This is a genomic window from Petrotoga sp. DB-2, assembly GCF_054051725.1.
The window spans coordinates 115,344-200,738 of sequence record NZ_JBSVZD010000001.1; the positions used below are offsets into that span (position 1 = coordinate 115,344).

Annotated in this window: 85 protein-coding genes and 1 riboswitch (1 of these 86 cut by a window edge); of the genes, 51 read left to right on the top strand and 34 right to left on the bottom strand. The window is 33.7% G+C overall.

Annotated elements, in window-relative coordinates:
* Positions 1 to 232 carry the final stretch of a phosphoglucosamine mutase gene (glmM, locus tag ACW9JY_RS00545; protein WP_103076583.1) on the top strand. 1,091 nt of this gene lie to the left of the window's left edge, so 232 of the gene's 1,323 nt are visible here — the last part of the coding sequence; its start codon lies beyond the left edge, outside the window; its stop codon occupies positions 230 to 232.
* 63 nt (positions 233 to 295) lie between these two features.
* Here the strand turns inward: glmM and ACW9JY_RS00550 are convergent, their stop codons facing one another.
* The 7 genes from ACW9JY_RS00550 to ACW9JY_RS00580 form a co-directional block, all read right to left on the bottom strand.
* On the bottom strand, positions 296 to 1,657 hold the full coding sequence (locus ACW9JY_RS00550) for a Do family serine endopeptidase (RefSeq protein ID WP_457282974.1): 1,362 nt from the start codon (positions 1,655 to 1,657) through the stop codon (positions 296 to 298).
* 88 nt (positions 1,658 to 1,745) lie between these two features.
* Entirely contained in the window at positions 1,746 to 2,336 is a 591-nt protein-coding gene (gene pyrE, locus ACW9JY_RS00555; protein ID WP_103076581.1) for an orotate phosphoribosyltransferase, read from the bottom strand.
* Between the two features lie 142 nt (positions 2,337 to 2,478).
* Positions 2,479 to 3,216: an alpha/beta fold hydrolase gene (locus tag ACW9JY_RS00560; RefSeq protein ID WP_457282975.1), complete on the bottom strand. Its 738-nt coding sequence runs from the start codon at positions 3,214 to 3,216 to the stop codon at positions 2,479 to 2,481.
* 19 nt (positions 3,217 to 3,235) lie between these two features.
* Entirely contained in the window at positions 3,236 to 4,561 is a 1,326-nt protein-coding gene (gene rho / locus ACW9JY_RS00565) for a transcription termination factor Rho (RefSeq protein ID WP_211286422.1), read from the bottom strand.
* Positions 4,562 to 4,999: 438 nt separating this feature from the next.
* Positions 5,000 to 5,962, bottom strand: coding sequence for a DUF1385 domain-containing protein (locus ACW9JY_RS00570; RefSeq protein WP_103076579.1), 963 nt, complete (start codon positions 5,960 to 5,962; stop codon positions 5,000 to 5,002).
* Entirely contained in the window at positions 5,946 to 6,200 is a 255-nt protein-coding gene (locus ACW9JY_RS00575) for a hypothetical protein (protein WP_103076578.1), read from the bottom strand. Before ACW9JY_RS00575 ends, ACW9JY_RS00570 begins: the two co-directional genes overlap by 17 nt.
* A gap of 2 nt (positions 6,201 to 6,202) precedes the next feature.
* Positions 6,203 to 6,502, bottom strand: a complete 300-nt coding sequence (locus ACW9JY_RS00580; RefSeq protein ID WP_103076577.1) for a stage V sporulation protein S — start codon at positions 6,500 to 6,502, stop codon at positions 6,203 to 6,205.
* 134 nt (positions 6,503 to 6,636) lie between these two features.
* Positions 6,637 to 6,800, top strand: a riboswitch (cobalamin riboswitch).
* A 68-nt stretch (positions 6,801 to 6,868) separates the two neighbouring features.
* Between ACW9JY_RS00580 and ACW9JY_RS00585 the strand changes: the two genes are divergently transcribed.
* Genes ACW9JY_RS00585 through ACW9JY_RS00600 form a run of 4 tightly spaced genes read left to right on the top strand, consistent with a single transcriptional unit; the run spans position 6,869 to position 10,283 of the window.
* The gene (locus tag ACW9JY_RS00585) at positions 6,869 to 7,747 is read left to right on the top strand and encodes an ABC transporter substrate-binding protein (RefSeq protein ID WP_457282976.1); all 879 of its coding nucleotides are present in this window, start codon (positions 6,869 to 6,871) and stop codon (positions 7,745 to 7,747) included.
* Positions 7,744 to 8,754, top strand: a complete 1,011-nt coding sequence (locus ACW9JY_RS00590) for a FecCD family ABC transporter permease (RefSeq protein ID WP_457282977.1) — start codon at positions 7,744 to 7,746, stop codon at positions 8,752 to 8,754. The genes ACW9JY_RS00585 and ACW9JY_RS00590 overlap by 4 nt, the downstream gene beginning before the upstream one ends.
* A complete protein-coding gene (locus tag ACW9JY_RS00595) occupies positions 8,751 to 9,521 on the top strand; it encodes an ABC transporter ATP-binding protein (protein WP_457282978.1) in 771 nt (256 codons plus the stop codon). The genes ACW9JY_RS00590 and ACW9JY_RS00595 overlap by 4 nt, the downstream gene beginning before the upstream one ends.
* A gap of 9 nt (positions 9,522 to 9,530) precedes the next feature.
* Entirely contained in the window at positions 9,531 to 10,283 is a 753-nt protein-coding gene (locus tag ACW9JY_RS00600) for a PfkB family carbohydrate kinase (protein ID WP_457282979.1), read from the top strand.
* 8 nt (positions 10,284 to 10,291) lie between these two features.
* On the opposite strand, the gene ACW9JY_RS00605 is transcribed toward ACW9JY_RS00600, so the two are convergent.
* The 7 genes from ACW9JY_RS00605 to ACW9JY_RS00635 form a co-directional block, all read right to left on the bottom strand.
* A complete protein-coding gene (locus ACW9JY_RS00605; protein ID WP_457282980.1) occupies positions 10,292 to 10,744 on the bottom strand; it encodes an RrF2 family transcriptional regulator in 453 nt (150 codons plus the stop codon).
* Positions 10,745 to 10,814: 70 nt separating this feature from the next.
* Positions 10,815 to 11,882 (bottom strand): class I fructose-bisphosphate aldolase, encoded by a 1,068-nt coding sequence (locus ACW9JY_RS00610; protein ID WP_457282981.1) that lies wholly within the window; start codon positions 11,880 to 11,882, stop codon positions 10,815 to 10,817.
* Between the two features lie 155 nt (positions 11,883 to 12,037).
* Complete coding sequence (locus ACW9JY_RS00615; protein WP_103076931.1) at positions 12,038 to 12,583, bottom strand: ECF transporter S component; 546 nt, start codon at positions 12,581 to 12,583, stop codon at positions 12,038 to 12,040.
* 29 nt (positions 12,584 to 12,612) lie between these two features.
* Positions 12,613 to 13,314, bottom strand: coding sequence for a 2-phosphosulfolactate phosphatase (locus tag ACW9JY_RS00620; protein ID WP_103076932.1), 702 nt, complete (start codon positions 13,312 to 13,314; stop codon positions 12,613 to 12,615).
* A gap of 31 nt (positions 13,315 to 13,345) precedes the next feature.
* Positions 13,346 to 13,999, bottom strand: a complete 654-nt coding sequence (locus ACW9JY_RS00625) for a histidine phosphatase family protein (RefSeq protein ID WP_169925139.1) — start codon at positions 13,997 to 13,999, stop codon at positions 13,346 to 13,348.
* Between the two features lie 17 nt (positions 14,000 to 14,016).
* Positions 14,017 to 15,540 carry a glutamine-hydrolyzing GMP synthase gene (gene guaA / locus ACW9JY_RS00630; protein WP_457282982.1) on the bottom strand — a complete coding sequence of 508 codons (1,524 nt, stop codon included), beginning with the start codon at positions 15,538 to 15,540 and terminating at the stop codon, positions 14,017 to 14,019.
* 46 nt (positions 15,541 to 15,586) lie between these two features.
* Positions 15,587 to 16,879, bottom strand: a complete 1,293-nt coding sequence (locus tag ACW9JY_RS00635; protein WP_103076935.1) for a nucleotidyltransferase — start codon at positions 16,877 to 16,879, stop codon at positions 15,587 to 15,589.
* A gap of 369 nt (positions 16,880 to 17,248) precedes the next feature.
* Between ACW9JY_RS00635 and surE the strand changes: the two genes are divergently transcribed.
* Genes surE through fmt form a run of 3 tightly spaced genes read left to right on the top strand, consistent with a single transcriptional unit; the run spans position 17,249 to position 19,504 of the window.
* Positions 17,249 to 18,007, top strand: a complete 759-nt coding sequence (gene surE / locus ACW9JY_RS00640; RefSeq protein ID WP_457282983.1) for a 5'/3'-nucleotidase SurE — start codon at positions 17,249 to 17,251, stop codon at positions 18,005 to 18,007.
* A gap of 4 nt (positions 18,008 to 18,011) precedes the next feature.
* A complete protein-coding gene (def, locus tag ACW9JY_RS00645; protein WP_103076937.1) occupies positions 18,012 to 18,548 on the top strand; it encodes a peptide deformylase in 537 nt (178 codons plus the stop codon).
* Positions 18,545 to 19,504: a methionyl-tRNA formyltransferase gene (gene fmt, locus ACW9JY_RS00650; protein ID WP_457282984.1), complete on the top strand. Its 960-nt coding sequence runs from the start codon at positions 18,545 to 18,547 to the stop codon at positions 19,502 to 19,504. The genes def and fmt overlap by 4 nt, the downstream gene beginning before the upstream one ends.
* On the opposite strand, the gene ACW9JY_RS00655 is transcribed toward fmt, so the two are convergent.
* Positions 19,491 to 20,258, bottom strand: a complete 768-nt coding sequence (locus ACW9JY_RS00655) for a TatD family hydrolase (RefSeq protein WP_103076939.1) — start codon at positions 20,256 to 20,258, stop codon at positions 19,491 to 19,493. The genes fmt and ACW9JY_RS00655 overlap by 14 nt on opposite strands.
* Positions 20,259 to 20,289: 31 nt before the next feature.
* Positions 20,290 to 20,715: a PPC domain-containing DNA-binding protein gene (locus ACW9JY_RS00660; protein WP_457282985.1), complete on the bottom strand. Its 426-nt coding sequence runs from the start codon at positions 20,713 to 20,715 to the stop codon at positions 20,290 to 20,292.
* A gap of 373 nt (positions 20,716 to 21,088) precedes the next feature.
* Here ACW9JY_RS00660 and ACW9JY_RS00665 point away from each other — a divergent pair, with 373 nt between their 5' ends.
* The 3 genes from ACW9JY_RS00665 (at position 21,089) to murA (ending at position 24,011) form a co-directional block, all read left to right on the top strand.
* Positions 21,089 to 21,922, top strand: coding sequence for a Cof-type HAD-IIB family hydrolase (locus ACW9JY_RS00665; protein WP_457282986.1), 834 nt, complete (start codon positions 21,089 to 21,091; stop codon positions 21,920 to 21,922).
* Positions 21,909 to 22,685 (top strand): hypothetical protein, encoded by a 777-nt coding sequence (locus ACW9JY_RS00670; protein ID WP_457282987.1) that lies wholly within the window; start codon positions 21,909 to 21,911, stop codon positions 22,683 to 22,685. The genes ACW9JY_RS00665 and ACW9JY_RS00670 overlap by 14 nt, the downstream gene beginning before the upstream one ends.
* Positions 22,686 to 22,751: 66 nt before the next feature.
* Positions 22,752 to 24,011, top strand: coding sequence for a UDP-N-acetylglucosamine 1-carboxyvinyltransferase (murA, locus tag ACW9JY_RS00675; protein ID WP_457283044.1), 1,260 nt, complete (start codon positions 22,752 to 22,754; stop codon positions 24,009 to 24,011).
* A gap of 74 nt (positions 24,012 to 24,085) precedes the next feature.
* Here murA and ACW9JY_RS00680 read toward each other — a convergent pair whose 3' ends face one another.
* From ACW9JY_RS00680 to secG, 4 genes are all read right to left on the bottom strand, one after another.
* On the bottom strand, positions 24,086 to 25,450 hold the full coding sequence (locus tag ACW9JY_RS00680; RefSeq protein ID WP_103076944.1) for a hypothetical protein: 1,365 nt from the start codon (positions 25,448 to 25,450) through the stop codon (positions 24,086 to 24,088).
* Between the two features lie 102 nt (positions 25,451 to 25,552).
* Positions 25,553 to 26,491, bottom strand: coding sequence for an S-layer homology domain-containing protein (locus ACW9JY_RS00685; RefSeq protein WP_103076945.1), 939 nt, complete (start codon positions 26,489 to 26,491; stop codon positions 25,553 to 25,555).
* 99 nt (positions 26,492 to 26,590) lie between these two features.
* A complete protein-coding gene (gene tyrS / locus ACW9JY_RS00690) occupies positions 26,591 to 27,784 on the bottom strand; it encodes a tyrosine--tRNA ligase (protein WP_457282988.1) in 1,194 nt (397 codons plus the stop codon).
* Between the two features lie 15 nt (positions 27,785 to 27,799).
* Positions 27,800 to 28,036, bottom strand: coding sequence for a preprotein translocase subunit SecG (gene secG / locus ACW9JY_RS00695; protein WP_103076947.1), 237 nt, complete (start codon positions 28,034 to 28,036; stop codon positions 27,800 to 27,802).
* Positions 28,037 to 28,630: 594 nt separating this feature from the next.
* On the opposite strand from secG, the gene ACW9JY_RS00700 reads away from it, so the two are divergent.
* From ACW9JY_RS00700 to arcC, 10 genes are all read left to right on the top strand, one after another.
* On the top strand, positions 28,631 to 29,635 hold the full coding sequence (locus ACW9JY_RS00700; protein ID WP_457282989.1) for a LacI family DNA-binding transcriptional regulator: 1,005 nt from the start codon (positions 28,631 to 28,633) through the stop codon (positions 29,633 to 29,635).
* Between the two features lie 74 nt (positions 29,636 to 29,709).
* A complete protein-coding gene (gene pulA, locus ACW9JY_RS00705) occupies positions 29,710 to 32,409 on the top strand; it encodes a type I pullulanase (protein WP_457282990.1) in 2,700 nt (899 codons plus the stop codon).
* Between the two features lie 176 nt (positions 32,410 to 32,585).
* On the top strand, positions 32,586 to 33,464 hold the full coding sequence (locus ACW9JY_RS00710; RefSeq protein WP_457283045.1) for an RnfABCDGE type electron transport complex subunit D: 879 nt from the start codon (positions 32,586 to 32,588) through the stop codon (positions 33,462 to 33,464).
* The gene (locus tag ACW9JY_RS00715) at positions 33,461 to 34,069 is read left to right on the top strand and encodes an FMN-binding protein (protein WP_457282991.1); all 609 of its coding nucleotides are present in this window, start codon (positions 33,461 to 33,463) and stop codon (positions 34,067 to 34,069) included. The genes ACW9JY_RS00710 and ACW9JY_RS00715 overlap by 4 nt, the downstream gene beginning before the upstream one ends.
* A gap of 3 nt (positions 34,070 to 34,072) precedes the next feature.
* Entirely contained in the window at positions 34,073 to 34,684 is a 612-nt protein-coding gene (locus ACW9JY_RS00720) for an Rnf-Nqr domain containing protein (RefSeq protein WP_457282992.1), read from the top strand.
* Positions 34,684 to 35,277: an Rnf-Nqr domain containing protein gene (locus tag ACW9JY_RS00725; protein ID WP_457282993.1), complete on the top strand. Its 594-nt coding sequence runs from the start codon at positions 34,684 to 34,686 to the stop codon at positions 35,275 to 35,277. The genes ACW9JY_RS00720 and ACW9JY_RS00725 overlap by 1 nt, the downstream gene beginning before the upstream one ends.
* A gap of 10 nt (positions 35,278 to 35,287) precedes the next feature.
* Complete coding sequence (locus tag ACW9JY_RS00730) at positions 35,288 to 36,406, top strand: FAD-binding oxidoreductase (protein WP_457282994.1); 1,119 nt, start codon at positions 35,288 to 35,290, stop codon at positions 36,404 to 36,406.
* Positions 36,407 to 36,429: 23 nt separating this feature from the next.
* Positions 36,430 to 36,882 (top strand): hypothetical protein, encoded by a 453-nt coding sequence (locus ACW9JY_RS00735; RefSeq protein ID WP_103076955.1) that lies wholly within the window; start codon positions 36,430 to 36,432, stop codon positions 36,880 to 36,882.
* Positions 36,883 to 36,902: 20 nt separating this feature from the next.
* Entirely contained in the window at positions 36,903 to 37,892 is a 990-nt protein-coding gene (gene argF, locus ACW9JY_RS00740; protein ID WP_457282995.1) for an ornithine carbamoyltransferase, read from the top strand.
* A 5-nt stretch (positions 37,893 to 37,897) separates the two neighbouring features.
* On the top strand, positions 37,898 to 38,839 hold the full coding sequence (gene arcC, locus ACW9JY_RS00745; protein ID WP_457282996.1) for a carbamate kinase: 942 nt from the start codon (positions 37,898 to 37,900) through the stop codon (positions 38,837 to 38,839).
* 20 nt (positions 38,840 to 38,859) lie between these two features.
* Here arcC and ACW9JY_RS00750 read toward each other — a convergent pair whose 3' ends face one another.
* The 5 genes from ACW9JY_RS00750 to ACW9JY_RS00770 all read right to left on the bottom strand — a co-directional run bounded on the left by ACW9JY_RS00750 (position 38,860) and on the right by ACW9JY_RS00770 (position 44,115).
* The gene (locus ACW9JY_RS00750; protein ID WP_457282997.1) at positions 38,860 to 39,669 is read right to left on the bottom strand and encodes a MurR/RpiR family transcriptional regulator; all 810 of its coding nucleotides are present in this window, start codon (positions 39,667 to 39,669) and stop codon (positions 38,860 to 38,862) included.
* A gap of 19 nt (positions 39,670 to 39,688) precedes the next feature.
* Entirely contained in the window at positions 39,689 to 40,870 is a 1,182-nt protein-coding gene (locus ACW9JY_RS00755; protein WP_457282998.1) for a glycosyltransferase, read from the bottom strand.
* Between the two features lie 33 nt (positions 40,871 to 40,903).
* The gene (locus ACW9JY_RS00760; protein ID WP_457282999.1) at positions 40,904 to 41,878 is read right to left on the bottom strand and encodes an ABC transporter permease subunit; all 975 of its coding nucleotides are present in this window, start codon (positions 41,876 to 41,878) and stop codon (positions 40,904 to 40,906) included.
* Positions 41,872 to 42,756, bottom strand: a complete 885-nt coding sequence (locus ACW9JY_RS00765; protein ID WP_457283000.1) for a carbohydrate ABC transporter permease — start codon at positions 42,754 to 42,756, stop codon at positions 41,872 to 41,874. The genes ACW9JY_RS00760 and ACW9JY_RS00765 overlap by 7 nt, the downstream gene beginning before the upstream one ends.
* A 69-nt stretch (positions 42,757 to 42,825) precedes the next feature.
* A complete protein-coding gene (locus ACW9JY_RS00770) occupies positions 42,826 to 44,115 on the bottom strand; it encodes an ABC transporter substrate-binding protein (protein WP_457283001.1) in 1,290 nt (429 codons plus the stop codon).
* Positions 44,116 to 44,591: 476 nt separating this feature from the next.
* Here ACW9JY_RS00770 and ACW9JY_RS00775 point away from each other — a divergent pair, with 476 nt between their 5' ends.
* The 10 genes from ACW9JY_RS00775 (at position 44,592) to rny (ending at position 56,558) form a co-directional block, all read left to right on the top strand.
* Positions 44,592 to 45,140 carry a macro domain-containing protein gene (locus ACW9JY_RS00775; RefSeq protein ID WP_457283002.1) on the top strand — a complete coding sequence of 183 codons (549 nt, stop codon included), beginning with the start codon at positions 44,592 to 44,594 and terminating at the stop codon, positions 45,138 to 45,140.
* Between the two features lie 4 nt (positions 45,141 to 45,144).
* The gene (locus ACW9JY_RS00780) at positions 45,145 to 46,476 is read left to right on the top strand and encodes a hypothetical protein (RefSeq protein ID WP_457283003.1); all 1,332 of its coding nucleotides are present in this window, start codon (positions 45,145 to 45,147) and stop codon (positions 46,474 to 46,476) included.
* Positions 46,477 to 46,504: 28 nt separating this feature from the next.
* Positions 46,505 to 49,195: a DNA polymerase I gene (gene polA / locus ACW9JY_RS00785; RefSeq protein ID WP_457283004.1), complete on the top strand. Its 2,691-nt coding sequence runs from the start codon at positions 46,505 to 46,507 to the stop codon at positions 49,193 to 49,195.
* A gap of 508 nt (positions 49,196 to 49,703) precedes the next feature.
* Positions 49,704 to 50,978, top strand: coding sequence for an RNA-guided endonuclease IscB (gene iscB / locus ACW9JY_RS00790; RefSeq protein ID WP_457283005.1), 1,275 nt, complete (start codon positions 49,704 to 49,706; stop codon positions 50,976 to 50,978).
* A 31-nt stretch (positions 50,979 to 51,009) separates the two neighbouring features.
* Positions 51,010 to 52,347, top strand: coding sequence for a 30S ribosomal protein S12 methylthiotransferase RimO (rimO, locus tag ACW9JY_RS00795; RefSeq protein WP_457283006.1), 1,338 nt, complete (start codon positions 51,010 to 51,012; stop codon positions 52,345 to 52,347).
* Positions 52,316 to 52,825 carry a CDP-diacylglycerol--glycerol-3-phosphate 3-phosphatidyltransferase gene (gene pgsA, locus ACW9JY_RS00800; protein WP_457283007.1) on the top strand — a complete coding sequence of 170 codons (510 nt, stop codon included), beginning with the start codon at positions 52,316 to 52,318 and terminating at the stop codon, positions 52,823 to 52,825. The genes rimO and pgsA overlap by 32 nt, the downstream gene beginning before the upstream one ends.
* A gap of 21 nt (positions 52,826 to 52,846) precedes the next feature.
* On the top strand, positions 52,847 to 53,455 hold the full coding sequence (gene thpR / locus ACW9JY_RS00805) for an RNA 2',3'-cyclic phosphodiesterase (RefSeq protein ID WP_103076969.1): 609 nt from the start codon (positions 52,847 to 52,849) through the stop codon (positions 53,453 to 53,455).
* Positions 53,448 to 54,554, top strand: coding sequence for a recombinase RecA (recA, locus tag ACW9JY_RS00810; protein ID WP_103076970.1), 1,107 nt, complete (start codon positions 53,448 to 53,450; stop codon positions 54,552 to 54,554). Before thpR ends, recA begins: the two co-directional genes overlap by 8 nt.
* A complete protein-coding gene (locus ACW9JY_RS00815) occupies positions 54,532 to 55,002 on the top strand; it encodes a regulatory protein RecX (protein WP_457283008.1) in 471 nt (156 codons plus the stop codon). The genes recA and ACW9JY_RS00815 overlap by 23 nt, the downstream gene beginning before the upstream one ends.
* Positions 55,003 to 55,010: 8 nt before the next feature.
* Positions 55,011 to 56,558 (top strand): ribonuclease Y, encoded by a 1,548-nt coding sequence (gene rny, locus ACW9JY_RS00820; RefSeq protein ID WP_457283046.1) that lies wholly within the window; start codon positions 55,011 to 55,013, stop codon positions 56,556 to 56,558.
* A gap of 300 nt (positions 56,559 to 56,858) precedes the next feature.
* Here the strand turns inward: rny and ACW9JY_RS00825 are convergent, their stop codons facing one another.
* The 9 genes from ACW9JY_RS00825 to ACW9JY_RS00865 form a co-directional block, all read right to left on the bottom strand.
* Positions 56,859 to 59,993, bottom strand: a complete 3,135-nt coding sequence (locus ACW9JY_RS00825; RefSeq protein ID WP_457283009.1) for an AAA family ATPase — start codon at positions 59,991 to 59,993, stop codon at positions 56,859 to 56,861.
* Positions 59,990 to 61,114, bottom strand: coding sequence for an exonuclease SbcCD subunit D (locus ACW9JY_RS00830; protein WP_457283010.1), 1,125 nt, complete (start codon positions 61,112 to 61,114; stop codon positions 59,990 to 59,992). The genes ACW9JY_RS00825 and ACW9JY_RS00830 overlap by 4 nt, the downstream gene beginning before the upstream one ends.
* A gap of 57 nt (positions 61,115 to 61,171) precedes the next feature.
* Positions 61,172 to 61,678 carry a ferritin-like domain-containing protein gene (locus ACW9JY_RS00835; protein ID WP_457283011.1) on the bottom strand — a complete coding sequence of 169 codons (507 nt, stop codon included), beginning with the start codon at positions 61,676 to 61,678 and terminating at the stop codon, positions 61,172 to 61,174.
* Positions 61,679 to 61,768: 90 nt separating this feature from the next.
* On the bottom strand, positions 61,769 to 62,356 hold the full coding sequence (locus tag ACW9JY_RS00840; RefSeq protein WP_457283012.1) for a hypothetical protein: 588 nt from the start codon (positions 62,354 to 62,356) through the stop codon (positions 61,769 to 61,771).
* Positions 62,357 to 62,386: 30 nt separating this feature from the next.
* Complete coding sequence (locus ACW9JY_RS00845) at positions 62,387 to 63,289, bottom strand: cation diffusion facilitator family transporter (RefSeq protein WP_457283013.1); 903 nt, start codon at positions 63,287 to 63,289, stop codon at positions 62,387 to 62,389.
* Between the two features lie 11 nt (positions 63,290 to 63,300).
* The gene (locus ACW9JY_RS00850; RefSeq protein ID WP_457283014.1) at positions 63,301 to 63,825 is read right to left on the bottom strand and encodes a class I SAM-dependent methyltransferase; all 525 of its coding nucleotides are present in this window, start codon (positions 63,823 to 63,825) and stop codon (positions 63,301 to 63,303) included.
* A gap of 35 nt (positions 63,826 to 63,860) precedes the next feature.
* Positions 63,861 to 64,355, bottom strand: coding sequence for an adenosine-specific kinase (locus ACW9JY_RS00855; RefSeq protein WP_457283015.1), 495 nt, complete (start codon positions 64,353 to 64,355; stop codon positions 63,861 to 63,863).
* Between the two features lie 53 nt (positions 64,356 to 64,408).
* A complete protein-coding gene (locus tag ACW9JY_RS00860; protein WP_457283016.1) occupies positions 64,409 to 64,879 on the bottom strand; it encodes a YbhB/YbcL family Raf kinase inhibitor-like protein in 471 nt (156 codons plus the stop codon).
* A 121-nt stretch (positions 64,880 to 65,000) separates the two neighbouring features.
* Positions 65,001 to 65,591: a DUF2179 domain-containing protein gene (locus ACW9JY_RS00865; protein ID WP_457283017.1), complete on the bottom strand. Its 591-nt coding sequence runs from the start codon at positions 65,589 to 65,591 to the stop codon at positions 65,001 to 65,003.
* 112 nt (positions 65,592 to 65,703) lie between these two features.
* Here ACW9JY_RS00865 and ACW9JY_RS00870 point away from each other — a divergent pair, with 112 nt between their 5' ends.
* The 20 genes from ACW9JY_RS00870 (at position 65,704) to ACW9JY_RS00965 (ending at position 85,218) form a co-directional block, all read left to right on the top strand.
* Positions 65,704 to 67,215, top strand: coding sequence for a hypothetical protein (locus tag ACW9JY_RS00870; protein ID WP_457283018.1), 1,512 nt, complete (start codon positions 65,704 to 65,706; stop codon positions 67,213 to 67,215).
* Between the two features lie 23 nt (positions 67,216 to 67,238).
* Positions 67,239 to 68,585 (top strand): hypothetical protein, encoded by a 1,347-nt coding sequence (locus ACW9JY_RS00875; RefSeq protein ID WP_457283019.1) that lies wholly within the window; start codon positions 67,239 to 67,241, stop codon positions 68,583 to 68,585.
* Positions 68,586 to 68,704: 119 nt separating this feature from the next.
* Complete coding sequence (locus ACW9JY_RS00880) at positions 68,705 to 69,379, top strand: response regulator transcription factor (RefSeq protein ID WP_457283020.1); 675 nt, start codon at positions 68,705 to 68,707, stop codon at positions 69,377 to 69,379.
* Complete coding sequence (locus ACW9JY_RS00885) at positions 69,339 to 70,691, top strand: sensor histidine kinase (RefSeq protein ID WP_457283021.1); 1,353 nt, start codon at positions 69,339 to 69,341, stop codon at positions 70,689 to 70,691. The genes ACW9JY_RS00880 and ACW9JY_RS00885 overlap by 41 nt, the downstream gene beginning before the upstream one ends.
* Before the next feature lie 19 nt (positions 70,692 to 70,710).
* The gene (locus ACW9JY_RS00890; protein WP_457283022.1) at positions 70,711 to 71,844 is read left to right on the top strand and encodes a cysteine desulfurase family protein; all 1,134 of its coding nucleotides are present in this window, start codon (positions 70,711 to 70,713) and stop codon (positions 71,842 to 71,844) included.
* Between the two features lie 37 nt (positions 71,845 to 71,881).
* Positions 71,882 to 72,766: a YicC/YloC family endoribonuclease gene (locus ACW9JY_RS00895; RefSeq protein ID WP_457283023.1), complete on the top strand. Its 885-nt coding sequence runs from the start codon at positions 71,882 to 71,884 to the stop codon at positions 72,764 to 72,766.
* Positions 72,767 to 72,892: 126 nt separating this feature from the next.
* A complete protein-coding gene (locus tag ACW9JY_RS00900) occupies positions 72,893 to 73,180 on the top strand; it encodes a DUF370 domain-containing protein (protein ID WP_012207955.1) in 288 nt (95 codons plus the stop codon).
* A 1-nt stretch (position 73,181) separates the two neighbouring features.
* Positions 73,182 to 73,790 (top strand): guanylate kinase, encoded by a 609-nt coding sequence (gene gmk / locus ACW9JY_RS00905; protein WP_457283024.1) that lies wholly within the window; start codon positions 73,182 to 73,184, stop codon positions 73,788 to 73,790.
* A gap of 25 nt (positions 73,791 to 73,815) precedes the next feature.
* Positions 73,816 to 74,034: a DNA-directed RNA polymerase subunit omega gene (locus tag ACW9JY_RS00910; RefSeq protein WP_457283025.1), complete on the top strand. Its 219-nt coding sequence runs from the start codon at positions 73,816 to 73,818 to the stop codon at positions 74,032 to 74,034.
* A 166-nt stretch (positions 74,035 to 74,200) separates the two neighbouring features.
* Entirely contained in the window at positions 74,201 to 75,475 is a 1,275-nt protein-coding gene (gene serS / locus ACW9JY_RS00915) for a serine--tRNA ligase (RefSeq protein WP_457283026.1), read from the top strand.
* 6 nt (positions 75,476 to 75,481) lie between these two features.
* Positions 75,482 to 76,180, top strand: coding sequence for a 16S rRNA (uracil(1498)-N(3))-methyltransferase (locus ACW9JY_RS00920; protein WP_103078954.1), 699 nt, complete (start codon positions 75,482 to 75,484; stop codon positions 76,178 to 76,180).
* A 14-nt stretch (positions 76,181 to 76,194) separates the two neighbouring features.
* On the top strand, positions 76,195 to 77,031 hold the full coding sequence (locus ACW9JY_RS00925; RefSeq protein WP_103078955.1) for a mechanosensitive ion channel family protein: 837 nt from the start codon (positions 76,195 to 76,197) through the stop codon (positions 77,029 to 77,031).
* 234 nt (positions 77,032 to 77,265) lie between these two features.
* A complete protein-coding gene (locus ACW9JY_RS00930; protein ID WP_457283027.1) occupies positions 77,266 to 77,937 on the top strand; it encodes a hypothetical protein in 672 nt (223 codons plus the stop codon).
* Positions 77,938 to 77,939: 2 nt separating this feature from the next.
* Complete coding sequence (fliK, locus tag ACW9JY_RS00935) at positions 77,940 to 79,859, top strand: flagellar hook-length control protein FliK (protein WP_103897892.1); 1,920 nt, start codon at positions 77,940 to 77,942, stop codon at positions 79,857 to 79,859.
* The gene (locus ACW9JY_RS00940; RefSeq protein WP_457283028.1) at positions 79,852 to 80,514 is read left to right on the top strand and encodes a flagellar hook assembly protein FlgD; all 663 of its coding nucleotides are present in this window, start codon (positions 79,852 to 79,854) and stop codon (positions 80,512 to 80,514) included. Before fliK ends, ACW9JY_RS00940 begins: the two co-directional genes overlap by 8 nt.
* Positions 80,515 to 80,553: 39 nt before the next feature.
* Entirely contained in the window at positions 80,554 to 82,653 is a 2,100-nt protein-coding gene (locus ACW9JY_RS00945; RefSeq protein ID WP_103897894.1) for a flagellar hook-basal body complex protein, read from the top strand.
* A gap of 89 nt (positions 82,654 to 82,742) precedes the next feature.
* The gene (locus tag ACW9JY_RS00950) at positions 82,743 to 82,928 is read left to right on the top strand and encodes a flagellar FlbD family protein (protein WP_103079225.1); all 186 of its coding nucleotides are present in this window, start codon (positions 82,743 to 82,745) and stop codon (positions 82,926 to 82,928) included.
* 66 nt (positions 82,929 to 82,994) lie between these two features.
* Positions 82,995 to 83,774, top strand: a complete 780-nt coding sequence (locus ACW9JY_RS00955; RefSeq protein WP_103079226.1) for a motility protein A — start codon at positions 82,995 to 82,997, stop codon at positions 83,772 to 83,774.
* 17 nt (positions 83,775 to 83,791) lie between these two features.
* Positions 83,792 to 84,664, top strand: coding sequence for an OmpA/MotB family protein (locus tag ACW9JY_RS00960; RefSeq protein ID WP_103079227.1), 873 nt, complete (start codon positions 83,792 to 83,794; stop codon positions 84,662 to 84,664).
* 26 nt (positions 84,665 to 84,690) lie between these two features.
* Positions 84,691 to 85,218 (top strand): flagellar basal body-associated FliL family protein, encoded by a 528-nt coding sequence (locus ACW9JY_RS00965; RefSeq protein WP_457283029.1) that lies wholly within the window; start codon positions 84,691 to 84,693, stop codon positions 85,216 to 85,218.
* Positions 85,219 to 85,395: the final 177 nt, after the last annotated feature.

Sequence of the window (85,395 nt, forward strand, 5' to 3'; positions counted from 1 at the left end):
TCCCCAACACTTGGAAAACGTTACAGTTAAGGATAAAGTAAAAATCATGAAGGACATCAGAATTGAAAATTTAACAAGAAAATACCAAAGTGTTAAAGGATTCAGGATTCTAATCAGACCTTCAGGAACTGAGCCTAAAATAAGAATAATGACCGAAGGATCCAATAAAGAAACAATTGAAAAATGCATCACAGAATTTAACCAACTTATACAAAGTATTGATAACGAGTAAAATAGCTTTAAAAAACGGGGCTTTTTAACACATTAGCCCCGTTTTTTTAATGATTATTCTTGTTTATCTATAGAAAAATTGAATTACGTACCTAACATTATTTCTATAAACTATCAAGGCTACGTAACTGTTCTTTTCAACTGAGGAAGCTATTTTTTCCCAGTCATCAGTATTCTGTATGTCATAATAAACCCCATTAACCGCTATCTCTGTAATAACATCACCTGCTCTTAGCCCAAGAGCGTATGTATCGTCTTGTATTTCTTCAACAATAACTCCTTGAATACTACTTCTTATATTGTATTTTTGTCTATCCTCTGAAGTTATATCTCTAACTACGATTCCAAAATAGGCTTCTACAGCTTCAGGTGTTTGGCTCCCCAAAGTTACATTGAAAGTAATCCTTTCTCCAAACCTATCGACAACTACTTCTACAGTAGTCCCAGCTGGATAAGTGGATATTAAAGAAGTTAAATCGTCCACATTTTCTATTTTTTTGCCATTGACTTCCACTATTACATCATTTACTTTTATACCGGCTTTCTCAGCGGCTCCACCTGGCACCAAATCTTGGACATAGGCTCCTTTGTCTACTTCTAACCCCAAAGATTTTTTCAATTCTTCGGTTATATTGCTGATGTATACACCCAAATAAGCTCTTTGAAAGGATCCGGTTTCCATAACAGAATCAGCAAATCTTTTTGCTATGTTAATAGGAATGGCAAAGCCTATGTTCACGCTTCCTAATTGAGGATCTACTGCGATTGCAGTGTTAATTCCAATGACTTCCCCATGTATATTCAGTAGAGGTCCTCCGCTATTGCCGGGATTAATAGTTGCATCCGTTTGTATCAAATCAACATAGTTCCCATTTCCATCCGGTTTTGGAATGCTTCTATTGGTTGCACTTATAACCCCTGATGTAACGGTGTTTTGTAAACCCAATGGATTACCTATAGCTATCGCGTCTTCGCCAATCTTAATTTTGTCTGAATCACCTAAAGGCAGCGTTGGTAAGTCTTCATCAGCGTTTATCTTAATTATTGCTAAATCGAGATCTTCATCTCCACCTACCAACTCGGCGTCATAGTTTTTTCCATTCGGCAAAGATACAGATATCTGTTCTGCACTTTCTATCACATGATAGTTTGTCAATATGTAGCCTCTTTTATCGAAAATAAAGCCAGATCCCACTCCTTTTGTTTGATACTCTGGCATTTCTTGGCCAAAGAATCTTTCAAAAAATTCTTGAATGTAGGGATCTATTGGAACGGCAGCTGAACGAGTGGATTCAATATTTACAACGGCTGGAGCAGCCTCTTCAACTACGTTAACTACTGGACTTTCGTATCCTTCATTCACAATTGCAAATGATGATATGGAAAGTAAAAATACAGTCAAAATTAACAAGATAGATTTTTTCATAATAGCACCTCCAATTATTTTATTCACTTAAATTATAAACCAACTTCTTAAAAGAAACTTAAAAGCTTGCATTTTTAGTTTTTTCTTTCTATTGTTTTCTACTACCTGGTTTTATTAATTCTAAACCTTGGATACATAAAGGGCAGTTTTCTGGGGAGTAGGTAGCAGCTTTTATAGTAACAAGCGACATGATTTCTCTATTTTCTAAAAACCTTTTAGAAGATCTGTTGACGATGCAGGCGAATGAAATCACATCTCCTCCGTTACTTTCAATCAATTTTGCAACTTCCAACGTCGATTTTCCTGTAGTTATTACGTCTTCTACTATTAGTATTTTGCTTTTATCATTTATAGCTTGACCTCTACGCAAACTCATTTTCCCATTTTCATCTCTCTCAGCGAATAAAAATGGAACGTTTAAAGCTCTTGCTACTTCGTATCCTATGATAATTCCACCTAATGCAGGAGATACAACGTAGTCTATTTTTGACTTTACTTTATCAGCAATTAATTTGCCAAAAAGTTCCGAATACTCTGGATATTTAAGAACTTTTGCACATTGAATATACGTGTCAGAATGTAATCCAGAAGATAATAAAAAGTGCCCCTTTAAAAAGGCCTCAGTGTCTTTTAATATTTCTAATACTTTAGTTTCATCGTATTTTGTATTATCGTTCATTAAGATTTTTTACCTCCTGATATCTCTATTTTATATACTCTAAAACTCATGTTAGCGCCCCTTCACCCCGCAGCCAGCCCATTAGGATTAAAGGGTCTTGGCCCCTTTGACCCGCTCCCCATCCCACAGCTCGGGTTTATCTTTATTTTAAAAATTCGAAAATCTTATCATAAAATTTATTTTTATTGTAAACGCATTCAAATAACTCATGTTTCCCTTTGGAAAAAGGAACTTTCTCGATGTTTGAATTCTTTATCTTCTTATATTCTTCGATGTTGACTATTTTATCTTCCTCTCCAAAAAGCAACAATGTTGGGATATCAACCTTTTCGATTTCTTTTAACGCAATTTCAGCTTCGTCGAACATTTGACGAGCAGTTCGGACGGTTATTTTATCATGTACCAGCGGATCTTTTTTATATAATTCACATGCTTTTTTATCCGTGGATAGGTCATAAGGATTAATTCCATTTGAAAAAGTAAGTGTTGGAAATATCGAGAAAAGGTTTAAAAGCCAACTTAGTTGTCTAATATCCCCCAAGGCAGGAGAAGAGAGAATAAGTTTTTCGGGTTTTTTCTCCGTTATTTCAACGAATCTTGAAGCGATTAACCCCCCAAGAGAGTGTCCAAATAGCAGATATTCTTCTTGAACATAATTTTCTAAAAAAGAATAAATCTCGTAAAAATTCTCTATATCGCCTTTTTTCCCAGTAGTATAACCATGCCCCGGAAGATCGAAGGTAAAAACAGCAATCCCTATCTTATTTAATTGCTGAATAAAATTCACATATCTTCCGGAATATTCTCCAAGACCGTGAATTAGATATAAATTTTTATAGTTATTTGTGTTTGGTAAGTAATATCTATGATATATTTTCATAAACAAATTATATCACAGTTCATAAAGCTTTTTGATTTTCTATCGCTTCCATTATTTCATCATTAGTTTTATGTTTCCTTAATAAACTCAAGATGAATTCTAAAGCCTCTTTTGGGGACATATCGTTGATGAACTTTCTTAGAATAATTGTATTCTTCATCTCATCAGGATTATACAACAATTCTTCTTTTCTTGTACCTGATAATTTTAAGTTTATAGCAGGAAATATTCTCTCATTAGAGATTTCTCTTGATAACACCAGCTCCATATTTCCTGTACCTTTAAATTCTTCAAATATCACTTCATCCATCTTCGATCCAGTTTCTATTAATGCCGTGGCTAAGATGGTCAAACTGCCACCTTCTCTAATCTTTCTTGCAGCGCCAAAGAATTTCTTTGGGAAAATTACAGCGGCAGGATCAAGACCACCACTCAGCAATTTTCCACTGGATGGTACATAAAGATTATATTCACGTGCAACCCTTGTCAAACTATCAACTAAAACAACCACATCGTGACCAAACTCAACTAGCCTCTTAAAGTGGTCCAAAGCCATTTCTGCGATTCTTATTTGATTTTCTGGGTCCATATCAAACGGGGCTGCTATAACGTTAGCATCTACCGTGTCACGAATATCTGTCACCTCTTCAGGCCGTTCGTCTATTAAAAGTATGTACCTTCTAGTATCAGGATAATTTTCGGCAATAGAGTTGGCAATATCTTTTAGCAGCGTAGTTTTACCAGCTTTTGGAGGAGCAACGATTAACCCTCTTTGCCCAAAACCTATAGGAGAGAAAAGATCAATTATTCTTGAGCTGTATGGTGCGTTCTTATGTTCCAAAACCATTCTGGTTTTTGGATACTCAGGAGTTAAATTTTCAAAAGACACTCTATCCCGAGCGTTTTCGGGAGGTAAAGAATTAACCGCTTCTATTCTTAATAAAGCAAAAAATCTTTCGCCTTCTTTTGGAGGCCTTATTTGACCTGCTATTATGTCTCCTGTGAAAAGGTTGAATTTTCTAATCTGAGATTGAGAAACGTATATATCATCAGTTCCCGGCAACAATGAGTTGTCTACGCTTCTCAAGAAACCGTAACCATCCGGAAGTACTTCCAAAATCCCTTCATAAAAAAAGTATCCGATCGATTCAGTTTGTTTTCTTAAAATAGCAAACTTCAATTCGTTTTTTGTCATCTTAGAATAATTGGATATTTCGAGTTTGCGGGCTAATTCGTATAACTCTTTTCTGGTCATTTCGTTTAATTTAGCCATATTAATTTCAATGGCTTGAATATTATCTCTACTTTGTTTCTTTGATACTAAATTGTTAGTATTTTCATCCATGTGAATCCTCCTCATTACATTTAGTTTTTGCTGCGCCCTGTAACCTCTTTAAAGGCAAATTCTTTCTTCTATTAGCGCCCCTTTGCCCCCAGCCCGCCCTTCTAAGGAAGGGAATTTTTTACCCTTTCATTCCCTTCACATCCATCTAATTTCCACCCACAAATTATTCCTTTATAGATGTAGGCAGTCGTCTGCTAGCGTTCGAATATAGCATACAGATCATAATTTATTAATAAACTTTGTGAGCATATCACATAATAAGAACGAAGTAATCCCTTAATAGAACAAAAGGGCAGTCACAGAAATAGTACAGTGTGGAGAACAAGAAATATTCTTGGCAGAATCTAAATGAAGTCCATCCGTAATTCAAGAAACATAAATTAAAAAGTATCAATCACAAGAAAACTTTTTAAAAGCCAACCGATTTATTTTAGGGCATTAAGAATCGGCTTTTAGGGAAGTTACGTCTGGAGCAAAGACTTTGTGTTCTGCACCTTGATTTTCAATCTGGTTTCCATGGTTATCTAAAATTACTTCACCATCAAAATTTTCTTTGAGTGCATATTCTAAAGATATGAGCCCAATTTCCAATTGTTCTTTTTCAGGTTCCTTGGTAGTAATTTTTTGAAGCAACAATCCTGGATAGGCAAGAATTTTTCCTATTTTTGTGTCAATGATTTTTGCAGTAAACCTTTGAAATTCGTAAGCTAAACCTGCAACTAGTGGAAGAAGTACTATTCTAGAAATTACTTTCTGCAAAGTTGAATTGAAGCCTAATCCACCCGTTATAGCAAAAACAATAATCGAAGCAAAAACCGTAATTATCAAGAAACTAGTACCACATCTAGGATGCAAGGTTGGGTATTTTTTGGCGTATTTGACCTCTAAAGGCTCATTGTTTTCGTAGGTAAATACACTTTTGTGTTCGGCTCCATGGTATTGAAAAACTCTTTTTATATCTTTCATGAAAGAAATACCCCAGATGTAGGCAACAACCAAAAACGCTCTTATAAAGCCTTCAGTGAAAGCAAACCAAAATTCAGATTCGATGTTGAAGGGTTTGGTTATAAACACAGGTAAAACACCGAACCCTAAAGTTGCAACTGCAACAGCAAGTAATATGGCAATAACCATATCTTTTGTAGTTAATTCTTCCTCTTCTTCTCCGGATACTTTAGCCGAATAAGATAATGCGTTCATACCAATTATCATTGCATGTAGTAATACAAAAAAACCTCTAATAATAGGTATTTTTTCCCAAATCCCCCAAGAGTTATCCTTTAACCTTTTAACTGCTATACTTCCGTCTTTTCTTTTTACTGCGACTACGGTATTTCTTCCTTTCATCATTACGCCTTCAATAACCGCTTGTCCACCTACGGTTTTAGGTTTTGGTTTCACTAGATTGAATCCTCCTTAAAATCTCTTCTGCAACACCTTGTTCAGTAACTACATAGTAAAATTTTATAGCCTCTTTGTCTATTCCATTGTTCTTATTAAGTACTTGAGATGCCATTCTACGCAGCTTGTATCTTTCACCGTTATCTAATTTTGTAATATCTTTTATAATATCAAAAAGATGCGTGTTTTGTGAACACGCTTCAATGATTTCCAATATTGCTTTCTCGTTTTCATTCATTTTTACTGTTGAGAATACTCTTCTGGGGAAATATTTTCAGAAACCTTCGCCACCACTTTGAACTTAATACCCGTTCTTTTTTCCGAACCTACTTCAACCTCCACAAAACCAGGGATAACGTATATCTCCTTCCCTTTAGCCTCGATAAATCTCTTTGCAATGGCAATAGCCTTCACTGCTTGATTAACTGCTCCAGCTCCAATAGCTTGTAGTTCAACCTCGTCTGTTTTTGACAGAACTCCTGCTATAGCTCCAGCAACTTTGTTCGGTGCAGATGAATGACTGACTTTTAACACTTCCATGTCTTGGCTCCTCCTTTGTGGACAGGCTATATATTTATTTTACCATAAATTTTAATAATGTCAAAGAAAAAATTGAAAAAAGAATATCGAAATGATATAATTAAAAAGAAACAGCCTCACGGCAAGTAATGAAGTCAATATTTGCTGCATTATTTTAAGGGAAAACGGTGAAAATCCGTTACGGTCGCGCCACCGTAATCGGGGACGAAACTTACAAAAGCCACTGGAAAGATCCGGGAAGGCGTAAGGAGTAGAGTGATCCGAAAGTCGGGAGACCTAAATAATGCAGGTTTTTCTATCTCTTCGCGCCAAAGAGATAGAAAAAATGTTTAAATGGCGCTAATTTATATAAGGAGGCCATTTGGTATGAGGAAGGTGTTATTTACATTTTTTACGATTTTGTTGTCGGTTGTTTTGACCGCAGAGTATTTGATGGTGGATGATCTTGGAAGATTAGTCTCTTTTGAGGGAGAGGTTAACAGGGTTATTTCCGCCGCACCCGCTGTATCTGATTATATCAAATATTTAGGCTTAGAGGAAAAAGTAGTAGGCGTAACAGATTGGGATACCCATATAGATGCTGAAAAAATTGGTAATTTAGTGCCTTTAAATCTCGAAAAAATAGTTTCTTTGAATCCGGATGTTGTTTTTTTAACTGGAGGGTTTCAAGAACCTGAGATTAGTAGATTGGAAAGATACAATATCAAATCCTTTGTGATTAATCCAGTTAATTTTAATGATATCTATAGGGATATTGTATTAATTGGCAGTATCTTAGGCGAGAGAGAAAAAGCTCAAACTCTTTCAAATAAACTAAGACAAAATGTTTTAAATATAGCCAAAAGTTCTTTCACTTGGAAAAATAAACCAACGGTTTTATATTTAATGGTTCAAAATAATGTAGCTGAAATTTGGACGGCAGGAACTGGTTCATATATAAATGAGTTAATTGCTTACGCTGGAGGATTAAATTTAGCCGCTCCATATACTGGGAACAATGGTTTTTTACTGGTAGGTCCTGAATTCGTCGTTGCCCAAAATCCTGATATCATAATTGTTTCCTCTTATTATGAAGGCGACGAAACCTCTAAAAATACTATCTTGAATGCCAAACAATTTGAAAATGTAAAAGCTGTTAAAGAAGGAAAAATAGTTATGGTCGATGGTAACAAAATGCATCAAGCTTCTCCCTCTCTGATCGATGTCCTTGAACAATTATACGAGTATTTTGGTGAAAACAGATGAAAATTATCCAAAAACAAGGGGATCTACCCCTTGTTTTATTTCTTATAATCTCTAGCTTTTTATTAATTTTACTTTTCACATCTTTTGGGAGTGTAAAGGTTCCTGTTAGAGATATCTTTACCTCTTTAATAGGTAAAAACAGCAATGATATTTACAACAATTTGATTTTAAACATAAGACTTCCAAGAGTAGTTGGTAGTTTCCTTGTAGGCAGCATATTGGCAGTTTCCGGGAATGTCTTACAATTGGTAGTACAAAATCCCCTAGCAGATCCATACATTTTAGGAATCTCTTCAGGAGCTAGCTTCGGTGCTGTGTTATACACAGCGTTAAGCAGCATTTATGGTCTTTCTCTTTTCCTTGGATTAGAAGCTTTTTCTTTTATTTTTGGTATATTAGCAACATTTATTGTTTTAATATTGGCTCGACAGGGTAAAAAGCTTCCCGTTTTATCTCTAATACTAAGCGGGGTAATAATTAGTTTTTTGTTTAACTCATTTACTACACTTTTTACTGTGATGTATTGGGGAAACTTAATTCACGTCAACACATGGTTGATGGGAAGCACAGGAGATTTAATTTGGAGCGATAATTTAAAATTTTTTTTTACACTCATCATTCAATTTATTTTAGTTTTATTATTTTCCAAACGATTGAACGTTCTTTCGATGGGAGATGACATGGCGGTATTTTCGGGAATAAATCCCGATCGATTGAAACTTTTTTTGATTGTAATAAACGTTTTCGCGGTATCTTTCACTGTATCCCAGGTGGGAATAATAGGTTTTGTAGGACTTATAATCCCTCATATAGTAAGAATGGTTAAAGGGCCATATTCGCTTGTTTCAAACTTATATTCACTCTTCATTGGAGGAATGTTTTTAATGTCTGCAGATTTTGTTTCCAGAACACTATTTGCTCCTACAGAACTTCCTATCGGTGTGGTAACCTCAATAGTAGGTGCCCCAATATTCATTTTTGTAATGAGGAGAAAAGAAAAAATATGATAACATTTAACAACGTCCGTTTCACTTATGGGAATGGCTTTTTTTTGAAAATTGATGATTTAAAAATAGTAAAAGGAGATATTGTTTCTATAATTGGCCCAAATGGAGCAGGTAAAAGTACTCTTATCAAGATTCTTTCAGGAATTCTGAAAAATTACAAAGGAGAAATAATACTAAACCATAGTGAATTAAAGAATTATTCTTACAAAGAGCTATCAAAAAAGGTAGCAGTTGTACCACAAGAATTCAACACTTCTTTCGATTACGATTTGGAAAGTATCGTTTCAACGTCAAGAATACCTTTCTCAAATGGAATAACCTTTTTTGAATCCGAACAGGACAAAAGGATTATCGATGAAGCCCTTCAAACTGTTGGACTAGTAAATTATAAAAACAAGCCATTTTCATCAATGTCTGGAGGAGAAAAGCAAAAAGTTATGATTGCTCGAGCAATTGCCCAACAAACTCCCATATTACTTTTAGATGAATTCTCCTCGCATTTAGATCCCGGTTACACTCAAAGTCTCTTAAAAATTGTTAAGGAAATGGTCACCAAAGAAAGGAAAACAGTTCTAGCAGTATTTCATGATGTGAACAACGCGGCATTATTCTCGGATAAAATAATAGTTATGAAGAATGGATCTGTTAAATATTCGGGTACACCAGCAGAGGTATTAAATGAATCTGTCATGAATGAAATCTTTGAAATGGATGCTTATATTATAAAACATCCAATAAAAAAAGTTCCTCAAATTTTATTCAAATAAGGTGTGAAAATGGCTACTATCGATGTAATAGGTGGAATCTTTTTAGACATTTATATACTTAAAAATGATGGTTATCACAATTCAAAAATTTTACAACTTCCGGGAGGATCGGCATTAAATGTGGCTATCGGTCTTTCTCAATTAGGCCATAATGTAAGAATATTCGGCAATGTTGGCAAAGATTTTGTTGGTAAGTTTTTATTAGAGAGTCTATCCTTTCATGCTGTTAATGTTGAATGGATAAAGAGGGTTGATCAAAACACCGCTACTTTCATTACAATAAACGAAAAGCCAATTGCAATAGATAGAAGAATAAATGATTTAGACTTGATTATACCAAAGAAAAAATCAGAGTATCTCTTCATCACTACCGAAATTAATGAACGCATAATAAACAGCGATATTTTTCAGAATTACAAAAAAACCTTTTTTGATATAGGTCCTAGGCCAAAGTTAATAAATAAAAGGTGTGAAAATGTGTTTTTTATTGGTAACGAAGAAGAGTGTGAAAATTTTCTGTTTAATTGCGATGTTGTAAAGCTAGGGGAAAAAGGGGCCAAATGGGGTGAAAAAATAGTAGCATTATCTGGCAAAAAAACGCCATATGGAGTCGGTATGGGTGACGTGTTTGATACAGTCTTAATAGACGGAATTTTGAATAATTTAGAAAAAGAACAAATCCTACATAATGCTGTGAACGCTACTCAAAGAATTTCGCAATACTTAGGTGCTTACAACAAAATTATCAATATGAAGTATTAATAATTGTTCTATTGACTTTTAGCCGCTAAAGCTTCCTTCTTTTTACCGTATTCTATCACGTCTTTTAAAGTAATGTTAGATAACTCGTTAAATATTGCATCTTGTACCCTTCTCCAGACAAACTCTACGGGACAATTATTTTGATTTTCACATTCACCTTCGGAAATACAATCGTAAGAGCTCAATGGTACTTCTAAGACTTCTACAATTTCTGAAAGATTGATTTCTTCAGGTGCTTTTGTAAAATAAAATCCTCCAAATTTACCTTTTTCTGAAGCAACTATTTTAGTTTTTTTTAATTCGGCAAATATTTTTGCCAAAAATTCTTGTGAAATACCAGAACTTTCCGCGATCTTCGAGATTGAGATTTTGGTGTTTTTCTCTTCTTTGTTTCTACTCTGAAGTTTATACATTTCATACAAACCACGTATAGCATAACAGCTCTTTATTGTTAACGACATAAAACTCCCCGCCTTTATTCTTGTTTTATAAACAATCCACTTTCCCTTAAACTCCTATATTCAATCTTTTTTAAGCAACTGTGATTTCATTGCAGAGATAAACATCTTGTATGGCATTCAATATTTCTATTCCTTCTTTCATTGGTTTTTGAAACGCCTTTCGTCCACTTATAAGTCCCATGCCTCCAGCTCTTTTATTGATAACAGCGGTTTTTACAGCGTTAGCTAAATCATTTTCTCCTGAAGGTCCTCCGGAATTAATCAATCCAATTCTTCCCATATAATTGTTAACAACTTGGTATCGGGCCAAATCAATTGGATGATCTGAGACTAAGTCTGTATACATTTTTTTGCTGAATTTTCCGTATTTTTCTTCTTCGTTTAATGCTGTATAACCTCCGTTTATTTGAGGTAATTTTTGTTTAACTATATCGGCTTCTATCGTAACCCCTAAGTGATTTGCCTGTCCTGTTAAATCAGCACTTACGTGATAATCTTTCCCGTTTCTTACAAACGCATTGTTTCTCAAATATGCCCATAATACTGTTGCCATGCCTAATTCATGTGCCTCATGAAAAGCTTTACTGATTTCAACTATCTGCCTATCACTTTCCTTGGAACCAAAGTATATAGTTGCTCCGATAGCCGTAGCTCCCAATTCAAATGCTTGCTTCACGTTGGCAAAGAGTATTTGATCATAAGTATTAGGATAAGTTAAAAGTTCATTGTGGTTAATTTTTACGATAAACGGTATCTTATGAGCATACTTTCTAGCCACACTTCCTAAAACCCCTAGAGTAGAAGCAACCGCATTACAGCCACCTTCAATAGCTAATTTTACAATATTTTCAGGATCAAAATAGATGGGATTAGGAGCAAAGGAGGCACCCGCCGAATGTTCTATTCCTTGATCAACAGGAAGAATTGACAAGTAACCCGTATTAGCCAATCTGCCGTGATCAAATAAAAGTTGTAAACTTTTTAAAACTTGAGGTGATCTATCTGAGTTTACAAAAATTCTATCTACCCAATCTGAACCAGGAAGATACAATTGATCTTTCGAAATCTTTGGTGAATTAAAGTTCAGTAATTCATCTGCCTCCTCAGCAAGAAGATTTCGAATAACGTCGATATCCATAAGTTTTTCCTCCTTTTAAGTCTTTTAAGCGCCCTTTGCCCCGCTCCCCACCCATAAGGAAAAGGGTTTTATTCTTTTGACCACAACCCACTCTTCTAAGGAAAGATCCTGCGGTCCCATTGCCCTGCAGCCTGTCCAGAAAATCATAGGAGTCTTTAACTTTTCACCCTGCCACCCGCTCTAACAGAAAACGGCATTCTTTTCACAATCATCGGTATAAATAACAGTTGAAGAATTATACCTGGAATTCCAAACACATAACTCATTAAAATTGAAGTTAAAGGACTAAGATTTATGTTAAGTATTATTCCTATGGTGTAGTAAGCTATCATATATACACCTCTACCTATCAACATAGATACTATTAAATCAAAATATATGTTTTTCTTATTTAAAAGTCCTGATATAAATCCATAGGTTGCAACTTCTATGGTCATAAATATGAAAACAGGGAATGGTGGCATACCGAAAAGTAAAAAATTTAAAACAGGCATTAAAGCCCCTACAAGTAATCCAATCGTTGCCCCTTCCATGATACCAGCCATTAAAGCAACAAAATGCAACGGTAAGATTATAGTTCCCAGCATTGGATTACCGATGCTATGAACCAAAAAGGAAAAAACAACAACTCCCAACGCTATATACACAGGTGATCTTGCAACTCTTCTTAGGGTTGTCTGGTGAGCGGTAGCATTCTCCATGTAAATCACCTCCATTTTGATATATGGATCTAAACTGTAATTAAATTTTTGAATGTATAACTGTTTTGTTTTGAATATGGTACTACTTGAAACAAATCTATGTTGAAACAAAATTCCAGATCATCTTTGAGCCCAAGATTTTTAAGCCTTTTGGAATGATCGGAATTCATGACATAACTTCTCTTGCTTTTAGTTAAATTTAAAGATATTTTCGCACCATCATTTAAGTTGTAAGTATGTTTTTCCATGATTTTTTGAACAAACAATCCAGCCAGATATGAATCTTCTAAAGAAACGACCCCATTGGTGCCAGAGCAAACTATGCCAATATTTTGAAAATCTTTTTGTACTATGAAATCCACTACAGAAGAGAAATTCAGCAATGAAAGCGCAATTGTATCTCCCAGTTCGTTTATTTTTTTCATTGCTTTAGATCCGTTGGAAGTAGTTAGTACAATTGATTTTTTCCTTATTTTATCAGAATTATTTAAAAATTCCAAAGGAGAATTGCCAAAATCAAAACCTTCTAACTTAATGGCTCCTCTTTCGCCTGAGAGTAAATATCCCATATTTTTCAATTCTTTTGCCACATCGATGTCGTCCGTTACAAAAATTTCTTCTGCACCACAATGGACTAACGCAGATATACTAGAAGTAGCCCTTAAAAGATCGATAAGGATATAGATCTGATGATTTTTTATATTCTCATTAGGTAGAAAATAGACATTCATTTCTCGCTCAAAAAGACTTTCTTCTGTTATCTTAATCGATCTCCTTTTCTTCTGGAGTGAGATAGGTTTCTAGCCCATAATATTCGAGATGCCACGTTTCGTTTAAAGAAGCTAAAATGTATCTATAATCTCCTTCATATATAACGTGTGAAACAGATGTATTGTCAACTCTAAAAGAGGTATGTTGATTAAGTGGAATATTAAGAATCCAGGAAATAATAGTCCTAATAGCTAAACCATGTGCAACCACGACTATTTTATCCTCTAAGTTATGCTCTTTAACAATTCTTTTTATAGCCCTTACAGCCCTTCTTTGAACATCACCTAAAGCCTCAACACCATCCACCACTGCCCAGATATCCTTATGCCAATACTCTAATTGCTCTTTGTAATTAAGAAGTATCTCTTCTAACTTTTTCCCATCCCAATTTCCTATATCGCATTCACTCAAATCAGGATCTTTTTTTATTTGCAAATTATGGTACTGATTTATGATTTCTGCCGTTTTAATAGCCCTTTGTAGAACGGATGTATACATTCCATCTATTTTCATATTTTTGAATCTTTCTGCGGTTGCCTTAGCCTGACTAATTCCTTCTTCATCAAGTTCTACGTCTCTTTGACCTTGCCAAATTCCCATTTTGTTCCAAAGGGTAGCTCCATGTCTTACTAAATAAATATCCAAAACTCGTACACCTCCAATTATTCCCATTCAATTGTAGCAGGGGGTTTTGATGAAATATCGTAAACCACTCTGGTAATTGCTTCAACTTCGTTGGTTATTCTGCTGGAAACCAAGTCCAAAATTTCAAATGGAATTTTAGACCAATCTGCGGTCATACCTTCCACACTATCAACAGATCTTAAAGCTGCTACATAACCATAACTCCTTTTATCACCAGTTATACCAACCGTTTTTACCGGTATTAAAACAGCGAAAGCCTGCCATACCTTATCGTACCACCCTGTTTCTTTAAGAGTTTTTATAAAAATACTATCTACCTTTTTTAAAATTGTTAATTTTTCTTCGTTTATTTCTCCAATGATTCGAATCGCCAATCCAGGACCTGGAAATGGATGCCTGTACAATATCTCTCTTGGGAGACCTAAGATTTCTCCAACGCTTCTGACTTCGTCTTTGAATAGCTCTTTAAGTGGTTCAACTATTTTTAAATCTATATCCTCTGGAAGTCCTCCCACGTTGTGATGACTCTTTATTTTGAATGTCTTTTTCCCGGATTTTGCACTTTCTATGACATCTGAATATATTGTTCCCTGTATTAAATACTCACAGTCTTTTTCTTTTTTGGCCTCTTGCTCAAAAACCCTTATAAACTCTTCACCTATAATCTTACGTTTTTGTTCAGGATCTGTAACCCTTTTTAATTTGCTTAAAAATCGCTCTTGGGCATCTACAGTTGTCAAATTCAAACCCATATAATCTCTGAACGTACTTTCAACTTCTTCAACCTCGTTCATTCTCAAAAGGCCATGGTTTACAAAGATGGCTTTCAGGTTATTGCCTATAGCCCTATGGGTTAGTACAGCCGCAACTGATGAATCTACTCCCCCTGATAAAGCTATAATTGCTTTTTTATCACCGATAGTATCTCTTATTTCCTTTATCTTATTTTCAACAAAATCCATCAAAGTCCATGAACCTTTCAACCCACATATGCCGTGAATGAAATTTTTTAATATATCAGCACCAAATTCAGTATGTCTAACTTCGGGGTGAAATTGGATGCAGTATATATTTTCTGATTCGCTTTCAAAAGAAGAGATGATATTGTTTGAGGTGAGAGAAGTTATTTTAAATTTCTCGGGAACTTGAGTCACCATATCCTTGTGGCTCATCCACACGTTAAATGTATTGGGAATCTTTTTAAATAAGAGGGATTGATCAGTTATGGTAATTTTCGTTTTTCCATACTCAGCTATACCTCTTTGTTCGACCTTTCCACCAAGTTTTTTCGCCATAAGCTGCATCCCATAACAAATACCTAAAATAGGAAGTTTGGCGTTCAAAATTTCATCTGATATATCGGGTGCATCGATATCATAAACGCTGTCTGGTCCACCTGATAAGATTATGCCTTTCACATTGTTAAGGGATATATTATCGTCATATTGAATTACTTCTGAAAATACCCCCAAATCTCTAATCCTTTTTGCTAAAAGCTGAGTGTACTGAGAACCATAATCTACGACAAGAATCTTTTCCATCTAGGAACCTCCGAAATTGATATATTTTAATTATAAACCAACACAATCATGAAATTATAACCTTTTGCTTTTTATCAGGTTCGTATGAAGATAAATCCCTGTTTTTGTATAATAAAGTGTAGATATTACTTGCTAAAAAATCGTATTCAATCTGATTTAAATAAATTTCAGGAATACTTTGATACCTTTTTTTGCTTGATAATAACTTGTCGTTTAATCTATTATATGTTTTTCTGTATGTCGATGGGGTAGTAATAATTGGATAAGCAGAAAGATTTTTCATTTTACCCAGCAACTCTTGACCCTTCTTTGTGAAGGCTAAAACCCTTAAATATTGTGGTCCATGACTGTTGTATAATTTTACATCTTTCTCTTTTAAATCAAAAAAAATCTTTAAAAGAGTCCTTTTCACCCTTGTCAACGTAAACCTTTTCGTCTTGACGTTTTTTACTAATTCTGTGAGGTTGGAACTTATTTTGGAAAATTTTGAGTATCTAGTCTCTAATCCTTCTTTTACACCGTCTATTTGCATTAACTCTTCTTTTTTCATCATTCGCAGCTTGGCTAAAATCATATCTCTCATATTTTCAAACATGATTGGAGCTTTACCTTTTTCAATCTCCCTAAGTAGAACTTCATATGAAAGGGATGGAACTCCCTGTTTAACTTTGCTCATCTCGTTTTTTTCTATAAGATTTCGTATTGCAGTGGCGCTGGAAATTTCACCTGTGAATTCTTTTTGATTGTATCCCGCCTTTATTCTTTGAATAGTATGTGGAACTATCTTTGAATCATATAATTTTAAAGCATTTAAATACTCTACACCTAAGATATCGTTTGATTGTTCTAATATATCTATTACATTGTGTTCGTAATTTGAAGATTCTAAATATTCAACTAAAGCAAATTTGCGAGCGTTTGGAAATGATAAACCTTTTTTTAAATTCTTGTTGAGTAACTTTTTAAAAGTTTTGGGTTGCTCGTATAAAATGGTCGATATTTTATCCAAAACTTCTAAATTACTCGATTCACTACCAAAAACAATATCTGTAACAACGTTAGTTCTCTCTAATATTCCTATGGTCCCTGTAGCAAAGCCGCTTGCATCTTGTATACAATAGACAAAAGGCAATTCGAAGACGATGTCTACTCCCATATTTATTGCAACTTCAGCTCGAGAAAACTTATCCAAGATTGCAGGTTCTCCTCTTTGGACAAAATTCCCGCTCATTACAGCGATTGTATAATCAGGGTTAATTAAAGTTTTAGCTTCTCTCAAATGATAAAGGTGCCCGTTGTGAAAAGGATTGTATTCAACTACTACACCTAAAACTCTCAAAGTTGATCTCCTTTTTAAAAAAATAGCCTTTTATATTTATTATACCAGTTTTGTATGCATCATTTGCTACACAAATGAAAATTATGGATATAGCTTTTAAAACATTAGGAATAAGACTTTTTGCAAAAAGCAGCAAAAACTACACAAATGAGAATAGTGTCTTTAAAAAGTATTTTAGCGCCCCTTCGCCCCGCAGCCCGCCCCACAGTTAGCCCACATGAGATTTGAAAACCATTTCTAAGGCATTATGAAAAAACGTTTTGCACAGGTCAGCAAAATTAATTAAGTATTTAATAAATTATAAAGTAAATATGTTAAAATTATAAAAAATAATTCAACCGATAAAATTAAAAAGGAGCAGTAGAATTCGTGAATATTTTACTTTCAAACGATGATGGAATAATGTCTCCAGGTATTATTACTTTAAAAACGTATCTTCAAGAAAAAAACAATGTTTACGTTGTCGCACCCGACATAGAAAGAAGTGCAACAGGGCATGGAATTACAGTGAGAAACCCTCTTTGGGCTAAAAAAGTTAAGTTTGGAGACACTTTCTTTGGTCACGCAGTGAATGGAACTCCTGCCGATTGTGTTAAAATAGGGTTAGACGCGATATATAAAGATATACATTTTGATGTTGTAATCTCCGGTATAAATAGGGGTGCCAATCTTGGAACGGATGTGCTTTATTCTGGCACCGTTTCTGCTGCATTGGAAGGTGCTGTAGGCGGTTATCCTTCTATCGCTGTTTCCTGTGTTGACTTTTCCAATCCTAACTTTGAAGATGGGGCAAAGGTTGTTTTGAATATCTTGGAAAAATTAGATTTGAACAATTGGCCAGAATTCACTACATTAAATGTCAATATCCCAAAAATCCCCTACGATGAAATGAAAGGTATAAAAATTACCAAACAAAGTAGAAGAAGGTACCAAGACTACTTTGAAGAAAGAAAGGATCCTTTTGGAAATTCTTATTATTGGATGTTGGGAAATATCATAGAAGATGATAACGATGATAATTCAGATTATAATGTAATAAATCAAGGTTATGTTTCCGTAACACCGTTAAGTGTTTTCATGACAAAATATGATTTTATAGATGAATTAAAATCACGGTTGGAGGTTTAAAGAGATGGAAATTCGACTCATTGGAGACCCTGTTTTAAGAAAAAGGGCGAAAAAAGTGGAAAAAATCGATGAAAACTTAAAAAATGTCATTGATGAGATGTTTTCCACAATGTATCTATACGACGGAGTAGGTTTAGCCGCACCTCAAGTGGGAATCTCGTTGAGGCTCTTCATTATGGATTCTAGAGAAGAAAATGAAAAGGGCAAAAAAGTTGTTATTAACCCCGAAATAATAGAGTTCTTGGGAGAAGAGGTTAGCTTTGAAGAAGGATGCTTAAGCATCCCTGATATATTTGAAGATGTGGTAAGACCTGAGGGCGTGAAGGTGCGTTATCAGGATTTAAGCGGAAACAACATAGAGGAAGAACTTCATGGATATCAGGCAAGAATATTCCAACATGAAACAGATCATCTTGATGGAATTTTATTCACTGACAAATTGCCCATTGTAAAGAAGGCCCTGTTAAAAAAGGAACTAAACAAACTAATAGAAAAAGGTAAAAAACGTGCATTAGAGTTAGGTGATACAGTTAAATTATGATAAATACCAGGGAGTTTAAAATTGTTTTCATGGGTACGCCTGATTTCGGTGCCGAAGTTTTAGAAGAATTAATAAATAACAATTTTAATGTTGTTGGAGTATTTTCCCAACCTGACAGACCTAAAGGGCGTGGAAAAAAGCTTCAACCAACACCAGTTAAGGAAGTTGCCTTAAAATATAATGTCCCCGTATTTCAACCAAAAAGTGTTAATAAGGGAGAGGGGTTTGACTTTTTGAAAGAGCTGAACCCTGATATTATTATTACCGCTGCTTTTGGAAAAATATTGCGGAAAAATGTTTTAAAACTTCCACCAAAAGGGTGTTGGAATGTACATGCTTCTCTATTGCCCAAATATCGGGGAGCAGCTCCAATTCAACGAGCTATAGAAAATGGAGAAAATGAAACAGGAATCACTATTTTCAAGATGGTAGAAGCTCTAGATGCGGGAGATATCGCCATTCAAAAAAGGATTTCTATTGAAATAAACGACAATTATGGCATAGTTTATGAAAAATTATTATTACTTGCCAAAGAGATTGTTTTAGAGTTTTTAAACTCATTCGATCAGTTAACTTTGAAACCACAAAATGAAGAAGAAGCCTCATATGCAGAAAAAATTACAAAAGGAGATCTCATAGTAGATTTTAATAATGATACTATAAAGGTTCATAACAAGATTAGAGCTTACGATCCATACCCTGGAGTAAGAAGCGTATACGAAAAAGAAGAGGTAAAGATATTTGGTTCGGAATTTTCTCCTGATTTGTTGTCAACAGAAAATAAAGAAGAACCAGGAACAATAATTGATATTGAAAAAGACGGAATACTTGTAAAGTGTAGAGACGGGGCTGTAAAGATAAAAGAGATACAATTCCCTGGCAGAAAAAAGATAACCACAATAGATGCTATCAATGGGAAAAAGCTAAAAGTATCGACACATTTTAGCCTCTATTAAAGAAAAGTTTTTCAACGTTGCTTTTTGTTATCTCTTTTAAAGTTTCAACATCTATCCCTTTTATTTCTGATATTTTTTCATAAACATACTTTACGTACGTCGGGTTGTTCCTTTTTCCTCTATAAGGTACAGGTGGTAAAAATGGCGAATCTGTTTCAGGTAAAATTCTATCAACAGGTGTTTTTTCAACCACTTCCCTCAATTTATTATTTTTTGGATAAGTAATCGGACCATCAAAACCTAAATATAATCCTAAATTCAAGAATTTCTGTGCTGTTTCCCAATCACTTGAAAAGCAATGAACGACACCTTTAATTTCTTGCAACCCTTTTTTCTGCAAAAAATTATATGCTTCATCATATGCATCTCTAATATGAAAAACTACCGGTAAACCCATCTCTTTGGCAATATCTAATTGAGCATCCAAACTTTTATACTGGTCTTGCTTATTCGTTTCCCAATGAAAATCCAATCCGATTTCTCCAACTGCAACTATCTTGGGCCTTCCTGCAAGTTCTTTTATTTCATCTAAATCCGTTTCCTTTAAATCCTGGCTTTCAGTGGGATGTATTCCAACAGCTCCAAATATTTTTTCCTCATCTTTTATAAAATCAACAACCCTTTTTGATGACTCTACATTTATACCAATTTCTATCAACAGATCTAGCTCTTCATTTGCTTTTTTCAACATCTCTTTTCTATCTTCATCAAACTGTTTGAGTAATAAGTGGCAATGAGTATCAATAAAATTCAATTTGTTTACTCCTTTCTTACAATAGACTGCATTATCCCTTGAAATCATACAGATTGAGACCAACTTCTGAATCAAATTTTCTATCTACTGTGCCCTCTATACTTTCAACTATTATTTCTGCAGTTCCACTAACTATTGCAGAATTTAAATGTCCCCCATAAGAACGAAGATCGGAATCTGAAATACTTACATGTAAATGCAAATACGTATCTCCATTCATAATAGATATGTTACCTGTAAGATTCAATATTTCAAAATCTCCTTTAAACTCTTTTGAATAGTATTTCTTCTCATGCGTATTGAACAAACCAATTGTTATAGCATTCGTTGAACCTAAGCCATATACGGTGCCTAATTTTATTGAATTTTTTGAACAAAAGTCTTTCAACATTGAAACTATTTCTTCTCCCTTATCTAATCTAACTATGTATTTACTACCAAATTTAACAAAATCCATTCGATACTCCCCCTTCAATTAGATTATAAAAATCATACCACACATTTGTTATGATGGCTTTAAGCGAAAGAAAAACATTATAAGTGGGCTTTATTAATTTATAATTAATGATTTATATGGTAAAATAATAAAAGACGGTTTAAGATTATCTCAGGCTACCGAGCGAAGGGCCAATTGTGGGCGGGGAGCGGGACGAAGGGGTAACAGAATCTTTTCCTTAATGGGTGGGGAGCGTTTGCCGCAGTGTGCAAAAAATGTTTTTAAATGATTTTGACCTTGATTTGGGTTTTTTAAGGGGAAACCCCTTAACGTTCGGCGCTAATAAAAGAAAGATTTTGCTTTTAAAAAAGTCGCAGGTCGAAAGGAGAAGAAGATGAAAAAAACCTTTGTTTTTGATTTGGATGGAACTCTTTTAAATTCCGATGTAAGAATTTCGCCAAAAACATACCAAACTTTGAAAAGATTAAAAGAAGAGGGCCATCTTATAATAATAGCAAGCGGAAGAATGTATGCCTCAACTATGTACGTTGTTGAAAACTTTCTCCCTTTTTTGAAAGGCAATGTGATTATTTCCTCATACAACGGAGGATATATAGTCGACCACAATGGAAAAGTAGTTTTTGAAAAAGGTGTTTCAAAGGAAAGTGCTGTTAAGTGTATAAGATTTCTTAGAGGCCTTAATATCCACAGGCACATCTATATAACCGATAAACTTATTTCGGAAATAGACGATAAAGAGATTAGAGATTACTCTAAACATTCATTTGTTGATTATGTGCTGGTAGATGATTTAATAGCTGAAATACAAAATTCAGCTCACCCAACATTAAAAATATTAGCAATTGGAGAGCCAGAGAAAATAGACCTCGTTAAAAAATTAGCGGAGAAAGAATTTCAAGGTGAGTTTAACCTCATGAAATCTTGGGATACTTACTTGGACTTTATTCCTTACGGTGTCTCCAAGGGAAATAGCTTGAAGATAATTTCAAAAATGTACAACTTAGATCCCAATACTCTGTATGTTTTTGGTGATTCCGAAAACGATATAGACATGCTTGAATTAACAAAAAACAGTTTTGCCATGGGAAACGCCACAGAAGACGTAAAAAAAGTAGCAAATTACCTGATACCAAGTAACGATGAGGATGGTGTGGCATATGCCATTGAAAAGATATTGTCTGACGATCTTGACAATGTTAATACTTAGCTTTACTTTTGGAAGTATATACGATATAATAAAAGAGGATGATCAGATAGTCGGAAAATTTTTTCATACTTTAACAGATATTGAAAACACCGAATTAGACCCAAATTGCATGGTAGGATATTTGTTGAATTTAAATGAAATAGATCCTGAATTTTGTTATTTGGCGTTAGGAGCAGTTAGAAACTTTTCTTTAATTCAGGATTTTTCAAGAGAATTAGGTTATTACCTTAAAAATTTGGGAATCGATTTTGTTGTGTTTGGTAATTTAATGGTTTTGCAAGAAGATTCTGATGATCCTTTAAAGTACATTGGGAATTCACCTTATTTGATATCTGAAGTCCTTTACAGGATGATAAGAGGGTTAGAAACAAGTGGTATTACCCCCGTAATCATTATAACATCTAAAGACGATAGAAACGCTACGCAATCTTTACTTCAAAAAAGCGGATCATTTTACACTTATTCAGATCAGATAAAAAATGTAGATCTCTTTTTTGATGGTAGTAAACTTTACCTTCAGAAAAACAATCTATTTTTACTGCCATGGAATTACGGGAAAGGTTCTCTTGAAGAAACAATTCAGGAAGTTTTTAACAATAGCATTATACTAACGGGATGGCGTGATGAAGGAGAAAACTTGTTATATAGAAAAATAAACACTACAGATTTAAAATCAGTAACGTATTTTTCTAAATCTGTTGAAGAAAGTGCAAGGAAGGTTTTTTCTGGTGAATTACAACCTACCGGAAATAAAAATTGGTGAACGTTCTTTCATTATTTCTTAGGGGGGCTAAAATTGAAAAGTATTGGTTTAGATACATCTGGAAAAATGATTGTAAAAGGACCTCAAAAGGCAAAAGGCACTTTAACCGTTTCTGGATCAAAAAACGCCGTGCTACCAATTATGGGAGCATCTTTACTCACTGACGATGATATTGAGTTAAGGAATGTCCCAGATTTAGCCGACGTTAGAACCATGATTGAAATACTAGAAAGCGCAGGAAAAGTAATAGAACGTTTCGATGATCAATTGATAATTAGGAGTTCGGGTAATATCAATTCTGAGATTCCATATGAACCCGTAAGGAAAATGAGGGCTTCTTTCAACGTTTATGGTCCATTAACCCTTAGAAATGGTTATGCGAAAGTTGCACTTCCAGGTGGATGTTCGATCGGTGCAAGACCTGTAGATTTTCATTTAGAGGGTCTAAAAAAGTTAGGAATTGAAAGTACGATTGAACACGGTTTCGTAACCAGTAAATTGAACAATCCTAACAGTCTAATAAATATATCCTTACCTTTTCCAAGTGTAGGAGCCACAGAACATGTTTTGACTACCGCTTGCTTGCTGGAAGGTGTAAATACAACTATTACTAATTGCGCTATAGAGCCCGAAGTGACCGATCTAGTAAATTTTTTAAACAAAATGGGAGCTAAGATAACAGGTGGAGGAACCTCAATATTGAAAATTGAAGGAGTAAAAAAATTATCGGGTATAAAATACACTATAATCCCTGACAGAATTGAAGCTGGTACCTATATTATACTGGGTAAACTCATAGGCGAAAAACTAACAATAAAAAACGTATCTGCTGAACATCTCAATAGTTTATTCTCAGTATTTGAAAACATAGGAAGCCCTGTAGATTACGATGAGAAAAAAAGAGAAGTAAGAGTGACAGAAACACTTCTCAACACATTGAACAGTATCAGCATGGAAACAGCTCCTTTTCCAGGATTTCCAACAGATTTACAGCCTCAGATCACAACCTTTTTATCTTTGGTCCCAGGGAGATCTACAATAACCGAAACTGTTTTTAAAAGCAGATTTTACCATATAGATGAGTTGAACAGAATGGGAGCAAAGATCAGGGTAGAAGACAATACAGCAATTATAGAAGGGGTAAGCAAACTATCGGGAGCACCTGTAGAGGCAACAGATCTAAGAGCTGCTGCAGCATTACTTATAGCAGGACTCGTTGCAGAAGGAGAAACAATTATCTCAAATGTGGATCATATCTTTAGAGGTTACGAAAACATACACGAAAAATTAGAACAAGTGGGTATAGACTTAATTTACGAAAAATAAAATTTTCTTTTCTAAAACTTTTAAAACTAAAAAAGCTGGCTTATCAAAGCCAGCTTTTTGATTTATCAATCATCTTAGAATTCAAATTCAGCTTTTAGGTATAGATACCAATGTAAGTCTGCTAATTCATTTGCTCCAATAACTTCTTCTTCATCGTCATCCCAAACTTCATTACCAAGGTGAGCTCCAGCAGAAACATTCTCACTAAAATTATAAGTAACTTCACCCATATAAGCTAATTTGTTATCCTCAGATTCGTCTTTATTATCGTAGAAATAATATACATCACCAGCTAACGTAACTTTTGTGTCTGGTACAGCATATTCAACATAACCATGTGGTTCAACAGTTATAGTTCCTTCGTTAGTTAAATCTAAGAAAGAAACAGGAACTTCTACTCCTGCTGAACTTTTATCGGAAATAGCGTATTCAACAGATGGAGTAAGATCTAAGAGATAAACAGGGTCTTCTTCTAACATGTCAATTGTGAAAGTATCAGTTAACTCCACTGTTATTGGTGTTGCAAGATAGCTTAAATCTACTCCTGCAGTGACTTCTTGTGTGTCAGCCCAACTTACATCACCATCTTCATCATTTGCAACTTCTTCTTCGTAAACAAGCTCCAAATTATCTTGCCATGTTAATCCAACGTGAGGTGTGACTGTTATTGGTTCCATTTCATATGGGTATTCATAAGCTAAATCTACTCTGTAAGCGCTTGTAGAATCATCAGTTGTATCATCTCCATAATTCAAGAAACCAAACACTAAATCGGCACTTAACTTACCCCAGGCCTCTGGCACTTCTGTAACTTCTCCTTCAATGGTAACTCTGTTGTTGGTTGCATCTTCAAATTTATAAGCTCCAGCTACAAGTCCTTTAACACCACTTACATCTAGATCGTAACTAGCACCAAAAATCCATCCTTCAGCTAGAGCGATATCTTCTGTAGCATGCTCGGTTACTTCTCCGGCTACTCTATCTGCCAAAACCAAGTTGACCCCGTAATCGGTTAAGCCAAGTTTTAATGCACCTTCAGCATCAGTGAAATCTCCATTAATTGTGTAAGTACTCAATCCAATAACATTGGGTTCGAATCTTAACAACCATGCTTCTTCTTCATATTGAACAAAGTCCAAACTTAATCCAGGTTCAACACTTGTTATGACATCTGTAGTGGCTCCCTCGGTGTCATAAACTGGAGTTGATTCAGTAGTTACAGGTGAAAATGTAAAACCTGCTGTTAAAGTTGCCGGAAGTGTTGTAGTAAAACTAACATCGATACTGAGATCTGGGTCCAACACCTGTTCAATATCCAACGCACTTTCATCTATCTTGAATTCAAAACCTGCAGTTCCACTAACATCAAACACTGGCTCCACAGCAAAAAGCGCCAATGAAGCAAAAACTACCAACAAAGACAATAAAACTTTCTTCATACAAAAACCCCCTTCTACTTTTGATTTAATTTTTTAAAAAATCCTTACTATTATAGCAAAGATTCACACTACTGTCAAGACTCATAAAGCATTTCATAGTATTTATTGAGGCATGAAGATTCCCACAGCACCTAAAATAACTCCCAAACCAGCTACTAACCATAACATTGTTTTATCTTGCGCTTTTGCTATTTCTGCGTTTTGAGCTTCAACTTGTTGACTTAACTCAGTTATTTTTGCTTCGTTAGCAGATACACTATTTGTTAATCCGTCAATCTTGTCGTAAGTATCGTATTTAAGATTCAAATGTTGCTTAGCCATAGTTGTTTGAAATTCCTCAAGAGAAACTATCCTTTCCTCATAGGTGGATAACTTATTTGTTAATTCATCAATCTTGTCGAAAGTCTCGTATTTGAGATCCAAATGTTGCTTAGTCATTACTGCTTGAGACTCTTCGAGTGAAGCAATCTTTTTTTCGTTTGCAGCCACTTTTTGTGAAAGTGAAGGTAATGCTTTGACAAACATTTGATTTTGTTCCGCTAAACTCTTTGTTTCTTCTACAGTTGCCTTTAAGCCGGATACATCTTGACTAATTGCCAACAGGTCAGTCTCTAAAGCGTCTCCCATGTTTTTTGCTCTGTAGGCTGTCTTTTTAACATCTTGATATGTAGCCTGCAAATCAGATAAAAGATCATTCGCTTGCAACTGCTCATTCAATGAATTAAACTGACTTTCAACGTTATTCACTTTCTTTGAGAGGTCTCCTACTTTTGCTTCCAAATACGATAAATCGCTTGTTTTTGCGATTTCAGGAGAGTTCTCCAGATAAGTTATCAACCTAGACATCCAAACTGCAGCATCAGACCTTGTTAAAGGTTCATAACCTCTAAATGTTGGTTCGTCTACAGGAATTACACCTTTTTCAACCAGCTTCATAACGTAGTCATACGCCCAATGATCCTCGCCTACATCAGTGAAGCCAAGTGAAAAAGCAGAAACCACAAATACTGTTACTACAAAAAAAGCAAGCGTTTTCTTCATTCTTCCTTACCCCCTTTTATGATTTTGATTTGGTAAAAAACTACTTCTTTTAAAAACCCGCCACTTTATTATACTATATTTAAAGAAATTTTGCAAAATCTATTTAATCTTTTTTATTTTAAAATAACTCTTTTTCCCAACTCTTAATATAGCCCCGTCTTCACAATCAATAATATCTTTGAAATCCTTTATTTTTTCGTCGTTGATTCTAATAGCCCCTTGCATTATAGCCCTCTTTATTTCACTGTTGCTATTGTAAACTCTGGTCTTTGAAACTATGTCTAAAATCGTTTCTCCGGTTTTAACTTGAATCTCTGGTAAATCTTCTGGCATTTCTCTCTTTTGGAAAATTGAAACAAAGTTTTGTTTGGCTTTTTCTGCTTCTTCTCTATTATATAATAGAGTAACAATTTCTTCTGCTAAAACCATTTTAATATCTCTTGGGTTCACTTCTCCACTCTTCATTTGATTTTCAATATCTTTTATTTTGTCTTTTGGAATATCTGTTAAATATTTCATATACTTGATAATAAGATGATCTGGAATAGACATAACTTTACCAAAAACATCTTGTGGAGAATCGTTAAAAGCTATGTAGTTGTCATAACTTTTACTCATCTTTAAATTTCCATCTGTTCCTTCAATCAACGGCATTGTAAGCACTACTTGTGGTGATTGGCCAAACTCTTCTTGAAGCTTTCTTCCAACTAAAAGGTTGAAAAGTTGATCCGTACCTCCAAGTTCCACATCAGCTTCAATAACAATAGAATCATACGCCTGGGCTAAAGGATACAAGAATTCAGATATACTTATAGGCTGATTTTCTTTTAACCTTTTATTGAAATCATCTCTTTCAAGCATCCTGGCAACAGTGTATCTTGATGACAAGTTAATTATATCAGCAAAAGATAATTTGGAAAGCCATTCACTGTTAAATTTTACCACAGTTTTATCCGGATGGAGTATTCGAAAAGCTTGTTCAACGTATGTCTTCGAATTTTCTTGGACTTCATCTTCAGAAAGCAAAGGTCTAGTTTTTGATCTTCCCGAAGGGTCGCCTATTCTTGCCGTGAAATCCCCAATTATTAAGTAAACTATATGACCCAACTCTTGAAATTGTCTTAACTTTCTTAAAACAACGGCATGTCCTAAATGAAGATCTGGCCTTGAAGGATCTACCCCCAATTTAACTTTTAATTGGCCTTTTTCTCTTATTTTGCTCAAAAAATCTTCTGGTGTAATAAGATCGACGGAATCTTCTTGTATAATTCTAAGTTGGTCTTCAGGGTTCAAATATTGGTTCCTCCTTTAAGCTATTATCCAAGTTACCAAAAAACAGTTGATCATAAAAAGTATACCAAAAGTTAGAGCAATTTTGGAGGTTTTATCTAGCCCTTTTTCTCGTCCAAAATTGGCGGCCGAACCTCCTGCACCAAATGCCCCACCTATTTCACTGTTTTTTTGCATTCTTTGCAGTGCAAAGTAGATTACTCCTAAAGCTAAAATGATATGAATAATTATAAGCAAGACACCTAGAAAACCCATAAATTTCCTCCTCTTTATTGAATTGATTATCAATAAAAATATATAATTCCTTTTTTATTATATCATACCAACTAACGTTATGCAAACCTTTTTCAAATTTCTTAAAATAGAGAAAAACGAAGTTTTTCTAGCTTAATCGATAATAATCGTCTATAATCTCTTCTAATCAAGAATAATTTGATTAGCTTTTTTTAAATCAAAAAGGTAAAATAAAATTGAGTGAAAAAAGGAAACGGTTCCTTTGTTTGTTAATAAGTATTATAAGGGTTTTATAATTATTAATGTTTTTGAATTTCTGTTGAGAATTTCTTTAATGAACTAGTTGCTAGTTTATTATGGTATAATAAAAAATAAAAATTACCAGATGCAGATCCCTACGTTAAAAGGATGGGGAGCGGGGCAAAGGGGTAAGAACTCTTTTATCCTTATGGGCGGGCAGCGGGGCGAAGTGGCAAAAACTCCTTTATCCTTATGGGCGGGCAGCGGGGCGAAGTGGCAAAAACTCCTTTATCCTTATGGGTGGGGAGCGGGGCGAAGGGGCGCTGTATATAAGTTTTAGAACTTCTAAAGATAATAGACTTTGAGGTGAATATTGTGAAAGAAAAAAAGAGAAATCCAAATCCCACTATTAAAGATGTTGCACGACTCGCCAACGTTGGAATAGCAACAGTCTCAAGGGTGTTAAATAATTCAGAAAAAGTAAGCGAAAAGACCAAAGAAAAGGTTCTAGAAATTATAGAAGAGTTGGGTTATTCTCCCAACATTAATGCTAGAACATTATCTTCAAAAAATATAAATTCTCTTTCTTTTGTGACACCCGACATGGGAAATGAATTTTATGGGATCATGTATTCTCTACTTGAAAAGAAAATTTCTCGTAATAATTATAGGTTGATTGTTTTTCCTCTTATAGATCAGATATCTCTAGAAAAGATTAAGCAAAATACCGATTTAATTTATCAAACCGATGGGGTGTTCTTCTCTTCTCTTTCCGTCTCAAGTATTTTTCAGAATAGAATTCCCCCTAAAAAAATAATATTAATCGATTCATATGATGAAAGATTTGATTCTGTCTATGTTGATAATTATCAAGTGGGGAAAACCGCTGCTGAGTACCTTATAAGTAATTCGCCGTCAAATAGCCTTTTTTATTTGGTTACTTTTAAGGAACTCAACAATGAATTTACCTCTTTCGTTTTCAAAAAAAGAGACGAAGGTTTTTTACAAGTTATGGAAGAGAATAATAAAAAGGTAAAGGTTATATACAGCGATTTATTGTGGGACGGAGGGTATAAAGCGATTGGAAGCATTATAAAAAGACGTCCTAGAAAATATTCATCCATATTTGCAACATGTGACATGATTGGAGTAGGTGTCAAAAAATACTTGGAAGAAATGAATATGTATCCAAAAAAGGATTATTCATTGATAGCTGTTGATAATCTTCCTATTAGCAGACTATTTCAATTAACAACAATTAGACAACCGATTATAGAAATGGTCGAAATTGCATATGAGATGTTCATCTCTTCTATGGGAGGAAGAGAAAAAGCTGAACATTACAAATTAGAAGGAAAAATAGTAGAAAGAGAAACATAGGGAATATAATTATTTTTTTCTTTCTAGTGGAAACCTTTCCACTATATTACAACTTCAAAAGGAGGTAGGTGTTTATGAGGAAAGTAGGTTACTTTTTGCTAGTATTCTTCTTAATTTCTTTGTTGTTAGGTTGTTCCGCACAAACAGATCAAGCCACTCAAACTCAAACGTTGCCTGAAGCGGTTGGAAGTACAAATATTAACAATTTTGTAAGCCTTTCCGAGGGAAAAACCGCAGAAGACTTTGCCGCACAGTCCGTTTTGATCGTACACTATTATAGACCAGACGGTGATTATGAACCTTGGAATCTTTGGATTTGGCCAAGTAAACCAGTTTCCAAAGAAGGAGCTAGATACTTATTCGATGGTGAAGATAGCTTCGGCAAGTACGCGATTATCAAATTCCAGGAAAAACATGAGGAATTGGGTCTCATTGTAAGAACGGATAACTGGGAAAAAGATGTTTCATTGGATAGATTCGTCAGTATACCTGAAAGTGGAGTTGCTGAAATATGGGTCTTATCAGGAGTAGAGAATTTTTATACCAATCCAAAAAACCTTGACTTAAGTCCTCGGGTAAATGCAGCTATCATGGATTCTTTCGATGAAATAAAGGTAAGCTTAACTGTCCCCTTTGATACAAAAGAGTGGAAAGGAAAAGTTCATTTTTATGAGGTGGACGGTTCTGATCCTGTTGCTTTAAATGTATCTGATGTTTATAAAACTGATCCAACTGATATTTCTGTTACCTCAAATATAACCATAAAACTAGTTAATCCCATATCTCCGCAGGATGTGGATAAATTGTACAAAGTAGATATAGAAGGATACGTTTCAGAAAATTACGTAATTATGAGAAATGTTTTAGATGAGGAAGTTTTTCATTACTACGGAAACGATTTAGGAGCTGTTTATTCTCCAGCTAAAACAGATTTTAAAGTATGGTCCCCCGTTTCCTCAAAGGCAAAGATACTAATTTTCAATGATTATTTGGATGAAGAGCCGTATAAAGAAGTTCCCATGTCAAAAAACGACAATGGCGTTTGGCATGCTACTGTGAATGGTGATTTAAAAGGGAAATATTATCTATATGAGTTTGTATCATATGGAGAAACAAGAAGAACTATAGATGTATATTCCACGGCTCTCGCTATAAATTCTACCAAGTCCGCGATTATTGATTTGAATGATACCGACCCTGCAGGTTGGAATAACGATAAAAGACCTTCTCTTAACAATTCTGAAGATGCAATAGTTTATGAAATTCATGTAAAAGATTTTACAATAGATGAAAGTTCTGGAGTTCCAGAAGAATACAGGGGTAAATACCTTGGATTGACTATAGAAAACACACAATCCCCAAGCGGTGTAAAGACGGGGTTATCCCACCTAAAAGAACTCGGAGTTACTCACGTTCACATTATGCCTATTCAAGATGTTGGCTCTTTAGATGAAACTAAATTCGATGAGCAATACGGTTGGGGCTACGATCCTCTAGTATACAATGTCCCCGAAGGTATTTACTCGACAAATCCATATGATCCATTAAAAAGAATTAATGAAGTGAAAAATGTAGTTAAAACTTTTCACGAAAATGGTATAAGGGTTGTGATGGATGTTGTGTACAACCACACATACCAAGTTGGAAAAAATTCACCTTTCGATCAAACCGTTCCTTACTTCTATTACCGTACTGATCAATCAGGGAAATATACAAATGGATCGGGATGTGGAAACGAAATAGCCACGGAAAGGTTTATGGTGAGAAAATACATAGTAGATAGTTTAAAGTATTGGGTCAATGAGTACCATGTTGATGGATTCAGATTCGATTTATTAGGATTATTTGACAAAGAAACGGTAAAAACAATATCAGAAGAATTACATGCTATACTACCAGACGTACTTTTGTATGGAGAACCATGGACTGGTGGAGGTCCAATAACGTTTGGCAAAGGAGATCAAAAAGGTTTAGAGGTAGCTGTATTCAACGATGATGTTAGAGACGCCATTAGGGGAAGCGTATTCGATCCTGCAGTCAGAGGCTTTGGCTTAGGCGCTACTGGTCAACAAACTAAGATAAAAAGAGGTGTTGTTGGATCTATTGGATACGACAGTACAATAAGATCGTGGGCACAAGACCCACAAGAAACCATGAACTACGTTTCCAATCATGATAACTATACTTTATGGGACAAAAATGCCCTTGCTCTGAGTGTAAAGCCCTGGGAAGAAGAGATAGACCAACAAACTTTGGAAACATTAAAAGCCTCACAAAAATTCTCTAATGCGATGATATTAACCATGCAGGGTATACCCTTTTTACACGGAGGTGTTGATTTTGCAAGGACTAAGAACGGTAATCATAACCCATACAACGTTTTAGAACCAAACGTATACGAGTGGAACAGAAAAAGCGAGTTTTACGATATCTTTAAGTATTACCAAGGTATGATACAATTGAGAAAAGCTCATCCTGCCTTTAGAATGACCAATAGTGAAGATATAATAGCTCACATGGAATTTTTCGAACTACCAAAAGAATATAGAAAAACCGTTGCTTTTATTATAAAAGATAATGCAAACAACGATCCGTGGAAAAATATAGTAGTTGTTTACAACGCAGAACCAGAATCTTCAGTTCAAATCACTTTACCTGAAGGAGAATGGAACTTAGTTGTAAATGAAAACACGGCAGGTAACGAAACACTGGATGTAGTGGAAGGAACAATCAAAGTATCACCTTTATCTGTCTACGTCTTATATCAAAACTAATAAACTTTAGAAAGATTAAAAGGGCGAATTTTTTCGCCCTTTTTTAATTTTTATAAACTGATAAAACAAATCGTTGATATCTGAGGTTACATATGTTAAAATATCAATAGGTTTATTAAATTAGATTTAATTAAGGGGGTGTTCGTGTGACATCAGGCTTTTTCCAAAAACAGGTTATGATGAGAAGGGTACTGTACTCACTGATACCTATCTACGCTTTTGCTTTTTACATGTACGGATGGAGATTGATTTTTCTATCTATATTTGTTTATGGTTTTGGGATTTTGACAGAGTACATTATGGAAAGAAGACAAAAACGGCAAGTTAGCGAAGCTGTATTAGTCACCAGTACTTTATTCGTCTTATCCCTTCCACCTGCTACTCCTTGGTGGATTGCCAGTATTGGGATTATTTTTGGTGTTTTATTTGCAAAAGAAGTTTATGGAGGCTTTGGAAGAAACATTTTTAATCCAGCTATTGCCGGTAGACTTTTTATTTACGTAACCTTTCCAAATATCATGACCCAATCATGGCTTCAACCGGGAAATTTTGGGAGAGCGACATCTGATATCTTAACCTCAGCAACACCTCTACAAGTTTTAGCAGATGGTCAAAGTTTCGGCTTGTTTGAATTATTTTTTGGACTCAGATCAGGTTCAATGGGAGAAGGTCCTATATTTCTAATACTTATCGCGGCAATTTATCTCATCGCCACAAAAACCGCCAGTTGGAAAATTATGTTATCCACATTCTTGAGTGCTTCTTTATTAACAGGCTTTTTTTCTTTAATTGGCATACCGGAAGCCTCCTATCCTTTAGAATTCTTACTTTCTGGAAGCTTCATATTTGTCACGGTTTTTATGGCAACAGATCCTGTAACTGCACCAAAAAATGAAACTTCTAAATGGTTTTATGGCACTATAATAGGAGTTACGGCTATACTTATCAGAACGTTTTCTCTTTTCCCAGAAGGTACAAGTTTTGGAGTGCTAATGGGTAACACCTTTGCTGCTTTGTTGGACACAGCTTTTACTAGAAAGAAGGTGAAAGCATGAAAAGGGAAGGAAAAGTTTATACGATTATATTTACATTTATTATTTCTTTTGTTTTTGTTTTCGTTTTAGCAGTAGCAAATGAACTAACAAAAGATACGGTAGAAAGAAATCAAGAATTATTCCAAATTAAGGCAATTTTATCCGCAATGGACATATCTTATCAAAGTGATGAAGAAGCTTTTCAAAAATACAACTCTATAGTTTCAACAGTAAATATTAATGTCTCTCAATTATATACAGCCGAAGTAAACGGACAAAAGATCTATGCTACTATCTTCACAGGTAGTGGACTATGGGGCACCATCACGGGTGTCTTAGCTGTGAACGAAGATGTTTCAAGAATTGTTGGTATCGATTTTATATCTCAAAACGAAACACCTGGATTAGGAGGAAGGATAGAAGAAGATTGGTTCAAAAGACAGTTTTCGGGTCTAAAAATTATAGATGGTGAAATAAGAGTAGTAACTGGGCAAGGTTCTGGGGACTACGATTACGAAAACGGGCAAGTCGATGCAATAACCGGTGCAACAAGAACTTCTGAGTCTATTGAAAGAATTGTAAACGAAACGATTGCAAATTTAAAAGATATTCTGGGGGGTGAATAGTTAATGGCTCAGAAAAGTTGGATAGAAATAGCTAAAGATAATTTATGGTATAACAATCCTGTATTCATCCAAATACTCGGGATATGTTCCACATTAGCGGTAACTAACACTCTAATAAACACATCCATTATGACTCTGGGAGTCGTTTTTGTGACAGGATTGTCGGCAATGACGGTTTCTTTGTTAAAATCTTTCATTCCTAGGAAAGTCAGAATGATAGCCCAAACGTTGATAATATCTTTTTATGTTATAATTGTCGATATAGTCCTTAGAGCTTATGTGCCTGAAGTCAGTAGAGCTTTAGGACCATACGTAGGTTTGATCATAACTAATTGTATAATAATGGGAAGAACAGAGGCTTTTGCTCAATCTAACCCTCCACTACTTTCTTTGTGGGATGGTTTAACCACCGGGATAGGCTATATGTATGTTCTTTTGATGGTGGCATTTGTGAGAGAGTTATTGGGCTTTGGAACAGTTTTTGGATTTCAAGTATTACCAGATAATTTTGTAAATTGGACTATAATGGTTATGCCTCCAAGTGCCTTCTTTATGTTAGCTATTTTAATATGGATATTAAAAGGTTACATGTTTACAAAGGAGGTTAAAAAATAATGTCCCCTGACGTAGGCTTGATATCTTTATTCTTTGCTTCTATTTTTACAAGCAACATACTTCTCTCAAATTTTTTAGGAATGTGTTCTTTTATATCGGTTTCAAAGGATTTCACTTCTTCAAATGGTTTGGGTCTTGCAGTAACTTTTGTTATGACTATAACTACCGCAATTAATTGGCTTGTCTACCATTATTTGTTGATTCCTTTCGGTTTAGAATATCTTAGATATATAGTGTTTATAATAGTCATTGCTGCAATAGTACAGATATCAGAAATGGTTATAGAGAGAATGTCTACTAATTTGTACATGAGCTTAGGTATTTTTCTTCCATTAATCACTGTCAATTGCGCTATATTGGGTGTAGCCCTTTTTATGCAGATCAGAAATTATAATTTTCTTCAATCAGTCATCTTTGGACTTGGTTCGGGGTTAGGTTGGTGGTTAGCAATCATATCACTAGCCGCAATAAGAAAAAAGGTTGATAAATCTCCTGTACCTGGACCGTTAAAAGGACCTGGAATTACTTTAATAACTATTGGACTGATGGCCATGGCTTTTATGGGATTTTCGGGTATGCTAAACGTACAGTGAGGTGATTGATGTGAATGCAATATTAGCTGCTTCATTTATAATAGGTGGATTAAGTGCAGTTTTAGCCGCAATGATTGTGGTAGTTGATAGCATAGTCAACAATTATGGTGAAGTTAAGATTGATATCAACAACGGGAAAAAAGAGTTAAAGGTGAGTGGAGGCGCCTCTTTACTTACAACCCTTTCTGAGCAAGGCATTTTTATACCCTCGGCATGTGGTGGTAGAGGAAGTTGTGGGGCATGTAAGGTAAAAGTTTTATCAGATATTGGACCAATTTTACCCACTGAGGCACCCCTTTTAGACGCGGAAGAAATAAAACAAAATATAAGATTATCTTGTCAAGTGAAAGTAAAATCTAACATAGCGATAGAAATACCAGAAGAGCTATTTTCTGCAAAAATTTTTAAGGGTGTAGTTGAAAAAATAAACGATTTGACTTATGATATAAAAGAAGTTAAAATTAAACTTGTCGAACCAAATGAAATTGAGTTTAAAGCAGGACAGTACATGCAATTGGTTATACCTCCCTACGAGAAAATAAAAGAATTTACTCAAAGGGCGTACTCCATCGCTTCATCTCCAAGTCAAAAAAATTCTGTTGAATTTTTTATCAGACTTGTTCCAGGTGGAATAGCGACAACTTATGTTCATAAATATCTAAAAGAAAATGATCAAATGGAATTAGTCGGTCCTTTTGGCGAATTTTATATGAGAGATACGGATGCAGATATGATATGTGTTGCAGGAGGTTCAGGGTTAGCTCCGATAAAATCTATCGTTGCAGATATGTTCGAAAGGAGGATAACCAATAGAAATGTATGGTTGTTTCTCGGGGCAAGAAGCTTAAAAGACCTTTATTATGTGGATTTCTTTCAAGACATGGAAAAGAAATGGAACAGATTCCATTTTGTTCCCGCTCTTTCAGAACCTCAACCTGAAGATAATTGGAAAGGCGAAACAGGACTTATAACAGATGTATTGGGAAAATATTTTAAAGAAAAAATGGACCAAAATACCCAAAAGGAAGGATATTTATGTGGAAGCCCCGGTATGATAAATGCCTGTATTAAAGTAATGACGGAGAACGGCATATCCGAAGATAAAATATATTATGACAAGTTCGCGTAATTAAAAGGAGGTGCTTTTCCTCAATGAAAATGACTGAAGATTTAAAGAAAGCCTATGAAAACATGAAGCCCGGCGTTATAACCGCTGATGGATTTTTAGGTGATGATGAAAGACTTTTGGTTGACATAATTGAAAGTGATGAAGAAAAAATTAGAGCTTTAAATATAAATTTACAAGATGACCTTAAAAAGATTAGATACCTTTTTGAAAAAGGGAAAGAAGCTTTTGAAGAACCTGTAACCGTTGACAATAAATGGCTTATAAAAGTGGATGAAGCTAGAGGCCATCTACCTTGTCCCTTTGAAGACGGTATTTTTAGGAAAGTTAATTTAAGAATTAAAAATTTAGATAACAAAGAAGAACTTCTTATTACAGAATTATCGCTTCACTTGATAGAAAAACATCATTTTTTCCAAGGTAAGGGGTCAGCATTCAGGGTAGAACCTGAAAAACTTAAAAAAGTGCTAGAAGAATAAAAAGGAGGAATTTAAAAAACATGCCTATCAATTTAAGAGGAAGAAGCCTTTTAACGTTGAAAGATTTTACCCCCGAAGAGGTGAAGTATCTTTTAGAGCTTTCAAAAGATCTAAAAGCCAAAAAGAGAATGGGTATTAAAGGCGATTTATTAAAAGGTAAGAACATAGTTTTGCTATTTGAAAAAACATCAACTAGAACAAGATGCGCCTTCGAAGTAGCTGCCTTCGATGAAGGGGCAAACGTTACATTTCTAACTAACAGTCAAATGGGTAAGAAAGAATCAATAGAAGATACGGCAAGAGTTTTAGGAAGATTTTACGATGGCATAGAATTTAGAGGCTTCAAGCAAGAAACGGTAGAAATTTTAGCAAAATATTCAGGTGTTCCCGTGTGGAATGGTCTTACAGATGAAGATCACCCTACCCAAGTTTTGGCAGATTTCCTAACTATTATGGAAAATTTCGAAAAACCTCTTAATAAGATCAAGTTTGTGTACATTGGAGATGGAAGAAACAATATGGCAAACGCCCTCATGATTGGTGCCTCTAAAATGGGGATGGATTTTGTAATTATTTCTCCAAAGGAACTTTTTCCAAGTAAAGAACTGATAAATGAAATGGAAAAGACAGCTAGCGAAAACGGTGGAAAAATCACAATCACAGACAAACTTGATGCTGTTGCTAACGCGGATGTGATCTATACTGATGTCTGGATTTCTATGGGAGAAGAAAGTAAAGTTGAAGAGAGAATCAAATTACTTAAACCCTACCAAGTAAATATGGATTTGATAAAAAAGACAAACAATCCTGAGGTTATTTTTCTGCACTGTTTGCCCTCTTTTCATGACACGAAAACAGAGATGGGATACGATGTTTACCAGAAATACGGTATTAAAGAAATGGAAGTTACAGATGAAGTGTTCGAAAGTAAGTACTCAAAAGTTTTTGATGAAGCAGAAAATAGAATGCATACCATAAAAGCAGTTATGGTAGCAACGTTGGTAGGTTGATACGAATGACTGAAAAACTTGCAATCGTAGCAATAGGAGGAAATGCTTTATCCCAACCAAAAGAATCTCCAACCGCCGAAAATATGTTAAAAAACTTAGAGAACACGGCAAAATGCCTGGTTGAACTAGTAAAAAAAAATTATAAAATAGTTATAACACACGGGAATGGACCACAAGTAGGAAACATTCTCGTTCAACAAGATATGGCCAAAGAAGTTATTCCTCCTTTTCCTCTGGATGTAAATGGGGCTATAACTCAAGGATATATAGGATACATGATTTCCCAAACGTTAAAAAATGTTTTAACAGCAGAACATATTGAAAAAGATGTTTCAAGTTTAGTTACCCAAGTACTTGTTGATAAAAATGATCCAGCTTTTTACAATCCTTCAAAACCTATTGGACCTTTTTACTCCAAAGAAGAGGCTGACGCTCTCATCAAAGAAAAAGGATGGAGTATGGTGGAAGACGCCGGAAGAGGTTGGCGAAGGGTAGTACCTTCTCCAGAACCGTTAGAGATTATAGAGATAAAAGCTATTAAAAAATTGGTAAGGAACAACAATATAACCATAGCAGCGGGTGGTGGGGGTATCCCAGTAATAAAAGAAGGAGATAAATTAAAAGGTGTGGAAGGTGTCATAGACAAAGATAGAGCCTCTGCTTTGTTAGCTATAGAATTGGATGCCGATGAATTCATAATTCTAACCGCTGTAGAAAAAGTATTTATAAATTTTAATAAACCCAATCAACAAACTATATCTTCAATGACTGTGAACCAAGCAATACAATATATGAATGAAGGACACTTTTCAAAAGGAAGTATGTTGCCAAAGATAGAGGCATGCACAAATTTTGTTCTCAAGACTGGAAGACCTGCTTTAATTACAGATTTAACCAAATTGGTTGATGCATTGGAAGGAAAAACAGGAACTATCATAACGAAATAAGGGGGGATCACCCCCCTATTTTAATTGAATCTTTTTGTCTTCATTACTTCACTTATTCTGCTTTCTTTGTTTTTAAGGGACATTCTAGAAGCAACGGAGTTGTATAAAAGTTCCACCATAAACATTTCTCCGATTCTGCTCACCGTGAATTCGCTTTCTTGTGGCATTTCAGCTGAAGTATATAAAACGAGATTGACTATTTTTGATAAAGGTGAATTAACCCCCGCAGTTACCCCTATGGTGAAGGCACCAGCTTCCCTGGCTACTTGGGCGGATTTGTAAGTATCTCGGATAACCCCAGAATGACTGGTAGCAATTACCACATCATCTTTTTCTAAATTTGAAGCAACGATAACTTGCATATGTGGATCAGAATATGCAGTGGAAGCAAATCCCAAGGCAGCAAACTTCAAAGAAGCATCCAAAGCAATAGGAAAAGATCTTCCTACGGCATAGAAAAGTAGTTTTTTGCTACTCAGTATTATTTCAGAGGCTCGAGTAATTTTATCCCTGTCTGCTTGCTTTAGAATATCAGTTAAGGAATTTACAGCTTTATTGTAAATCAAATCAAAAAGATCTTTTGACTCTTTTGATTCAAGTGTAGGAGCGCTCAATTCCCTTGCTAATTCTAACTTAAATTTTTGATATCCCGAGTAACCAACCTTTTTTAAAACTCTGTATATAGTAGTTTCACTAGTTCCTGCCCAATTGGATAATTCTGTGATGCTGTAGTGTATTACATCGGCAGGCCTTTCGATTATATACTGAGCTGCCTGATTTTCCTTGTCAGTTAAAGAATTGTATATTCCTTTAATCTTGGAAGTAACCAACTTCCTCACCTCTTATTGACTATAACTTTTCTATCAATTCATCTTTTTTATTCTTAAATACATTTATTTGATCTTTAATAACTTTTTCAGCTTCTACTTCGTTCATATCCTTTGTCAATTCAGCAAAATCAGCTACTCTCCCAAAATAGAGTGGTACTAAAGATTCCACTAATTTTTTGTCTTTGTTTTTCGAATACTCTATTAATGCATTAAATAATATATCACCCCAGATTTGAAGTGGTACCTTCTTCTCTTTCATTATGATTTCGAAGTGATCATTTGCCAATCTTTTGGTTTCTTCATTTTTTAACCCTTCTAAAAGTTGCTTTTTCAAATTTTCTATATTGATGTTAATAGGTTCAACAGCGACTTGAGGTACTTCACCATATATTGGGGCTTCTTCAATAGAATCGATATCTTTCCATTTGGAGACGCTATCTACGATAATATCAAATAACGTTCCAACTACCTGCTTAAACATAGGAGATAGATCAGCTCCCGGATCTTTAGGATCATGAACTTTTGCACCTAAAGCAGCTTGATAAACCTTTTTATTGGAGTTAAGTATGGCATTTGTAGTCATCCAAATATCTATCCCGAACCTTGCTACATCTGTTTTGGCAACACTTGAAGCGGTTTTCAAATAAACATCGATCATATTTTTACCTACCCCAAAATCTCCCCCTATTGGTTGCCTAATAGCTTGCCCAAACAAAGAAGCCACCAAAGGATAGCATACTTGGTTTGTGATTGTACCGTCGTATTTATGCCTCACATAATAAGGAGCAACATAATCGGAAAGCCCTTTCATTATGGGACCTGTTAATCTTTCTATCCACCAAGGTCTGACACTCTTTAAATCAGAATCCAAAAATACAATCGCCTCGGCGTCTAAGTTTTTAGCAAGTTCTATCACAGAAAGCATTGCACTTCCTTTACCTGGCAAACCAATATAATCGTAAGCGATTTTTGGTAAATTTTTTGTGTCTGTTTTCATAAAAACTTCTTTTGTCCCGTCTTTTGAACCCCCATCAGCGTTAACAATTAACCCATTAGAACCAAAATATTCAACTATCCCTTCTGCAGCTGTTTTAGAAACAAAAGAAATAGTTTCAGCATTATTATAGCTAGGAATACCCACAACTATTTTTACCCTTTTAGGTAGATTTTGTAAAATTTTATCATCGAAAAATAATGACATTTTAACTTCCTCCTTTTTGTAGTCCTTTTAAATTTATTCTTTGACTCCCCCCGCTGTTAAACCCGCCGTAAGGTATTTTTCGACGGTCATAAACAATACAATGACGGGAACTGCTGTCAATACAGAGGCTGCCATCATTTTAGCCCATACGGCATGTTCAGAAAAGAAAATTTCCCTCAAACCTACGGGCAGCGTATAAGCTCCAGGATATGGTCTTATGAAGATAGAAGCAAACAAATACTCATTCCATCCTATCATGAAGGCATATATGAAGACAGTGATTATAGCCGGCATTGATAGAGGAATAATTATCCTCATAATAGTTCCAATTCTTGTACTACCATCAATTAAGGCGGCTTCTTCAATAGATTCAGGAATCGTTCGGAAATAATTACCAAGCATGTACATTGAAACAGGCAACGTTTGAATTATATATATTATATACAAAGCAAACATTGAGGTTCCTCCTGAATTAGTTAATCCAATTCTTACGAACAAATCATACAAAGGAACAGATAATATCACTCCACCTACTAGGTATACCAGCAATACCCCTCTTTGAACAAGAGTTCTTCCCGGATACCAAACTCTACTGAAAGAATAGGCACCAAATATACCAATTATTAAACTTGTTAAAGCACTTAACCCAGCCAATAACAAACTATTACCAAACCATCTTAAAAAAGGAAATGATTCACGCCTTCTTGATGATTGTATATTCTGAAGAACTTGTTCCCTTTGTTCTTCTGGAAGAGATTCTAAAAGTTTCATAAGTTGTTCTTCTTCTTCACTCATCTGTTGCCTAATTGACTCCTGAAATCCTAATAGTTGAGCATACTGTGTTAATGTTGGATTCTCAGGAATCAATCCTGGATCAAATGCGTCGGAATCATACCTGAAGGAAACCGAAACCATATATGCAAAAGGGTAAGCAACAAATATCACAACTAACGCTATAAAAAACCAAAATAAAAATGTTTTTATGAAAGATCTTTTTCTTACTACCATTTTAACACCTTCCTCACATAGATGGATATGAGCACCATCATAACTACAAAGAGGACCGTTGCTATCGCTGCTGCAACTCCAAGTTCTGGTAAACCCGTGAAGGCTTTTTCATATAGGTATATAGGCAGAGTTCGCGCCTCTTTAGACAATAGGTATACCTCTTCAAATTTATAAAAATTCCATATTCCCCTTAAAAGAACTAAAGAACCTATTACATAGTATAGTTCAGGTAAAGTTATATGATGGAATTTTTGCCAACCATTGGCGCCATCAATATCAGCTGCTTCATAATAATCTTGAGGTATTGATTGTAACCTTGATAAAATCATCAAATAAATAAAAGGAAAATTCTTCCAAATACTATAAAATGAAACAACTATGAATGCGTTATTTGGATCGTTAACTAGGTCTTTTGTCACATCCATGATACCTAAATTACTTAAAAGTATTGTTAAAGGGCCATTTAAAGGCATTAAAACGTATTGCCATGCAAAAACGGTGGAAATAACCGGCGCCACGTATGGGAACAATATTAGGGCTCTTACTATACCTCTGCCGGGAAATTCTTTATTCATAAGTAAAGCAACCCCTAAACCAACTAAAATACTTCCAACGACTGTAATCAAAACATACAACAAAGTTATACCAAAGGAATTCCAAAAGGTAGGATCGGTTAACAGTTCTTTGTAATTTTGAAAACCAACAAACTTATTCGGTACTCCCGGTGTAAGGGATACTTCAAAAAAACTCAAGTAAATGTTGTATAAAACCGGATACAAAATAAAAAGCCCTATCAAAATAATGGCAGGTGATACTAACTTCCATCCAAAAGTTGCTTCTTTCTTCTTTAAAGGAGATAACTCTCGAAATCGTTGCATTTTTCTCTCCTCCCGATTTTTAGTAAAAAAGGGGAATAAAGTATCCCCCTTTCAATAGCTAATATGCTTTTATTCACTTAATAATCTTTCAGCTTCTTCTTGTGCCCATTGAGCGGTTTGCTGTGGTGTCCAATCGTTAGCGAACATTCTATTTATTGCTCTACCAATTACAAAGTTACCAGACAGGATACTCATTTCTTCAATTATTTCTCCTTCCATGAACTCAAATCTTTCCACAGTATCTAATGCAGAAATAATAGTAGTTATTTGATCTTTCCCATATCTTTCTAAAACAGGATTATCTAAAAATTCATCCATCTGTGCTATAGAACTTCTGGTTGGATTCATTCCGCCAGGTGCCATGTGCAACCAGTAAATGTAATTGCTACCACTCATAAGAAATTTTACCCACTGTTCTGCAGCATCTTTATTCTCGGACGTTTTAAGTATACCCAAACCTACGACTTCTCCAAATGAAGATGGCCTTGTGTTAATCATAAAATTTGCAAAACCTGTATTTTCAACAAGTTTAGGATCAAACTGTTCTACTCTTTGTTTTTGAACCTCTTCCACCGCAATATCATCCATTATGTAGGTCGAATAAAATACCATGGCGGCTTCGTTGTTCAAATAACCATTCAATGCTTCTGGAACGGCAGTAAAACCAGGTCTGGAGTATTTTCCAAGTTCTTTATAGAATCTAAATGATTCGATCATCTCGGGAGTATTAAAAAGAATATTTCCATCTTTATCAATTGGTCTTGCCCCATTTGAAAGAGCAATTTGTGAAAAGACCTGTTCAGTATAAGCATCTGCTTTCTTAGGCAATATCATACCGTAGAAACCATTAGCAGGATCGTTTAATGCTTTTGCAGCTGTAAGTATATTGTACCAAGATGTTGGAGCCCCTAGATCTCTTTCTTCAAACAAATTTGCCTTATACCAAATCCCTTGAACCCAAGCATGGAAAGGTACACCATAATATCCTCCATCTGGTGCCTGCATCAATCTTGAAACACCTTCATAAACATCACCAAAATCCTCGATGATCTTTGCATTCAGTTCTGTATCCATAAAGCCTTGGCTCCCCAACAAAAGTATTGGAGAAATGCCACCTTCTACAACATCTGGTAAGGTTCCAGATTGAACTGCTCTTGGAATCTGTTCTAAAATCTCGTTTTCCTCAATAGGTACTAAATTAACGGTTATACCTGTTTGTGCCTCAAAAATCTGTGCTAAGGCTCTAATTCTTTGTTGCCTATCTGTTTCTACCTGAGTGTGCCAAAACGTAATCGTTTGAGTAAACACCATCGCACTAACAAGCACTGCTAAAATAACCACTGTAAGTTTCTTCACCATACACACCTCCTCAAATTTAGGTTCTTATTTTGAATAAAAATTTTTTTCAAAAATATAAGATAAAAAGAAAATTTTCATTTTTATTATACAGAAAAAAATATTATTTTCAAAATCTGATTATTCGTGATTACAATTGATTATAGGCGGTTATTTGTGATTATTATCAAAAATCTCTTATTTTCTCATTATTGGATTTTAATTTGGGGTAGTCTACTAACTTTTGATATAATAAAAGAAAAATCAACTATAATGGTTGAAAAGACTCTTTAATCCTTATGGGTGGGGAGCGTTTGCTGCAGTATGCAAACTATGTTTTTTGCAGTCTTGTGCAAAAAGCTTTTTGATGATAAACTTTGCTTCTGAACTTGGGAATCTTAAGGGGTTTACCCCTTAACGTATGGTCGAAGGGGCGCTAACACAAGTTTTAGAGTTTTTAAAGACAATACAAATTTAATCTTTTTAGGAGGCGTTGCTACATGAACAAAATTATAAAAGAAATAAAAGTCAACAACGTTGAAATCAAATTAGTATCCGGTGATATAACTATTGAAGAAACAGATGCTATTGTAAATGCTGCTAATTCACATTTGCAACATGGTGGTGGAGTAGCTGGAGCAATAGCAAGAAAAGGAGGTTCAGATATTCAAAAAGAATCGAACGAATATATCAAAAAATACGGTAAAGTCGAAACTGGAAATGTTGCAATAACAACTGGAGGAAAGTTAAAATGCAAGTACATAATCCACGCTGTTGGACCTATTTGGAAGGGAGGCGACCAAAAAGAAGAAAAGTTATTGTATGATGCCGTTTTCAATTCTTTGAAAAAAGCAGAAGAATTAAAATTGAATTCACTGGCCTTACCCGCTATAAGTGCAGGTATATACGGTTATCCCATAGAAAAAGCGGTTCCAGTTTACAAAAAAGCAGTCTATGATTTTATAAATACCAATCCACAATTTTTAAAGGAAATCAGATTTGTAATATATGGCGAAGACCACTTGGATTATTTTTTGAAAGAATTTTGAGAATATGAGTTTTCTAAGAACAGTTTACTATTATTACTCTCTACGTAAAAATCTTAATTGTTCAAGAAAAAAGATATTAGAATTAAGAGAAAAGAAATTTAGAAAGATATTAAAATACGCCTATAGAAAAATACCTTTTTATAAGGATTTTTATGGATCTTACGGAATAAAAGAAAACATGTTGAAAGAGATTCCCATAAACGAATTACCAATGATCAATAAAAACCTTATAATTGATAATTTTAATAAGTTCTTTAAAGATAACCAAATTACTAAAAGCAAAGTGGAAAACTTTTTAAAAAATAATCCGAATCCAACTTCTTTATTTTTAAACAAGTACCATGTAATACACAGTTCTGGAACAACCGGAACGGTAGGATATTATTTATATAGTGAAAGAGAATGGGATTTCATTAAAGCTATTTCAACAAGGATGTTTTCAAATTTTACTCTCAAAAGAAAGAAATATGCCTTTATAGGCGCAGTTGATGGACATTATGCTGCCATAAGTTTGTTCCTCTCTCCACTAAATCAACCTGAGAAGTTTTTCTATAAAGATTATATGGTAATGGATATAAACAAACCTATCAAAACCTACTTAAAAGAGCTTAACGATTTTCAACCTGACAATCTCACAGGGTATCCCTTTGGTATAAGATCCTTGGCACAGTTTCAAAATGAAGGTCTTTTGAATATCCACCCCGAAGTAATAATTAGTGGTGGAGAACCTTTATTAAAAAATGTAAGACTGTTTTTAAAAGAGGTTTGGAAAGATGCTGAAATAGTGGATAGTTATGCAACTTCTGAGTCATTGGCGATGGGGGTATCTAGAGAAGATTTAAAAGGTATGTACATATACGATGATGCGGTTTACCTTGAAATTAAAGAAGATAGAACAATTTTGACAAACTTATATAATTACACCCAACCTATAATAAGATATGAATTAACAGATATCCTAAAAAAATCTAAAGATAGCGAAGGGGTATGGCCCTTTACAAAGATCGAACAAGTTATTGGAAGAAATGAGTTAATTCCATTTTTTATAAATGAAAACGGTGAAAAAGATTTCATTCATCCAATCGTTATAGCTGAATTTTTTGTCAAAGGAGTGACTAAGTTTCAATTCGTCCAAAAGAATCACTCATCTTTTGTCTTTAAAATAGTCGTTTCACAAAAAGAGCGTTCAGATAAAATTTTAGAAGAAGTTAGAAACAAACTTACCAATATCCTAGAGAAGAAAAAAATGCAAAACGTCAATTTTGATGTAAAAATCGTGGAAGATATCAAGCCAGATGAAAAAACCGGAAAATATAAATTAATTTTAATTGAGTGAAAAATCAAAAGAAAAGAAGGTGTTTCACATGGCAAATTTATACTTAATAGACGGCTCAGGAATAGCATATAGAGCCTTTTTTGCGCTGGGGGACTGGATGAACACTTCTGATGGTTTGCCAACAAACGCCATCTACGGAGTAGCTCGAATGCTTTTAAAGTTACTCAAAGAATACGTTAAAAAAGGCGAAGATTCAATAATATTTGTTATGGACAAAAAAACCACTACTTATAGAAACGAATTATTAAAAACCTATAAGGCCCAAAGACCAGAAACACCTGAAAAATATATACAACAGATCCCATACATATACGAACTGGTGGAAAAATTGGGCGTAAAATTAGTTGCTATGGATAATTATGAAGCCGACGATGTCATAGCCACAATAGTTTCAAAAAAGAAAAGAAACTACGATAATGTTTATATAATCACATCGGATAAAGATATGATGCAACTTGTTAAGGATAACGTATATATCTTAAGACCAGAACAAGGAATAACAGAAATGGTAAAATACGATGCACACGAAGTGGAAAAAAAGATGGGGGTTCCTCCAGAAAAAATCGCTGATTTGCTAGCTTTAATGGGGGATAGTTCCGACAACATTCCTGGAGTAAAAGGCATTGGAATAAAAACGGCTCAAAAATTGTTGCAGGATTACAAGAATTTAGATGATTTGTATCAACATCTAGATGAGATAAAAGGTTCTACAAAAAACAAACTAAAAAACGAAAAAGAAACCGCATATCTGAGTAAAAAATTAGTCCAATTGATGGTAGATGCACCAATAGAAGAAATATTTGAAGATAAAGAAATTATATATCAAGGATTCAGAGACGATTTACGAGATTTTCTCAAAAAATTGGAGTTTAATTCAATATTGAAAGAGTTAGATGTAACTGATAAATCAAGTAACTCAGCTAAAGCGGCAACAAAAACAAAAGCAGAAAAAAAAGACTACTCAGCAAAAGGCAAGTATTACGAATATAACGCACAAAATTACAAAGAACTATTAAAAACCTTAGAGAAATATGAAATAATATCTTTTGACCTTGAAACTTCTTCCCTTGATCCATATCAAGCAGATATAGTGGGAATCGCTTTAAGCTGCAACCCGTTTGAAGGATATTTTTTGTATCTATACAAAGAAAAAGATAGATGGGAAATAGCTAAGGAGATAGTCAATCTTTTAAACAATAAAAAGGTCATTGGCCAAAATTTAAAGTACGATATGACGGTTTTGAAAGTAAACGGAATTGAATTAAGTAAAGTATATTTTGACAGTATGATAGCTGCTTATTTGTTAAACCCTGATAGCAGAAGGTTCAATATGGATGATCTTGCCAAAGAATATTTGGATTATAAAACAACTAAATACAAAGAAGTTATGGGAAAAGATATCAAACTGTTAACCCTTGGAGACATCGATAAGAAAAAGGTTGTTGAGTACGCTGCAGAAGACGCGGATATTGCTTATCGATTATTTGAAGTATTAAAGCCCAAACTAGAAGAATTTGAACTAATTGAATTGTTTGAAAAAATCGAAATGTCAACTATAAATGTGTTATCAGAAATGGAAATGAATGGTGTGTATTTTGATTTAAAAGAGCTTAAAAAATTAGAAGAAGAATATAACAAAAAGCTAAGCTCGTTAATGTATGAAATGAAAAAAATCGTCGGTTATGAGTTCAATCCAAATTCACCAAAACAAGTTCGAGAACTACTCTTTGAAAACTTAGGATTGAAGGGGAAAAGAAAAACTAAGAGTGGATCATATTCAACAGATGCAGATTCTTTAGAAGCTCTAAGAGATGAGCATCCCATAATAGAAAAACTCTTAGAATATAGGAAATACCAAAAGCTTCTTTCTACATACATAATTGCTATACCAAAATTAGTTAACAAAAAAACTGGTAGGGTTCATACATCTTTCAACCAAACGGGAACAGCCACCGGTAGATTAAGTAGTAGCGAACCGAATCTTCAAAATCTCCCCATACGAGAAGAAGATGGAGAAAGAATTAGAAACACCGTCAAAGCACAAAAAGACGATTATGTTTTACTCAGTGCCGATTATTCACAAATTGAATTACGAGTTTTAGCTCATCTATCTAACGATGAAACTTTAATACATGCTTTTAATAACGATGAAGATATACATGCTTTAACAGCAGCTGCAATATTCGGTGTAAACATCGACAATGTAGACTACAACATGAGAAGAGTGGGAAAAGTAGTTAATTTTTCCCTGGTGTATGGATCATCTCCGTATGGACTAGCCGAGAATTTAAAAATATCCGTAGAAGATGCCAAAGATTTTATGGAAAAATACTTTAAAACTTACCAAAAAGTCAAAGAATATCAAGAATCAAGCTTAAAGGTTGCAATGCAAAAAGGTTATGTTGAAACTATATTTGGAAGGAAAAGATTTTTGAATAACATAAAAACAGGCAAATCTGAGTTGAAACGAATAGCCATAAACACCCCTATCCAAGGTACTGCAGCCGATATTATGAAATTGGCTATGATCAATTTATACAAAAAACTTCCAAAAGAAGCAAAATTGATACTTCAGGTACACGACGAAGTTGTAATAGAATTACCTAAAGAAATCGTAGAAGAAACCAAAAAAACGGTTCAAGATTGTATGGAAAATGCTGTTAAATTAAAAATACCTTTAAAAGTTGATATCAGTGTCGGTAAAAATTGGCAAAAATGATAATTATAATTATAATTATGTATATCTAAATTATTAAAATTTTTTCATTTTTTAAAGAAAATCTGATATAATCTAAATAACTAATTAGACGTTTATAGATATAAAGAAGGTGGGAGCGGGGCGAAGGAGTAAAACCCTTTTTCCTTATGGGCGGGCAGCGGGGCGAAGGGGCGCTATATAATTAGATCTATATAATTAGATTTTAAAGGCAGTATATTATAATAAAATCATCGGAGGAATCGAGTCAACTACCCACCGTCTAAAGACGGGGACTTGTGATGAACAAGCCTTAGTTGACTACCCTCAGCCATGATAAACGGGCTTCCGCCTCTTAAGGAAGATCATCGGGCTACGTTATATAGGTCATAACACCTTCGGATGTTTCTCCTAGTCCGTCGCTCTGTTGTTTAGTTTTAAACAATCCTGAGGGGTAGGGATAGTGAGCTAAACGTAAAAAGCCTATATAACATTGGGGAAGGAGAAGAACTCCATTAAGGAGGCACACTTTATGTTAGTGTACGTTTTAAACAAACATGGGAAACCTCTTATGCCTTGTAAACCTTCAAAGGCAAGAAAATTACTTAAAGAGGAAAAAGCCAAGGTTATTAGAAAAGAACCTTTTACCATTCAGCTCCTCTATGGTAGTAGCGGTTATAAACAACCTATTACTTTAGGAGTAGATGCGGGAAGTAAAACTGTAGGCTTGTCTGCTACTACTGAAAATAAGGAACTTTTTGCAGCAGAGGTTGAACTAAGGGACGATATACCTAAACTTATATCTCAAAAACGACAGTATCGTAGAGATAGACGTTTCAGAAAAACAAGGTATAGGAAACCACGCTTTTTAAATCGTGTCCACAGTAAGAACAAAGGATGGCTTGCACCGTCGGTAGAACATAAAATAAAATCGCACATTAAACTGATTGATCTAGTTCACAGTTTGCTTCCTGTTACAAAAATTGTAGTAGAAGTTGCAAGTTTCGATATACAAAAGATTAAGAATCCTAATATTGAAGGCAAACAATACCAACAAGGGGAACAATTAGATTTTTGGAATGTAAGGGAATATGTTCTATGGAGAGATAACTACACCTGTCAACACTGCAAAGGCAAAACCAAAGATAAAAGACTCAATATTCACCACATCGAAAGTAGACAAATAGGTGGAGATGCACCCAATAATTTAATTACATTGTGCGAAACATGCCATAAGGATTACCACGATGGAAAGATTAAATTGAATTTTAAAAGAGGACAAAAGTTTAAAGATGCTACATTTATGGGTATTATGAGACGGACTTTATACAATAGATTAAAAACACTATACCCTAACATTCATCTAACTTATGGATATATCACTAAAAATACAAGAATACAAAATGGTTTACCTAAAACACATAGAATAGACGCTTTATGTATTAGTGGTCATCCTCAAGCAAAACAATTAGAGCATTATTATCACATTAAAGAAGTTAGACGACACAATAGACAAATACACAAAGCTAACATTCTAAAGGGAGGAATAAGAAAACTTAACCAAGCACCTTATCTAGTACATGGTTTTAGATTGTTTGATAAAGTAAAATACAATGGTATTAAATGTTTCATATATGGAAGACGTTCAACTGGATACTTTGATATAAGAAAAGTTGATGGCACAGTAATTCATAGAAGTGCAAAAAGCAAAGATTTAATCTTAGTAAGCAAAACTAAAACTCTATTATGGGAAAGGAGAGAAAATTCTGCATTCCTCTCACCACTGAACCGGGCTTCCGCCTCTTAAGGAAATGGTGAGTCTCCTGCAGATATTTTTCATGAAAAAGTTTCACATAGTAAAATTAGGTTGTCCAAAAAACGATGCAGATATGGAAATATTCAAAGGGTTGCTCCAAAGCAAAGGCTATAAATACTTGAGTAATCCTCAAATTGCTGATTATATATTCATAGATACATGTGGGTTCATCGAAGAAGCTAAAAAAGAAAGCATCGAAGCTATATTTGAATATGCCTCCTTAAAAGATAATAACAAAAATCTAAAAGTTATACCAATAGGTTGTCTAACCCAAAGATATTTCAACGATATTCTTAAAAATATTCCTGAAATAGACGGGTTATTCGGTGTGCTGTCCCCTAAAACCATAGTTGAAAAAATTGAAAATGGTGAATATTTTTTTAAAAATGATATTCCTGAAACTCTGTACGATTGTAAAATTAGAGCGATTCCAGACTCACATTACGCATACGTAAAAATTGGGGACGGATGTAGTAGAAATTGTGCCTTTTGTTCTATACCCACGTTCAAAGGAAAACCAAAAAGCAGAAGTATCGAAGAAATAAACGAAGAAGTAGAATTTTTGGTATCCAAAGGTGTAAAAGAAATCATTCTCGTATCCCAAGATAATACATTGTACGGCATAGATAATTACCAAAAGCAGGCACTACCAGATTTATTAGACAAACTTAACAATATAAAAGGAAGATTTTGGATCAGGGTTATGTACTTACATCCGGATTTCTTAAGTGAAGACATCATAGAAAGCATACATAGAAATGAAAAAGTATTAAATTATTTCGATGTACCAATTCAACATATCTCTGATAAAATTTTGCAAAGTATGGGCAGACATAAGAAAAGAAATGAGTTAATGAAACTATTTGAGAAAATCAGAAAAGAACCATCTGCCATAAGAACCACGTTAATGCTAGGGTTCCCAGGAGAAAAAGCTGAAGATTTTGAAGAGTTACTCGATTTCGTAAAAGAAATAAAATTTGAACGAATGGGAAGCTTTAAATTCTCAAAAGAAGAAAATACCAAGTCATTCACATTGCCAGAACAAATTGATGAACAAATTAAAAAACAAAGGCAAAATGAACTAATGACTGTTCAAAGTGAAATTTCTAAAAACATCATGGAAAAATATATAGGTAAAACTTTAGAAGTTCTTTTGGAAGAGAAAGAAGATAACGTTTATATCGGAAGAAGCTATTTAGACGCTCCAGAAATTGATGGAAATATATATATAAAAAATTATGGTGACAAAGAACTATCTTTAGGAAATTTCGTCAAAGCAAGAATTACTGGTTCATACGAATATGATCTGGAAGGAGAAATCGTTGAATATGAACATACCAAATTTGTTGAGCTTTTCTAGGATAATACTAGCCATTCCAATATTTATTTTAACTATTTTTGGAGAACCGTTTTATATCGTAGCCTTGGTTTTATTTATTATAGCTTCTTTAACTGATTGGTTAGACGGTTATGTTGCCAGAAAAACAGGGCAGGTTACCGATATCGGCAAATTTTTTGACCAAATATCTGACAAAATACTTATAAATTCCGTTTTTATTGCAATGTTAGGTGTAGGGATTTTGCCTGCGTGGTTTGTAGCAATAATTGTATCAAGAGACACCTTTGTGAGTGGTTTAAGGATGGCAGCTGCAAACAAAAACATCGTTGTTCCTGCTGATAAGTTTGGTAAACTAAAAACCGTCTTAGAAATTGCTTTAATCATTGTAATATACTTGATGCTTTGGAATTTTTTAGTTAATGCTTTGATCTACTTGACTGTTATAATTAGTCTATTATCAGGGGTAAATTACACTATAAAAACCGCTAAGCAATTTTAATAAAGAAAGGAGTCCTAGTATATGACACAGCTAAAAAATACAAATAGCTACAACACCGATAAATTAAGGTCCTTCATCGCTATCGAAACTAATGAAAAATTAGAAGGGTTAGTAAATGATTTAATCGAAAGGTTTCAAAGGATGGGATTTAAAGCCAATTGGACAAAAGCAAAAAATGTCCATTTAACATTGTTTTTCCTTGGGGATCAAAAAATGGAAAAGATAGCTCAGTTGGCTTATAAAATCGGTGAAAGAATATCCGGATTCCCCACGTTTCATTTTAATATCCATAAAATGGGATTCTTTGAAAACGATTCTGAACCAAAGGTGTTATGGCTGGGAATACAAGAAGATAATACCTTAATTGGTTTGTATGAAGAAATAAAAAAGGTACTAAAGATTTCAGAATTAGAGGTTAAAGATACCAACTTTTTACCTCATATTACAGTCGGAAGGGTTAAATCGTTCCCTAACCATTGGAAAGAACTAATTAATTCTGTAACTTTTGATCAAATCCAAGTATACGTAAATTCTATCGGTATATACTCTTCTGAACTAACAAGGAAAGGCCCAATATATAAAAAACTTTACACGGTTGACTTTGAAGGAGGCGTCATCATTAATGGCTAAAAATGATTCTAAAGATACAAATAAAGAAGAATTGTTAGAGAAACTTGTTAAAGAGTTAGAAAAAAATCATGGAACAGGATCGGTCATGATAATGGGCAAGGGATTGGATAACAGCAATATATCCGTTGTACCAAGTGGATGTTTATCGCTAGACATAGCTTTGGGTGTTGGCGGATATCCAAGGGGAAGAATTGTAGAAATATTTGGAAACGAATCATCGGGTAAAACTACACTAGCTCTTCATTCCTTAGCGGAAGTCCAAAAATTGAACGGTATAGCCGCATTTGTTGATGCCGAACATGCTTTAGATGTTGAATATGCTAAAAAGCTAGGCGTAGATGTCGACAAATTGATAGTTTCACAACCAGATTATGGTGAACAAGCCCTTGAAATTGTAGATTCTTTGATCAGATCTAACATAGTAGACTTAATAGTGGTAGATTCTGTAGCCGCTCTGGTACCGAAAGCAGAAATAGAAGGAGCTATGGGAGACTCTCACATGGGACTCCAAGCAAGGCTAATGTCTCAAGCTCTAAGAAAACTAGCTGGGAGTATAAGTAAATCCAAATCTATAGTAATATTTATAAACCAGGTAAGGATGAAAATTGGTGTAGTGTACGGTAACCCAGAAACTACTACAGGAGGAATTGCACTAAAATTTTATTCTACGATCAGGGTAGAGGTAAGAAAAGGTAGTGCAATAAGAGAAGGAAAAGATCAGATAGGAAATGAAACAACCTTAAAAATCGTAAAAAATAAGGTTGCTCCACCCTTCAAACAAGCAAATGTGGACATGATCTTTGGACGAGGCATCGCAAAAGAAAACGATATCTTTAACCTAGCTGTAGAGGAAGATTTAATTCAAAGAAAAGGAGCTTGGTTCTCTTATATCAACGAAAATGGTGAAGAAGTCAGTTTAGGACAGGGTAAAACCAATTCAATTAGTTATCTCATGGAAAACCCTGAAATACTTGATTATTTAGAATATACTATTCGCAAGAAGCACAATTTAATTATTCCCGATTATCTGATTGAAAAGTTCGAATCTAACTCATCAAAGAGCAAAAAAGAGAAAAATGAAGAAACACAAAAAAATTAATCCAAAAGATGAAAAAGCAGCTGAAAAATCTGCATTGAATTTAATAAAGTATCGTGCCAGATCAGAAAAAGAACTCTCGGACCGACTAAAAGAAAAAGGCTTTGACGAAGAAGTTATTGATAAAGTTGTAGAAAAATGCAAGAAGAGTGGTTTGATAGATGACAAACTTTTTGCGTATTTATATACATATGACAAGTTAACTCTAGACAAAAAAGGCCCCATGTTTATACAACATGAATTGAAACGTTTGGGAGTAGATGAAAGATTGATTTTTGAGGCCCTTGAGAAAGTCAAAAACGAAGTAGATATAAATGCAATTGCCTTAGAATTGGCAAAAAATTATTATGAAAGAAAACAGGACGTTCTCAAAACTAAAGCTTACTTGTATAGAAGAGGTTTTGAGCCAGACATTATAAACTCTGTTATTGAAAACTTAAGAGGTGATTAAAATTGGAAATTTTGGTATATATAATTATAGGAGTAGCAATATTTATCTTATCTCTGCTTGTTGGAGTTAATATTGGAAACAAAAGGGTTATTTCTACATTAAAAACAAAAAAAGAAGAATTGGAAGTTGAAATAAAAAACAAACAAAAAGAAATAGATAAGATATTAAAAACAGCAGAAGAAGAAGCTAAGGCATTAAAACAAAAAGAATTACTAGAAGCAAAAGAAGAGATACATAAACTTAGACAACAATTTGATTTAGAAGCAAAGCAACAAAGAGAAGAACTTAAAACCAATGAAGAAAGATTAATAAGAAAGGAAGAAAGTTTATCAAAAAAAGAAGAAAACTTAGAAAAACTGAAAGAAAAATTGGAAGCTCAACACGAAAATGTCCAAAAATTAGAGAAAGAATTAGAGACGAAATTAAATGAAATTGCAAAAATGACTGAAGAAGAAGCACGCCAAATAGTAATAAACGAAGCAAGAGATAAGTATGAAAGAGAAATTGCCCAAAAGTTCAAAGAAATAAAAGATTATTACGAAGAAGAGGCAAAAAAATATGCCAGATGGGTTATCACTACCTCTATTCAAAGATATGCATCAGATGTTACCAGCGAAATAACAACCTCAACTGTATCCTTGCCTACAGATGACATGAAAGGAAGGATAATTGGTAGAGAGGGAAGAAACATCAGAACCTTTGAAAAACTCACAGGAGCCGATTTAATAATCGATGATACACCAGAAATAGTTGTTGTATCCTCGTTCAACCCATTAAGACGAGAGATAGCAAAAAGAACACTTGAAATGCTTGTAGCTGATGGAAGAATACATCCTGCTAGAATAGAAGAGCTATATGAGAAATCAAAAAACGAAATCCAAGAATACATAAAAGAAGTAGGAAAAGAAGCGGTAATGAGAGTAGGTATAAAACAGCCGCACCTTGAAATAATTAAACTTCTAGGTAGATTAAAATTTAGAACCAGTTATGGACAAGATGTATTGGAACATTCAATAGAGGTAGCACAATTTGCTGGAATGATGGCAAGTGAATTAGGATTGAACGTTGAACTAGCTAAAAGAGCGGCTTTATTCCATGATTTAGGAAAAGCTGTTGATCATGAAGTTGAAGGATCACACGCTATTGTTGGAGGGCAAATTGCTAAGAGATACGGAGAAAAATTAGAAGTAGTTAATGCGATACAGTATCACCATAACGAAGTTGACCCAATGACACCCGAAGCTGTTTTAGTTGCTGCAAGTGATGCGTTATCGGCATCCAGACCTGGTGCACGTAAAGAAACATTGGAAAATTACATTCGAAGAATCGAGCAACTTGAGGAAATCGCGAAATCATTCAGATACGTAGATAAAGCTTATGCAATACAAGCAGGAAGAGAATTGAGAATAATAGTTCAACCAGATAAAGTTGAAGATGAAATCGCAGAAAAATTGGCGCACGATATATCTGTTCAAATAGAGGAAAAGGTTCAATATCCTGGAGTAATCAAAGTAACCGTAATTAGAGAAAAAAGAAGCGTAGCTTATGCAAGTTAGAAATCAGTTAATATCTTAGGGGTTTATCCCCCTAAGATATTATTTTTATAATAAAATCAGGTGTTGATTATGACAGATTTTGAACTATCTGGGTACTTAATGAAAAAACGCTTTTTTCATTTATTCATGCCTGTTTTAGAATTCTTATGCTTTTGCAACTGTCAAATTCAGGACAAAATATTAGATATAAGTTATTTCTAATTCTTAATTAATCTATTTTTGATAACTGTTTTAATCAACCAAAGAGGAATTTAAGTGAGATGGCAAAGAGGAATTTAAATGGAAAAGCTGGCAGCTAATTTAAAAGAAGGAGAACTTTGTCTGTATATAGCTGCCATTTTTTCCTGGTATTACCTCGATTTTTGAATTAATTCTTTCTTTCAATTCACTTACATGAGATATTATGCCCACCATTCTTCCAGAGCTATTTAACTCTGTTAATACTTCGATTGCACTATCAAGAGAGTTTGTGTCAAGGCTGCCGAATCCTTCGTCTATAAAAATCGTATCTAAAGATATTCCACCAGCTTCGCTTTGCACCACATCGGCTAATCCTAAAGCAAGGGCTAGTGCAGCTTTAAAACTTTCTCCTCCTGAAAGTGTTTTTATTTCTCTTTCTTTTCCAGTGTAAATATCAAAAACCATGATTTCTAAGCCTTCACTCTTTCTTGCATCAAGTACCTTAGAAGATCTATGCAGCTGATATCTTCCATCTGTTAATTTGTTTAATCTTAGATTCGCTTGAGATAATATTTCTTCAAAATAATAGGCTAGTACGTATTTACTAAGACTGATCCTTGTGTTGTTATCTCCTTTGCTGACATCTCTTAAGTTCTTTATAGTTGAGTATTCTTTTTCTTGTTTTTCTATTTCTTTTATTATGGTTTCCAAATTAGTTTTTGTGGCTTTAAGCTGTTTTATTTCATATTCTAAATTCGTTTCATTTTTGATTAATTCTTCAATTTCCTTTTGTAATTGCACTATTTCATTATTTAAAGGTGTTTCATCAATTATTTTTAGATTTTTAGTGGATTCTTCTAAATCAATGAGAAGAGTCTGCTTATTCTTTAATTCTTCTTTATACTTTTGAACTTCATCCTCTAAACTTTCTATTAAGTTAATTTGTTCTTTTATTCTTTGATATTCTTGTTGGTTCTCAAATCCCATTTTTTCTATCATTTGATCGAATTTTTGTTCAGCATTTTTTACTTGATCGTCTAATTTAATTATATCTTCGGTTAAAGTTTTTATTGTTCCTTTTGAAGAATTTATTATTTCTGCGATTCTGTTAGCTTCTTCTCTTTTTTGTTCGTAAGTGTTTTTGATACCTTGGATAAATTTTCTTTTTTCTTGTATTTCGCTTATTATCCCATTTTGGGTTTTGTCTTCTAATTGTTCTTTAAGATTTGTAATTTTAGTTGCTACTTCTATAATTTCTGATTTCGATTCATCTATTATTTTTCTCAACTTTTCTCTTTGTTCTTCTAACTCTCTAATTTCTTCTTTGATCTTTTTATTATCGTTTTTCAGTGATTTGACTTTGTTGTATATTTTTATTTTTTCTTCGTATTTTTGTTTTTGCTGGTCCAATCTATCTTTAAGCATTTTTATTAAATTTTGTATATGAGTGTGTATATTCTGACTTTCTTGGGGAATTTGGAGTTCTTCACAAATTCTTTTGTATTCCGATTTAAATAAAGATACCTCTTGTGAATATTTGGTTGATACGTCTTCATAATTTTTTAGTATCGTTACCTTTTTTTTCTCTTTTTCATTTAATTTTTGATTGATTTCCTCTAGGTCTTTTTCTGTTATTAATTTTCCACTACTTTTGGCAGGAGAAGGGTGAAAGATAGATCCACAAACGGGACATGGTTCTCCTTCTTTTAGATTGGATGCGAGATGGTATGCCTGTGATTTTATAAAATCGGTAGTCTTTTTGCTTTGTTCTTCTCTTAAGTTTTGTATTTCAATCTCTATTTCTTCTTTTTCTTTTTTTACTTTCCGATAATCCTTGTGTAAGACTACCAATTCTGTGTATTTTTTAGATAATTCGTTGGCTGCAGATAATAATTTTTCATTCGTAATAATTTCGTTTTTAAGTATTTCCACGTTTATATCTTCGTTTTCCGATATATATTTTTCGTTTTGTTCCAATTTTTTTTGAGCTTTTGAAAGCTTCTCATCTCTTTCTTGGCTTTCTCTAACCTTTTCATCATAAAGTTTCTTTTTTGTATTGAATTCTTTAATTAAATTTTTGTACTCAACGTATTTATCTAATTTTTGATTGAGATCTTCAATTTCTTTTTCAACAGCGGATATCTTTTGATATTGCTTTTCAATTTCTGGTAATTTTTCGTCTATTCGTTGCTTTTCTTCCATACTTTCATCTAATATACTTTGTTGATTTTTGAGTTGGTTCTTTTTTCCGTTTAATTCTTTCAAATATTCTATGTATCTTTCTTCGTATGGAAGGATTTCTTTTGCCTTTTTTAACCTATTAAGAAGCTCTTCTTTTTCTTGAATAGACTCGGAATTTTGTTGGAGTTCTTCGATCTCTTTTTTAAGGGTTTCTTTCTTTTCAATTAGTTCATTTACCTTTTTTATATTTTCAAGATCCATATTTAGTTTTTGCAGTTTGTCTTGTTTTTGAGATTTTTGTTTTTCGGTTTCTTCCTTATAAATCTCTCTTTTTCTAATTTCCTTTGTTAATTGATCAATTAGATTTTCAGGGTCAATATTTTCTTCTTTCAACAATTGATTGTATTCTTCTGATTCAAGGTTTATTGTTTCTAGTATGTTTTTGATTTTTTGCTGTTGGGCCTTTAATCCTTTTTCTATATTTTTAAAAATCTCGTCTATTTTTTGTTCGAAACGCTCATATATACTTATGTCAAATATCTTCTTAAAGATCTCTGCTCTCTCGTTTGAATTGGCTGTTATAAACTTTCTGAATTCTCCTTGTGGAATCATTACTATCTGCTTGAATTGTTCATAGTTCAAACCTAAATATTCTTCTACCTTACTATTTACTTTTTTAACCCCAGTTTCATGTAGTATCAGTTGACCATTTTGATATATCTTTATACTAGCTTGACTATTTTGCTTTGTGGTCCCTTCACCATCTTTTTTTGATCTTTCGTAAGAAGGGGTTCTTGAGATTTCGATTATTTTATCTTTGAATTGAAATTCAAATTCCACGTATGTATCGGTGTTTTCATCTGCAAAATGAGACCTGGCTATCGCATCCCCTCTTTCGCCCATCGAACCATTTCCGTACAAAGCATAACAGATTGCGTCGAAAATCGTAGTTTTTCCTGCACCTGTTGGGCCTGTAATTAAGAACAAAGTATCGTTTCTTAATTTGTTAAAATTTATTTCTTGCTCTTCTAAAAAAGGGCCAAAGGCCTGGAATTTTAATTTTATTGGTCTCATTTTTCTTCACCACTTGCTTTTTGGAGTTCGTTGAAAATACTTGTCACTATCTGTTTCTCCTCAAAAGAGAGTTCTTGGTTTTTGACTTCTTGATAAAACAATTCAAAAAGATCTACGGGGGATATTTTCTTTATATTATAATCTCTTGTTTTTATTTCATCATTCGTTTTTAAATTAGGAAAATCAAGAGATAAAACATTTGGAAATTTTGCTCTCAGCTTGTTTATAGCATCATAAACGGGCTTGGTGTTTTCTAATATTATTTGAAGATAATCATCTGAACTCTCCATTTTCATTATGTCATCAAATGATCCTCTTATTATTTTCATATCTTTAGCCGCATTGAAGCTTAATTTTTCAACTTTTATATTTCCTTTTTCTTTCATTTCTACTAAGTTCATCCCTTTTATATGGCTTGCTTCACTGAAGGAGTACTTTAAAAGAGAACCAGAGTAATAACTATTTTTAATTTTTTGAGGTCTGTGGAGATGTCCGAGGGCAACGTAATCAAATTTTTCAAAGATGTCTGGATCCACATATTCGCTTCCTCCAATGGATAGAGGCCTTTCAGATTCGCTATTCAATCCACCCATTATGTATTCGTGGGCTATCAATACGTTTCTTTCATCTTCATCCAAATCGATACTATCAATGTAATGCTTTAAAAGCTGGGTTTTATCCTCAAAATTTATCTCAAATATATCACTAGCTTTTTGAAGGTCAACATATGGAAGCATAAAAAAATTAACAGGACCATACTCGTCATTAAAAGTGATTTTTTTGACTTCTTTTTTTAAAGTACCTTCGATATGAAGATTCATGTTAGAAAGTATACCATTCAAGAACTCAAGTCTCTCATCGCTATCGTGATTTCCTGAAATTATGAGTGTGGGGATTTTTAATTCTAGTACAATTTTAGAAAGTACTTCGTTCAATAGATTAACAGCCTCTGAAGGAGGGATGCCTCTATCGTATAAATCCCCTGCTATCAATAATACATCCGGTGGAGTTTTTGATAAATATGCCAAAAATTTGTCTAAAATATATTTTTGATCTAAGGTCATATAGTTGGAATATATTATCTTTCCAAGATGCCAATCCGCAGTATGAATAAATTTCATAGTTACCTCCAAATTCTAAAAAAGGGATGCAAGTTGCATCCCTAATCTTTCAATTTTTCAATACAATGGTTCGACATCCATGTGTTCCCAATAATCTTTGGATAATTTTTGATAGAGTGTATAAATTCTATCTCTATGTTCTTTTTCCCATTCGGCTAGATGATTCAGTATCTTTTTTAACTCTTCGTCTTCAACGCTTTCGGCAGCTTTGCTATAGAAATTCATGAAATCTTCTTCGATAAGATACGCCATTCTTAATACAGGAATATCGGATTTTACAGCAGTAAAATCACCTTGGTAAGCTATTTCTTGGGTAGCTCTTTTGGAAAAAGATTGGCCGATATCGGTAGGTTGTGAGAAATGTGCATAATCATGACTTTTTACATCTTTTATCAGACTACTTATATAATCTGCGTGATCTTTCTCCATATTACTTAATTCTTTAAAGGTTTCCTTAACCTGTTGAATCTTAACCGTGTTTGCTTTTGATTCGTAAAATTGCATTCCTTCTAATTCCTTTGATAAAGCATATTCTAATATACCAAGAGCTTTTTTTTCATTCAAAGAAAACACCTCCAAATATTTATTTTGATACTATCTTTAGTATCTTTAACATTTGATTTAAAACACCTTTTCCACACAGTCAACAAGCAACTATTTTGAATACTCTACATAAATGTAAGGTAAAAGTATATACTCTAAAATAATTGATAAGTAAAGTCCAACAATAGGGATCATTCCCAGAAGAAAAATAACAAGTAAAAGTAGAAATATTTGTAAAAAGTTTTCTCCTTTGAAAACGAAAGAATAACTCTTTTTCAGAGAATCGGTAACTGAAAGTTTGTCAATCACCAATGCACACGGAGAAAAAATTAAGAAAAGGGCTAATATTAATCCGGGGATAACATAAGCTAAAGTTCCGAGAGATATTAGAAAACCTACCACAATAGAGAGCACGATTATCTCTAAGAGAAGCTGATTAATTTGAGATAAACTATTTTTAAGATCAATTTCTTCCCCTTTTTTATATTGATCAAATAAAATAGTTACCCAAGCGATGAAAAACATCGTGGTTATACCTATGATGATTGATGATACCAAATTAGCTAAAGGTCCCATAAATCTTACAACATCAAAAAGTAAAGTAAGTATAATCCCTATAAAGACTGGTATGAGCATGACAGGATTTTTACCAACTATTTTAAATGGTTCGGTAAAAACATCACCTAGATTTATTCTCACGCATATTCCCCCCTCCAATTTTGAAGAGACTCATGTAACTTTTTCTTCTTCCAAACATCTATTTTTTTCAAACTGCAAAGTGGTATGATTGATTTCAAATTCTTCTTTTAAAACTTTGTTTAATTCATCTATACAATCATCTAAATCATACTTATTTTGGTCCAAACTTTCTTGAAGTCTTATATGGGCTTCCATATATTTGTCTTTTCCATCGGTTGTCCAAATGTGGATATGGTGAACATCTTTTACGAAATCAAATTTTTCCAACTTTGTTTTTATTTTTTCGATTTCGATATCAGTTGGAGTTCCTTGCAAGAGTATATTTATAGTATTCTTAAGTAGTGGTATACTTTCCACAAATATATACCCGCTTATCATTAGAGTAAAAATAGCATCAATGATATAAAGTTTTTGATAAATGATCAAAAATGCCCCAATAATTACAAATATAGATGAAAAGGTATCACTAAGGATATGAACAAAAGTAGCTCTGACATTTAGATTTGTTTTTGAACCAGAATGCAGTAAATATGCGGTTGCTAAATTTCCTGCTAACCCAATAAAAGCAATTGTTAGCATTATGTTACCTTGTATGATTGATGGATTTGATAATTTATTTATACCTTCAATAAGTAAATAAACAGCGATAACCATTAATATTTCTGTATTTACAAAAGCAGCAAGTGTTTCTACCCTTTTATAACCGTATGTCCTTTTTGAGTCTCGTTTCTTTTTTGATAAAACCCTTGCAATATAACTTATAAGGATTGCAGTAGTATCGTTAAGATTATGTATGGCATCGGATAATAAAGCTAAACTATTAGAAAAAATTCCACCCAATATCTCTGCTATAGTTATTCCAAAATTCAGTATAACAGAAAGAAGAAGTCTAAAATTCAGATTACTTTCTTTTTCTTCATGATTTAGATCCATAAAACCATCCTCTATTTTGTTGGCAATTCGCTTGAATCATAAACATAGATACCGTTTTCATATTTTGAATATTTCCAGTTTGGGAACGTCCATTGATTTGAAATTACTTTTGATCCAGGCTTGAGTTCTTTTTTTAACTTATTTTCTAATTCATTCATCGCAAAATCCACTTGAAAAACCGTTATAATATCGAATTTAGACAAATCTGCTTTCCAAAAGTTTTTCCAATGAATAAATGCTTTTCCTTTTAATCCGGCTCTTCTAATATTTATCCTCGAAATCAAGACTAAAAAAGGATTTATCTCAAAACCATGAGCTTGTGCACCTTTTTCAGCAAAGGCTATAACAACACGGCCATCACCCGATCCTAAATCTACCGAGATCTCGTCTCCTTTTATTTCTGCCATATCAACCATTTTTTCGACATCTCGTTTTCTACTGGGATCGAATATCGCGCCTTTTAATGAAAAAGGAATTACCCAGAAGAAAAGCAAATATAATATTAATAATGCTAAAATTGTAAAAAATATCCACATGTTTTCCCCTTTATCTCATAAACTATATAGCGAATTTACCACCTTTTGTACTTTGTTACTTCTCGCAAGAACATTTTCCTTTTTTCTCTGTCAGCTTCTTTTTCTACACCTACTGGAGGATATCCGTCTATTACTCCTAATATACCCCTTCCTTGATCACTTTCAGCTACAATTATTTGTAAAGGATTCGCTGTAGCAGCAAAAATATTAAGTACTTCTTGGACATTTAATAGTTGATTTTTGATGTTTATAGGGAAACCATTTTTAATCATTAACACAAAACAATGACCTGCTCCTATGTTTTGAGCATTATCGATAGCTACTTTAATCAGCTCATCGTCGTTCCCATCGTATCTTATAAGACGGGGACCAGAGGCCTCATTGAAAGCTAATCCAAATTTTAAAGAGGGGTTTGTTGTAACTATACTTTCATAGATATCTTCAACAGTTTTTATGAAATGTGATTGCCCTACTATTATATTCGTATCTTCAGGAATAAATAACTGTACAACATCGAGTTTTAAGTCCATCTTTCGCCTCCTGATTATTTTTTCGAAGATATTAGATTTAAAAATTTTAAAGATTAATCTCTTTTATACAATCCTACAATTTCTGTTTCTTCGATTATATGACCTTCCATAGCTTTCAATAAATCTTCTTTTTTGGTGTTTTGAGGTAAATCCAATGTTGTATCTAATGCGTAAAGTTTAAAGTGATAATGATGAACCCCATGTCCAACAGGAGGACAAGGACCCATGTATCCAGTTTGATGAGCACTGTTTTTCCCTTGATTTAATGAAAGCGGATGGGTTACTGAGTATTCTTTTGGGATCCTTTCAGGAATCTCGTCAACCAACTCAATGTTCCATGCCACCCAATGCACGAAAGTCCCCATAGGAGCGTCTGGGTCATCCATTATCAAGGCCAAAGATTTTGCTTTTTCTGGGATTCCTTCGATTAACAATGTGGGGTTAACATCCCTACCCTCGCAGGTATAAGTGCTTGGAATATAATCGTTATTTTTAAAAACTGGTGAGGAAATTTTTAAAGCCATATCAATATCCCTCCTTCTAACGATAATTTTAAGTAATTAATACCTTAATAATTCGCATTACAATTATACCATAAAAATACTATACTTCTGATGTCTTTAACCAAACCCCTACTTTTATAAGTTACTTCCCTTTTCTAGTGAATCTATTTCTAAATTTGAAATTAACGTTTTGTGAAGGAAAAATCCCCTTGTTCACTCCACGAACTTCTTCAATTGAATAAAAGGCATTTGGATTGAATTCATTAACTATATCAATAATCTTTTTTAAATCTTTTCTTCTAACCACGCTGTATATAATTTTGACAGGACCTTTCGATCCTTTCGCATCTATACTTGTTACTCCAAACCCTTCTTTATTTAAGTAATCAACTAAAGGTTGAGCTTCTTTATTAGTTATCACGCGTACTAAATTTGTTCCAATAGCTATTTTCTCTTCCAAAACGGCTCCTAGGTAATTCCCAGTAGCAAATCCCAAAGCATAAGCTATTGCATAAATAGGGTTATCCAAATTATTCATAACTTGAGAAATAGCTATAAGCCATATAATTATTTCAAAAAATCCTAATACGGATGCCCAAAACTTGATACCTTTTGAGATAAAGATGATCCTTATCGTCATCAGACTTACATCGCAAAGCCTCATAGCAAAAATTATAATGGGAAAAATTACTAGAGAAAAAAAGGTAGATTCCATAAAAGAAGAAACTTCCACTACATCTTCACCCCTTTTAATATTGATTATTTTTTGTTAACTCAAAATATCTTATCATATTTAAATGATATAATATAGAAAAATAAATAAAATTTGGAAAGGAGATATACTTTTGCGAAAAATAATTCTACTTTTTATTTCTTTGACTATCTTTAACTTGCTGTTTTCTTTGAACGTTGATTCATTCTTGAAGTCTGTAGAATTAGTAGATAGCAAAGAAAAGGTTGTTTCATTTTATTTCACTAACGACTCAGAGAGTAAAATTAATATACACATTAGTTCGCTTTTAGAGAATTCCTCTTTTGAAGTATCGTATCCAAGTGAAATTAGTTTACTTCCCTATAAAACAAAAAAAGTTGATTTTTTAGTTAAAGGTTCCAAAATTTCACAAGGTACTCATGTTCTTGCTTTTTCTGTATTGGCTGATGATAATTTACCAATAGATTCAGAGGTAGCTAAAATTAGTTTTCCAATTATTATAAAAATTGTGGATATAAATACTTCGAAAATGCAAATTTCTTTAGATATGTATTGTGATACCCCATTTTTTTCAAGCAAAGATAAACTAGGCACCTATTTCCCATTACAACTATCCAACAGTAGTAATTTGGAAGTTAATGTCTGGGGAACTTTTTCTTTGTATGAATTAAATGACGAGCAATTGATTTTTCAAAAATCCCTTTTTAAAGACCAGTCTATAAATCTCTTACCTTATACTAACAAAGAAGGTAATATTTTTATTGAAAAATATTTAGCTCCTGAAGAATACAAGATTAGAGCAGAGATATATTATGGTTATAAAGATTATTTTCAAGAAAAATACGTTTATGAAAAAGAATTTAAGATATCAGAAGATGTATACAAAGAAAGGAATGTAGTTAACGTAAATTCAGATCCAAATCAAATTTATATAAAAATACCTAAAGAAATGAGCCCTAGGGAGTATATCACGACTCCGGTAGAATTCTCTTTGGATGTAGTTAATAATGATTTTTTAGAGATCAACGTTTTTTTTGATTTTGAATTGGAAGCAGACGAACAAAGCCTTTATAATAGAAAAACAAACAATAAATATTTATCTATAACCCCTAAGGAATTATCAATACCTAAATACCAAAGAGTGGAAACAAAACTAATAGCAGATTACCGAAGATCAAATTTGGTTGAATTAAGCGGTGAATACTATACTAACTTGACTCTAATTGGAGAAAGTAACGAAGGAACAACAACGATTCTAAGTAAAATTAATATTCCAGTAACAATAGATTTTGGAGATAATGTATATAACTCAGAATCAAAAGTATCCATCGAGGAGAATAATATTTTAAACGATTTTTATAACAATATAACAATCAATTTTGAAATAGAAAATACTGGAAACTCATCTGTTAATTATGATATCTACATGAAAAAATGGAATTCTACTACAAATAATCAGGTAGGGAACACAATTATATTAAAATCCAAACAATTACTATTACCTGAACAAACAAATGAATTCACAGAGAAATTAGTTACTGAATTAGGTGTAGATAAAATTCTAATAGAGATTATTACAAGTAAAGGTACTAATCCCAATGAAATAATCAAAGTTGATAATTACTCACTAAAGATCCATAGATAAAATAAAAAGGGTGGTTCTAAAAGTTGAAAAAGGTTTTAATATTAATAATAGTTGTCTTTTCAGCCTCTTTTTACTTTTCAAATATTCATTTGAGTTTCAACGAAGCACCGCTTGAAGAAGTACTACAAAAACTTGAGGAAGTTAGTGGAAGCATTATCTTAACAAAAGCCAACACTTCAGGGAAAATTACCAAAGAAATAAATACTTTAGATTTGGAAAGTGCTTTAGATATTATCTTATATTCTACCGATTATGAATACAAAAAAGTAGGACATAATTTATACTTGGTGGGAAATTTTGATTTAATAATTCAAGGATCAGTACAAAATGCTACAGAGATTAACTTCAAAAGTTTAGAAATAACAAAAATATCAAATATTCCGATGCTTTTAAACCAAAAAGTTAGAAAAATTCCCAACTCGAATAGTATAATTTTGTTTGGCAAAGACGAATTGTCGTCTGAAATATTAGATTTTTTCAATTTTTTGGATGATAACGCAGGAAAAAACAAAGTGATCACATATTCATCTTCACACAAAATTTCAAAAAATCTCTATGATTATTTAATCTGTTTAGAAAAAAACTACGGCGACTCTCCACTTGAAAGCATGGATGCAATCGGATTCTTAGAATCAAATTTTTCGCTCCTTACGGATCTAGAAAAAGTTGAATTTTATGAGATCTTTGATATAAATAAAGCAGATGTTAATTTTAAAGAAAATATTAACAATTATTATTTGATAAAAAAAGATGAAGAATACCGTGTTTTAGTTACATCTACGTTTAATCTAGAAAACCTAACAGTCGAAGAAAAAACAAAAAATGTCTCAAATTTAAAAACCAACCTCGGAGTAAGTTATCAATTTGATTCTAACGAGATTATATCCAGTATTTCTTTGCAGTTCAACAAGTCTTACTTTAAAATCTCCTCCAACTTCAATAACAACTTTAAATTTACCTATAAAACAACCTTGAATGATCGTGTTAGAATTGGAGCTATACTGAAAAATAAAGAAGATCTGATAAATGTATCTTTTTTATTAGACGATTACGAAGATTTCAATAATTTTGGTTTATACGGTATACTTCAGGTAAACAGTCAGATAGAAGATCTAAATAGTATTTTAGTAGATATAAACGAATTAACCTACGATTTAGTGGCTGCAAAAACTTATACACTTGGTGAGAAACAAACCTCAGAATTATCTTTATATCCAGGATTTGGTCTCTCAATAAGTAAAGAAAATCAACCATCTATATACTTTAATTTCGGAGCTCAGTACGCTTTTCCTTTTCAAAAAAGCAAGGTTTTGCTTTCTTACTTATTTCATCAACACTTACACACTATAAGTTTATCATTCGAATTTTAACCGTGTTGGGCAGAAGGGTGAAACCATTATTCAACCTTCCTTAGAGGGTGGGCTGCGGGGCGAAGGGGCGCTATTAAAGTTTTTAAAGACATTATTTTCAACTTTGGGGAGGATTACAAATGTTTAGAATTTTAGTAGTAGAAGACGATAGATCCATTTCAAGGCTTTTAGAGTTGGAATTAACCCATGCAGGCTATAACGTAAAAATAGCAAAAGATGGAGGTGAAGCATTAAAACTTTATGAAAATTTTAAGCCTGATATTATATTATTGGATATAATGTTGCCCATAAGAGATGGATTTGAGGTTGCCGAGGCAATTAGAGATTACGACAATGATATTGGAATAATAATGATCACAGCCAGAGGGGAGTTAGAAAGTAAAGTTAAAGGTTTAAAAAATGCTGATGATTATGTGGTTAAACCTTTTGAAATAGAAGAAATATTGGCAAGAATAGAGGCTTTATTAAAAAGAATGGGCAAAACTAAAGAATTGATAAAAGTTGGAGACATAGAGATTTACCCTCAAAACATGGAAGTTCTTGTGAATAAAAAAAATGTTCACTTGAGTCTTACGGAATTTAACATACTCAAGCTATTGGCTCTCAATAAAAATATAGTTGTCTCAAAAGAAAAAATTTTGGAAGAGATTTGGGGATACTACGATGAAGAAAACAACAACTTAGTTGAAGTATACATCAATTATTTAAGAAAAAAATTGAAAAATTCTGCGCAAAATATAGAAACTGTGAGAGGTGTTGGCTACGTTATTAGGGAGAAAAAAAGTAAAACATAGTGCGATTTTTAGGCAAACAATTGTTTTCACAGCTATTACTATGAGTATCGTATTGGCGATTGTTGGCCTAGTGAGGATAGTTTTTGTACAATTCACACTTCAAAGTTACAACGACATGTATATAGCACAATTGAATGTAAGTGGATTGAACAGAGAAAATGCCAAAAATCCTCAAGATCCTATAGAATTACTTTACCAAATTATGCAGGATTCAAGTGTATTGAGAAGAAGTTTATTATCAAACAGGATAGTCATTTTGGATGGACAATTGATTTCAGACCCATATGGTTTGATAAAGGAAAATTTTAAAATTCCTAGGTTACCGTATCTTTATGAATCTGATGGTATGTACTACATCTTTGCAGGTGTCCCAATATTTGGTTCATCCCTTTTAATTGTCGGTGGACCATCTCTTGAACTAACAGCGCTTTTGAAAAACTTTGAAAAAGCAGTCTTTGTAATAATAACGTCTGGTTTTTTTATATCATTGTTAGTATCTTATTTTTTAGCAAAAAGTACTCTCAAACCTGTAGTCAAAATGGCAGAACAAATATCTGAAATAGATGCCAATACCATAGATAAGAGGATATCCGAACAGAAATCTCAAGAATTTGATATCTTTGCAAAAAAATTAAATTCAATGTTAGACAGAATCGAAAATGCTTTTGAGATACAAAATCAATTCGTTTCCGACGTTTCGCATGAGTTGAGAACACCTTTAACTTCTATAAATGGTTACATTAAAATGCTAAAAAGATGGGGGAAAAACGATCCCAAAATTATGGAAGAATCGCTGAACAGTATAGAAGCATCAAACGAATATTTAAGGGATCTAGTTGAAAAACTTTTGCTTCTAACTAAGAACGATTATCAAATCAAAAAAGAAAGTATAGATGTTAAAAATGTAATAGAAGAAACTTTGAATCTTTTTAAATTAGAATTGAATGAATTCAAAATAGATATACAAGGAGAAAATTTCACAGTAAACAGCTCTAATGAATATCTCTCTTTAATCCTCAAAATTTTCATTGAAAATGCAATAAAATACTCATCAAATCAAAAAGAAATAACAATAAAATTAGACCCTGATCAAAAGAGTATAAGTATACAAGACCATGGTATTGGTATTGAACAAACAAAATTAAAAAACATCTTTGAAAGGTTTTACAAAGTGGACTCTTCTCGAAGCGATAAAGGCCATGGATTAGGATTATCAATAGCAAAAAAACTAGCTGATGCGTTAGATATTGAATTAAAAGCATATTCTGAATTAGACAAAGGTAGTACTTTTACGCTGATCTTTTTGAAGTAACTGTAAGGAGGAATAAAACGTGATTTATTTTGACAACAATGCAACCACTCCTGTTGAGAGCGAGGTTGCTGATTTGATTTTGAAATATATGACAAAATACTATGCAAATCCTAACTCTATTCATCAATTTGGAGTAAATATTGAAAACGATTTAGAAGAAGCAAGAGAACAAATTTCCGATGTGTTTAAAGTTTTACCTACGGAGATCTTTTTCACCTCTTGTGCTACTGAATCAATAAATTGGGTTCTAAAAGGAGTTGCAGAAGCTAACAAAAATAGAGGCAAACATATTATAACCTCGACCATAGAACATTCTGCCGTTATTAACACACTCAAACAACTAGAAAGGAAAGATTTTGAAGTATCCTATATAAATGTGAATGATAAGGGAGTAATAGATTTAAATGAATTGTCAAAAAACATAAGGCAGGATACCATACTGGTTAGCTTAATGGCTGCGAATAACGAAGTTGGTACCTTGGAACCTATTGAAGATGCATACAAAATCATAAAAGAAAAAAATGAAGAAACATACTTCCATATTGATGCTGTACAAGCTATCGGTAAGATACCCTTTGATTTGTACAAATACAAATGTGATTTCGCTTCCTTTTCTGCCCATAAATTTCATGGCCCAAAAGGCGTAGGTATTTTTTACAAACGTAGAGGAACAAGAATATTTCCCTTCATAACAGGTGGTTCCCAAGAAAATGGGATGCGAGCAGGGACACAAAATGTACCAGGAATCATTGGCACGGCTTTAGCTTTGAAAAAATCGACCGAAAATCTTGATAAGATGAATTCAAATATAAAAAATGTTAGGGATCATCTAGCCAACGAATTACTAAACATGGGAGCAAAAATAGTCACTCCCTTAAAAAATTCTGTTCCAAATACATTAGCTTTTTTCTTTCCTAATGTAAGAGGAGATATTATTGTAAACGCCCTCTCAGAAGAAGAAATTTATGTATCAACCACTTCAGCTTGTTCAAGTAAGATTAAATCTTTTAGTAGAGTTATGGAAAGTATGGGATACAAAAATGACGAGGCAAGTGGTATGATCCGAATTAGCTTATCTCACTTGAATAATGACGATGAGGCCGAATTATTCTTGATTAAGTTAAAAAATGTCTTGAATTTTTTGAATTATTAATTTTTTAATGTATAATAAACATAAAGGGGGCGAAATTATGAGAAGCATGACCGGTTATGGGAGAATAACAAAAAATATTGGTGATTATAGTTATAATATAGAAATAAAATCTCTCAACTCCAAAAATCTAAACATCAATACTTCAATCTCACCTTTATTTTCTCCGTTAGAATTACATATTCAAAATTTGGTAAAAAAGTACTTCAAAAGGGGAACCTTGAGAATTTCAATAGATATAAAATTATTGAAGACAGACAACATAATCGATGTTGACTTAGGGTTAGCTAAGGCTTATTACAATGCCCTCAACAATTTGATCAACGAATTACATTTAGCAGATGACGTTAATTTAGAAGATTTGTTAAAATTCAAAGATATAGTCAAAATTTCCATTGATGAAAAAACTATCGATGACATTTGGGAAGGCATGAAAGAAGTTTTAAAAGAAGTAATCGAAACAGTATTGAGGTACCAAAAGGAAGAAGGAAAAGATCTAAAAGACTTTCTTACTGGTTATTTGAATGAACTTGAAGATATTGTTATTAAAATAGAAGAAAACGCTCATCAAATGAAAGAAAAATACAGAGAGCAGTTAAAACACAACGTTAATACTTTGATCAGTAATATAGATAATATCGATGAAAATAGGTTAGAAATGGAAATAGTATTATTAGCAGAAAGAGCAGACATCAGCGAAGAATTAGACAGGCTAAAAAGCCACATTAAAAGATTTAACAATTTCTTGGAAAATGAAAATAATAAAGACAGTATTGGGCAAGAACTAGATTTTATCTGTCAAGAAATGCATAGGGAATTTAACACGATCGCCTCCAAGTCAAAAATTTTAGATATAACTAACCTTTCCTTGGAAGGGAGAACTCTAGTTAATAAAATTCGAGAGCAAGTTCAAAATCTTCATTAAATTATTTATTGAATTATGGTAAATGATCAAAAATATCGTAAAGGAGTACGGATAGATTGTATATTAAAGATATTTGATGGAAGGATGGATCTAAGCTAAATATTTTTGCTGGTGGAGGTGCTCTTCATGTATGGATTGATCAACATAGGTTTTGGAAATATCGTTGTTGGTGATAGGGTTATAGCCATTGTTTCCCCTACTTCTCAACCCTTAAAAAGGTTAAAAGAAATCGCAGAGCAACAAGGAAAGCTATTAGAGGTAAACCACGGAAGAAAAACTAGAGCATTTATAATAACCGACTCTGGCCATGTTATAGCCAGCGCAATCCAACCAGAAACAATTACCAATAGATTTTTGCAGAACTATTATGACATTGAAAAAGTTTTAGACAAAATACGCAAGGAAGTATTATAACATGCAGGGATTGTTTTACATCGTTAGTGGACCATCAGGTGCAGGAAAATCTACATTGATAAAAAGTGCTTTAGACAAAATTATTGGTTTTTCTTTTTCTGTTTCCTATACCACAAGAGAAAAAAGACCTGGAGAAATTGACGGAAGAGATTATTTTTTTATCGATAAAAGTACCTTTTTTAAAATGAAAGAAGATGGAGAATTTCTCGAGTGGGCTGAGGTTCATGGAAATTATTATGCCACATCCAAAAAATTCATTGAGGAAAAGTTAAAAGAAAGTCGAGGCCTTGTTTTAGATGTCGATGTTCAAGGAGCTCTAAACATTAAAAAAATTTATAAGAACGCCATATACATTTTCATTTTACCCCCTTCAAATGAGGATCTGGAAAAAAGACTAAGAAAAAGAGGTACCGAATCACAAGATTCTTTGGAAATAAGGCTGAAAGATGCAGAATGGGAGATTTCTCATATGAAAGATTTCGATTACATAATCGTAAACCAGGAAATAAAAGAATCAACAAATCAACTGATATCTGTCCTTGTTGCAGAACAACTTAAAAGAGAAAGGTTTGATGAACGTGCTCCGTTTTTTTTTAAAAAACAACTATGAATTTTAAATTAAGAGGTGAAATCAAATGAATTTAGGAATAAATTACGATAGATTATTAAATAGAGCGAAGTATAAATATGTAATTCCTATTATTGCAGCTAAAAGGGCTGAAACTCTAAAAAACTTAGATGAACTGAAAGGGATTACTGAAAAAAAAGACTACGTAAGTATTGCCTTAAAAGAATTAGAAGAAGGTAAGATACAAGTTAAAAATTCAGCTTTATTAGATAGTTTAAGTAAATAGTCGACTACCCTCAAGGGTGATAGCTTGTAGGAAACTACGAATAAAAAGATAGTCGTGAACGGGGTAAAACTATTATCTCCTCTTCCTTAGACGGGTGGGGAGCAGGGCGAAGGGGCGCTAAATCAATTTTTAGAACTTTTTAAAACATTCATTTCGGGAGGGTAAAATGTTAGACTTAAAATATATCAGAGAGAATCCACAAGAAATAAAAGAAACTTTAACAAAAAGAAACAACGAAACTTCTATCATTGATGAAATCATCTCTCTCGATGAAGAGAGAAGGAAATTGTTGAAACAAACCGAAACTCTTAGAGCCCAAAGAAATCAAAATTCAAAATTAGTTGCTAAATTGAAAGCCCAAAAGAAAAATGATGAAGTCGATGAAATAATTAGAAAAGGAAAGGAAATATCAGATCAAATAAAAAATCTAGAATCAGACTTGAAAAACATTGAAGACAATTTAAATTACAAATTATTATGTGTGCCTAATATCCCTGACAGCACTGTACCCATTGGAAAGGATGAAAACGAAAATCTTGAATTAAGAAAATGGGGAAAACCACGAGAATTTGACTTTGAACCAAAAGCTCATTGGGATTTAGGCACTGAATTAGACCTCTTAGATTTTGATAGGGCAGCTAAACTAAGCGGATCTCGATTCACCATTTTAAAAGGAGACATAGCGCGTTTAGAGTTAGCCTTAATCAACTTCATGATCGACTTACATACAAAAGAACACGGTTACACCTTTATACTACCTCCTCATCTAGTTACAAAAGAAAGTATAACTTCATCAGGACAACTACCGAAATTCGAAGATGACCTATATAAAACTTCTTTGGATCAAATGTACCTTATTTCTACAGCGGAAGTTTCTCTGGCAGCTTTACACAGAAACGAAACCTTAGAATTAAATTCACTCCCTTTAAAATATGTTGCTTATACACCCTGTTACAGAAGAGAAGCCGGTAGTTATGGAAAAGACGTAAGAGGAATGATCAGACAACACCAATTCAATAAAGTAGAATTATTTTGGTATACTACTCCCGAAGAATCCTCCCAAGCATTAGAAGAATTAACAAGTCATGCAGAAAAGGTGCTACAACAATTGAATTTACCATATAGAGTGGTTGCTCTATGTACCGGAGATTTAGGTTTTGCAGCTTCCAAAACGTATGACTTGGAGGTGTGGTTGCCTAGTTACAATGATTATAAAGAAATATCATCATGTTCAAATACAAAAGATTTTCAAGGAAGAAGAGGCAACATAAGGTACAGAGACAAAGAAAACAAGTTAAATTTTGTTCACACACTAAATGGTTCAGGATTAGCAGTGGGAAGAACTTTAGTAGCTATAATGGAAAATTATCAAACAGCTAATGGGAAGATAAAAATTCCTGAAAAACTCATACCTTACATGGGGAAAGAGTTCATAGGTTGATTATAAATGCCAAATACGTTTTACGGCAAAAAAATAAATGAAGAAATTATTTTAAACAAAGAAGAAACCGCACACATAAAAATAACAAAAAAAGTCGAAGGGGAAATAATAAAAGTAATAACGGGAGATGGCTTTATATATACTGCAACAATAGTAAAAATAGGTAAAAAAGAAACGATCCTTGAAATTATAGACAAAGAAAAACCACAAGAAAATTACAAACCATATGTATCAGTATATTTGGGTATGAGTAAATGGGATAGAATGCATTTGCTATTAGAAAAAATGGTTGAATTAAGGGCGAATACTTTTTATCTTTACCGAGGGGAAAAATCAGATATAAATTATAAAAATTTGAACAAGTTTCAAAGGTCCATAATAGGAACTTCTAAACAAACTGTTTTTGCCCATATTCCCCAAATTAATTTTGTAAAATTCAAGGAAATTCCTAAGAAAGACACTCTAGTACTGGACTTAGATGGAAAAAATGATAATTTAAGAAAAGTCTTAAAAGAATTAAAAGGTAGCCAAAAAATAAACTTAGTTGTTGGTCCAGAGTATGGATTTTCAAAAAGAGAAAAAGAATTTTTTGCTACAAACGAATTCAAAACTGTTAATTTGGGTAAAAGTATCTTTCGTTTTGAAACTTCTGTTATATATGCAATGAGTATCATTAACTATGAATACAACAGATTATTTATTTAAGGGGGGTAGTTAAAATGCCAGAATGGCTTCAAACAACGATCAATTATTTAATAAGAATTGGAATTAGTCTCGCAATCCTCTTTATCGCTAGGTATTTGGCTAAACTTATGTATAAAATCATAATAACCACAGCAGAAAAAAGCGGTAGAGTAACGCTTCAATACAGGAAATCTTTAATGACAATATTGAACATAGCTATGTATACCTTAGGTGGTTTTATCATTATTTCTGTTATTTTTACCAACCTTAGCGCTTTTTTGGCTGGGTTAGGTATAAGTGGTATAATAGTCGCCTTTGCTGTACAAGAACCTCTTGGTAACTTAATCTGTGGATTTTTAATAATGTTGAACCATTTAGTAGTAGATGGTGAAGCTGTGGAAATAAATGGAATATCTGGATCAGTAGAAGAGATAAACGTTAACCACGTGGTCATAAGAACATGGGATGGGAGAAGAGTTCATCTTCCTAGTAGAGAAGTATGGTCAAGCAAGATCATTCATTATTGGCCTACCACCATAAGAAGAAACGAGGTAAAAGTTGGAGTATCTTATTCATCCGATCTGAACAAGGTAATAAACATAATAGATGAAGCAGTACGATCAGCTGAATTAGTGCATATAGATGATGACCATCAACCAATGATTCTTTTCGATGGATACGCCGATTCTTCTATAAACTTTATTGTACGGTTTTGGGCAAAACAAGAAAATTTCCTTGCTTCGTCGATGGATGTAGCAAAGTCGATTAAACAAAAATTCGAAGAAAATAAAGTCGAGATACCTTTCAACCAATTAGACCTTCACATAAAAGAAGTTCCCACTGAAATAACCCAAAACAAAGAAAAAATTTAAATTATACAAATTTTTAAAGAGGCGGTGAAAACCGCCTTTCTTAATTTTGCAGCCTTGTGTGGGGTGGGGAGCGGGGCGAAGGGGCGCTAAAATACTTTTTGCTGATCTGTGCAAAAGATGAGCTTAATGGTTATATTTCACTGTTTTTTAGGTTCTTAGGGGTTTCACCCCGAAGCGTTTAGGAACATCTCATCATTATAAAGAAAAATATTAGTGTAAAGGAGGAAATTTTCCATGCAAAATAAACAAAAGGAAAAACCAAAAAAAAGATCGGGAAAAAGATTCTTAAGGATTATACTAATTTCCTTGATTGTGGCTATTTTCCTGCTTGGAGTTGGCTACATCTACTTTGAATATAATAGGCTTTCGTACCTCAATTTGAATCTTCAAAATAGTTGGAGAAGTTATATGGCATATTTAATCGATTTTATACCGGGATTAAGAAATTTATCCAAGTATGAATATTTAGAAATTTCTGATCCTTTCTATTTGCAAAAGGAATTGCTAGATACCAAACTCAAAGCTATACTAGACGAAAGAGAAAAATTAATTGCCGAACAAAATGAATTACAAAAACTTTTAGACCAAATTTCACAAGAAAGTACAAAGTTAATGGCTCAAAGAGAAGAATTAGAAAAGTTAAATCAAGAATATCAACAAAAAATTGATCAATACAACGATTACAACACAAGAATAAATACCTTAGCCAATTGGCTCGCTAGATCAACCCCTCAACAAATTGCCAATGCTTTAAGTAGAGAAGAAGTAAGTGTGGAATTACTAGTTGATGCACTTGCAACCCTTGAATCAAAATCAGCCGCTGAAATACTGCAAGCCCTTGCGCTTGTTAACCCACAAAAAGCTGCTGAAGTAATTGCCAAAACGGGAGAAAAAAGGAGCGAATAATTTTGAATATTGCCTTAACTGATCTTATAACAAATTTACCTAAATCAAAAAACATTAATCATTTTACTGCGAATGCCTCTAATGCTAAAATAGAATCCTTCGATCAAAAACTTCAAGATATTTTTAGCAACATAGAAGAAGAAAGTCTTGGTTTTAAAAACTCTCCTATGCCTGAAAAAGAAGTGATAAATAATGATAAAAACAACGATTCTATCAAACTTTTAATTAAAACCGACGAAAAAACAAATAATAAGTCATCGATCACACTGAATACGATTGATTCGAAAGATTTAATAATTTCAAACACTAAAAAAAACAAAAAGATTCAATTGAACGTCGATCAATTACTCTTACTCATAGAAACTTTTACTAAAAACACTAAAGACATCAATGAAAAGGAATTATTAATTCAAGCTCAAAAAATATTATCCTCCTCTAAAACGGAGTTTACAGATGATGACATAGAGGTATTACAAAAAGCTTTTAGCATTATTATAAAAGAAAGAAAGGGTAGTAATAGTGAAATACCTCTAGAAGGTTTAATCAAGTATTCTAATTCCATAGAAGAAAGTCCCAATATTATGTTACAAAACAGCCTCCATTCAAAAGGTTCACAAGAAGCCAATCAGATTGTCAACTCTGATATCCAAAAATTATTATCTAGAATAGAAGAAAGCTTAAAAAGAACAAAAAACAAAAATGAAATTAATACACTAGAGCAAGCTCAAAAAATATTATCCTCCTCTAAAACACAACTTACAGAAGAAGACAAAGAGGTACTACAAAAAGCATTTAACATTATCATGAAAGAAAATAAGGCTAGTAATAGTGAAATAACTGAGGAAAGTCCCTCCACTATGTCACAAAACAACCTCCATTCAAAAGGTTCAAAAGAAACCAATCAGATTGTTGATCCTGATATTCAAAAATTATTATCTACAATGGAAGAAAGCTCAAAAAACGTAGAAAACAAAAATGAAACCAATACATTAGAGCAAGCTCAAAAAATACTCTCATCTTTTAAAACAGAATTTACACCTGACGAATTAAATATAATTAAAACTGCTATGGATATAATTAACACCAATAATTCAAAGACGGGAAACTCTTTATCAAGCATAATTGAAGAAACAAATCTCATAAACAATTCCTTGATTAAGGGAAACACCAATGAAATAAAGAATAATAAAAATGAGAATAATGATTCTATAAAATCAAAACAATTTGATTCAAAAGTGGATCTTTTAAATACAAAAAACAACTTCGGTAAGAATGTATATTTAGACCCTTATGAAACCAGAGAAAGCAATACAAATAAAGATAAAAAATCAGAATTACAAAAAGATAATACAGTAAAACTTACACCATCCAGTAATTTAGGAGACGTCAGCAAGAATTTAGATATCGAACAATTAAAAACCAATCCAAGCACTAATGAAATAGATTTAAAATCCCTACAAATCAACAAAAATAATATACGAGACGGTATCCCTACAACTAATCTAAAAGATTTAAACGCTCAAATAAAGGAAGTAATTATTTCTAAAAACACTCAAACTTTTCTAAACGAAAGTTTCTCAGTCAAAATATCTCCTCCAGACTTAGGAAAAGTTGATATTCAAATCTTAAAAAACGGGCAAGCTGTAACTGTTAATATATCAACGGAAACAGAAAATGCAAAAAATATTATATCAAAAACATTACAGTCTTTAGTTGGAAATTTAAGGGATGAAGGATACCAACCCATCAATATAAAAGTGAATGTCACACAAGAAGAACATTATTTAGCCGATCAAAATCAACAACAGCAACAAGAGCAAGAGCAGAAAAAATACAATGAAGATAACCAGAATGACGATCAGCCAGAAGAAGGCACCTACTACACCTTTGATGATTATTTAAGGAGTGATTTGAATGCTTAACTCAGTATCGATGGATTCTATATATCAAAGTACATATGATGCAAAAAAGGACAGAGAAATCAAAAAAGAATTAGACAAAGAAGCTTTTTTAGAACTGCTGGTTACAGAATTACAAAACCAGGATCCGACTCAACCGATGGAGAACAAAGATCTTGTAGCTCAGCTTTCTCAACTATCTTCCACTGAACAAATAACCAATATGAGCCAGGCAATTCAAGAAATGGTTAACTCCCAAATGTCGCTCAATAAATTGCAAGCTGCAAGCTTGATAGGAAAAACCGTTGTGGTGAATGACAACACGATTGTCTTGCAAAGTGGGGTAGCAGAAGGATTAAACTATGGATTAGACAACAGCTCCCAAGTATATTTAGAGATTTATGATTCAAAGGGACAAGTAGTTTACACAGAAGATTTGGGTGTGCAGGAAGCAGGGTTACACTCATATGTTTGGAGCGGAAGAAACAGCGATGGAATTATGATGCCTGATGGAGAATATCTCTATGGAATTTACACAGTAGAAAATGGTCAAATTGTAGCAAATACTGGTGTGAAAAGTGGGGTTGTTGAAGCGGTGAAGTTCTTAGGCAACGAACTGTACCTACTTATCAACGGTGAAATGTATCCTTATTCGGTAGTAAACGAGATAAGTGCCTAAATTTTGATAAGCAATAAGACTAGATAGGAGGAGTATAACATGCTCAGATCAATGTACTCTGGAATCACAGGTTTAAGGAATTTTCAGGATCAACTCGACATAGTTGCAAACAATATCGCCAACGTTAACACCGTAGGTTACAAAGGCTCTAGAGCAACATTTCAAACGACTCTTTTTCAAACATTAAGTGCAGGAAACGCACCTCAAAACCAACTAGGTGGCACAAACCCTATGCAAATTGGGTTAGGTTCTCAATTAGCTTCTATAGACAAATTAATGACACAAGGTTCTCCTATGTCTACAGGTAAAGCTACAGATCTTATGATCCAAGGAGAAGGTTTTTTTATACTTTCAGATGGAATAGGTCAATACTACACACGAGCTGGTAATTTCACTAGAGATTACAACGGATTCTTTGTAGATCCTGCATCTGGAATGAAATTACAAGGTTGGACAGCAAAAATCAATCAAGAAGGAAATAGAGTCATTGACACCAACGATCCTATAGGAGATATTCAAGTATCTAGTGGACAAGTAATGGCGGCAAAGCAAACCTCCTTTGTAAGACTTGCACATAACTTAAACGCCGGTGCAGGTATTCAGGACACAACAATTGTGGTCAAGAGTACAACAGGTGAAAATATACCTGTAAAATTTTCTTTCAAAAGGGATATGAGCGAAGAAAACAAGGATAAAAATGTTTACAATTGGACTGCAAGTGTAGTTGGTTCGGATTATAATTTTGCACTTTATGATAGTTCTAGCGACCCTATTAACCAACTTAACGGAAAAGTAGAGCTTGACGGCACAGGAAATGTAATTAGTTGGGTTAATTACGATATCAACGGAGATCCTTTAGCAGAAAATAAGATTTCTATATACGACATAAACGGTGAAATAGTGGATCAATATGGTGATTCTCTTACTGTAGCTACATCAGGACCCGATGCTACTCTCACAGGAAGCATTAGAGTTACAGATATCAAAACGGGAAAAGTGGTTTATTATGATCCGAAAGATATTACAATTGATTTTGATGGTTCCGGAGGTCTAACAATAAATTTAACTATTAATGGCTCACCAGTGGATTTTTCTGGAACTGCGGATACAGTTGGTGAATTCAACAAATTACTATCAGCTGGAATTACTTCTGGAGATTATACACTCACGGGTTTGCGTTTAGTTGGAGATTCTGATGCATATACTATCAATAATCAGACTCTTGCTGACTTAAAATCCGTTAGAGAGATGATTCAACCACCTTCAGGAGGAAAGATTAGATTCACCGATCTCAACAACCCCACCAACTTTTCAGAAGCCAACTATATCAGTCCATCTGTAACCACATCGACAGTAGTATTCGATTCTCTAGGTAACCCTTACAATGTCTATTTAAAATTTACAAAAATAGATGCTAACACTTGGTATTGGAAGGCAGAGTTAGAAGATGGCACCCCTTTGTATAAAAGTACCGCTGATGGTCAATTACTCGATGATTCCGCCGAAGGAGTAATAGCCTTCGACGCAAACGGCAACATAGCCGCAACTCAATGGAAAATCAACGATGACGGTACCATAGATCAAACTATCGGAGATGGTGACGATGGAGCAACGGGTTTCTGGTTCGACCCAGCTGAGCTGGGAGCTGCTTTAGATCCAAGCGTGGACCCTCAATCAGCAGCTGGTGCAGGCCCTGTTAACGTTTCGATTAATTTTCAAGAACTTTCTCAATTTTTTGCAGAAAATTCCATAGCGGTTACCGAACAAGATGGAAACGCTCAAGGAACCTTAAAATCTTTTGCTATAAACACCAATGGACAGATTATAGGATCTTTCACAAACGGTTTAACCGCCCCCTTGGGGCAAGTAGCTTTAGCCACTTTTAACAATCCTGAAGGTTTATCAGCTACGGGTAACTCTATGTACGCTTTGAGCTCAAACAGTGGACTTCCACAAATAGGTGTCTCTGGTGTTGGAGGAAGGGGAAGTATTAATCCAGGGGCTTTAGAAATGTCGAATGTGGATTTAGCGGAAGAATTCACCAACATGATCATAGCTCAAAGAGGATTCCAAGCAAATTCAAGAAGTATAACTACCGCAGATGCGATCCTTAACGAACTTGTAAACATCAAGAGATAATTATGCTCTTTATGGGGGTGGGCTGCGGGGTAAAGGGGCGCTAAAACGGGTTTTAGAGTTTCTAAAGTGAACAATCTTTGGAGGTTAAGATGATTAAACTCACAAAATTGAACGATGAAGAATTTTATATAAACCCTTATCAAATTGAAAAGATAGAGTGTCATCCTGATACGACCATAACGATGATGAACGGTCATGTTTACGTCGTTAAAGAAAGTATTGAAGAAGTTAAGAAAAAAGTGGTAGAATTAAATAAGGAAATTTTTGGCAAATAAAGTATGTATTATTTTTGAGCAAACTTTTTATAATTGGAATAGTGCAAAACAAGAGGTGGGATAGTTGTGGATATATCGACAATAATCGGTTTATCTTTAGCGATAGTTGCACTAGTAGTAGGTGCAGGGAGTGAATTTACAACTTTACTAGATATACCTTCTTTTTTTATAACCGTTTTGGGATCTATTGGTGCAACATTCATCGCCCATCCAAGTTCAAGGTCTTTTAAAATGTTTAACATTATCATTGAAGCCCTCAAAAATCCTAAGATAGACAACCTTGAAACATTGAGGACCTTATACTCGTTTTCTGAAAAAGCAAGACGGGATGGTATGATATCTTTAGAAGAAGATTTACCCAGTGTTCAAAGTGAATTTTTAAGAGATGGTTTGAGAGCCGCCGTTGATGGTACGGATCCAGAAGAGATAAAAAAGATATTAGAAGTGAAAATGGACATGTACCAAGAAACTGAAGAAGATAAGATCTCAGTTTTGGACACTTGGGGAGCTATGGCTCCAGCCTTTGGTATGATAGGAACTTTGATAGGATTGGTTTTGTTGTTAGATACTCTTAGTGATCCAACAACTATTGGACCGAGAATGTCTCTCGCCCTTATTACAACGTTATACGGTGCTCTTATTGCAAACACCATCGCTCTCCCACCTGCTGAAAAATTAAAAAAAAGGGTGGATAAAAATATCAACCAAATGCGAATGATGTTAGAAGGTATATTGTCGATAGTACAAGGTGAAAATCCACATTTGATGGAAGAAAAACTAAAGGCATTTCTCAGTGAAGAAGAAAGACGTGCCTATGAGGCAGAAAAAGGTGAAGCTGTTTTGTAATTTAGAGGTGATATTTTATGCCTAGAAAGAAAAGAGAGAAAAAAGGTGAAGCCCCATGGATGCAAACTTTCAGCGATATGACTACACTGTTGTTAACAATGTTTATCGCATTGTTTTCTATGGCAACTATATCACCTGGAAAATTTCAACAGGCGGTTGTTAGTTTACAAAGTGTATTCGAAGGTCAACCTGTTGGGGTACTAGTTGGAGGCAGAAGTATTTCCGAAGAACCTTTGATTACTTCTAATCCTGGAATTAGGCAAGAATTATTAAAAATTATAGAAGATGAAAGGTATAAAGGGAAAATTACTATTGAGGAAACGGATAAAGGGACGATAATATCTATGAAAGATATTGCCTTTTTTAGAACAGGGAGCGCTGAATTAACCGCCGAAGCGAAAGAGCTGTTGTATAGGATAGGTACGATAATATTAGAACACACATCTAATGCGATTGAAGTTTATGGTTTTACGGATGACAGGCCAATTTTACCTTCGAGTTTATATCCTTCTAATTGGCATTTGAGTGCAGCTAGAGCGGCAAGTGTAGTTAGTTTTTTTACCACAGAATTGAAAAATAGAAGGCTAGTAGAAAAGATGGCTGAGATTAATTCTGGACAATTTGATATAGATTATTTTTACAATTCAGATAGATTCTTCCCAATTGGTTTGGGAGATAGTGAAATAACGAAAGAAATTAACCTATTAAGGTCGGAAATTGATTCACGAAAATCCTTTGCTTTAGATCAATTCACAAAAGGAGAAATAAATTCTGCACAGTTACAGCAAATTGAAAAAGAATTAGAAAACGAATATAATACAAGATTGAATGAATTAAGGCAAAAATATAGAAGAATAGATATTCTTATACTAAGACAAAGAGTAAGATAAATGCAAGAGAGTGGAGGCGAAAGATTTTGGAGAATGAAAATATAACTTCAGAAGAGGGAAAAACTAAAAAATCAAAGCCATCTTTTTTAATGACTTTAATAATAGTCATAGTTGTCGCTTTAATAATATCAGGAATCACGTCTTTTTTTATAGTGAGGATCCTGACGTCAAATGTTGCTTCAAGTTCTGATCAATCTTCACAAGTGTCCGCCACAACTCCTGCTAGAGTGATATTAATTATGGAAGGTTCTAGATATACTATGATGTTAAAAGGAGGATACGACATTGCTGTTGTAGATTCTTTACAGTTAGATGTTGGAAGTAATCAGGCGAGAGATTTAATAACTTCCAACCGCTTAGAGGTGTTAGAGGCTATACGAATGATATTTATGAACAAAACAAGAGGTGAGCTTTCAACACCACAAGGCATAGAGTTAACTAAGAAACAAATAAAAGACACGATAAATGAAATGCTAGGATTTACAGGTGAAAGGGAAAGTTTGGGAGTTATAAAGGTGACAATGATTATAATGACCATAACAACTAGTCAATAATGGTTCGCTAAGTGAAAACATTAAGGGGCAAGCCCCTTAAGATCCCCAAGTTCAAAGTCGAAAATCAACTTAAAAACATGGTTTGCATACTACAGCAAACAAGGGGCAAGCCCCTTAAGATCCCCAAGTTCAAAGTCGAAAATCAACTTAAAAACATGGTTTGCATACTACAGCAAA

Coding starts and splice junctions, on each gene's coding strand:
- ACW9JY_RS00550 (WP_457282974.1), bottom strand. CDS start 1,657: ATGAAAAAATCTATCTTGTTAATTTTGACTGTATTTTTACTTTCCATA.
- pyrE (WP_103076581.1), bottom strand. CDS start 2,336: ATGAACGATAATACAAAATACGATGAAACTAAAGTATTAGAAATATTA.
- ACW9JY_RS00560 (WP_457282975.1), bottom strand. CDS start 3,216: ATGAAAATATATCATAGATATTACTTACCAAACACAAATAACTATAAA.
- rho (WP_211286422.1), bottom strand. CDS start 4,561: ATGGATGAAAATACTAACAATTTAGTATCAAAGAAACAAAGTAGAGAT.
- ACW9JY_RS00575 (WP_103076578.1), bottom strand. CDS start 6,200: ATGAATGAAAACGAGAAAGCAATATTGGAAATCATTGAAGCGTGTTCA.
- ACW9JY_RS00580 (WP_103076577.1), bottom strand. CDS start 6,502: ATGGAAGTGTTAAAAGTCAGTCATTCATCTGCACCGAACAAAGTTGCT.
- ACW9JY_RS00585 (WP_457282976.1), top strand. CDS start 6,869: ATGAGGAAGGTGTTATTTACATTTTTTACGATTTTGTTGTCGGTTGTT.
- ACW9JY_RS00590 (WP_457282977.1), top strand. CDS start 7,744: ATGAAAATTATCCAAAAACAAGGGGATCTACCCCTTGTTTTATTTCTT.
- ACW9JY_RS00595 (WP_457282978.1), top strand. CDS start 8,751: ATGATAACATTTAACAACGTCCGTTTCACTTATGGGAATGGCTTTTTT.
- ACW9JY_RS00600 (WP_457282979.1), top strand. CDS start 9,531: ATGGCTACTATCGATGTAATAGGTGGAATCTTTTTAGACATTTATATA.
- ACW9JY_RS00605 (WP_457282980.1), bottom strand. CDS start 10,744: ATGTCGTTAACAATAAAGAGCTGTTATGCTATACGTGGTTTGTATGAA.
- ACW9JY_RS00610 (WP_457282981.1), bottom strand. CDS start 11,882: ATGGATATCGACGTTATTCGAAATCTTCTTGCTGAGGAGGCAGATGAA.
- ACW9JY_RS00615 (WP_103076931.1), bottom strand. CDS start 12,583: ATGGAGAATGCTACCGCTCACCAGACAACCCTAAGAAGAGTTGCAAGA.
- ACW9JY_RS00620 (WP_103076932.1), bottom strand. CDS start 13,314: ATGAATGTCTATTTTCTACCTAATGAGAATATAAAAAATCATCAGATC.
- guaA (WP_457282982.1), bottom strand. CDS start 15,540: ATGGAAAAGATTCTTGTCGTAGATTATGGTTCTCAGTACACTCAGCTT.
- def (WP_103076937.1), top strand. CDS start 18,012: ATGGAAATTCGACTCATTGGAGACCCTGTTTTAAGAAAAAGGGCGAAA.
- fmt (WP_457282984.1), top strand. CDS start 18,545: ATGATAAATACCAGGGAGTTTAAAATTGTTTTCATGGGTACGCCTGAT.
- ACW9JY_RS00660 (WP_457282985.1), bottom strand. CDS start 20,715: ATGGATTTTGTTAAATTTGGTAGTAAATACATAGTTAGATTAGATAAG.
- ACW9JY_RS00665 (WP_457282986.1), top strand. CDS start 21,089: ATGAAAAAAACCTTTGTTTTTGATTTGGATGGAACTCTTTTAAATTCC.
- ACW9JY_RS00670 (WP_457282987.1), top strand. CDS start 21,909: ATGTTAATACTTAGCTTTACTTTTGGAAGTATATACGATATAATAAAA.
- murA (WP_457283044.1), top strand. CDS start 22,752: ATGATTGTAAAAGGACCTCAAAAGGCAAAAGGCACTTTAACCGTTTCT.
- ACW9JY_RS00680 (WP_103076944.1), bottom strand. CDS start 25,450: ATGAAGAAAGTTTTATTGTCTTTGTTGGTAGTTTTTGCTTCATTGGCG.
- ACW9JY_RS00685 (WP_103076945.1), bottom strand. CDS start 26,491: ATGAAGAAAACGCTTGCTTTTTTTGTAGTAACAGTATTTGTGGTTTCT.
- secG (WP_103076947.1), bottom strand. CDS start 28,036: ATGGGTTTTCTAGGTGTCTTGCTTATAATTATTCATATCATTTTAGCT.
- pulA (WP_457282990.1), top strand. CDS start 29,710: ATGAGGAAAGTAGGTTACTTTTTGCTAGTATTCTTCTTAATTTCTTTG.
- ACW9JY_RS00710 (WP_457283045.1), top strand. CDS start 32,586: ATGATGAGAAGGGTACTGTACTCACTGATACCTATCTACGCTTTTGCT.
- ACW9JY_RS00715 (WP_457282991.1), top strand. CDS start 33,461: ATGAAAAGGGAAGGAAAAGTTTATACGATTATATTTACATTTATTATT.
- ACW9JY_RS00720 (WP_457282992.1), top strand. CDS start 34,073: ATGGCTCAGAAAAGTTGGATAGAAATAGCTAAAGATAATTTATGGTAT.
- ACW9JY_RS00725 (WP_457282993.1), top strand. CDS start 34,684: ATGTCCCCTGACGTAGGCTTGATATCTTTATTCTTTGCTTCTATTTTT.
- ACW9JY_RS00735 (WP_103076955.1), top strand. CDS start 36,430: ATGAAAATGACTGAAGATTTAAAGAAAGCCTATGAAAACATGAAGCCC.
- argF (WP_457282995.1), top strand. CDS start 36,903: ATGCCTATCAATTTAAGAGGAAGAAGCCTTTTAACGTTGAAAGATTTT.
- arcC (WP_457282996.1), top strand. CDS start 37,898: ATGACTGAAAAACTTGCAATCGTAGCAATAGGAGGAAATGCTTTATCC.
- ACW9JY_RS00755 (WP_457282998.1), bottom strand. CDS start 40,870: ATGTCATTATTTTTCGATGATAAAATTTTACAAAATCTACCTAAAAGG.
- ACW9JY_RS00760 (WP_457282999.1), bottom strand. CDS start 41,878: ATGGTAGTAAGAAAAAGATCTTTCATAAAAACATTTTTATTTTGGTTT.
- ACW9JY_RS00765 (WP_457283000.1), bottom strand. CDS start 42,756: ATGCAACGATTTCGAGAGTTATCTCCTTTAAAGAAGAAAGAAGCAACT.
- ACW9JY_RS00770 (WP_457283001.1), bottom strand. CDS start 44,115: ATGGTGAAGAAACTTACAGTGGTTATTTTAGCAGTGCTTGTTAGTGCG.
- ACW9JY_RS00775 (WP_457283002.1), top strand. CDS start 44,592: ATGAACAAAATTATAAAAGAAATAAAAGTCAACAACGTTGAAATCAAA.
- ACW9JY_RS00780 (WP_457283003.1), top strand. CDS start 45,145: ATGAGTTTTCTAAGAACAGTTTACTATTATTACTCTCTACGTAAAAAT.
- polA (WP_457283004.1), top strand. CDS start 46,505: ATGGCAAATTTATACTTAATAGACGGCTCAGGAATAGCATATAGAGCC.
- iscB (WP_457283005.1), top strand. CDS start 49,704: ATGTTAGTGTACGTTTTAAACAAACATGGGAAACCTCTTATGCCTTGT.
- rimO (WP_457283006.1), top strand. CDS start 51,010: ATGAAAAAGTTTCACATAGTAAAATTAGGTTGTCCAAAAAACGATGCA.
- pgsA (WP_457283007.1), top strand. CDS start 52,316: ATGAACATACCAAATTTGTTGAGCTTTTCTAGGATAATACTAGCCATT.
- thpR (WP_103076969.1), top strand. CDS start 52,847: ATGACACAGCTAAAAAATACAAATAGCTACAACACCGATAAATTAAGG.
- recA (WP_103076970.1), top strand. CDS start 53,448: ATGGCTAAAAATGATTCTAAAGATACAAATAAAGAAGAATTGTTAGAG.
- ACW9JY_RS00815 (WP_457283008.1), top strand. CDS start 54,532: ATGAAGAAACACAAAAAAATTAATCCAAAAGATGAAAAAGCAGCTGAA.
- ACW9JY_RS00825 (WP_457283009.1), bottom strand. CDS start 59,993: ATGAGACCAATAAAATTAAAATTCCAGGCCTTTGGCCCTTTTTTAGAA.
- ACW9JY_RS00830 (WP_457283010.1), bottom strand. CDS start 61,114: ATGAAATTTATTCATACTGCGGATTGGCATCTTGGAAAGATAATATAT.
- ACW9JY_RS00845 (WP_457283013.1), bottom strand. CDS start 63,289: ATGGATCTAAATCATGAAGAAAAAGAAAGTAATCTGAATTTTAGACTT.
- ACW9JY_RS00850 (WP_457283014.1), bottom strand. CDS start 63,825: ATGTGGATATTTTTTACAATTTTAGCATTATTAATATTATATTTGCTT.
- ACW9JY_RS00855 (WP_457283015.1), bottom strand. CDS start 64,355: ATGGACTTAAAACTCGATGTTGTACAGTTATTTATTCCTGAAGATACG.
- ACW9JY_RS00860 (WP_457283016.1), bottom strand. CDS start 64,879: ATGGCTTTAAAAATTTCCTCACCAGTTTTTAAAAATAACGATTATATT.
- ACW9JY_RS00880 (WP_457283020.1), top strand. CDS start 68,705: ATGTTTAGAATTTTAGTAGTAGAAGACGATAGATCCATTTCAAGGCTT.
- ACW9JY_RS00895 (WP_457283023.1), top strand. CDS start 71,882: ATGAGAAGCATGACCGGTTATGGGAGAATAACAAAAAATATTGGTGAT.
- ACW9JY_RS00900 (WP_012207955.1), top strand. CDS start 72,893: ATGTATGGATTGATCAACATAGGTTTTGGAAATATCGTTGTTGGTGAT.
- gmk (WP_457283024.1), top strand. CDS start 73,182: ATGCAGGGATTGTTTTACATCGTTAGTGGACCATCAGGTGCAGGAAAA.
- ACW9JY_RS00910 (WP_457283025.1), top strand. CDS start 73,816: ATGAATTTAGGAATAAATTACGATAGATTATTAAATAGAGCGAAGTAT.
- serS (WP_457283026.1), top strand. CDS start 74,201: ATGTTAGACTTAAAATATATCAGAGAGAATCCACAAGAAATAAAAGAA.
- ACW9JY_RS00920 (WP_103078954.1), top strand. CDS start 75,482: ATGCCAAATACGTTTTACGGCAAAAAAATAAATGAAGAAATTATTTTA.
- ACW9JY_RS00925 (WP_103078955.1), top strand. CDS start 76,195: ATGCCAGAATGGCTTCAAACAACGATCAATTATTTAATAAGAATTGGA.
- ACW9JY_RS00930 (WP_457283027.1), top strand. CDS start 77,266: ATGCAAAATAAACAAAAGGAAAAACCAAAAAAAAGATCGGGAAAAAGA.
- ACW9JY_RS00940 (WP_457283028.1), top strand. CDS start 79,852: ATGCTTAACTCAGTATCGATGGATTCTATATATCAAAGTACATATGAT.
- ACW9JY_RS00945 (WP_103897894.1), top strand. CDS start 80,554: ATGCTCAGATCAATGTACTCTGGAATCACAGGTTTAAGGAATTTTCAG.
- ACW9JY_RS00950 (WP_103079225.1), top strand. CDS start 82,743: ATGATTAAACTCACAAAATTGAACGATGAAGAATTTTATATAAACCCT.
- ACW9JY_RS00960 (WP_103079227.1), top strand. CDS start 83,792: ATGCCTAGAAAGAAAAGAGAGAAAAAAGGTGAAGCCCCATGGATGCAA.